The sequence below is a fragment of the Halanaerobium polyolivorans genome (assembly GCF_020711195.1).
In the GTDB taxonomy this organism is placed as follows: domain Bacteria; phylum Bacillota; class Halanaerobiia; order Halanaerobiales; family Halanaerobiaceae; genus Halanaerobium; species Halanaerobium polyolivorans.
The window spans coordinates 1-84,033 of the sequence record NZ_JAJFAT010000013.1 but is presented as its reverse complement, the minus strand read 5'-3'; the positions used below and the strand labels follow the sequence as shown (position 1 = coordinate 84,033).

Genomic DNA, 84,033 nt, shown 5'->3' with positions numbered 1-84,033 from the left:
ATATTACAGTTTGGTCCACTATGGGCATTTTATTTATTATTTTTTTAATTAGTTCAAGTTCATTATACAATCAAGCATTAAAAAAATTATGAACCCAGGGTGATTAAAATGTTGGACTTACCCAACAAAAGAAGTAGAAAATTATTATCCATTTTATTAGAAACTAAAGATCCTTTAACAACTGAAAATTTAGCAAAAGAACTAGAAGTTTCTTCTCGGACAATTAGAAGTGATTTAAAAAAACTTGTTAATTGGTTTGAAGAAAGAGAAATCGAACTTATTATCAAAAGAGGAGTAGGTGTATATTTAGATTTGGATAATAAGAAAAGACTTAGTTTAGAAAAGAAATTATCTGTATTTAAATCTATTGATATTTCTTTAACACCTAACAAGAGACAGCAGTATATATTAAAGACTCTTTTGCAAAAAAATAATAAGATAACTATGGATAATTTAGCATCAGAAATGTTCGTTTCTAAAACAACTGTATTCAAAGATTTAAAAAAAGTAGATAAGTGGTTAAAACAACATAGACTCAAATTAATTAGAAAGAGATATTATGGTATATTTGTGGAAGGCAAAGAAAAAGACATGAGAGAAGCAGTTGTAGATTTGTTAAGGGAGTTTAAAGATGATAATGAATTAAAAATATTTTTTGAGTCTGATTTTAATATTAAGATGGATAAGAGAATTGATAAACAGACATATAATAAACTGAATCAAATTTTCCCGGGGATATCTTTCAAGCATATAGAGGTGATACTGGAGGAAACAGAAGAAGAACTAGGTTTTATTTTTGCAGATGAAACTTTTGCTGGTTTAGTAATTCATATTGCTATTAGTACTGCTAGATTGAAAAACAAGAAAAATATAAAAATGGAGCAAGAGCAGTTGGATAATTTGAGAGATAAAAAAGAATTTTTAATAGCCAACTTAATTGCAGAAAAATTACATGAAAAATTGGATATTAAAATTCCAGAAGCTGAAATTGGTTATATAGCTCTACATATTTTAGGAGCTAAAAAGCAGCTTAATTTAGAGGAAAAAAATATAGAATTAATACTGAAAAATACAGATCCAAAGATAATTAATATTGCTGAAGATATTATAGCTATGGCAGGAAACATTCTTAGTGTAAATTTAAAAAAAGAAAGGCAGTTATTACTAGGATTAGTTCTACACCTTAGGCCAACAATAAATAGATTGAAACACGGTATGAGCTTGAGAAACCCAATGATAAAAGAAATCAAAAAAAATTATGCAAATGTATATAGAGCTGCTTGGGCTACCAATATAATATTTGAAAATAAATTAAATATTAGTTTACCAGAAGCAGAAATAGGTTATATCGCACTTCATTTAGGTGCTGCTCTTGAAAGAAAAAACGGAGAATTAAGTGCAATAATAGTCTGTGGAAGTGGGATAGGGACTGCTCAATTGATATCTGCAAAATTAGAAAACGAAATTTCTAATCTGAATATTATTGGCGTATTTTCTATAAGAGAACTACAGCAAAAAAATTATAAAAAAGAAGTGGATGTAATAATTAGTTCTGTTCCACTTGAAAATTTCAAAGTAGATGAACTCGATTCACCAATTGTTTATATTAGTTCACTTGTAACAAGTAAAGATGTTCAATTAATTAAAAATAAATTGAGTAAAATAAAAATAACTAATACGTCCATTAAAGAAGTTTCTATTAACAAATTAAAAACTCTTAATAAATTGTTTAGTGAGAAGCTTTTCTTTTTAAATATTAGATTAAATTCAAAGGAAAAGGTTATTAAATTTTTGGCTGATAAGTTGTATAAAAGTGGTTGTGTAGAAAAGTCATATATTAAATCTATTATAGATAGAGAGTTGCTAATGTCCACAGCAGTTGGTAAGGGTATAGCAATTCCACATGGTGAAAATAAATATATTAAAAAATCACAAATTGCTCTAGCTACAATTGATAAGCCAATTGTTTGGGGAAATGAAAAGGTAGATTTAATTTTTCTTTTAGCATTAAAGAAAAAAGAAACAGCAGCTGATTTTTTTAGAATATTTCAATATATTGTTCAAAATGATGAGTTTTTAAATAAATTAAGAGATTTGGATGATATTGAATATCTAAAAAATATTATATTAAAGTAATTAATAAAATATTTTAAAATTAAGAATATTAAAAATATTAGTAATATTAGATTATATAAAGAGGTGATGAAAATTGAAAAAAACTTTTATAGATTTAGATTTAATCAATCTGAATCTTGAAGCACAGGATAAGATAGAAGCAATAAAAATACTGAGTGGAAAATTATATGAAAAAGGAAAAGTCAAAACAAGTTTTTTTAATGCAGTTTTAGATAGAGAAAAAAAATTTCCTACAGGTTTAAAGACAAAATTTATAAGTTTTGCTTTGCCACATGCAGATTCAAAACATGTAAATAGTGCAGGTGTTGCTGTCGGATTACTTAAAAAACCGGTCAAATTTAAGAGTATGGAAGACCCAGATAATAATGTTAATGTTAAGCTTATAGTTTTACTAGCTGTAAAGGACAAATCAAAGCAGGTAATTGTGCTTCAGAATTTAATAAAAATGATGCAGAACAAAATAACTACACAAAATATTTTAAGTAGTAATGATGATAAAGAATTATTACTATTATTTCAAAATAACTTATTTGTCAAAAATAATAATTATTAGGAGGTGTATTATGAAAAGCAAAAAGAAAATCATTGTGGCCTGTGGAACGGGAATTGCCACATCTACAGCAGTAAAAAGCAAAATTTATGATTACCTTAAAGAAAAAGGCATGAATGTGGAGATTGATCAGTGTAAAATTTCAGAGTTGAAATCCCAGATTGAAAATACAAAAGCTGATTTGGTAGTAACCACAGGACCAGTTGGAGGAAATTATAATCTACCTGTAGTGAATGGGGTTTCTTTTTTAACTGGTATTAATGAAGAAAAAACATTAAATGAAATTATTTCATATTTAAAAACTTAATAAAATTAGGGAGGAAATATAATGCAGCAAGTTATGGAAATAGTTAATTTTATTCTTGATTTAGGACCGAGTGTAATGATGCCTATTATTCTCTTTATTATGGCAGTAATATTTAGAGTTAAACTAAGTAAAGCAATTAGAGGTGCTCTGACAGTTGGAATGGGTTTTATAGGTATCAATCTTGTTATAGGTCTTTTAGTTGGCACTTTAAGTCCTGTTACACAACTAATGGTTGAAAATTTTGGTTTAAATCTTGATGTAATGGATGTTGGTTGGCCTGCTGCTTCGGCAATTGCATTTGGAACAACTTCAATAGTACCGTGGATTTTTGCTTTAGGAATATTGTTAAACTTTATAATGATAACTTTTAAGTGGACTAAAACTCTCAATATCGATTTGTGGAATTACTGGCACTTCATTTTTGGCTCTGCTTTTGTTTATGCTGCTACTGGAAGTTTGGCTTTATCGATTATAATTGGTCTTTTAACTATAGTAATAGTTTTGAAATTTGCAGATTGGACAGCACCTATTGTGCAGGATTTTTTCGGACTACCAGGAGTTTCTTTGCCTCACACAGATACGGTTTCATGGGCTCCAATTGGTTGGGTTATTAATAGAATAATTGATCATATCCCAGTATTAAACGAAATGGACGCAGATCCAGAAGCAATACAGGAGAAATATGGTATTATGGGTGAGCCAATAATGATTGGGGCATTCATAGGTCTAATTTTAGGATTGCTTGCTTATGGACCGTCACTAGCGGTTGACTTGAGGGCTAATATAGGTAGTATCATTAATACATCAATTACCTTAGGTGCAGTTATGTTGATTTTTCCAAGAATGGTTAGGCTGCTCATGGAAGGTTTGATACCAATTTCTGATGGTGTTAAAGAATTTTTGAACAAAAGATTTCCAGGAAGAGAGCTATATATTGGCTTGGATGCTGCAACAATTATTGGCCATCCCGCTAATGTAGCTGTAGGACTTTTACTTGTTCCAATAACAATTTTGTTAGCAGTTTTATTAAGTTTAATAGGAGCAAATAGAATGTTACCATTTGCAGATTTAGCTGTTTTACCTTTCTTTGCTATCTGGGCTACTGGATGGTCTAAAGGTAATATTGTCAGAGGAGTAATTATTGGTAGTGTTTTTATGATCGGAATTTTAATTATCGGAACATTTTTAGCTCCAATGGTTACAGATTTGGCTATACAGGCTGACTTTGCAATACCAGAGGGTACAAATTTAATATCTAGTTTAGATGTAGGGGCTCATCTTTCATCTTGGGTTTTGATGGTTCCTTTTGTTTGGAATACTCTAAGTGCTCAAGGGACAGCTTTTTTAATTTTTTCAATGTTCTTTTTCATATTCACAATTTTCTCTTATATTGTTTTTGCATATAAAGCAATAAAAGATGATCTTAAGGAAGTTAATGAAATTAATGAATTAGAAGAAATAGAAAGTTCATGGGGTTAAAATGATTTATCAAATGGTTCGTGCTTCACTTGGCCCGCATGGAAGGTGGTTACTTGAATTAATTCAAAATAATCAGTTATTATTTATTTCCTTGGGGTTGTCTGTAATATTTATCGAAAAATTAATAACTAATAATTGATTTAAACTTAATATGGAGGTTATTATCTATGTTGTTAGAGAATGAAAGAAAAAAGGTAGTAGAATATGGGAAAAAACTTATTGAATCTGGATTGACTAAGGGTACAGGAGGAAATATTAGTGTTTATAATGCTGAAAAAAATTTAATGGCGATAAGTCCAAGTGGTATTGACTATTTTAAAACAGAGCCAGAAGATGTTGTAGTTCTTGATCTTGATGGGAAGGTTGTAGATGGAAAAAGGAAACCTTCCAGTGAGTATCCAATGCATAAAATATTTTATGAAAGAAGAGAAGATATAAAAGCAGTAGTTCATGCTCATTCAATTTATTCTACAACTATTTCTGTACTAAGATGGGAAATACCTGCTTTATCATATTTAATTCCTTTTGGTGGTGGTAAAAAAATCCCCTGTGCTGATTATGCAACTTTTGGAACACAAGAATTAGCAGAAAAAAATTATAAAGCTATGGAAGGCTATAATGCTTGCTTAATGGCAAACCATGGTCTTTTGGCAGGTAGTAAAGATATTGAAACTGCATTTATGATAGCCGAACAGGTAGAATTTATTGCGGAATTATTTTACCGCACTAAGGCAGTTGGAGAACCAACCATTTTAGATGATAAAGAAATGGAGCTTATGATTGAAAAATTCAAAAGCTATGGACAATAAATAGTTTAGTTAAAATTAGAGAGGGATGATAAAATGAAGATTGCTTTATTTAATGGACCAAAAGACGTATCAATTAAAGAAACGGAAATTCCAAATGCTAATCCTGGAGAAATTGTTATTAAAAATAATATTGCGTTAACTTGTGGAACAGATGTAAAAACTTTTTTAAGAGGTCATCCATTATGGGATCCTCCTGCTCCATTTGGACATGAATCAGCTGGTGTAGTATATGAAGTTGGAGAAGGTGTTGATGATTTTAAAAAAGGAGATAGAGTAGTAGCTCATAATTCCGCGCCATGTAATGAATGTTATTATTGCAAACAGGGACAGCATTCAATGTGTGAAAATATGACTTGGAATTTAGGGGCTTTTGCAGAATATCAAGCAATACCTGCAAATATAGTAAAGCAAAATGTTTTTCATATACCAGATAATATGGATTTTAAAGAAGCAGCACTAACTGAACCATTTGCATGTGCAGTCTATGGAACTGCTGAATCCAATATTCAACTAGGTGATTTTGTTGTGGTCAACGGAGTTGGGCCAATTGGATTGATGTTCGTTGCTTTAGCAGTAAGAAAAGGTGCCCATGTTATTGCAACTGATCTTTCAGAAAAAAGATTAGAAAAAGCAAAAAAATATGGAGCTGCTGAAGTTATTAATGTTAAAGAGCTTGAAGATCAGGTTAAAGCGGTAAGAAATCTTACACCTGATAATAGAGGTGTAGATGTTGCTATTGAAGCTGTTGGTCTGCCTGATGTTTGGGAAAAAACAATTAATATGACTAGAAAAGGCGGCATAGTCAATTTATTTGGAGGGCCTAAACCTGGAACTTCTATTACAGTTGATACCAAACTATTACATTATTCTCAACTGACATTGAAAGGAGTTTTCCATACTACTCCCAAATATGTTGAAAGAGCTTTTAATTTAATAAAAGACGGAGTGATTAAAGCAGAGGATTTTGTAGAAGCAGAATATAGTTTAGATGAGATTGAAAATGCAATCCTATCTCATAAAAAAGGTGAAGTGATAAAAAATAGTATAGTGTTTTAAAATCTTATAAATTTCAACAAAAAGATATATGCTTTTCTCAAATGTTTGTATATTAGGCAAACATTAAAAGAAGAATTCCTCTTTGTTATTTAAGAATAAAAGCTAATATAAATAGCAAATAGACTTGCTCTTAGAAACTTTAAATTAGAAGATTTAATAGAAGTTGGTCAAATGGAAGCAATGTGTTGTTTATAATGCTGCAGAATATTTCCAGATTGACTGGAAATCCATTTATAGATAAAAAAATATAATTTGATAATCTTTTAGAGCAAATCTAAATAGAAGTCCGGTTTAATTGCCGTTTGGTTGATGGTAGTTGCTCCGGGCTTTTTCAATTTATTCTTCTAATAAGCAGGAAAAAATAATAGGATGAAGAATCAATTAAGTAAGTATGCTTGGAAAAGATTGGTGGAGAAAGTCTATGTGATTTTTTACTGAGCAGCTTTAGATCATATAATCTTAGGAGTGGAAAGATGAAATCAAGTTTTAATTTTAAAGAAGTTAAGTTTTTATCTGCTGATTACAAGAGAATCAAAAAACTATATAAAAAAGCTTTTCCTTCTGAACAGAGATTGCCTTTATGGTTTTTATCTTTAAGGGCATTAAAAGCTAAAGTTGAATTTCTTGCAATTTATTATCAGAATGAATTTATTGGCTTTTTTTATCTGGTTAATCATCAAGAAATAACCTTTGTCCTGTATTTAGCTGTAGCTGCAGAGCACAGGGGAAAAGGCTATGGCAGCAAAGTTCTTTATGAGTTAAGTGAACTGAAAAAAGGCCAGAAAATAATTTTGGATATTGAATCACCTTATGAAGATGCAGCTAATTATGAGCAGCGAATTAAAAGAAAAAAGTTTTATTTAAAAAACAATTATAATTTTATCGGTTTAATTATGGAAGAAGATAAAGAGAAATACGAAGTTTTATCTCTGGAGGGGAAAAAAGTAGAGGAAGCAGAATATATTACTCTGCTTAAAGATTTTTATACACCAATGTTATTTAGGATTTTTAATCCTAAAATATACAGTCTTAACAAAAAGAATCAATAAAATATTGGCAAAAAGAGGAGCTTAAGATGTTTAACAAAAAATTAAAGGTCTCAATCATTAGTGGAGCACTCTTAGGAATCATCTGCATAATCGGAGGAAGTATTAGACAGGGTTTTAGCGGAAATGAATTATATCTTTTTGCACTCTGGTATAATAGGTTAATCATGGGATTTTTAATCGGCCTGACTAAAATAGAAGCAGGTAGTCTGGGACTGATCAAAGGTGGGCTGCTCGGTTTAATGGTTTCTTTGGCCTTTTTCTTATCAACAGGAATGACTGATTTAGTATCATTTTTAGCCGGGATCGTTTATGGGGTCATTATCGCTGCAGTTGTCAGGCGGTATCAATAGCCAATAATTAAGAAGGTGAAAAAATGAGTGCTGAGCTTAAAGAAAAACTTAAAGCCGGGATTATTGCTCATCTTACAGCTGATGCTCTTGGTGTACCTGTTGAGTTTAAAAGTCGAGAAGAATTGAAAAAAGATCCTGTTCAAAACATGAGGGGTTATGGCACCTATTATCAGCCGCCTGGTACCTGGTCTGATGATAGTTCTTTAACTCTCTGTCTTTTGGGATCCCTAATAAATGGATATGATCTTCAAGATCAAGCTGATAAATTTATCAGCTGGCTTTATGATGCCTATTGGACTGCTAGAGGTAGAACCTTTGATGTGGGTAATACTACTCGGGAGTCCATCTCTAAGCTTAAAGCCGGTCAGCCTCCACTTGCTGCAGGTGCAGGTGGAGAAAGAGATAATGGTAATGGGGCTTTGATGAGAATTTTACCTTTGGCTTTTTATCTTCTAGATGCTGATAAAGAAGAACGATTTAATAAAACAAAAGAAGTCACATCTATAACCCACAGTCATCCTCGTTCAATTTTAGGCTGTTATATTTATATTGATTTTGCAATTCGAATTATTGAGGGGGCTGAACTTCAAAATGCCTATCAAGCAACAGTAAAACATATTAAAGACTTTATTCAAGCTGAACCTTATAAAGTAGAGCTAAAATATTATAAAAGAATTTTGGCTGGAAATATAAAAAGGTATAGAGAAGCTGAGATCAGATCAAGCGGCTATGTTGTTGATACACTTGAAGCAGCTTTCTGGGTACTTTTAAATAGCGACTCTTACAGCTCTGCTGTATTAAAAGCTGTAAATCTCGGTGAAGATACAGATACTGTTGCAGCAGTAACAGGTGGTTTAGCGGGAATATATTATGGATATTCTGATATTCCTACTGACTGGCTCTTAAAACTGGCCAGATTAGATGATGTCTTAGAGCTTATCGATAAATATTGTGAAAAAAGATTAAGAACTTAAATATATAAAGGAGTGTCTAAATGGAATCATTATATGAAAAATCAATCGAAGTTTTAAATAATAGAGGAGTAAAGGTAAAAGATATTGCAGAACTTGTTAAATCATTACAGGAACCTTTTAATCCAGAAATAACTTTAGAAACCTGTAGTGAAAATGTAGAGGCAGTTTTAAAAAAGCGGGAAGTAGCCCATGCAATTTTAACCGGAGTAGCTCTTGATGAGCTAGCTGAGAAAAAACAGCTGCCAGAACCTATTCAGACTATTATTGATACAGATGAAGGTCTTTATGGTATTGATGAGATCCTTCCTCTTTCAATTGTAAATTTATATGGAACAATTGGTCTAACCAGTTATGGATTTTTAGATAAAAAGAAATTCGGAATTATAGAAGAACTTGACACTAAAAAGAATGGTAAGGTTAATACTTTTTTAGATGATTTGGTTGCAGGGATAGCTTCTGCAGCAGCAAGCCGTTATGCTCATGGTGAAGGAAACGAATAAAGATAATAGATTAATCTAAAATCCTCTTCTAAGCAGCTAGATTTATTATCTGCTGCTTTTAGAGGATTTTTTGTTTGCAATACTTGACAAAGCAATCTCTTGGGCTGTATACTTTATTAATAAAAATTCCTATTAAAAGGCTATGATTTTTTTAGCCTTTTTTGCTAAATCTTTCAGAGGTGTAGAGAAATGATTAAATTAGAAAATCTGAGCAAAACTTATCAGGGTGAAGCAAAAGCAGCAGTCTATAACCTTAATTTAGAGGTTGAAGAAGGTGAAATCTGTGTATTTGTAGGTCCTTCTGGTTGTGGTAAAACTACTACTTTAAAAATGATCAATAGATTAATCGAGCCCAGTTCGGGAAATATTTACATAAATGGAGTTAATACTGCAGCTCAAAAAAAGAGTGAACTGAGGCGAAAAATTGGTTATGTTATCCAGGAAATAGGGCTTTTCCCCCACATGACAGTTAAAGAAAATATTGCAACCGTTCCCCTTTTATTGAAGTGGGAGCAAAAAAAGATCGATGAGCGGGTGATGGAACTACTTGAACTAATCGGTTTAGATGCAGCTGCAAATATAGATAAATATCCCCATGAATTATCTGGTGGTCAGCAGCAGAGGGTTGGAGTTGCCAGAGCCATGGCAGCAGATCCCCCAATTATGCTTATGGATGAGCCCTTTGGAGCAGTAGATCCAATTACAAGAGCTGATCTGCAGAATGAATTTTTAAGACTGCAGAAAAAAATTAATAAAACTATCTGCTTTGTGACCCATGATATAGATGAAGCAATCAAAATGGGAGATAAAATTTTGATCATGAATAAAGGAAAATTGATTCAGTATGATAGCCCCAAAAATATATTGTCTAAGCCCCAAAATGAATTTGTAGAAGATTTTATCGGTTCAGATCGGGCTTTAAAGGTTTTAAATTTAATTCATGTAAGTGAGATCATGGAAAGCGATTTTGACTTTGCAGTGCTTTCTGATGACTACCATAGTTTGATCAAAAAAATAAAGCAGAAAAAAAAGAAATACCTATTAATAACTTCTGCAGATAAAAAATTGGCTGGCTATGTAACTTTAAGGTCTTTAGAAAAAAATGGACATAAAAATTGGCAGAAGTATATTAAAGCAATTCCTGCTGTAAAAAAAGATGCCTCATTAAAAGATGTTTTCAATCTGATGTTAGAAAAAGAATTTACCATATTTCCGGTTGTAGATTTAGAAAATAAATTACTGGGCAGGATAAACTTAGATAATATTAAAAATCATATCAGTTTTGAATATCAAGAATAATTTCGGGAGGGTTAAAAGATGTCTGTTATTAATTATTTTATCAGCAATATAGATAATATTATCGACTATACTTTTGCCCACCTATATCTGCTTTTGATCTCAATAATTTTATCCCTGTTTCTCTGGTTGAGTCTGGGAATAATTATCAGAAACAAGAGTAAAACAGCCAAAACATTGATCGCTTTTGGTAGTTTTATTATGGCGGTGCCTAGCATCTCATTATATGGGATTTTAATGACCATTCCCGCCTTTGGCTTAAATATTAGAAGCGCTGTATTTGCTCTAGTCTTATATTCGATGATCCCTATTTTGAGAAATGTTTATACAGCTTTAAATGGGGTAAATCCAGCTATTATCGAGTCTGCCAGGGGAATGGGTATGACAGAGCGTCAAATACTCTGGAAGGTACAGCTGCCCCTTGCTTTACCCGTTATAATTGCTGGAGTAAGGGTAGCCCTTGTAATGATGGTCGGGATCGCAACTCTGGCTGTTTTTATAGGGGAGAGAAATTTAGGTCAGCTGATCTATCAGGGGATTGTTAGAACCAGAACCGAAATGATTATAACAGGGGCCATCTTGGTTTCATCTATTTCGGTAAGTGTTGATATCTTAATGGGTTTTCTAGAAAAGAAATTCCTTTCACCAGGGGTTTTAAAAAGTCTTAACCTGGGGAGGGATCAATAAATGTTAGCTGAATACTGGCAAATTTTTGTTGATGATGGGATAAGATTGATGATCCAGCATTTAAGACTGGTATTTGTTTCGGTTTCAACTGCTATAATTATTGCCCTACCGATAGGTATAATTTTAAGCAGAAACTTTATAAAAAAACATAGTGAAAAATTAATTTTTATCTTCAATATAGCTCAGGGACTACCAAGTTTGGCTGTTATAGCATTGGTACTGCCCTTTTTGGGAGTAGGTTTTGTACCTGCGGTGACCGCTTTAATTATCTATGCTCTATTACCTATTATTAGAAATACCATTGCCGGCTTAAATAATATTGAGCCTGAAATTATAGAAGCCGCTCGGGGAATGGGAATGACCCCTTTTGAAATTTTATATAAGGTTGAATTACCCTTAGCCCTACCAATTATAATTGCCGGTATTCAGACAGCTGCTGTGGTTACAGTTGGCACAGCTGTGGTATCTAATTTAATCGGAGCAGGTGGTTTAGGCCAGATGATTTTTACAGGTTTAGCTATGTTTGATAGACCTAAGATCCTGCTGGGATCTTTATTAGCTGCCTTTATTGCAATAATCTTAGATCGTTCATTTGAGCTTTTAGGAAAAAAATTAAAATAAGATAGGAGTTGGATTTATGTTTAAAAAGAAAAAATTAATATTGTTAATCGCTGTTTTGCTTCTTTTCTCAGCTTTCTTTCTGGGAGGCTGTACTCAAGAAGAAGTCGCTGGAGAAAAAGAGACGATTAGGATGGCGACAAGTGTTGACTTCTTGGAAAGGGAAGATGGGATACCAGGATTAGAAGAAGAGTATGGTTTTAGATTTGATCGAGATGCTTTAAGTACAATCCAGATTGGTTTGAGCTATGAGGCTTTAGATTCTGATCAAGTTGATGTAGCGATGGGTTATGCTACAGATGGCAGAATTTCATCGATGAATTTAAGAATGCTTAGAGATGACAGAGGATTTTTCCCCGCTTATAATGTAGCGCCTCTTGTCAGAGGAGAAATACTGGCTGAATATCCAGAATTAGAAGCTCTAATCAATGAATTAAGCGAATTATTTACCGATGAAAAATTGATAGAGCTTAATGAAAGAGCAGATGTAGATGGTGAAGAGCCAGATCAAATAGCAGCCGATTTTCTTGCAGAAAGCTCCCTATTAGTTGAAGCTGCAGCAGAAAAAGAAGGAGCAACAATTGTTGTTTCTTCAAAAAACTGGACAGAACAGCTGATTTTAGGTAGTATTACCGTACAATTATTAGAAAACCATGGCTATGATGTAAGAGATAGAACCAGTTTAGGCTCAACAGCTGTTTTAAGAAATGCAATTGAGTCAGATCAAATCGATATTTACTGGGAATATACAGGAACAACTTTGATGACAAGTATGGGAGAAGAAGGTATAGTAGGTGCAGAAGAAGCCTATACAAAGGTAAAAGACTGGGATAAAGAAACCCATAATATCCACTGGCTTAATTTTGCAGAAGCTAATAACACCTATACATTACTGATGAGAGAAGAAAGAGCAGCAGAATTGAATCTACAAACTATCAGTGGTTTAGCAGAATATATCAATGATTAAAGCCAAAAACAAATAGCTATAGACAAAAAAAGGGCTGGTGAATTTTCACCAGCTCTTTAACTATCTTTCTAAGCGTGACATAATTGGATAACGGATCAGATAAGCAACAATAAAATAAATAGCAGTTGTAAATAGCCCGCTAAGATAGTGGAAATCAAAATGGGCCTGAAGATAATAATTTGCAGTTAAAGCAAGTGGAATCAGCAGCAAAGCCGGGACAAGCAAAGAAATATTTTCTATCAGATTCGGCTTATAATTGCTGCTTACTTTAGCTTTAAAATCAAAGTCATTATCTTTAAGATCTTTAAAAATAATAACCCACATTATCTTAACTGAATAAGCAACTGTTAAGATACTGCCGAGGTGTAAAAGAAACTCAAACATTGCTATTGATTCAAGTGAATACTTGATAAGGTGTTTACTATTATAACCTAAAAATAGTGGAACTGCCATCAAAGACAAAAAGGCCAGGATGGTGCTTGCTGCATTGATTTTCTGTTTCAGTTCACACCGTTCAAAATCGAAAATAGAGGTAGAATTAAATTCTTTAAACCAATTTCCGGCCCCATTAAATAAGGTCGATTTTGCAAAGGCATGGGCTATAATATGTAAGATAGCACCTGTATAACCATAAATATTACCACTGCCAATCGCCAGAGCGATAAAACCAAACTGGCTGATCGAGCTGTAGGCTAAGATCAGCTTATAATTTTTTTCTTCCAAGGCTTTGATCCCACCATAAAAGATCATGATAACTCCCATATAAAGCAGAACTCTATTGCCCTCGGTAATTATTTTCAATAAAGCTATATAACCTAATTTAGCAACCCAGGCAGATGAAATCGCACAGAAAGTGGTAGAGGCCTGTCTATATACATAAGGAACCCAGAAATGGAGCCCAATCAAAGCACTTTTTACACCAACACCGATAATAAACATCAGCTGCAGCCAGAACTCGTTAATTGCTCCAATTTGAGTATAGCCATTTGTATAAGCAATAACCACAGTTAGTAGTAAAAAGGCCCCGGCAATAAATTGAATAACAAAATATTCCCAGGCAATATTTTTATTATCCCAGACCAGCATCAAAGAAGTAGCTAAGGTAGCCATTTCCCAGCCAACCATAAATAAAAACCAGTTATTTGTAGTTATAACCAGACTGAAACTTAATATGTAAAAAATAATTAGTAGATAGAATGTGAGCTTGTTTTTCTCGATTTTTCGCCAGGCTGATAATGAAGTAAATAAGGTAACTAAAATACCAGATGTTAATAATAATAAATTGATATTATCAAAAACAAAGTTGCTGTCTAAATACTGAGGCATGTAATTTCCTCCTGAAATTATTTTATTTCTCTTAAAAGTTAATCTCTATAATTGTCCTATCAATTTAAAAGTAAAACTTTCTTTAAGAATTATATCATAGATTAAGGGAGCAGAAAAGATAATTAGCTAAATTAAAAATAAATTATTATTTTCAAACAGCAAAAATTGAACTTAAGCAAGGGTAAAAAATCGATTCGCAATATTTGACAAATTATAAAATGAATGATATATTATAAACACTGAGTAACCTAAAACAGTTACATTACTCAGGTTAAAATTTAGGAGGAAGATATTAATATGGTTTACACAGGTACAGTAAAATGGTTTGACGAGAAAAAAGGTTATGGATTTATTGAAAGAGAAGATGGAGACGATGTATTTGTACATTTTTCTGCCATTGAACAGGAAGGTTTTAAAACCTTAAGTGAAGATCAAGAGGTAGAATTTGAAATCGTTGAAGGAGACCGTGGTCCTCAGGCAGAAAATGTTGTTGTTATATAGTAACAATTAAGCAATTTAAATTAAATTAGAATTTAAATGCCTCGGCTATTAATTTAGTCGGGGTTTTTATTATTTCTCCAGAATAGTTGATTTTTACCTTAACAATAGATAAAATATATATAGATTGTTAACTTATATAGAATTTTGGAGGTAAAAATAATGAATTCAAAAATTGTAGTAGATAGCTGCTGTGATTTGAATGAAGATATTAGAGAAAGATTTGATATCTCCACAGCACCCCTTAGCATTGATATAGGAGACAAAAAATTTATTGATGATCAAAGTTTAGATAGGGAAGAACTTTTAAAGACCATGCAGAAAAGTAAAGAGGCTCCAAAAACCGCCAGTCCTTCTCCAGAATCATTTTTAGAATTATTTAGAGGTCATGATACTGTATTTGTAGTTACTTTATCTAAAGAACTGAGTGCTAGCTATCAAAGTGCTCTGCTGGCAAAGCAGATGATAAATGATGAAAATGAGGATATATTTGTCCATGTTTTTAACTCCTATAGTGCTACAGTAGGAGAAACAATGATAGCCTATAAAATTGGAGAATTGATCGAAGCAGGTTATGAAAGAGAAGAAATAGTTAAAAAAACCGAAAAATATATAGCCGAAATGGAAACCCTATTTGTTTTAGATTCACTCGATAATTTAATCAAAGCAGGAAGAATGAATAAAGTAAAAGGAAAAATAGCTTCCTTTTTTAATATTAAACCAATTTTAGCAGGGGCTGAAGATGGGACAATTATGCTATTAGATAAAGCTAGAGGTAGTAAAAAAGCAATCAAGAAATTGGTTGATAAAATAGGTGAGAGAGGAAAAGATCTAGAGCAGAAAGTTCTCGGCATTTCTCACTGTAATGCCCTTAAAAAGGCAGAGTATATAAAAAAAGAGGCCCAAAAAAGATATAATTTTAGAGAAGTTATTATAGTTGATACAGCCGGGATAAGCACTGTTTATGCTAATGAAGGTGGAGTTGTACTGGCTTTTTAAGTTTTTTTATAAACTAAAAACACCTGAAAGTTTAATCCTCTCAGGTGTTTTTCTACTTGATTTACAAATTTATAGTTTAGGATTTCCAGGCTCTAACGAACATGGTTAATCCCTGGAGGAAGAAACCTCCTGCTACCCAGTAATATACCAGTTCTGGATTTGCAATAATCATTATACCAACTGCAACATATATTAAACCTGAAAATATCTGACTTATTTTTTCCGTTTTACCAGCTTCTTCTGCCATTTTGTCTACCCCCCGAATAATAGAGTCTCTTTTATAATGTGAAACAACCATTTTTTTGGGATCAACTGCTCTTAAATGTTCTTTAACCTCATTCCAGAAATCCGGAAAAAAGATTATATTCAAGAAAATACCACCTAAAAGTAGACTTAATAAATAGGTAGTACTTGACCAATAATCTCCCCAGGATAATAAAAGTCCTATTTCATCCATAAACAGGCCCATACCGATTCCGTACATCAAAGCTGTATCTCTCTTGTCAAAATAATCAGAACCAATTATAGCAAACCAACCGGCCAGGGCAATTAAAAATATCCCTATGAACAAATGATGAATATGGTAACCAAATAAAATTATATTTGTCCCAATATAAAAGCGGATCTCACCAGCTTTAACCGCTTGAGATGCAGCACTACCTGCAGCACCAGCGATAATAACAGCCAGGCGGATAAATAAAAATGAAAGCAAATACGAGATTGTTATAATAAAAGGGATTGATTTATCTTTATTCTCTTCTGTCAAAGATAGATCACCTCCAGAAAAAGATGAATTTTCTTTGTTAGTTATTATAGGGTAGTTGAATTATTATTGCAAGTTACTCGGTTATTTTTAAAGTTTTTTGCTTATTTTAATCAAAACTATTGACAAGACCCGGCTTTAAATTATAAGATTTATATTACAGCTTAATTTTTAGGAGTGATTTATGTGAATAACCTTTTAATTATGACACCTGGGCCAACAGAGGTTAGTGAAGAAGTCAGGCGGGCAATGAGCAAAAAGATTACCAATCCTGATCTAGACCCAGAATTTTTTGATTTTTATTTAAATGTTTCTAAAAAGTTAAAAAAAGTAGTAAAAACTAAAAATGATATGATTATCATGAGTGGAGAAGGAATCTTAGGTTTGGAATCTGCCTGTGCTTCACTGATTGAAAATGGTGATAAGGTTTTAGTTTTGGCTAACGGCATTTTCGGCAGCGGCTTTGCAGATTTTGCCGACCTTTATGGTGCTGAAGTAACTAAATGGGAGTTTCCCGATGATAAAGCAATTGACAGCAAAGAATTAGAAAAAAAGCTCAGCCAGAATAATGATTTCAAATTTGCCACTTTTGTTCACTGTGAAACTCCAACTGGAGTCATTAATCCGGCAGAAGAAATTTGTGCTTTACTAAATAAGCATAATATCCTCTCTGTTGTGGATGCAGTTTCCTCTATCGGTGGAGTTGAAATAGATGTTGACAGCTGGGGGATCGATATTATTTTAGGTGGTTCACAGAAGTGTTTATCTGTACCTCCCGGTTTGACCTTTATGAGTGTCAGCACTAAAGCCTGGGATCTAATAAATAGTAGGGAAACAGCTGTGAAAGGTTATTATACCAATTTACAGCACTGGCAGAACTGGTATCAAAAAAAGAATTTCCCATATACACAGGCTATTAGTGATATTTATGCTCTTGATGCTGCTCTTGACAAATGGCTGGCAGATAAAAAAGTATATTATAGACACAGTAGAATAGCCGAAGCATTAAGAAAGGCACTTTCTAGATCCGGTTTAGAAATATATGCAGACAATGGTTACTCTGATACTGTAACTGCCCTCAAAGTTCCGGAAATGATCGACTTTCAGGAATTAAATCAGCATATGACAGAAAAATACAATGTCATGATTGCAGGCTCAGTTGGCAAATTTAAGAATAATATATTTCGGATCGGTCATATGGGTGAAAATTGTTATGAAGAAAAAATTTATCGAACTTTAAAAGCTTTAGACCAAAGTCTTCGTGATTTAGGTTATCAGCTGAAAGATAAGATTTATAAAGTATTTGTTGATCAAATAGAATAAGAAAGTTTTAGTCTTTAATCCTCTTCTGCTAGGCAGGTTAATATATAGCCCTGTTCTAGTTAGAAGAGGATTTTTTAATTAGTTCAATAAAAGTTCAATGTGATATAGCTCATTGACTTTTATTTAATAATTATCTAAGCTTTACATAGATAGTTTAATTATTGACTAATTTGGGGGATAATAAAATAGTAGCTTTAATTATTAACTTAACAGCTTTAATATTATTGGCAGTTTCATTTAAATACAGCACCAAGAAGTCTAAAAAGGCCCTAAAAATTGCTTTAAATAAAGGTTTAGAGCTTGCTCCTGCTTTGATATCAATTGTGGCGGTAATTGGAATCATCTTTGCCTTTTTACCCCCAGAGGTGATCAGAAACTATTTGGGAGCAGATTTTAATTTAATTCAGGTTGCAGCAGCAGCCCTATTTGGGGCTGTGATGATGATCCCCAGTTTGATCGCTTTACCTTTGGCAGGTTCATTGATAGATGCAGGAGCCTCCTATACACCTGTTGCAGCTTTTATAACGACCTTGACGATGGTTGGTTTTGTCACAATCCCGGTTGAAATAAAAGAGCTAGGTAAAAAAATAACATTTTACAGAAACTTTTTTGCTTTAATATTTGCGGTCATAATTTCATTTTTGATTGGGGTGTTTATGTGAAAACTAAATCTAAATTAACTAAAATACTAAAAATAATTATTTTTTGGCTTGTGATTGCCTTCTTATTTCAAAGGTTTTTTCCGGAGCGTTTTCCCCTGGCTCAGGAGATGTCATCTAGATATATTAAAGAAATGCTTATGATATTTCCGGCTGTTTTAGTTATTATGGGTTTGGCTGATGTCTGGGTACCAACCTCTTTGGTTAAAAAATATCTGGGTGAAAAATCAGGTTTGAAAGGAAAAATATTTTCTTTTTTTCTGGGTACTTTACCAACCGGTCCGATGTATATCGCCTTTCCAATTGCAGGAGAGTTGTTGAGAAAAAAAGCCAGCCTAAGTAATGTCATTATATTTTTAGGAGTTTGGGCATCTTTAAAAATACCTCAATTGGGAGTAGAAATCCAATTTATCGGGCTTAAATTCTCTGTTTTGAGATTTATTTTTACAAGCATTTCTATCCTGCTAATATCAAGTCTTATGGAAAAAATCATTAAAGGGGAAAACTTAGAATTAAATAATTAAATACTCAGCAATTAATGGACCGAGCCTGCTTTTTAGCAGGCTTTTTTGCTTGCTGTTTTTTAATTAGCATGATAAAATTTAAGATAGAGGATTTAATTTAACACCAAAAGGTGGTGCTTTAATTGTTCATAAATATTTTAAAAGAATACTGTCATGAATGTTATGCCTGTGTTCGGAATTGTCCTGTCAGTGCAGTTAAGGTTAATGATGGTAAGGTTGAAGTTATAGAAGAAAGATGTATTCATTGTGGTAAATGTGTAAATTTATGTTCACAAAACGCCAGAGAAATAGTAGATCAGAAAAATGAAGTAATAGAACTGCTGCAAAAAGAAGATAATTTAGCAGTTGCTCTGGCACCAAGTTACCCTGTATACAAGCTTTCCTGGCAGAAAGAAGACTGGTTTAACTTTTTATCTAAGCTGGGATTTAAAAATATTTATGAAGTAGCCTGGGGAGCAGATTTAATTAGCGAAAAATATACAGAAATTTTGCAAAATAATGATAAAACTTTAATTTCTTCTGCCTGTCCGGTGATTGTCAATTTAATCAATAAATATTATCCACAATTAAGTGCTAATATTATAGAGGTAGTTTCACCGATGAAGGCCCTGAGCCGCTATATTAAAAAAGAAGGCCCATCAGCAAAACTTGTTCTGGTAGGACCCTGCCAGGCAAAAAAAGTAGAGCTTGAAAGTGAAGAAAATATTGCAGCTGTTCTGACTTTTAGCGAATTATTTTCAATTGCTGAAGAGCTGGATATAAGGGTTGAAAATAATATTGAGCCTGAATTAGAAAGTTCGGCTGATAAAAATGATATTTCTAATTCGGCCCGTTCTCTGGCGGTTGGAGGAGAATTACTAAAAAAAGTAAGTGCCCAGCTTGATAATTCACTTCATATTGAAGGAGAAAAAGAAGTTATAGAATTGATGGAAGCCTTAAAGGCCGAAAAAATAGAATTAGAATTTGCCGACCTACTATTTTGCAAAGGCTGTATTGATGGAGTTGATTTAAGTTCAGAAAATTATTTTCTTAAACAAAAACACTTATATCAATATCTAAAGACAAACAGTTATTTTAATCAGTATAACAAAGATATTGCTGCTCACTTAGATCTTTCCGCTAAATATCAGGCCGAAAATATGGTGCTTAAAACACCATCTGAAAAAGAAATTTGGCAGATCTTAAATAAAACAGATAAATATGAAGAAGCTGATCTGCTTGATTGTGGTGCCTGTGGATTTGAAAGCTGCCGGGATAAAGCAGCTGCAGTTATTCACGGTTTTGCTGATGTTAAAATCTGTCTTCCTTATCTGCTAAAAGAAAAAAGAGGAGAATTAAAAGAAATACAAAAAGTAAATAAAAATCTTAACCTCATAATCAGTTCTTCTTATGATGGGATTATGCTTATAGATAAAGATGGTAGAGTCGAAAAAATAAACAGTTCTTATCTGCAAATGTTAGGCCTTGAATTAGAGGAAGCTAAGGGTAAAAAGATTTCTCAGCTAGAAAAAAGATTAGGTCTTTATCCTGGGCTTGATTTGCAGAGCTTAAAAGAAAAAGAGCAAATAACCTTTGTTCAAAATCACGGTAAAAATAAACGCATCCTTTTAACCGCAAAAGCAATTAAAGATCAGGCAGCTAAACTTGAACAGATCATAATAAATGCTCGTGATCTGGCCGAAATTAGTTTTTCTAATTCGCAAAACGAATTAAATGATCAGGATATTCCCGATTATCTTGTTTCTAAATCAAAAGAGATGAAAAAGATCATCAACCTTGCGGCAAAAGTTGCTGAGACCGATTCTACGATACTGATCACAGGTGAATCGGGAACCGGAAAAGAAGTAATAGCAAAATTTATTTATGAACAAAGCAATAATGAAGGTGATTTTGTTAAGATCAATTGTGCTGCAATCCCCACCAACTTATTGGAATCAGAATTATTTGGTTATGAAAAAGGAGCCTTCAGTGGAGCCCGCAAAAGTGGTAAACCCGGTTTGATCGAAGAGGCAGATAATGGCACCCTGTTTTTAGATGAAATCGGAGAACTATCACCTAATATGCAGGCAAAATTACTGCAGGTACTTCAGGAACACAGTGTTTATCGCATAGGTAGTGTAAAACCTAAAAAGGTAAACTTTAGACTCATCACAGCTACCAATAGAGATCTAGAACAGATGGTCAAAGATAAAGAATTTCGTGAGGATCTATATTATCGTTTAAATGTATTTCCGATCAGAATTCCTCCACTCAGAAAAAGAAAAAATGCTATACCGGCTTTAATTGACCATTATCTATCGATATTAAAAGAAAAATATGATAAAAATATTAGTATCAGTGAGAGAGCAGTAAAATTATTTATGAAATATGACTGGCCTGGAAATGTAAGAGAACTTAACAATGTTATTGAAAGGCTTGTCATAACATCGGAAAAACTGCTTATTGATTATCAGGATGTACTTGCACTTTATGGTGAAGAATTTAAAACTGAAGGGATCTCGGTTTCTTCTCTTATGCCGCTGCCAAAAGCGGTAGCAGAGGTGGAAAAAAAGATCTTAGAAATGGCCCAGGAGAACTGTAAAAGCACCTATGAAATGGCAGATATGCTTGGGGTCAATCAATCTACAGTGGTAAGAAAGTTAAAGAAATACTTCCATTAATGCAAAACCGCATTATTGCAATGCAAGAATGCATTAATATTAATTGACCTAAGCTGTACTATATTTCACAATAAAGCGCTTAATATTCTGAAGATTCCGCCAAATATTAATGCAAAAATGCATTAATAATCTTATAAAATAAGTCAAGTTTTAAAAAAACAGCTAATAATAAGGTAAATATTTTGACTATTAGAAAAATTATCTTTTGAAAAGAGGTCATGAACTTTGAGATGACGGCTATTTGAAGATTTTTCGAATTATATTAAATAATTTATGGTTTTTTGCTCTTTTGGCACACAATATGCATATTATGTAGTTGAGTCATGTGAAATATTTCTTTAAAAATTAAGTTTTTGCTAACAAAGAAAGGTAGTAAAATTTTTACAAATTAAAGAGAAAAATTTCACAAAACAAATTAAATTAAGGGGAGGTTTATCATGTCAGTAATTGAAGCAAAAAAATCAGAAGAATATCGTGAAGAGATTGAAGCAATTTTGGCGAAGTATGAGGGTGATGGTTTTGCCTTGATTGAGATCCTGCATGAAGCACAGGAATTAATCGGCTATCTTCCTAAGGATGTACAAAAAATAGTTGCAGATAATTTGAATATGGCACCTACAACTGTCAGCAGTGTTATTTCATTTTACAATTATTTTTCTGATACACCAAAGGGTGAATATCAGGTTGCATTATGTAAGGGAACAGCCTGTTATGTAAAGGGAGCAAAAGAAATCATCGAAAAAATTGAAGACAGATATGGAATAGCATCTGGTGAGACCACTGAAGATGGAAAGTTATCTTTAGAGGTTGTGCGCTGTCTTGGTGCATGTGGTCTTTCACCTGTAATGACTGTAAATGGAAAAGCACATGGGCTCTTAAATCCCGAAAAAGCTGTAACAATAATCGATAAATATTTAAATAGAGAAATGGAGGAGGTATAAGATGCTTAAAACTAAAGATCTATCTTTGATCCAGCAGGAATTAGCAAAAAAATATTCCGGTAGAGCTAAAACAAGAATTATCATCGGAATGGGCACCTGTGGAATTGCCGCCGGTGCAGAAGAAATCTTAAGTACTGCCAAAAATGAAATAAAAAAACAAAATCTTTCTAATATCGAATTAGATCAAACTGGATGTATTGGTCTCTGTGCTGAAGAGCCTTTAATGGAAATCAGAATGGATGAAAAAAGATACATTTATGGTAATGTTGATCAAGAAAAAGCAGCAGAGATAATCAAACAGCATATTGTAAATGGAAATGTAATAAACCGCTGGCTGGTAGACCAGGAAAGTGACTTTTTCCGCAAACAGCAGCGGATAGTATTAAAAAACTGTGGTAATATCAATCCCGAAAACATCGAAGAAGCTATTGCCAATCATGGTTATCAGGGACTTGCCAGAGCTGTTAATGAATTAACTCCAGAAGAAGTTATAGAGATCGTAAAAGATGCTAAATTAAGGGGTAGAGGTGGAGCTGGATTTTCCACTGGTATGAAGTGGGGGTTTGCTGCTTCAAAAAATGGTCGAGATAAATATTTAATCTGTAATGCAGATGAAGGTGACCCTGGTGCTTTTATGGATAGAAGCATCTTAGAAGGTGATCCCCACAGACTTATAGAAGGGATGACCATTGCTGGTTATGCAATGGGTGCCAATAAAGGCTATATTTACTGTAGGGCAGAATATCCCCTTGCAATTAAAAGGCTAAAAAAGGCTATCAAAGATGCTAAAGAGATGGGAGTTTTAGGAGAAAATATTCTTGACAGTGGTTTTGATTTTGAGATAGATATTAGACTTGGTGCAGGAGCATTTGTCTGTGGAGAAGAAACTTCATTAATTGCTTCAATAGAGGGAAAAAGAGGAGAACCAAGACCAAAACCTCCTTATCCTACCGATTCAGGCTTATATGGTAAAGCAACGGTAATCAATAATGTTGAAACCTTTGCCAATGTACCTGAAATCATCAGAAATGGCAGCAGCTGGTTTAAAAATTATGGTACAGCTGATAGTCCGGGAACAAAGGTTTTTGCTTTAGCAGGTAAAATTAAAAACAATGGATTGGTCGAGGTTCCTATGGGTACCAGCCTGGGAGAAATCGTCTTCGATATCGGTGGAGGTCTAGAAAATGATGCGGACTTTAAAGCAGCTCAAACCGGTGGTCCCTCTGGTGGCTGTATCCCGATTGAGCACCTAAATGTACCTGTTGATTATGATTCTTTAAGTGAACTTGGTACTATAATGGGTTCTGGTGGTTTGATTATCATGGATGACCAAACCTGTATGGTTGACCTGGCAAAATATTTTGTTGACTTTTGTGTAGATGAGTCATGTGGACAGTGTACTCCCTGTCGGATTGGTACAACAAGGATGTTGGAGATCTTAGAAAAGATCAGCCTTGGTGAAGCTAATAGAAAAGATTTTGAACTGCTGATGGATATGGGCGAAAAGATCAAAGATTCTTCTTTCTGTGGTTTGGGTCAAACTGCTCCCAATCCTGTCTTAAGTACAATTAGATATTTTGAAGATGAATACTTTAATCATATTGATAATAAACACTGTGATTCTTCAGTCTGTGCTGCTCTTTTTACCTCACCATGTCAAAATGCATGTCCGGCAAATGTTGATGTACCAATGTATATCAATTATATTAGAGAGGGTAATTATAGAGAAGCATATAAAGTTATCCAGGAAGAAAACCCACTTGCTGTAGTTTGTGGACGTGTCTGCTATAATTTATGTGAAGACTCCTGTAATAGAGGGGCTATGGATGAAGCACTGGCAATTAGAGAATTAAAACGTTTTGCTGGTGATTATTTACTAAAAGAAGAAGATGGTTTTCCAGTCCCAGAAATTGAGGCTGAAAAAGATAAAAGAGTAGCTATAGTAGGTTCAGGACCTTCAGGTCTTACAGCTGCATTTTATCTCCGCAAAAAAGGCTATCAGGTAACTATATTTGAAGCCGAAACTGAAGTTGGAGGTATGTTGGCCTTAGGAATACCTGAATATCGTTTACCAAAAGATATTTTAAATGAAGAGATCGGAGTTTTAACAGCAATGGGTGTCGATATTGTTGTAGATACCAAAGTTGGAAAAGATATAACCTTAGAAGAGCTTAAAGAAGAAGGGTTCTGGGCGGTCTATTTAGCTGTAGGAGCAGAAGAAGATAGAAGCCTTTATCTTGAAGGTCAGGATGTAGATGGTATCTATTCTGCCCTAGAAATACTGCATGATATCAATAAAGGAAAAAAATTAAAAGTTAAAGGTAAAAAAGTAGCTGTGGTCGGTGGAGGTAATGCCGCAATAGATGTTGCCCGGAATATGGTTCGGCTTGGAGCAGAAGAAATCAATATAGTTTACAGAAGAACCAAAAATGATATGCCTGCTCATAAAGAAGAAATCGATGAAGCAGAATATGAACAAATCAATATTTATCCTCAGATTAACCCGGTTAAGATTCATGAAAAAGACGGTAAAATTGATAAATTAGAATGTGTTAAAATTGAGGGAGGTAAATTTGATACAAGTGGAAGAAGAAGACCAAAAGAAGTTGAAGGATCAAACTTCCTGCTTGATACTGATATAGTGATTTCCGCAATAGGACAGCAGGTAGATCAAACCTTCAAAAAAGGTAAATTTGATATAGAAATGGCTGGTTCAACAATTAAAACCAATTCAAATTATTCCACAAATATTGATTGGATATTTGCAGGTGGTGACTGTGTAAGTGGACCTTCTACTGTAATTGAGTCAATTCAACAGGGAAAAGAAGCTGCAGCAGAGATTGATAAATATCTCGGTGGAGATGGAAAAGTTGTTAAAAGTGAAGAAAGAGAGCGGAAAATTAATCTACCCATCATCGAAGAAGAAAAAAGAAGGGTTAAGATGCCTACGATTTTACTTGCCGAAAGGAAAAAAGGATTTAAAGAAGTGGAAAAAGGTTATTCACTTGAACAGGCAAGAGAAGAGGCCAGCCGCTGTCTCCGCTGTGATGTAAAAGATAAAGCTGAGGAGGTAATATAATGGCTAAAGATAAAGTAAATATTTATATAGATGATCAAGAACTAGAAGTAGATGCTGATAGTACAGTTTTAGAAGCAGCTCAGGCAATAGGTAAAAATATACCGAACCTCTGTTATCTCAAAGAAAAAAATGTTATCGGAGCCTGTAGGGTCTGTCTCGTCGAAATAGAGAATACCGGTAAGTTAGCTGCCGCCTGTATAACCCCTGTTTCAGAAGGCCTAAAAATTCAAACAAATAATAAAAGGGTAAGAGATACCAGGAAAATGAATCTAGAATTCCTGCTTTCAAATCATGATGTAGAATGTCCAAGCTGTTTAAGCAATGATGACTGTGATCTGAGGAAGATAGCAGAAGATTTAGGTATTAGGGAAATAAGATTCGAGGGTAAAAAGAGCAGTTTTAAAAAAGATTACTCAACCCCCTCAATTATCAGAGATCCCGAAAAATGTATTCTCTGTAGAAGATGTGAAAACATCTGTAAAGAAGTGCAGTCGGTTGAAGCAATCAGCACAGATGGAAGAGGTTTTGATACTGTAGTTAATACCACCTTTTTTGCTAATCTAATGGAAAGCACCTGTGTTATGTGTGGACAGTGTACCCTCGTTTGTCCTACAGGAGCACTTACAGAAAGAGAATATATTGATGATGTTTGGGATCTTTTAAGTGATCCAGATAAACATGTTGTAGTTCAAACAGCACCAGCTGTTAGGGTAGCTTTATCTGAAGCTTTTGGCAAGCAAGCAGGAGCAATTTGTACAGGTGAAATGGTTGCAGCTTTGAGAAAACTTGGTTTTGATAAGGTTTATGATACCAACTTTACTGCTGACTTAACTATTTTAGAAGAGGGAACAGAATTGATTAATAGAATTAACAATAACGAAAAATTACCCCTCTTTACTTCCTGTAGTCCTGGTTGGATTAAATTTATCGAGCAGTATTATCCTGACTATCTAGAGCATGTATCAAGCTGTAAATCTCCTCAGCAGATGTTTGGTGCTCTGGCAAACTCATATTATATAGAAAAAGAGGGAATAGAAAAAGAAGATCTGGCAGTGGTTTCTATCATGCCCTGTACAGCTAAAAAATATGAGGCCCAGCGTGAGGAAATGAAGGGTGATGTGGATTATGTTTTAACAACTAGAGAGTTAGCTAGAATGATCAAACAGGCCGGTCTGGATTTAAATGATTTAGGCAGTGAAGACTTTGATCTGCTGATGGGAAGTTCAACCGGTGCCGGAGCAATCTTTGGCAGTACAGGTGGAGTAATGGAAGCTGCTTTAAGAACTGCTTATGATTTAATCACAGGTGAAGAACTAAAAGAAATAGATTTTGAAAGCATAAGGGGTTTTGAAGGTATCAAAAAAGCAGCGGTAAATATCGATGGACTTGAGGTCAAAGTTGCTGTTGCTCATGGACTTGCTAATGCACGAAAAATATTTGAGTTGATTAAAAATGGTGAACAGTTCCACTTTGTTGAGTTTATGACCTGCCCTGGTGGCTGTCTGGGGGGAGGAGGCCAACCTCTGGCTGCCTCAGAAGAAGTGCTGCAAAAAAGAATGGATGCAATCTATGAGATTGATAAAAAGAAAGAATACAGAAAATCTCATGAAAACCCCTATATTCAAAAATTATATGAAGAGTATTTAGATGAACCGGGAAGTGAGAAGGCTCATCAACTACTTCATACTAAATATATTAAAAGAGGAATTTAAGTTAAATTAAGGGAATAAAGCAAAAATATATGGCTGTATACACGGATAATAGCATTTTTGCAATATAAATGCACTTTGCAGCTATTGACAGCTTAGAATTTTGATGTTAAACTAAAGCACAATAATAAAAAATATATTTGTCCTTTTAAATCAGTCCAGAGAGGCTGGCAAAGGAAGATTGCTTTAAAATTAGAGAGCACTAAAATTCTAAGCACTTTTATATCTTTTAGCAAATTTTTCTAATTGATATTAAACCTTCTTGCCACCATCTGGGAGAAGGTTTTATTTTTTTAAAGAGTCTTTTCTAAGCAATTTAAAATAGGAAGTGGAGGTTTATATATGCAAAAAGCCAGACTTGTTTTAGAAGAAGGGAGTATTTTCGAAGGTGAGATTTTTGGAAAAGTAGCAGAAACAAGTGGAGAAATCGTGTTTAATACCAGTATGACCGGCTATCAAGAAATCTTAACCGACCCCTCTTATAAGGGGGAGATAGTTTGTATGACCTATCCCTTAATAGGTAATTATGGCATCAATTTTGATGATTTCGAATCTATCAAAGCTCATGTTAATGGTTTTATAGTTAAGGAGTTTTCAAATAATCCTGAAAACTGGAGACTGGAAAAAGAACTTGAATTATATTTAAAGGAAAATAATATTACAGGGATCACAGGTATAGATACCAGAGCTCTAACCAAAATTTTACGCCGCCAGGGAACAATGCGGGGGATTATAACAACAGAAGCTTTAAGTGAAGAAAAATTAATAGCAAAAGCTAGAGCAGTTCCCGGCTTATCAGGTAGAGATCTTGTTGCTCAGGTAACTACCAATGAAGTGAAAAAATATGGTGAAGGAAAAGAGCAGCGGGTTGTATTAGTTGACTCAGGAGCAAAAGATAATATCAAAAATTCACTCTTAAAAAGGGGAGCTGAGGTAATAGTTGTACCTGCTTCATTTACGGCTGAGGAGATTTTAGCTTTTAACCCTGATGGGGTGATGTTTTCAAATGGCCCTGGAGATCCAGAAGATGCAGCCTATATTGCAGAGACCATCAAAGCTTTATTGGGTAAAACAGTAATTTTTGGTATTTGTCTCGGCCATCAGCTGCTTGCTATGGCCTGTGGAGCCGAAACATATAAGCTTAAATTTGGCCACAGAGGTGCAAATCACCCTGTAAAAGATTTAGAAAACGGCAGGGTTTATATAAGTTCTCAAAACCATGGTTTTGCAGTAAAAAAAGATTCATTAGAGGGTTTAGATATAGAGATCACCCATCTTAATGTCAATGACAATACTATAGAAGGAATCAAACACAAAAAATATCCAGCTTTTTCTGTGCAGTATCATCCTGAAGGATCACCTGGACCAGAGGATTCTCATTATTTATTTGATCAATTTATTGCAATGCTCAAAAAATAGCAGTTAAAACTTAAGGAGGTATTATGCCTAAAAGAGAAGATATTAAAAAAGTTATGGTAATTGGATCAGGCCCAATAATTATCGGTCAGGCTGCAGAATTTGATTATTCCGGGAGCCAGGCCTGTAGAGCTCTAAAAGAAGAGGGAATAGAGGTAGTTTTAGTTAATAGTAATCCTGCCACAATAATGACAGATGAAAATATGGCAGATAGAGTCTATATCGAACCTTTAACGGTAGAAAGTATTATCGAGATTTTAAGAAAAGAAAATCCAGATGGTTTAATTCCAACTCTGGGGGGTCAAATAGCCCTTAATTTAGCTATAGACCTTGCCGAAAGCAAAATTTTAGATGAACTAGATGTGGAATTATTAGGTACTCCTATCAAAACAATCGAAAAGGCAGAAGATAGAAATACATTTAAAGAATTGATGGATCAAATAGGTGAGCCGGTACTTGATAGTAAAATTGCTGAAAACATAGAAGAAGCTAAAGAGATTGCAAAAAAGATTGGTTTTCCTGTAATTGTTAGACCAGCCTATACCATGGGAGGCACTGGTGGTGGAGTAGCAGATAATTTAGAAGAATTAAAAGAGATTACCACCAGAGGTTTTAAACACAGCCTGATCGGTCAGGTTTTGATAGAAAAAAGTATCAAGGGCTGGAAAGAGATAGAATATGAGGTTATGAGAGATGCAAATGATAACTGTATAGTAGTTTGTAATATGGAAAACTTTGATCCGGTAGGTGTGCATACAGGTGATAGTATTGTTGTAGCCCCGAGTCAAACCTTAAGTGATAAAGAATATCAGATGTTTAGAACTTCTGCTTTGAAGATAATCAGGGCTTTAGGGATCGAAGGAGGCTGTAATGTCCAATATGCCTTAGACCCAGATAGTTTTCAGTATTATATAATTGAGGTTAACCCCCGGGTAAGTCGTTCAAGTGCTCTAGCCTCTAAAGCAACAGGTTATCCGATCGCAAAAGTTTCTGCTCGGATAGCTTTAGGCTATAATTTAGATGAAATAGATAATGCCATAACAGGTAAAACTACTGCCTGTTTTGAACCAGCCTTAGATTATGTGGTTTTTAAAATACCACGCTGGCCCTTTGATAAATTTCATTATGCAGATCGTGATTTAGGAACACAAATGAAAGCCACCGGTGAAGTAATGGCTATTGAAAGAAATCTGGAATCATCGATGCTTAAAGCTGTCAGGTCCTTGGAAATAGGGAGATATGGCTTTTATTTAGAAGAATTTAGAGATTTATCTGATCAGCAGATCAAGGATTTTCTTTATGCAGCAGATGATAACAGATTATTTGTGATAGCAGAAGCACTGAGAAGAGGCTGGAGTGTAGACAAAATTCATCAGATCACGAAAATAAGTACTTTTTTTCTGCACAAAATAAAGAATATAACAGATTTAGAAAAAAGACTGCAGAGTTTAAAAGGAAAGGATCTAATAAAAGCTGAAGCAGTTATTTTTAAGGCCAAAGAAATGGGCTTTTCTGACCAAGAAATCGCTCTGCTTACCGCTTTAGAAGAAAATGAAATTAAGGAAATCAGAGAAGAGCTGAATATTAAACCGGTTTATAAGATGGTAGATACCTGTGCAGCAGAATTTGAAGCAGCAACCCCATATTATTATTCAAGTTATGAAAAGGTCAATGAAGCTGAAGCTACAGCCAAGAAAAAAATTATGGTTCTAGGCTCCGGCCCGATCAGAATCGGTCAGGGAATAGAATTTGATTACTGTAGTGTCCATTCTGCCTGGTCATTACACGAAGAGGGTTATGAATCTATCATAGTTAATAATAATCCCGAAACGGTCAGTACAGATTTTGATACATCTGACAGATTATATTTTGAGCCTTTAACAAAAGAAGATGTGATGCATATTATTGAGAATGAAAAACCGGAAGGTGTAATCGTTCAGTTTGGAGGACAGACAGCGATAAATTTGGCTGCTAAATTAGCTGATGAGGGTGTTAATATCCTGGGTACTTCTGTAGATTCGATCGACTTAGCAGAAGACAGAGATAGATTTATTAAGCTTTTAAAAGAACTGGCTATCCCCACCCCGGCTGGGAAAACAGCTGCCTCTCTTGCAGAAGCAGCAGAAATTGCAGCTGAAATTGAATATCCGGTTCTGGTCAGACCATCTTATGTATTAGGTGGTAGGGCAATGGAAGTGGTATATAACGAAAAAGAATTAGAAGAATATATGAAAAATGCTGTTAAAGTTTCTCCGGACAGACCTGTTTTGATAGACAAATATTTGACCGGGACCGAGGTTGAAGTTGATGCAATCTCAGATGGTGAGACTGTTATTCTGCCGGGAATAATGGAACATGTGGAAAGGGCAGGTGTTCATTCTGGTGACAGTATTGCTGTTTATCCTCCCCATAATCTTTCCCAGGCAATAAAAGAGAAAATTGAAGAATACAGCATCAAAATAAGTAAAAAGCTTAATGTAGAGGGAGTCATCAACATTCAATATGTTGTCAATGATGATAAAGTCTATGTTATAGAAGTTAATCCTAGATCAAGCAGGACCATTCCCTACTTAAGTAAAGTTACCGGGGTAGCAATGGTTGATCTGGCAACTAAAGCATTGTTGGGAATCAAACTAAAGGATTTAGGCTGGGAAAGTGGATTGCTAGCTGAAAAATCACATTATGCTGTAAAAGTTCCTGTATTTTCTTTTTCTAAGCTGACCCAGGTTGATACAAATCTTGGACCTGAAATGAAATCCACCGGAGAGGTTTTAGGTCTGGCGGAAAACTATGAAAAAGCTCTTTATAAAGGTCTAATTGCAGCTGGTTTGGAAATACCAAGAGAGGGAAGAATTTTAGCCACCATTGCAGATAAAGATAAAGCAGAGGCGGTAGAGTATATAAAAGATTTTGCCGAGCTAGGCTTTGAAATTTCTGCTACCAGTGGAACTGCAGCAGAATTAAAGAAAAAAGGCCTTAAAGTAAAAGAAATTAAAAAAATAGATGAAGGTTCTCCAAATGCGCTTGAATTGATTTCTGAAGATAAAGTTGATCTTGTTATCAATACTTTAACAAAAGGCAAAATTCCGGAGCGGGATGGTTTTAAAATAAGAAGAAGTGCAGTTGAGATGGGGATTCCCTGTCTGACTTCACTTGATACTACAGAAGCGATGCTAAAAGTATTAAAAGAGATTAAAGCAGGAGATAGGGTTGAATACAGAGCCCTACAGGATTATGTTAAGTAAATTCAAAGGCAAAAATCAGTTGTGATTTCATAGCTGCTTTTTGCTTTTCTTTTTTATAAATAAAAAAGTTAAAATAAGGCAAAATTGATTTAATGCGAATATTTTGACAATTGCTAAAAAAGGTGATAAAATATACATAAAATAAAGGGAAGGCATGGTAATTCTCTATTCTGGCATATTTAATTGTGACTTTTGTTTGTTCTGATTAAATAACTCTGTCGATAGAGAATTTTTCTCTGCCGAGACTAAATGAAAAAAAGGAGGGGATTGTTAAGGCGTAAAATGTGAAAAGATTCCTATTTATCTGTACTGTGCTTTGTTTATGAACTCTTTAAATTAAAGGAGGCATAATAAAATGTTTGGTATAGGTATGAACGCTGTACTTGCTGCTTTTGGTGGTGGACTCTTTGGTGCTGCTTTAGGTGCATTACCTGCCTTTATTTTCTGTGGTTTTGCAGTTCTGGCTGGTGAAGCACTTGCTCTTGCTACTGGTGGAGCTTCTATCACAGGAGCAATTGGATTTGGAACTCTCTTTGGACCTCATATTGCTTTTGGTGGTGGAGCTGCTGCAACCGCATATGCTGGTCAAAAAGGTAGGCTGGAAAGTGGTGCTGATATTTTAGCTCCATTATATGGAATCGAAGAAAACTGGGATATATTATTAATCGGTGGTATTTTTGGTATCCTTGGTTTAGTTGTTGAAGCATTTTTCGCTAATATTGGAACACCTACTGATACTATCGCTCTAACAGTTGCTATCTCTGCTTTTGTGCATAGACTTGCCTTTAGTGATACTGGTATTTTTGGTACTTATGATCCGGAAAAAAGTGATTCTAGATGGAGCCCACCTTCTGAGATTGCCTGGTTACCCTGGCAGATGAATGCATCTCAATTATTACCACTTGGTTTAGGTGTTGGCTTAGTTGCAGGTCATATCACCCTTGTTACAGGTAGTGTATTCATTATGTTCGGTATAACTGCTGCTTCTTTAATTATTCTACAGACTATGGGTAAAGGTCCTGTTACCCACCATATTGCATTCCCGGCGGCAGCTGCAGCAATGGCTACTGGAAGTGTTATCTGGGGTGGAATATTTGGTATTTTAGGAGCCTTTATCGGTGAGTTCTTTGCCCGTCTATTCTATGACTGGGGAGATACTCACATTGATCCACCTGCATGTACTATAGCTGTTTTAATAACTGCAGCAATGTTATTCCTAGGTTTCACATTTTAATTAATCGTTATTATATTAAATATGTTAATTATATCTATAATCTTAATTGAATTATCTTTAATAAAACTCCCGGTCCTGCCGGGGGTTTTATTATTGCAAATTTAAGCAGAAAATCGATTAAATTTCTTGACTTAATATAGCTGGTCTGATATCATTAATTCAAATAAAAATATTCTTTTAAATTAGTCCAGAGAGGCTAGTAAGGGAAAATATAGAATTTAACCACCTTCTTACTTGCCCTAAGAGGGTTTTTTTATGTAAATTTATATTCTTCCCCAAAGGAGGTAATATAGTTATGGAATCAGAAATGAAAAAGAAAAAAGAAATTATCGATTCTGATGCAATGGGCAGAGCTATTACAAGAATAGCTCATGAGATTCTTGAGAAAAACAAAGGAACAGAGGATCTTGTTCTGATCGGAATAAGAACAAGAGGGGTTCCTTTAGCAGAAAGATTAGCTGCTAAAATTGAAGAAATAGAAAATGTAGAGATAGAAACAGGTATTTTAGATATTACCCTTTACAGAGATGATTTATCAACTATTGCCTATCAGCCAATAGTTCACCGGACCGAAATACCCTTTGATATCACGGGAAAAAAGGTTGTTTTAGTTGATGATGTACTTTATACGGGAAGAACTGTAAGAGCGGCCTTAGATGCTTTGATCGATCTTGGTAGACCAAAGCAGATTCAGCTGGCTATAATGATCGATCGCGGCCATCGCGAACTACCGATTAGAGCTGATTTTGTTGGTAAGAACCTTCCAACTGCAAAAAATGAGGTTGTAGATGTAAATTTCAAAGAAATAGATGGTAAAGATTTAGTTTTATTATTAGAGAAAAATAAAAGTTAAATATATCCTTTAAATCAGTCCAGTGAGGCAGATAAGGAGAACATAGAGAGCTATTTTAAGCTCTGGCTTTGTTAACTTCTTATCAGTCTAACTGTTAAGAAGTTTTTTTAATGTTTAAATACAAATTTTAGGAGGAAAAAAATGAGCTTGATCAAACAGACTAAAAGAAATTTAAATGATCTTAAAGAAGATGGGATTAATAATCAGAGACTTTTCATTTTATCATTACAGCATATGTTTGCAATGTTCGGAGCTACGGTTCTTGTCCCTTCTCTAACAGGTTTAAATCCTGCAGTTGCTTTATTCACCTCGGGTTTAGGAACCTTAATCTTTCATTTTATAACTGGAGCAAAAGTACCAGCCTATCTTGGTTCTTCTTTTGCCTTTATTGCTCCAATTATAGCAGCCCAGAATCAATTTGGTGTTGATGGAGCGATGTTGGGAATCATGACGGTTGGACTTGTCTATGCACTTATGTCAGTAATAATTAAGCTGGTAGGAACTGATTTTTTCCGCAAATTATTACCACCGGTTGTGGTTGGACCAGTTATAATAACTATTGGTCTTGGTTTGGCACCAACTGCCAGAGACATGGCATCTGAACACCTTTTAACAGCCTTTGTAACCCTCTCCATAGCAGTTGCAATAAGTGTTTTTGCCAAAGGAATAATAAAGGTCATTCCAATCTTATTGGGGATAATAGGGGGATATATTTTCGCCGCTTTTATGGGTATAGTAGATTTCACCCCTGTAATGGAAGCTTCCTGGATCGCCTTCCCTCAGTTTTCCTTTCCTGTAATCAATGGTAATTTAAGAGCTATCACTCTTGTTGCACCAATAGCCCTTGTCACAATTGTTGAGCACTTAGGAGATGTATTGGCAATCAGTACAACCACAGAAAAAGATTTTATCAACGAGCCGGGTCTGCATAGAACATTATTAGGTGATGGAATAGCAACCTTGGTAGCCGGGCTTTTTGGTGGACCACCAAATACAACCTATGGTGAGAATGTTGGAGTTTTAGCAATTACTAAAGTCTATAATCCAATTATTATTCAGCTGACAGCGGTAATAGTAATATTAAGTAGTTTTGTCCAAAAAATTGGGGTTTTAATTAGAACAATACCTGCAGCAGTAATGGGAGGAATAGTCTTCCTGCTGTTTGGAATGATAGCTTCTATAGGTTTAAGAACTTTAGTAGAAAATCAGGTTGATCTTTCAAATAATAGGAATTTAGTCATTGTATCTGTAACCTTACTGGTTGGAATAAGCAATCTAACAATCACATTCCTGGGCCTCGAGTTTGCCGGAATGGGACTGGCAGCCCTTGTTGCAATAATAATGAACTTAATCTTACCAGAAGCTAATAAGGAAAAAACTCTAATGGAAAAAAATGAAGAAGAAGCATTAGCTATGGACAGAGAATTAGGTTATGAAAGCAGTTAAGATTATCTATTTAATTCAGGGGAGGTAAAGTGATGAGCTTAAAAAGAAAAGATTTTTTAGGACTATATGATGCTTCAGCAGAAGAAATCAAAGAAATTCTAGAGACTGCTGTAGCTATGAAAGATATATTAACAAGAACTGTCAAAAAAGTACCTACACTGCGCGGTAAAACTGTTATTAATCTTTTTTATGAACCCAGTACAAGAACTAAGTTTTCTTTTAACCTGGCTGCCAAAAGATTAAGTGCAGATGTGATGAGTATTTCCAAGTCAGGCAGCAGTATTGCCAAAGGAGAAAGCCTTCTTGATACAGCAAAAACAATGGAGGTTATGGGGGCTGATGTAGTTGTGATTAGGCATAGTGCACCGGGAGCTGCTCAATTTTTAGCAGAAAACATCTCGGCCAGTGTTTTAAATGCTGGAGATGGTGCTCATGCTCATCCAACCCAGGCTCTATTGGATATTTACAGTATTAAAGAAAATTTTGGCCAGATCGAAGGTTTAAATGTATTAATTGTGGGAGATATAGCTCACAGTAGAGTGGCCAGATCTAATATCTGGGGTTTAAATAAAATGGGAGCTCAGGTTAGTGTAGCTGGCCCCCAAACATTATTACCCAGAGAAATAGAAAAAATGGGTGTAAAAGTTTATAATAATCTGGATCAGGCTTTAGAAAATGTTGATGTGGTAAATATATTAAGAATTCAGATGGAAAGACAGGAAAGTGGTCTTTTCCCTTCGATTAGGGAATATAGAGAAATCTATGGGATGAATAAAGAAAGACTGCAGAGAATCGGTAAAAAAGCACTGATTATGCATCCTGGCCCTATGAATAGGGGTATAGAAATAGAGAGCTCTGTAGCAGACAGCAGTCAATCGGTAATTACAGAACAGGTAAAAAATGGAGTAGCAATTAGAATGGCACTCTTATACTTGCTGGCAGGGAGGGAAGTAGATAATGAAAACCTTAATTAAAAATGCAGAAGTTTTTGATCCCCGCAATGATTTAGAAGGCAAATATGATATTCTGATTGAAGGTAAAAATGTTATTCAGATCAGTGAAAATATCAAAAATCAAGGTTATGAATTAATTGATGCCACAGATAAAGTTGTAATTCCTGCTTTAATAGATATGCACACTCATTTAAGAGAACCAGGTTATGAAGATAAAGAAACAGTTAAAACAGGCTGTGAAGCTGCAGCAGCAGGTGGTTTTTCTGCAGTAGCAGCAATGCCTAATACAAATCCCGTTGCTGATAATCCAGCAGTTGTTGAACATTTAAACTTGAAATCAAAAGAAGCTCTGGTTAAAGTATATCCTGTTGGTAGTATAACCCAGGGCAGCAAGGGAGAAAAATTATCAGAGATCGGAACTCTGGCTAAAACAGGGGTTAAGGCCCTTACCGATGATGGTAATCCGGTAATGAACTCAGAGATAATGAGGAGGGCAATGGAATATGCCTCAGCTTTTGATCTGCCGATCATAGATCACTGTGAAGATAAAAATTTAAGCAAAGACGGAGTAATGCATGAAGGATATTATTCAACCATCTATGGACTAAACGGGATTCCTGCCGCCTCAGAAGAAATAATGGTCTCCCGTGACATAGTACTTGCTGAAATGACAGGGATTCACCTCCACATAGCTCATCTGAGTACAGAGGGTAGTTTAAAACAGGTTATCGCTGCTAAAAAAAGAGGAATCAATGTTACTTTTGAAGTTACTCCGCATCATTTGATTTTAACAGATAAGTCTGTTGGTGACTATAATCCTGACACCAAGGTTCATCCCCCACTTCGGTCAAAAAGAGATGTAGAAGTATTAAGAAAAGCACTTAAGGCAGGAGAAATAGATGTTCTGGCAACTGATCATGCTCCTCACACTTTTGAAGATAAACTGGGTGAATATGATTATGCGGCAAATGGTATTTCAGGCCTGGAGACAGCTTTGGCTCTGCTCTATGAATATTTTATTAAAAACAATGATATTAGCTGGAATGAACTCATAAATATGTATTATTATAAACCGGCTGAAATATTAAATGTAGAGGCTGAAGGAATTAAAAAAGGCTCTACAGCAGATTTGATCATCTTTAATCCTGCCCGCAGTTGGACAGTTGAAAAAGAAAAATTCAAGTCTAAAGGTAAAAATACTCCTTTTGCCGGCTATGAACTTTCTGGTAAAAATGAAGTGACATTTGTTGAAGGTAAAATGGTTTATGATGATAGAGGAGGCAAAAATGAAGTACTTTATTGATAATTTGATCGAAAAGATAGAAGTAAAAAATTCTAGAATCTGTGTTGGCCTAGATCCTCATTTAAATTTAATGCCAACTTCTATTCTTGATCCAGAGTTATTAAAAAATATCGAGGCTAACCATAGAGAAATTGCTGCAGCCATATTAGAATTCAATCAAGAAATAATAACAGCAGTGGCAGATCATACAGCTGTGGTAAAACCACAAATGGCTTTTTATGAAAAATTGGGTACTGCAGGTATGGAGGCCCTCTGGGAAACAATTTATTATGCCAGAGAAAAAGGCTTATTAATTTTATTAGATGGGAAAAGAAATGATATAGGCTCAACAGCAAAAGCCTATGCAGAAGCATATTTAAATATAGATTCTGGAGCTGATTCTTTAACTATCAATCCTTATCTTGGTAGAGATGGAATTACTCCTTTTCTGGAAGATAAAACTAAAGGAGCTTTTGCCCTCTTAAAAACATCTAATCCCTCTTCTGGAGATATTCAGGATTTAAAATTAGCTAATGGAAAAAAAGTTTACGAAGAAGTAGCCCTCTTTTTGGGCAGGACTGCTGAAAAATACAAGGGTCAAAGTGGATATTCAAATCTTGCTGCAGTTGTTGGAGCAACTTACCCGCGAGAACTTGCTCAGTTAAGAACCTTAACTCCTTCGCTTTTCTTTTTGATTCCTGGCTATGGAGCTCAAGGTGGAGGAGCAGAAGATGTTAAAGCCGCTTTTGATAAAGAGGGTAGAGGAGCAGTTATAAATTCTTCGCGGGGAATTAACTTTGCTTACAGAAAAGACGAATACAAAGAATTTGGAGCTAAAAACTTTGCTGATGCAGCTGCTTTAGCTGCTAAAAAAATGAAAGAAGATATTAATTCGGTTTTAGACCTATAATAGAGGGTATTTTTCTCGGCCCTAAGGAGGCAGAATAGATGTACGAAATATTTTCCAATAAAGAAGTTGGTCCAGATATTTATCACCTTGTTTTAAAGTGTGAAGGTCTAGAAAAGGAAGTTAAAGCAGGTCAGTTTTTTAATATAAAGCTGAGTGGAATTAATAGTTATGATCCTCTTCTGAGAAGACCATTAAGTGTTTTTGATTTTTCAAATGAAAGCAAAAGAGTAGAATTTGTTTATAAAGTAGTTGGGAAAGGGACGGAAATACTGGCCAATTATAATCCAGGTGAAAAACTTGATCTTTTAGGACCACTTGGCAGTCCTTTTAGCATAAGTGATAGACAAAGTGCTAATATTCATCTGATTGGTGGTGGAATGGGGATAGCACCTCTGTATCTTTTAGCAAAAAAATTAAAGGATTTACCCATAAAAGTGTTTTTAGGTGCTGCAAATAAAGCGGAATTAGATTTTTTTGCAGATAAATTTAAAAACCTAGGTGTAGAAATACATTTAGCAGCGATGGAAGAAAAATTAGAGATAAAGGGAACCGCCCTCAGACTATGGGATAATTATTTAAAATCTGAACTTCCCTCTTTTGTTTACTGCTGTGGACCTGAACCTTTGTTATCTGCAGTTGAGATTAAAGCTTTAAAAGAGAAAATTCCAGGTGAAATTTCTATAGAAAAGAGAATGGGCTGTGGTTTTGGAGTTTGTTTATCCTGCAGCTGTGAAAGCAGAAATGAGAATGAAAAAAATAAAAGAGCCTGTGTTGAAGGCCCGGTTTTTGCTTTTGGGGAGGTAAAATATTGTGAGTGATAAAAAACTTGATTTAAGAACAATTTTAAAGGCAAATAAAGGTGATGATCTAAAATTATCTAACCCTCTAATAACCGCATCTGGGACCTGTGGTAATGGTGAAGAATTAAATGATTATTTTGATATCAATAAATTAGGGGCATTCTGCACTAAAGGAATCACTGTTGATGCCCAAAAAGGTAACAAAACACCTAGAATAGCCGAAACCGCTGCCGGTATTATCAATTCCATAGGTTTAGAAAATCCAGGAGTAGATACGTTTATAAGTGAAATACTTCCTCAGTGCAGAGAATACAGTCTGCCTATTTTCGCCAATATCTCCGGTTACAGCCCAGAAGACTTTTTAACTTTAGCAGATAAATTAAACGATCGGCCTGAAATAGCAGGTTTGGAGGTTAATCTTTCCTGCCCAAACATTAAAGGGGGAGGGATGATTTTTGGTACAGACCCGGAAAAAGTATATCAGATCAGCAAAAAGATTAGAGAAATTTATTCTGGTTACATAATAGTAAAATTAACTCCAAATATTACAGATATTACATCAACTGCCCTGGCTGCTCAGAAAGCAGGAGCAGATGCAGTTGCAATGATCAATACCTTATCTGCTCTGAAAATAGATATTGATAAACAGGAGCCACTTTTGGCCAATACCTTTGGTGGTCTTTCAGGGCCAGCAATTAAACCAGTAGCCCTAAAAATGGTTTATCAAAGTTATAAAAAATTAGAAATACCTATCATCGGCCTTGGAGGGGTAAGTTCTGGAGAAGATGTTTTAGAATTCATTTTAGCCGGAGCTTCTGCTGTGGGAATTGGAACCATAAATATGCTTGAACCAACAGCTGCTCTAAGAATAATCGAAGAAATCAAGAGTTATTTAAGAAAGCATAAAATCCAAAAGTTATCATCTTTAATTGGAGCTGCACATTAATTTAAATTATATGGAGAGGTGAAAAAAATGACAGAAAAAGAAATCAGAGAACTCTTAGTAGAAACAGGTGTAATTCAAGAAGGACATTTTGTTTTAAGTTCAGGTAGACATGCAGATATTTATATGCAGTGTGCAAAAGTTCTGCAGCACCCTGAACATGCATCAACCCTGGCAGCAGAAATAGCAAAAAAATGGGAAGATGTAGAGGTTGATATAGTTATCGGACCTGCTTTAGGTGGGGTTGTATTATCATATGCTGTAGCTGCAGAAATTGGGGTTCCTTCAATTTTCAGTGAAAGAAAAAATGGTCAGATGCAGATTAGAAGAGGATTTGAAATAAAACCGGGAGCTAAAATTTTGGTTGTTGAAGATGTTGTTACAACCGGAGGCTCTGTTAAAGAAGTATTGGCTTTATTAGAGGGACTGGATGTAGAAATACTTGGGATCAGTTCAATTATTGATAGAAGTAATGGTCAGGTTGATTTTAAATATAAATTCAAACCACTGCTGCAGATGGATATCAAATCATATAAGGCTGGCCAGTGCAAATTATGTGAAGACAATGTAGAAATCACCAGACCCGGCAGTAAGGTATAAGAACAATATTTTATTAATTTTAAAAGAAAAATTAGCTAAAAACACTTCAGTTTATGATTATTTTATGAACTGAAGTTTTTTTATTTTCGTAAATAGGCAGGTATTGACTAAGATAATCTTGAATATATTAATTAGATTTAGATAGAGAAAAGAGCTTAATCAAGAGAGAAAGGAAGATTTTTTTGCCAGATAAAATTAGATATATCCCTTTATTTTTTAAATCTATTCCGATCGGAATTGCAAATACCTTGCCAGGGGTCAGTGGGGGAACTATAGCTGTTGTTTTAAGTATTTATGAAACATTGATCAAGGCAATTAAAAATATTTCATTAAAAAAATTAAGTGTAATTGGCTTAGGAGCTTTATTAGGAGTTTATCTTGGAGCAGCAGTAATAAGTGATTTTTATTCTACCAGTCCCTTACTGCTAAATTATTTTCTCTTTGGTCTGGTGTTAACCTCGGCTCATTCTACTTATCAGAAAATCGGTCGAATCAACTTTATGAAAATATTATTTTTAATAATTTCCTTTGGTTTAGCCTTATTAATCAGCCTGGGGATCGGGGTCAATATAAGTGCTGGCAGTGGTCTGATGAGATATTTTTGGGGAGGTTTTATTGGCAGTATTGCCATGATTATCCCGGGAATAAGTGGAAGCACTTTACTTGTTTTAATGGGTTTATATCATCCCATTCTGGCAGCAGTTAATAATTTTCAAATACTATATTTAAGTATATTTGCCTTAGGAATTGTCTTTGGTTTATTAATCTTTGCCTGGTTATTTTCTTTTTTATTAAAAAAATATCAGCAGCAAATAATGACTGTGCTGACTGGATTAATACTCGGTTCTAGTGCAGCTGTTTTTCCGGCCAGGCTCCAATTAGAAGGTCTCTATTTCTTTCTGGCTGGAGCAGTAATAATACTTATCTTAGAATTTATCGGTAAAAAGTTTTAGTATCAAGCTGCTAAAATTTTTAAGATTTTAATTTAATTATAGCAGTAAAATTTGTTAATTGCTTAATAGCTTTTTTGAGCTAAATTTATTAAGCTTTAATTTAGAGTCAAGAAAGGGTGATATTTAATGAAAAAGATTGTTTTTGTTAGACATGGTCAAAGTGAATGGAATCTGGCCAACAAATTTACCGGCTGGACCGATGTGGATTTAAGTGAACAGGGAGTAAAAGAAGCAGAAGCTGCAGGGGAAATATTAAAAAAAGAGGGCTTTACTTTTGATTTGGCATTTACCTCCTATTTAAAAAGGGCAACAAAAACTTTAAATATTGTTTTGGATATTATGAACCTCCACTGGATACCTGTTATAAAATCATGGAAGTTAAATGAAAGACATTATGGTGATTTACAGGGTTTGAACAAGGCAGAAATGGCAGAAAAGGTTGGGGAAGAACAGGTTCATATCTGGAGAAGGAGTTTTGATACTCCACCACCTGCTTTAGATGAAGATGATTCTCGTCATCCCAGACATGAAAAAAAATATGAAGAACTCTCAGAAAGCGAATTACCGGCGGCAGAAAGTTTAGCAATGACAATAGAAAGGGTGATGCCTTTCTGGGAAAAAGAAATTGTACCTAAAATTAAAGCAGGTCAAAAAATTATCGTATCAGCCCATGGGAATAGTTTAAGAGCACTTGTCAAACATTTAGATAATATTTCTGATGATGAAATTAGTTCTTTAAATATTCCAACCGGCAGACCACTGGTTTATGAATTTGATGAGAAGATGAATGTCAAAGATAGTTATTATCTAGGTGATCAGGCGGAAATTGAAGCAGAAATGGAAAAAGTTAAAGATCAGGCAAAAAATTGATTTTAATCTGAGCTTAATATCTTTCTAATTGATTTTTAATATAAATTTGTTATATTATTAGTTAAAGAGATTAGCGAAATTTATTTAATTAAGGTGGGTGTTTGAGATGGATATATTAAAACAAAGATCTGCTAAAAAGTTAGTAGCTAAGTTATTTTTATCTTTTCTGATTTTAGCACTTGTTTTTTCTTTTACTATGGGTGCAGCAGCTCAACAAAGTGAGAATATTTATCAGAGTAATCATTTTGCCGATATAGCAGAACAGGTTGATAATAGTGTGGTTAAAGTAACCACAACAGCTGAGGTGAGTACCCAGCGGGAATTACCTGATATTTTCGATGATCCATATTTCCGTTTTTTCTTTGGTGATCGTTTTCAGATACCTGATCAAGGTCCCAGAGAACAGCAGGGATTTGGCTCAGGCTTTATAGTTTCTGAAGAAGGTTATATACTAACAAATCAACATGTAATCCAGAATTCAGATAAGGTTGAAGTTGAAATAAATAATATCGATGATCCCTTAAAAGCAGAAGTTATCTGGTCAGATTTTAGTTTGGATCTGGCGGTTTTAAAAGTTGAAACCGATCAAGATCTGTCTGCTGTTAGTTTAGGTGACTCAGATAAAATTAGGCCTGGTGATTGGGCAATAGCAATCGGAAATCCTTTTGGTTTTGAACACACGGTAACTGTTGGAGTGATTAGTGCTTTAGGAAGACCAATTCAAATCCCAACAGAAAGTAGACAGGTTAGAACCTATCAAAACCTAATTCAGCTTGATGCTGCGATTAATCCCGGCAATAGTGGTGGACCTCTGCTTAACAATAAAGGTGAAGTAATAGGTATTAATACAGCTGTTTCTGCTGCAGGCCAGGGAATCGGTTTTGCAATACCCATTAATGAAGCTAAAGGTATAATAACTCAACTTAAAGAAACAGGTGAAATAACTCAACCCTGGATTGGAATAGCTTTTAGTAATATCAGTTCAGAAATGCAGAGCTATTTCAAGCTCGAAAATCGTGAGGGAGTTATAGTAATTGAAGTTTATGAAGATAGTCCTGCTGAAGAAGCAGGCCTGGAAAATTATGATGTTATAAAAGAAATTGACCGCCAAAAAATTGAATCCACTTCTGATGTAGCAGAAATAATTCGCAATAAAGAAGTTGGAGAAGAAATAATGTTTAAAATCACAAGAGATGGAAGTACTGAGATCCTCTTCGGAATAGTTGGTGACAAGCCAAGTGATATTTAAATAATAAAATATTTAATTATCTCTCTGCAATTTAATCCGGACTTCAGACTGAAGTCCGGTTTTTTAAGCTGAGAAAGTAGTGATAGAGTTTAAATTTACTGTATTTGTTGATATAATAAAGTAGTTGAAGAAAAAAATGTATTTTAACTCTTTAGTGGGAGGTGAAATAGTGAGCAAGAAAATACTAATTATTGAAGATGATGCCCAGATAGCCCGTTTTGTTGAATTGGAGTTAGAACATGAAGGTTATCAAGTAAAAAAATTTGATAATGGTTATGATGGTATTAATGCCCTTAAAGAAGATGATTATGATCTTTTATTACTTGATTTAATGCTTCCGGGTTTGGATGGGATAGAAGTTTGTAATAAAGTAAGAGAATTTTCTAATCTACCAATTATTATGCTCACTGCCAAATCTGAATTAGAAGATAAGGTAAAAGGCCTTGATACTGGGGCAGATGATTATTTGACCAAGCCCTTTGAAATAGAGGAGCTTTTGGCCAGAATCAGAGCCTTATTAAGAAGAGATAAGGGTGATGTAGAAGCAGCCAATACCCTAAAAATAGCTGACATTGAGGTTAATCTGGATGCCCATCAGGTAAAAAGGGCTGGCCAGAAGATTGAACTGACCAAAAAAGAATATGATCTCCTGGTTTATTTAATCAAAAATGAGGGAATTGTAGTTAGCAGAGATAAACTGTTAAACAATGTCTGGGGATATAACTATACAGGTGAAACTAATATTGTTGATGTATATATTCGATATCTGCGCAGTAAGATTGATGAGCCATTTGAAGAAAAATTAATTCAAACAGTACGCGGGGTTGGTTATGTAATGAGGTCTGAAAAAGATGATTAAATTTTTTAATAAAAAAAGCAAGATTTCTTGGAAGATAACTATTTTATATGCACTAATGTTTATCATGCTCTTATTTTTAATAAATTTTGCCATTTATTTTTTCTTATCCAATTTTATCGATGATAATATCAAAAAAAATATCAATAATACCAGTGAATTTGTAATTTCCCAGATTAATAATCAGGAAGAGAACAATGGAGAATACTTTAATGCAGAAATTTTACAGGAAATAAGTCGAAGTGAAGAAAATGTATTTTTTAGAATTTTAAGTCCTGAAGGAGAAATTAGGGCTCAATCAAGATATCTGCAGGAAATGCAGGTGCCTATTACAGCCCAAATCACAGAATTTAGATCTGGTAACCGCAGAATAGCGGTAAGAACTATTAATTTAGCCGATTATTCACCTGCTACAGGTTATCTTCAGGTGGTGAAAGATATTACATTTGAAAAGAATTTCTTGGATTTTCTAATCCTTGTTTTAATTATTGCAGCTGCTTTTGGAGCTTTAATTTCTGTTTTTCTTGGTTATTTTACTACCAAGAAAATGCTGTCTCCGATCAATAAAGTTACTGAAACCGCTCGAGAAATAAGTTTTAATGATATAGACAGAAGGCTTTCTGTTAAAGGTCCTGATGATGAATTAAAAAAATTAGCCTTAACATTTAACTCGATGCTCGATCGCCTGGAAAAAGCTTTTAAAAAGCAAAAGCAATTTGTATCTGATGCATCACATGAATTGAGAACTCCAATTTCTGTTATCAAAGGTTATGTTGATCTTCTTAACAGATGGGGCAAAGAAAAACCTGAAGTGCGTGATGAAGCTATTGAAGCGATAAAAAAAGAAACAGAAAATATGAAACAATTAATGGAAAATTTGCTCCTGTTGGCCCGGGGAGATGACAGTGAACTGATCAAAAATGAAGAATTATTTAAGTTTAACAGTTTAATCAAAGAAATAATTAAAGAATTTAAACTATTAAAAGATGATGTTAAGATCGAATTTGAAGAAAAAGCCGAGATTGATTTTTGGGGAGATAAAAATCTTTTCAAACAATTGATTAGAATATTTATCGACAATTCTATTAAATTCACCTCAAAAAATGAAGCAATTAAATTGATGATCGACAAAAGAAAAAGCGAAAAATGCTTAGTAATTATCGAAGATAAAGGGCAGGGAATTCCTGAAGCAGATCTTCCCCATGTTTTTGACCGTTTTTATCAGGCAGATAAATCAAGGACTCGCAAAAAAGAAGGCTCCGGTCTTGGTCTAGCAATAGCAAAAGAAATAGTTGAGAGCTATAATGGGGAAGTTGATGTGGAGAGCAGTGAAGGAGAAGGCACTAAATTTACCATTGTACTGCCAATTAACAATTAAGATAGAGAATAATAATGGGAGATGATTTGTTTTGACAAATGATCAAAAAAAAGATAAAAAAACTCTTTTTCTTTTAGATGGACATAGTATTACCCACCGAGCATTTTATGCATTACCTCTTTTAACAAATGATGAGGGGCAATATACTAATGCGGTTTTTGGTTTTATCAGAATGCTTTTTAGTCTTACCGATGAATGGAATCCAGATCGAATGGTTGTAACTTTTGATAAAAAAGCTCCAACTTTTAGACATGAAGAATATGAGGAATATAAGGCGAATCGCAAAAAGATGCCGGAAGAGCTTGTTCCTCAAATACCGATGCTGCAGCAGACCTTAGCAAAACTAGAAATCCCAATTATTGCTCAAGAAGGTTATGAAGCAGATGATTTGTTGGGGACATTATCAAAACAGGCATCAGCTCAGGATTATGATGTCTATATAATTACCGGTGATAGAGATGCTCTGCAGTTGGTTTCAGAAAATGTAAAAGTGATGTATACCAGAAAAGGACTTTCTGATCTCGTAATTTATGATCTGGAGAAAATACTTGATAAATATGAACTCCCTCCTGAAAAATTAATCGACATGAAGGGTCTGATGGGGGATAGTTCTGATAACATACCCGGTGTGCCTGGAATAGGAGAAAAAACCGCAATTAAACTATTAAAACAATTTGATTCTATTGATGAGATATTAAATAATATTGATCAGGTTTCTGGTAAAAAAAGAAAAGAAAACCTAAGAAAATTTAGCGATCAGGCTAAAATGAGTTATCGTTTGGCTAAAATCAAAAGAGATGTGGCAGTTGACTTAGATTTTGATAAATGCAGAATCGATCTCTATGATGATGGAGAAGTTGTGGAGCATTTCAAAAAGCTTGGTTTTAGCAGCCTGCTTGATAGATTTGAATATAAAAAAGAACTTCAACCTGAGAATATCAATTTTATAGCTGTGGGAGAAAAGGAGTTATCTGAATTAAAGCAGAAAGCGTTAGAAAAGGGAGAAATAGCCCTTTCTTTAAAGATTGCTGAAGATAGCTGTGCTAGAAATGGTAAGATAAGAGAAATTATCTATGCTTTTGAGGACAATAATGTATATTCATATAAAGTTGAAGCTGATAATATTGCCTCTGTTCTAAAAGAGGTCTTAGAGTCGGAAAAAATAGCAAAGCTATTTATCAATGCTAAAGAATCTTCACTTGCTCTGCTGTGTGAAGGAATAGAAGTTAAAGCAATAGCTTTTGAACCACTACTAGCTTATTATTTGTTACAGCCTTCTGAGACTTTACCAGAATTAGAGGAGGTTTACAGCAGAGAATTAGAACTTGGGATGCAGGAATTTGATCAGGAGCAAATACTTGCATTAGAAACGAGCAAATTATTTAAACTGAAAGATAAATTAATTAAAAAACTTAAAAATGATAATTTATATGATCTATTTAAAAATATGGAACTGCCTTTAATTAAAGTACTGGCCAGAATGGAATATAATGGGGTGAAAATTGATAAAGATTGGCTGGAAAAATTATCTGATAAATTGGAGAAAAGATTAGATATAATAACCAAAAAAGCTCATGAAATGGTAGATGAGGAGTTTAATTTAAACTCACCAAAACAATTAGGAGAAATCTTATTTGAAAAACTGGGGCTTCCAGTTATAAAGAGAACTAAAACCGGTTATTCTACTAATGCCAGTGTATTAGAAAAATTAGAGGGTAAACATCCTCTCATACCTTTGATTTCAGAATACCGAGAACTGGCAAAATTAAAATCAACCTATATAGACTCACTACCTCCTTTGATCAATTCAGAAACTGGTAAAATCCATACTTCTTTTAATCAGATGGTTACCGCAACAGGAAGATTAAGCAGTACAAACCCCAATCTGCAGAATATTCCCATTAGAACTGAAGAAGGTAGAGAGATCAGAAAAGCCTTTATTCCTTCCGATGAAAATATGCTTTTGCTTGCAGTAGACTATTCCCAAATAGAATTAAGGGTTTTTGCCCATTTAAGTGGGGACAAACGCTTAAAGGAAGCTTTTAATTCGGGAAGAGATATTCATACAGAAACAGCGAGTGAGATCTTTGAAGTTGAGGCAGAACAGGTTTCACCAAATCTGAGAAGACATGCTAAAGTAATCAACTTTGGTTTAGCTTATGGAATGAGTGCTTATGGTTTAAGCCAGGATCTTGACATTCCAGTTGAAGAAGCACAGGATTATATAGATAAATATTTTGAGCGTTTTTCCGGGGTAAAAAAATATATGGATCAAACCATCGAAAAAGTTAAGAAAAAAGGTTATGCAGAAACCCTATATGGAAGAAAACGCTATATACCCGAGATCAACAGCAGCAATTACCATCGACGTTCTTTTGCAGAACGCTCAGCGATTAATACCCCGGTTCAGGGTACAGCTGCTGATATAATGAAAAAATCCATGTTAGATGTTTATGCTGCTCTAGAAAATGAAGATTTAGCTATCAATATTTTATTACAGGTACATGATGAGCTGGTATTTGAAGTTAGAAAAGAAGATTTAGCAGAAGCAGCTCTTTTAATTAAAAACAAAATGGAAGCTGCTGCTGACTTGGATGTTCCCCTACTTGTAGATCTACAGATTGCTGAAAATTGGCGAGATAAAGAAGATTATGAGGTGGAATCTAATGCCTGAATTGCCAGAAGTGCAGACCGTAATTAAAGGGCTGAGGCCTTTAATAGTAGATAAAAAGATAACAGAGCTTGAAGTAAGAGAAGAAAATTTAATCGGCTACCCTGATATTTCTATTGATGAACTTAAAAAGAGATTAATTGGGGCAAAAATAGAGTCGATCAGCAGAAGAGGCAAATATATCTTAATCAATTTAGATATTGATAAAATACTTGTTATCCATCTCAGGATGACCGGTAAACTTCTAGTTAAAGAAGCAGCAGAATTTAAAGACAAACATACCCATGTCATATTTACCTTAGATGATGGTCAGGAGATTCGTTTTAATAATGTCCGCAAATTTGGTCGCATCTATTTGATCGACCCGGAAAAGCCAGAACAGGCTGGAGGGCTTGCAAACCTGGGTCCAGAGCCCTTAAGTGAACAGCTTAGTCTGGAGGATTTCAAAAAATTATTTGCCAATCGCAGAGGAGTAATCAAATCTCTGCTTTTAAATCAGAAATTTATCGCAGGTATTGGAAATATTTATGCTGACGAGATACTTTATTTATCGGGAATAGAGCCTGAGCGTAAAGCTGACAGCTTAAGTGAAGAAGAAAAAGAAAAGATTTATTTTAATATGCGGGATATATTAGAAAAAGGAATCATCTATGGTGGGACTTCATTTAGTGATTATGTGAATGCATTTGGAGAAAAAGGTTCTTTTCAAGCAGAATTAAAGGTGCATCAGCGTCAAGGAGAAGCATGTCATATCTGCGGCAGTAAAATTAAAAAGAAAAAAATCGGGGGAAGGGCCAGTTATTATTGTCCAAAATGTCAGGATTAGCTAAAGGTACTGTCTAAAAATCTATGAAAAAGTGATATTGAAGCTAGAAATTAAATTTTGAGTAAATTTTAATGGTTGGATGACCGCATTGCCCTTGACAAACACCAGCTAAATACTAGCTGAAGGTTGCCGAGGGTGAAGGGGAAGGATATAAAGGCAGGAGAAACTAGCCAACCCTCGAACCATTGATTTTAGCATTTATCTGGTTCGGTTTGTAAAGGGTTCGCTTCGTCAATGCTTTTAAATAGCTTTTAGCTGCCTCAGGCTCTGCTAAAAGAATATAAAGGTTAAGCAGACTGCTGCAGGATAATAATATGTTCCTGGGCAAGCTCAATCAATTTACCCCAGCGAGCTGGCATATGAGGCTGAGCATCAAGCTCTGGAATAAGTACAGGTACCTTTTTTTCTAAAGCTGAATGTGGTCTTAAAAAGTTAAAATAAGCGACAAATAGATTGATAAAAGCAATAGATCCAGCTGAAGATTTAAAACCAGTAGTTGTCTTGTAACTGCGCTTGAAAGTTCTGTTTAGTCTTTCGACAATCTCTTTTAAAGGCCTGTATTCTGTGGATATCGGGTCCTCATTAGTAAGACCAATAACCTGATGGATATCGAAATGGATTCCATGCTGAGCAAAATAATGTTGAGCCAACAAATAGATAGGATTACCATCAACAATAAAGGCCAGGTTATCAGGTAAATTCTTAATCTTTAAGAGGACATCATTCAGTGCTTTAATGGCAGAGAGAGTATCCCTGTGAGGAGAGAGCCTGTAAGAGAGGATGATCTTTTTAACAGAATCAAAGAAAAAGAAAAGATACTGCCATTTGCCCTTAACTTTAAGATATGTTTCATCACCACAGTAGGAATTAGAAAGCTCATAAGGATAATCATCAACAAAAGGCTTGATAAGAGAACTGACAGCATCGGCATAATTTAGTACTGTCTGGTGAGAAATCTTAAGTTGATGGATATCCATCATAATAGCTGCGGTTTTCCTGGAAGAAAGCCCATAATTAATATGGTAGGTCAAAATCAAACCAAGAGTATGCGAAGAACAGTGAATTTTAGATATATCAACAGCAGGTAAATTGCTTTCTAAGTTATCATTACTCAGTGGTTTAAAGTCGTATTTAAACTCTCTGTAGATGTAACGGACTTTAAATAAAAATGGAGCTTTTTCAAAGCTCTTTTTATCATCCTTAGTCAATAAAGAAAGATTAACTTTGTAATAGGCGCAGTCATCGTTTTTGCATTTGTAGATATCAAACTCTTTACGTTCTTTAATTTTAGCTAAAGTATGATCACAGAAAGGGCATTTACGCTTGATGGCTTTAGAATAGATAATTTTGTAGTTAAAGGTTTCAGAACAGACTTTACAGAGAAACTGACCTTTACCACCATTGTTATCGTAGAGATAAATGTGGGGTGCCCCACAATAGGGACAGGTGATAGTGTTGGGAACTTTGTTTTTAGAATTTTTACGCCTTTTAACAGGTTTGAGTTTCTGACCATTTTTATACAGATGTTCAGCCAGAAGTTTTTTGTAATCAAGTAATTCAATAGTTTCAAGTTTAGGGAAAGAATCAATCTGCATTTGAGCATAAATTTGATTAACAGGTGGAGTTTTTATCTTGTCTTTTAGATTAATATTTTTACCAACGACTAAGACCATCAGATAATTAATTAACTGCCACTGGATTTGAATATAAAGCAAGAGAGAAATAATAATTGTTTTCAAAGTTTGCCGCCTCCTTTTTTTCTAGATAGTTTAGTTAAAACGTAGTTGATTTTACTCTAAATATACCTTGAAAAAGGGAGGTTGGCAAGTTTTAAAGATAGATTGTTGATATAACAAGGTTTAGACGGAAAAATGTTCAAAAAGATTTGACAGTACTTAGCTAAAGCAGGAGGGATTTTAAATGATTATAGGTTTGACAGGAGGTATTGCAACTGGAAAATCAACTGCAGCTGAATACCTTGCAGCTAAAGGTGCTGTGGTTATTGATGCAGATAAAATATCACACCAATTAACAAAAAAAGGTGAAAAAGGCTGGCAGTTGGTTGTCAATGAATTTGGTGAAGAATTTTTGCAGGAAGATGGAGAGCTGAACAGAAAAAAACTGGCTGATTTAATTTTCTCTGAGCCCAATCAGAGAAAGAAATTAGAATCACTGCTTCACCCTTTAATCATTTATGAAATGAAAGAAAAAGCCTTTTATTATTTAGAAGATAATAAAATTGTTATTTTTATGGCTCCCTTATTATTTGAAGTTGGTTTAAATCATTTTTGTGATCAAAATTGGGTTATATCTGCATCCAAAAAGGAACAGATAAAAAGGTTAAAAAATAGAGATAAGCTTAATAAAGAGGAAGCCAAAAAAAGAATAGAATCTCAAATACCCTTAGCAGAAAAAGAAGAGAAGGCTGATCTGGTGATAAAAAATAATGGGACAAGAGAAGAATTAAAAGAAAAATTAGATTCTCACTGGCAAGAAATTTTAAAAATAGTTGATGGAGAGTTCATGAGGATTGCCTTAATTGCTCATGATGCCAAAAAAGAAGCCATGATTAATTTTGCCAGGCGGCATAAAAAGATACTCAGTAAAATGCGTTTGATTGCAACCGGGACAACCGGAAAAAGAATCAGAGAAGCAACTGGATTAGAGGTGGAAAGAATGGCTTCTGGACCACTTGGTGGAGACCAGATGATCGGAGCTGAAATTGCTAAAGGAAGATTAAATGGTGTAATTTTTTTGAGAGACCCTTTAACAGCTCAACCTCATGAACCAGATGTAACTGCTCTTTTAAGGCTCTGTGATGTTCATGAAACACCCTTAGCTACAAACCTGGCCACTGCAGAAATGGTAATCCATGTTTTAGGAAAAAAGAGCAATTAAGATTGAGCCTTAAGTTAGGGAGGAAAAGAATTGTTGGCAAAGAAAAATATTTTAAAAGCAGCTGCTTTAATTATTTTAATAATCACCTTATTTCTAATCTATTCTGCAGATTTAGATTTTTGGCAGTTAAGAAGATCATTTGAGGTTATTCAATATGAGAATTATATTCTAAAATATGCAGAAAAAAATGCTATTGAAGCAGAATTGCTTGCAGCAATAATATATGTTGAAAGTAGATTTGATCAAAGCTCAGAATCTTTTCGAGGTGCTTTAGGATTAATGCAGATTATGCCTGCAACTGGAGCCTGGATAGCCGAGGAAATAGGAGTAGATGATTTTGAGCTTGAGGATTTATTTGATCCAGAAACAAATATTAAATTAGGCAGCTGGTATTTTGCCTACCTTTATGAGAAGCATGACGGTCATTTGGTTAAAAGCCTTGCTGCTTATAATGCAGGCCAAAATACTGTTAGAAGATGGATGCGAAGTGGCTGGCAGGGAGAAATAGAGGATTATGAGATTCCTTTTGCAGAAACAGATAAATATGTGAGAAGAGTACTTTCAACCAGAGATTATTATCAAAATAGCAATATTTTTATTAATTATTAGTCAAGGCTCTAATTTGATTTTTTACTAAATTAAAGATATAATTTAGTTTAGTGATAATTTATATAATTAGTTTAATTCGATAATTCAAAAAATAATCCGGATATTTATTAGCGGACTTATTTTTTATAAATATAATATTATATAGGGTAGGTGGAATTTTTGAGTAAGGAAAAGCTTGTAGAAGTCAAAAATTTAAAAACTTATTTTTATACAGAAGAGGGTGTTGTCAAGGCTGTAGATGGAGTTGATTTTGAAATATATCCCGGTGAGACTCTTGGTGTTGTAGGTGAGTCTGGCTGTGGTAAAAGTGTTACCTCTCTTTCTATTATGAGACTTGTAGAATCACCACCAGGTAAAATTGAGGCTGGTGAAATTAATTTTAAAAATAAAGATCTAACTAAATTAAGCAATAAAGAAATGCGCAAAATAAGAGGTAATGATATTTCAATGATTTTTCAGGAGCCTATGACTTCATTAAACCCTGTTTATACCATTGGAGATCAGATTGCAGAAGCGATTATGCTGCATAAAAAAGTAAAGCGTAAAGAGGCAATGCGTCAGGCTGTAGAAATGCTGAAAAAAGTAGGGATTCCTTTACCTGAACAGAGGGTTAAAGAATATCCCCACCAGCTTTCTGGAGGTATGAGGCAGAGAGTGATGATCGCTATGGCATTATCCTGTGATCCTCAATTATTAATTGCTGATGAACCAACAACAGCCCTTGATGTTACAATTCAGGCTCAAATTTTAGAATTAATGAATAGTTTGAAAGAAAAATATGGGATGGCCATAATGATGATAACCCATGATTTAGGTGTTATTGCTGAAGTTTCGGATCGGGTTGCTGTTATGTATGCCGGTAAAGTTATAGAATATACAGATGTAGATACTTTATTTGAAGATCCTAAACATCCTTATACCTGGGGCTTGATGAATTCAATTCCCAAGCTAGATAGGGATGTAGATCGACTTGAAGCCATACCGGGAAGTGTACCCTCTCCATTGAATTTTCCAGATGGGTGTAAATTTAATACCCGCTGTCCTCTGGCAGAAGGAAAATGTTATGAAGTCGAACCTGATTTAGAAGAGGTTGTTAAAGGACATAAGGTCCGCTGCTGGAGATATAAAGAACTGGAAAAAATCAAACAGCGTGGAGAAAGGATTTATTCTAATGGAGGTGTGCTTGGTTAATGGCTGAGAAATTACTTGAAGTAAATAATTTAAAAAAATATTTTCCGGTTAAAGCTGGAATAATCAAAAGAACCGTTGCTCATGTCAAAGCTGTAGATGATATCTCCTTTTATGTTAATGAAGGTGAAACCTTAGGTCTGGTTGGAGAATCTGGTTGTGGAAAATCAACTACCGGTAGAACCATACTTAGACTGCTTGAAGCTACTGCAGGAGAAGTATTATTTGAGGGTAGAGATGTGATGGCCCTTAATAAAAGCCAGTTAAGAGAAATCAGAAGAGATATGCAGATCATTTTTCAAGATCCCTATGCTTCTTTAAATCCGAGAATGACAGTTGCTGATATAGTGGGAGAGCCGCTTGATATTCATAAATTAGCCAAAAACAAAAAAGATCGCAATAATAAGGTTAAAGAAATCCTGGAAAATGTGGGTTTAGGGGCAGAATATATGAACCGTTATCCCCATGAATTCAGTGGAGGCCAGAGGCAGAGAATTGGGGTTGCAAGGGCTCTGGCGGTAGATCCTAAATTAATTATTGCTGATGAGCCTGTATCTGCTTTAGATGTTTCGGTTCAGGCCCAGGTAGTAAATTTAATGCAGGATTTACAGAAAGAATTTGGTTTAACCTATTTATTTATAGCTCATGATTTAAGTGTTGTTAAACATATTAGTGATAGAGTTGCTGTAATGTATTTAGGTAAGATAGTAGAATTAGCTGATAAAAGAGAATTGTTTAAAAATCCTATTCATCCTTATACACAATCACTTTTATCTGCGATTCCAGAAGCAGATCCTAAGAAGAAAAAAGATAGGATTATCTTAAAAGGGGATGTACCCAGTCCTGTTGATCCACCTTCAGGCTGTCGTTTTCATACCCGCTGTCCTAAAGCATTTGACAAATGTCCTATTATAGAGCCTGAATTTAAGGACTATGGTAATGGTCATTATGCAGCCTGTCATTTATTAGAAGAATAAATTGTTGATTTAATAAAAAATTAGTCTATTATTAGATTATAATTCCTGTTTTGGTAGCTACCAAAACAGGTTTTTTGTATTTTATATTGAATAATATAATTAAGGAAAGTAATTATAGCAAAAAGAGGAGTTATTATATGAAGAAAAAAATATTAATTTTAAATTTAATCATCTTGCTGTTTTTTTCAATCAGCATTAATGCAGCAGAACAGCAATCTATGCTTAAGATAAGAGCCTTAAATCGGCCAATAACTCTGAATCCAACCCAGGCAGCAGCTGATATTTCAGTAGAAATAACTAATCAAATCTTCGAAAACTTACTCAGTGTTGATCAAAATGGAAATTTAAAAGCTGAATTAGCTGACTCCTGGCAGATTAGTGATGGAGGCCGTAAATTGACTTTTGATTTAAAAGAAAATATCTATTTTCAAAAAGAATTCAAAGGAAATATTACTAGCAAAAATAGAGGAAGAGAGGTAAGGGCTGAAGACTGGAAATGGTCTTTAAATTATTTGGCATCTCCTGAAAATAGATCTCCTTACAGAGAATTATTAAAAGATATAAAGGGCTATCAGGAATTTAGTTCAGGTGAAAGTGAGCAATTGAGTGGGATTAGAACCGAGGGTAAATATCGCTTGATAATAGAATTAAAAAGATCCAATACACCCTTTTTATATAATTTAGCCCACCATGCTGCTGTTGTTATGCCAAAAGAAGATGTTTTAAATCCAGATCGTCAGTGGAGCTTAAATCCTGTCGGTAGTGGTGCTTTTGCATTTGAAAATATTGATTCAGAATCACTAACTTTAAAAAGAAATAATAATTACTGGCAGAAAGATGATCAGGACAGAGCCTTACCATATTTAGAGGGAATCAAATATTATTTAGAAGCTGGTGAAGAAAAACCTATCGATTATTTTTCTTTATATAAACTGAACTCTGATCAGTACGGTCAATTTCTGGCAGGTTCTTTAGAAGTGGAGAACTATAATTTTAAAAAAATTGCTGCTGATCAGCTTAAATATTATGGTATAGTTTTTAATAAGAATAATAGTGATCTATTAGCACAGGCCAAATTCAGAGAATTTTTAAATTATGCAGTAGACCGGCAAGAAATTATTGAAAATTTGGCTTTAAATGATTTTCTACCGGCTAAGGACTTTCTTACTGCCTCGAATAAAAAATTATATTCATATAATCCTGAAAAAGCAGAAAAAATTATTGAGGATTATAATTTAAACTCAAACTTTACTATTCAGCTGGCAGTAAATAAAAATTCAGTTAACCAAAAAATAGCAGAAGAAGTAAAAAAACAGCTGCTTGAGTATGGAATTGAAATAGAGCTGGAGAAGAGAAATTGGGTAAATCACTTGAATTTTAAAACAGAATCAAATCATCAAAGCGAATACTTGCTAGCTAAGAGCTCAAACATTGCTGATCCTTATAATTTTCTTTATCAAAACTTTCATTCTGATAATTTAAGCTCAGACAGTGAATACAAGCCATTTACTAATTCGCGTTTAGATAATTTTTTAGATTATATTAAAATTGAAGTTGAGCAAGAGAATCGTGAAAGAGCTCTGGCTTTAATAAAAGATATTGTTATAGCTGAAACACCCCTGCTTTATTTATTCCAGAGTGCAGAAAGCTATCTGATCGATGAAAGAATAAGAAATATAGATAAACTGGACAATTATTTCAATCCTCCTGAATATAAAAGGCTTTACTTCGAAAAGTAGGCCTTTTTTTAGTTTGAAATGAAAAGGATTTCATTAATTTCAAGAGGTTTTCATTCTTTAAATTAACAGAAAATTTAAATAATTTCTAATAATTTAAATAATAATTAATAAATGGTAATTATAACATATATATTACTGTCAATCACAAATAATTTGCATTTTAAGCAGTTTTTTAGTGAATTATCAAAAAAGTTCAAATATTTTGCAGGAATAATTAATTTAATATTGAATATAGTAAATAGTGAAATGGATTTCATAAATTATGAGGAGCGAGTATTATGGATGTTACTATGAAAGATGTAGCAAAATTAGCAGGAGTTTCATTAAGTACTGTTTCGCGAGTTTTAAATGATAGCTCACTGGTAAGAGAAGAGACTGCTCTTAAAGTTAAAAAAGCAGTAGAAAAACTTGACTATCAAATTAATGACTCTGCTCGAATACTAAGAACAAATACAAGCAATTTAATCGGTGTAATTGGTGCTGGTATGGAACATCCATTTTTAGCAAACCTGCTCAAAGGTATAGAGGCTGAAGCCAGGGAAAAAGGTTTTGCCTTAATTTATGGTGATTCAGATGGAGAATTTGAGAAAGAACAAAATTATTTAAATATTATGAAACAAAAAAAGATTGATGGTATTATTTTAATTACTACTAATTATTATAATGATTTACTTAACATAGTTAAGAATTATCAAATACCGGTAGTTTTTGCCTCTGGTTATATAAGTGATCCAGAAATACCATGTGTCACAGTTGATAATGTGGCAGCTGCCTATGATATTGTGGAATATTTATGTAGAGTTGGCCACAAAGAGATTGCTTTTATTAAAGGTCCTGATCTTGATTTATTAGCAAGTCAGGAGCGCCTAAGGGGAGTTAAGCTAGCTTTGAGAATGAGTGATATAAAATATGATTCTCAAAAATTCATCGAAGGTGATTTTACTTTTGAAAGTGGTTATTCAGCTGCCGAGAAGATTATGGATCGCTTTCCAAATACTTCTGCTATATTTGCCTTTAATGACGAAATGGCAATTGGGGCGATCAGATATTTATTAGAACAAGGAATTAAAGTTCCAGAAGAAATTTCTATTGTTGGCTTTGATGGAATTGAACTTGGTAAATATGTTAAACCTGCTTTAACAACTATTGAACAATCAGGTTATGAACTTGGTTTAAAGAGTATAGAGTTATTAAATCAAATAATTGAGGGTCAGGAGGTAGAAGACAATAAGGTTTTTATACCACATAAACTTGTGGTTAGAGAAAGTACAAATAAATTAAAAAACTTAACAGAAGAAATGGAGGTGGGAAGTAAAAGTTCTTAGTTAATTTTATTTTCTATCAAATTGAAGTGATTATCCAAATCTAGAGGAGGAGAATTATTAATGAGAAAAAAATTGATCTTAGTTTTAACCCTAATTTTTGTTATGATATTTACTGGTTTAGTTTTAGCAGAGGAACAAATTACTCTTACTATCGCTGGTGGTGCTGTTGGTCAGGAATTAGAAACAACTGAACTTGCTGCTGAATGGTATATGGAAGAAAATCCTCATGTTAATGTAGAAGTTCTTGATACACCTGACTTAGCAACTGATAGACTAGGCTTATATCTACAGTTTTTAGAAGCGGAAAGTTCAAATGTAGATGTTTATCAGATCGATGTTATTTGGCCTGGTGACCTAGAAGAACACTTCCTTGATTTTTATGATTATGGGGCAGAGGAAATAGTTGATGATCATTTTGATGCTATTATTGAAAACAATACAACTCCAGATGGTCGTTTAGTTGCACTGCCATGGTTTACAGATGCAGGATTATTATATTACAGAACAGATCTATTAGAAAAGTATGATCGTGATGTTCCTGAAACCTGGAGTGAGTTAGAAGCTACTGCAGAATATATTGTTGAACAGGAAAGAGCTGCTGGCAATGAAGATTTTGAAGGATTTGTCTGGCAGGGGGATGCTTATGAAGGTTTAACCTGTAATGCCCTTGAGTGGATTTATTCAAATAATGGTGGCGATATTGTTAGTCCTGAAGGTAAAATAACTATCAATAATGAAAATGCAGTTGAAATGATAGAGATGGCAGCTGGCTGGGTTGGAACAATCTCACCTACTGGTGTAACTGGTATGGCAGAAGAAGATGCTCGTAGTACCTGGGAAGCTGGTAATGCACTCTTTATGCGTAACTGGCCTTATGCTTATGCTTTAGGTCATGAAGAAGGTAAAGCAACCGCCGGTAACTTTGATGTTGCTCCTTTACCTGCTGGAGAAGATGGACAACCTGCTGCTACTTTAGGTGGCTGGAACTTAGGTGCAAGTAAATACAGTAATCACCCTGAAGAAGCTGCAAAACTAGCTATGTTTTTAGCAAGTGAAAGAGTTCAAAAAATGCGTGCAGTTCAAGCAACTCTGAACCCAACTATTGAATCTCTATATGAAGATGAAGATGTATTAGAAGCTGCTCCTTTCTTTGACAGCTTATATGAAGTATTTACAAATGCAGTAGCACGTCCTTCTACTGTAACTGCTCCTAATTATAATCAGGCTTCTGAATTATTCTTCCAGGCTGTACATTCAGTATTAACTGGACAGGAAGATGCTTTAACAGCTCTAGAATACTTAGAACTTGATTTGATGGACTTAACCGGTTTTGAAACTGGAAACCCAGAATACTAAAAGTCACTTGAATTTCACAAAATAATGGAGAGGGCTAAAACCCTCTCCTAATTTATAAAGAGGGGGGAATATGTCATGGCCAAAAGCGATTCTTCAAATCTGGCTAGAGAGGAGCAAAAATTAGCCTTTAAATTATTGATTCCAGCATTTTTAATTTTAGTAATTATTGCACTATATCCACTCGGCCAGGTATTTTATACCAGTTTTACTGATCGCACCTTTGCTACTGCAAGGGAAACACAATTTGTTGGCCTGGATAATTATAGAAGTTTATTATCGGTTACAATGAGAGAATTACCAGCTGTGATAGATGAAGATACAGGAGAACAGGTGGTAGATGAAAACACAGGAGAAAGGGTTTATGAGAGGCCAATTCAGGTTTTGCCAAGAGAGCCTCGATATCGCTCTGTTTATCAGTTTAATCTTTTTGGTAATAGATATGTGCTGGGTGCTCGAACACCTGACTTTATCAGGGCTGTGGTCAATACACTGCTCTTTACCATTTTTTCCGTATTTTTTGAGACAATTCTCGGATTGGGGATTGCCTTAGTTGTAAACAGTGAGTTTAAAGGAAGAGGAGTAATGAGGGCAGTAATGCTTGTTCCCTGGGCTGTTATCACTGTTGTATCTGCTCGAATGTGGCAGTGGATGTTCCAGCCAACCAGGGCCGGCTTGTTTAATATGATTGGCACAAGATTAGGTTTGATTGATAGCAGTTATTCATTTTTAACCAATACCAGTTTGCAGCTTCCTTCTATTATTGCTGTTGATGTTTGGAAAACAACACCATTTATGGCCTTATTGATTTTAGCTGGATTACAGCTGATTCCAAATGAGTTATATGAAGCTGCAGAAGTTGATGGTGCAAGCAAATTCAAGCAGTTTATGACAATAACATTACCATTGTTGAAGCCTTCACTTGCTGTTGCCTTGATTTTTAGAACACTTGATGCTCTGAGAGTTTTCGATGTTTTTCAGGTTATGTTATCTCAGAGAAGATATTCAATGGCCAGTTATAATTATTTTCAATTAATTTCAGCAAGGCGAATGGGATTAGCTTCGGCTATTGGTGTTATTATATTTATAATAATTTTTGCTTTCGCTATACTTTACATGAGAGCCTTAGGAGTTGATACAGAATGAGCAAAAACAAGTATAAGCTACTCAAAAAAGTATTGTTCTATTTTGTGCTGGCAATAATCATTATCTATTTATTATTTCCTTTTTATTGGGCTTTAAATTCTTCTTTAAAAACGGAAGCACAGCTTTCAATGACTCCTGCAACTTTTATTCCAAGAGATCCTAATACTGGGGAAATATCGATTTATACAAATAATTATTTGGCCATTTTTCAAGATGGACAATTTGTCAGGGGTTTATATAACAGTGCAATAGTGGCAACATCAACAACCATTTTAGCATTGATCACGGGTTCATTTGCTGCTTTTGCTTTAGGTAAATTGAGGTTTAAGGGTAAAACCCCCGCCTTATATACAATACTTGCTATGACGATGTTCCCGCAAGTTACAGTCTTAGCAGGATTATATGCTGTTATTACAGCTCTTAATCTGGGGGCTCGAATAAGTATGATTGTAACATATCTACTCTTTACCTTACCCTTTACTACCTGGGTTTTAACTGCCTTCTTTAGAGATCTTCCTAAAGAAATAATGCAGTCAGCTCAGGTGGATGGAGCAACAGCTTTTCAGACTTTCCATATGATACTTTTACCATTAACTGCTCCTGCACTTGTAACTACAGGTCTGCTTTCTTTTATTCAGGCCTGGAATGAGTACCTATTTGCTTTAACATTTACTTCGATTGATGTTGAGGCTAGAACGGTACCGGTTGCTATTCAGTATTTTTCTGGAGCTCTGGCAAGACAGGAACCATTTGGAGAGATCATGGCAGCAGCTGTTGTAGTAACCATACCAATAGTTGTTTTGGTATTAATTTTCCAAAAACGGATAGTTGCCGGTTTAACTGCTGGTGCTGTAAAGGGATAATCTAAAAAAAGGAATCTAAAACTAGGCCATTGAATTACATTTAAAATTAAAGTTTTATGTAATTTTGATGGCCTTAACTTTGCAAAATTTTATATTATTGAGGGGGAAATAAATTGGCAGAACAAAGTTTATTCAAACTAAAAGATGGCTGGAATTTAGAAATTCCAGAAATAGATGAAAATCAAATTGTTAATTATGGCAGCAACTTACTTTGTGGTAATGGTTATTTAGCTTACAGAGGGACCTTAGAAGAGTGGGGTAAAGATCAGTATAAGGCCTGTATTGTAAGTGATACTTATGATATGGCTGATGGTAAATGGAGAGAGTTATCAAATGCTCCAGATGGTCTTTATAGCAGGATTAGTATTGATGGTCAAGACTTTGCTCATGATCCGGGCAGTCTTGATTTAAAAACCGAGCTCAATTTTAATTACAGATATGGGATTTTTGAACGCCAAACCCAAAGCAATAGAGAAGAAAGAAATTATCAAATTCTTTCTGCAAGGTTTGCTTCTTATGATAATCTTCATTTAATAGCTAATCAATATACTGTAAGTGGAACAGAAAAAGCCGAAGTTTTAAAATTTAAAATTGGTATCGATGGAGATGTTTGGGATTTAAATGGGACTCATCTTAAAAACTTTAGCAGTGATTATGATTCAGAGAAAAATATTCTATATATTAAAGCAGAGACTGTAGAAGAGGAAATTGAAGTTGTCACTGCTTTATCTTTTAAAATTAATTCTCAGCTACAAAATATAGCTGTTGAGGAAAAGGAAAAAGCAATATTTTTAATTATTGAAGTAAATAATCCTGATCAAAAAGAGATAAGAATAGAGAGAAACCTAATTATCTACAGCAGTAATGATAGAAAAGATCCCCTCAAACAGGCTTTAGAAGATGCTGAAAATTGTCTTGAGTTTAGTTATGAAGAATTATTGAAAAAACATAAAGCTAAATGGGATCAAAGATGGGAAAGAGCAGATATTAAATTAAAAGGTAATTTAATGGATCAATTGGCTGTGAGATTTAATCTTTATCATAATATTATTGCTACTCCTACCCATAGTGAATATCTACCTATTGGAGCTAGGGGCTTATCCTGTCAGGCATATCAAGGGGCAGCTTTTTGGGATCAGGAGATCTTTAATCTACCAATGTTTATGTATACAGATTTAGAAAGTGCCAAAAATATCTTAAAATATCGTTATCATACCTTAGATGGAGCCCGAGAGAAAGCTGCAGATCTTGGCTATGATGGAGCTTTTTATGCCTGGATTAGTGGTAAAAGTGGTAAGGAATTATGTCCATCTTTTTTCTTTAAAGATGTAATAAGTGGGAGGAAGATAAGAAATCACTTTAATGACTGGCAGATTCATGTTTCGCCTGATATAAGTTATAGTATCTGGAAATATTATTTAGCTGCAGATGATATTGACTTTATCTCTAAATATGGTGCAGAAATATTATTCGAAATTGCCCGTTTTATCCACTCTAGAGTTCATTTTAATAGTTATAAAGATCAATATGAGCTTATTCGTTTATTAGGGCCTGATGAATATCACGAAAATGTGGATAATAATGCTTTTAGCAATTATCAGTCCCAGTTTGCTTTAAAGATCGCCCTTTATTTTTATTTTAAGCTCCAAAATGAAAAACCACAAGAACTAAAAAAGATAGTAGATAAAATAGATTTAAAGGAAAACGAGATAACTGCCTGGCAGGAAATAAAGGAAAAAATATATCTGCCAAAACCCGATTCAGAAAGTAAATTGATCGAACAGTTTGATGGTTATTTTGATTTAGAAGATACAACTGCTGAAGTATTAGAAGATAGATTAATCGATAAAAGTGAATATTGGGGTTGGCCAAATGGAGTTGCAGTTTTCACCCAGGTTATAAAACAGGCCGATGTTATTCAGCTCTTTACCCTCCATGACCTATTCTCGGAAGATGTAATTGCGGCAAATTACGATTATTATGAAAAGAGAACTCAGCATGGTTCATCATTAAGTCCATCTCAATATGCAATTGTTGCAGCCAGGTTAGGGCGAAGTGAAGAAGCATATAGATATTTCAAAAAATCAGCTTATATTGATTTAAAAAGTAGTAATAAAGCTGTTAGTGGTGGAACATTTATCGGTGGAGTTCATACTGCAGCAGCAGGAGGAATTTGGCAGGTTTTAATTAATGGTTTTGCTGGAATGAAATTAAAGAAAGAAGGGCTGTTCTTTAAACCTAATCTAACTGAGGAATGGGAAGAGCTTGAATGGAAGCTTATCTATAAACAGGCAAAACTGAAGTTGAAATTGACCCAAAGTGAATTTGAAGTAAATTCAGACAAAGCAAATGCCAAAGAGATAGAATTTAAAGTATTTAATAAAAAATATAATATTGAGCCTGGAGAAAAAATTAAAATTTCTCTTTAAATTATTCTCTTTTAAAAATTAATATGAAATTAAAAAAGCACCAAGCAAGTAATTGTTTGGTGCTAAAATTTTGCATATTATATTATTTAAGCAAATCAATTTAGACAGATAAAAGCATTCTATCATTGGTGAACTTACCACCATGTTTAACTTCAAACATTTTCATCAGTTTTTCTATTGTCAGCTTTCCTTTTTCCTCTGCTTTGATATCATAAATTATTTCTCCACCATCCATCATAATTAAACGGTTACCTAATTTAATGGCATCTTCCATATTATGAGTTATCATTAGAGTTGTAATATTATTATCATTAACCAGTTCTGCGGTTAGATTCTTAATCTTGATAGCTGTGGCCGGGTCAAGAGCTGCTGTATGTTCATCTAAAAGTAATAAATCTGGATTAGCTACAGTTGCCATTAAAAGTGTTAAAGCCTGTCTTTGTCCACCAGATAATAATTTCACCTTGGTAGTAAGTCTTTTTTCTAAACCTAAATCGATTTTTTCTAAATGTTCTCTCATTATTTTACGTTTACTTTTACTTAAGCCCCACCTTAAAGAAAGATTTTTAGTTTTAGATATTGCAAGTGAAAGATTTTCTTCAATAGTCATCTCAGGTGAAGTACCTGCCAGTGGATTTTGAAAAACTCTCCCAATATTTTTGGCACATTTATATTCGCATTTTTTTGTAATGTCCTTATTATCAAGAATAATTCTGCCTTTATCAACAGGGAAAACACCAGCGATGGAATTTAAAAGAGTAGATTTTCCTGCTCCATTACTACCTACAATAGTGATGAAATCACCGTTTTTAACATCTAAACTAATATTTTTAACTGCAGTATTCTCATTTGGAGTACCTTTATAAAATATTTTTGTTAAATTACTTATCTCTAGCATTTTTATCACCTCAATGCTTTTCTAATTCTGGGGGTTGATAGAAAGAAAATAACTAAAATAGCTGTTAAGAGTTTTAGGTCAGAAGCTGCAAGACCAAGGTTGAGTGCTATAGAAATACTAAAACGATAAACAATAGAACCAATAATAACTCCAAAAGTGGCAATAATCATTGACTTTGTTCCTATAATTACTTCACCAATTATTACAGAAGCAAGTCCTGCAATAATTGCACCGACACCCATATTAACATCTGCAAAGCCCTGGTATTGACCTACTAATGCACCTGATAAAGAAACTAAAGCATTAGAAATAATCAGTCCCAGCATTTTCATAGTATTAGTACTAATTCCCATACTTCTAATCATCTGGGGGTTATCTCCAGTTGCCCTCATTGCAAATCCTATTTGGGTATTGAGAAATGCATCAAGCAATAATTTAACAACCATTATGATTACCAAGAGTAAAAGTAGACTGTACCAGGGATATGAAATACCCAAATCTCTTACTTTAGTAAAGATATTTTCTCTTCCAAGCAAAGGAATATTTGGCCTTCCCATAACTCTTAAATTGATTGAATAAAGAGAAGTCATAGTTAAAATCCCGGCCAGAAGAGGAGCAATTTTTAACCTGGTATTTAAAAAACCAGTTATAAAACCAGCCCCTGCACCAGCTAAAAGAGCTGCCGCAAGAGAATAAAATGGATCATATCCTGCCATAATCATTCTGGCCGAGACAGCAGCTCCTAGCGGGAGACTGCCATCTACGGTCAAATCTGCAAAATCTAAAATTCTGAAAGATATAAAAACTCCAAGGGCCATAATTGAAAAAGCTAAGCCCTGTTCCAAGGATGTAATTGCAAAACCTAGACTCATAAGCCACCTCACACCATTTATACAAGATTATTTTAAATATTAATTATGATTTTTGCTTCAATTATTCGTAAATGACATCTGCTCTATCTAAAACACTTTCTGGAATATCGAGCTCTAAATTTGCAGCTGCTGTTTGATTAATATATAACTTAAGTTCTTCAGATGACTCTACTGACATTTGAGAAGTATCTTCTCCATTTAATACCCTAGCAGCCATCCTACCTGTTTGCATACCTAATAATTTATAATCTATACCAAGAGTTGCAATTGCTCCCTGTTCAACCTGTCCATTTTCTGAAGCAAAAACAGGAACATTATTATTATTTGTTATATTTAGGACTGAGGGTAAGGCTGAAACAATAATATTGTCTGTTGGGACATATATTGCATCAACTTTATCTACTAAAGAAGATGCTGCAAGTGTAACTTCACTACTGTTTGTAACTGTAGCTTCATGTAAGGTTATACCAAGCTCTTCTGCTGCTTCCTTAGCAATATCAACCTGAACTACGGAGTTTACTTCCCCTGGATTATAGAGAATACCTACATCCTGTGCATCTGGCATAAATTCTAAGATTAAAGCTAGTTGATCTGCTACTGGGTTCATATCTGTAGTACCGGTAATATTTGCCCCAGGAACTTCCATTGTGTCAACTATACCAGCTTCTACTGGATCGGTAACTGCAGTAAATAAAACTGGTGTATCAGTAATGACATTAGCAGTAGCCTGAGAATTTGGAGTCGCAATAGCTAAGATCATATCTAAATTTTGGGTCCTAAATCTCTGGGCAATAGATTGAGCAGTAGAAAAATCAGCTTGAGCATTCTGAACTATAAATTCTACCTTATCTTCTCCAAAACCTTCTTCAGCTAGTCCTTCAATAAAACCTTCTCTAGCAGAATCTAAGGCTGGATGTTCAACAAATTGAGAAATACCAATCCTTAAATTATCTTGGGCTGAAACATTAACAGCAAAAATCATAGTAAAAATAAGAACTAAAATTGATAAAGCAAATAAATTTTTTTTCATGATTGACTAATCCCCTTTCTAACTGGTAGTGGGGAATAAAAATTAGCTATAAAAACAAAAAAACACTCCTGGTGGAGTGTTAATAATAGTTAACAGCATGATTAGCTATAATCTGTCCTAATAAGTTAGATTATAGTAAAAATGCAGATAGCTATCCCTACAAATTCTCCTACCGTATTACCATGCTACCAGTTATATAATTTTCTTTATTATACTATTAATTACTCTCTATTGTCAATAGACTATGCTAATTAAAAACAATTATTAATATTAGACAATAATTTTAAAGTGAACGGTGGCTTAAGCCCATTGTCACTTCATTTAAATTAAACATTCCTACACCAAAAAATATTGCAACTACTATATGTTCACCACTACGGGCAAGACCAATCTTTCCACCGACATTTAAGCCCATTGTTCTCGGCATTATTTGAGAAATAGCATCATGAGCTGCCCCAGCTACTGCACCCTGAGCGACATGGGTATTATCAATTATATTTTCCCTTTTAGCTGCAATTACTGCTCTTTCGATGATATCAGGTACAGATTTATTAAATTCACCACCAAAATCAACTGCAGCGGTTTTAATATTTTCTTTGGCAAAATCTTTTTTCAATTGCTTTTCTTCTTCCCGAGTAGAAATTGCCATCTTGATAGCAGTTTTTGCAGTTTCTAAACTATTATGTTCCATTTTTATCTCTCCTATCTTAAAATTTTATTTTAAACTTTATATTATAATTATATCATAAAAATCAAATCTTGCAGCCTGAGCTTAAATAAACTATAATATAATTAAGTAATAAATATATAATTTCTGGAGGGATAAAGCTGAATATTATAGTTGTTGCAATCTCGATGGGTCTAGATGCTGCAGGAGTTGCATTAGGTATTGGATGTGGTAGTAAAACAACCCCTAAAGAAAGGGCTGCCGTAATTTTTTCTTTTGGCTTTTTTCAATTTTTATTTGCTTTGATAGGTGCTTTAGTTGGACATTTTATAGACACAATTTTTTTTGAAATTTCAAATTACTTTAGTGGGGGTATTCTTTTTTTACTTGGTATTTATTTAATTTATGAAGGCTGCCAAAATGAAGATGAATGTATTTTTATAAATTTAAATTTGATTACTATTATAGTACTCGGGATGAGTGTCAGCATAGATGCAATGGGGGCTGGTTTTTCACTTTTATTTAGATTAAGTTATTTAATGATGCTGAGAGATTCAATCATTATCGGTATTATAGCTTCAATTTTGACTGCTTTTGCTTTTAAAATTGTTTCTTATATTAAACATATAGAATTAGTAGAAAGATTTGCTAACTATTTAGGTGGAGCGATCTTGATTACTTTAGGAACAATTATAATCTTTGCCTAGAATAAAAGATTAAAGAGTTTAAACTCTTTAATCTTTTTTGAGTAATGAAATAACTTCCAGGTGTCTAGTGTGAGGGAACATGTCAACCGCTTTAAATTTTTCCAGCTTATAATTGTGGAGCTTTAATTCCTTGATATCTCTGGCTAAGCTTTTAGGATTACAGGATATATAGAGAATTTCTTTTGCCTTAATGCTGGCTATCTTATTTAAAGCCTTTGGATTAATTCCCGGTCTGGGAGGATCGATTATTATTAAATCAGCTTTATCTGTCAGCACCTCAATTTTTTCTAAAACATCTCCTGCAATATACTCTGTATTTGCCACATTATTTAATTCTGCATTTTCTTGGGCCCGCTTGATAGCTGCTTGATCAATGTCGATACCATATATTTTTGCGGCATTATCTGCAATTGATTGTGAAATGCTTCCAGCTCCACAATAAAGATCATAAATAGTTTTTTCAAGTGGATTATCTAGATACTTTTTAGCTTCTGCATAAAGAACTTCAGCTCCCAGGGTATTAGTTTGAAAAAATGATAGAGAATCAATTTTAAATTTCTTATCAAGCAGTTGATCATAAAAATATTTTCTGCCCTGATAAACGATCATTTCATCACAAACAACCTGATCGGAAAAATTATCATTGATTGTCTGAATAAATCCTACCAATTCACCTTTTAAATCCAGCTTATTAATTCTCTTCAGTAGAGGAGAGAAGTCATGATCTCTTTGAGAAGTTGTGATCAGGTTTGCTATTACTTCTCCTGTATTAATCCCTTTACGGATTACTAGATTGCGCAAAAATCCCTCTCTTAGTTTGATATGATATTTTTTAAAATCATGTTCCCTACAGTAATCTATAATCGTGCTTAAAATCTTTCTGAAATCTTGATCAACTAAAAGGCAGTTATCAACTGTGACAACATCATATCTTTTACCTCTAGGATGCATTCCCAGCTGTAATTTACCACCTTTTTTTAGATCGCCAAAGCTAAACTCCATATTATTTCTATATTCAAATATTTGTGGACTCTCAATTAATTTTTCAAATTTATCTATATCTAATTCTGCTGCTTTAAAAGTCTCTAATAAACTTTGTTTTTTTTCTTTGAGCTGTTCATTATAGTCAAGGTGCTGAATTGAACAGCCCCCACAATTATCATAATGAACACATAAATCTTTTTGATTAGCCAATATACTTTGCCCCTTTCAGCAAAAAAATTCCCCCAATAACCTTTAAAGGCTATTGGAGGTTTTTGTTTTTGTTAAATTATAATAGTCTTTAACCTGTAACAGTTTGGAAAATAGTTAGAGCCATGATTACAAAGATTGCTATAGGTGCAACATATTTAATCAATAGCGAATAAACATTACCTACCTTAACTTTCATTGAATTTCTGTTTGCTTCTTCAACAGCTTTATCAGTACCCCAATAATGACCGATAAAGATTGCTGTTAACATACCACCTGTTGGTAGTAAGATGAAGTTAGCTATCCAATCATAGGTATCTAGTACATCCATGCCTAAAAAGCTGAAGTCTGAAAGTGCACTATAACCTAAAACTGGTGGAAGACCAACTAAGAAGATAATAAATCCAATAATATAGGAAGTTTTCTTCCGTGGATATTCAAACTCATCAACAAGATAAGCAACTACAACCTCTAATAAAGATATAGCAGAAGTTAAAGCCGCAATTGAGAGAAGAGCAAAGAATAAGAATCCAAAGAATGCACCTAAAGGCATCTGACTAAAGACTGCAGGTAAGGTAATAAAGGTTAGACCAGGGCCAGCTGCTGGATCAAGACCAAAAGCAAAAACAGCAGGGAAGATTGCAAATCCAGAAAGGATAGCAATACCTGTATCAAAACCTAAAACATAACCAGCACTATCAGTTATACTCTCATCCTGACTAAGATAACTACCATAGGTAATCATAGCACCCATACCTAAACTAAGGGTAAAGAAGGCCTGTGAGATAGCATCATTAAAAGTCTGTAATGAGATTTGGCTAAAATCAGGACTTAAATAAAACTCTAATCCTGCTCCAGCACCCTCTAAAGTTAAAGATCTAAAGATCAAGACCACTAATAGAACAAATAAAATAGGCATCAATATTTTCACTACTCGCTGAATACCATTCACTACTCCAGCTCCAATAACCGATACGGTTAGAAGCATAAAAACAAAATGCCAGAAAATAGGTGAAAAAGTGCCACTTATATGGCCAACAAATAGTTCGGCGAAATCGGTTCCCGGTGCTAAACCAGTTACAGATTCTAACATATAAAATAGCCCCCAACCGGCTACAACTGAATAATAACTCAAGATAACAAATCCTGCTAATACACCTAAACCACCTACAAGCCACCAAGGTGTATCTGGAGCTAATTTTTTGAAAGCTCCAACCGGATTTCTTTCAGTTTTACGACCGATTGTCATTTCTGAAACTAAAACTGGATAACCTATAAAAATAATTGCAGCTAGATAAATAAGTAAAAATATAGCTCCTCCATTTGTCCCAGCAACAAACGGAAATCTCCAAATGTTTCCCAATCCAATTGCAGAACCTGATGCCGCTAAAATAAAACCAAGTTTCGATGTCCAATTTTCTCTTTGCATTTGTACTACCTCCTCGTTAAATTCAAACTACTCTAAATTACTAATTATTTTATCATAGATAAGTAAAATCATCAATTTTTTTCATAAATTATGTTATTATAAACTATATTTTAAATTATCAAGCAAAAATTGGGTTTTATAATGGGCTTTTTTACAGTTAAATTAACTGTGCAAAATTGTTTTAAAATATCTTCTTTCTATTTATATAATATATTTAGGTTAAAAGCTTAAATACAATAATCTAAGCTGGGAGGAATGTGTTATGGAATAAATTTTTAAAAGAAGAAGTATTAGAAAATATCATGCTAAAAATGTTGAAAAGGAAAAAAGTCCTTTAGATCGGTACAGCAAAAGTATAGTCCATTCCGAAAGCTGGTAAAGTGAGTATTATTTCATCTAGGCCGCAGTTAAAAGCTGCGGTTATTTTTTTTGCTTGCAGATATTTTAAAAAAATGTTATAGTTAAGATAGAAATGAACAAATGACCATAACTAATTTGAGAAGTAGCTGGTAGAATTGGTGCAATGGCCAAAAAAATGAATTCAGAGGTGCTGGGAGTAGTCGAGAACATGGCTTATTATCAATGTTTAGAGTGTGGGCATAAAGACTATATATTTGGAGAAAATGGTGGGGAGAGCCTGGCAACTTCTATGCAAAGTGAGCTGTTAGGAAAACTGCCATTAGTTTCGGAACTTCGCCACCGTAGTGATAGAGTGAAAGCCTGCTCGCAAACCTCGTGGGCTTGCCCCGAGGAGGGTCAATCAGGAAAACCGATGATTTTCGATGAGCCGGAGGCAGATATTTCACAGGAGTTTTTTAATATTGCTAAAAGGCTGGCTGAAAAAGCAGCTGGATTTGATGAAAATATTGAACCACTTAAATTAAAGATGGAGGTTGAATAAAATGAAAATATTGATTCCTGCAGTTAAGGTTGGTAGTTTTGAGACTGAAATTCATGAGAATTTTGGGAGAGCAGAATTTTTTGCAATTGTAGATAGTGAAAATAATCGGCTTAGCTTTATTAGTAATACAGCTAAAAATCAGAGTAGTGGAGCAGGTGTTGCTGCTGCCCAACTTTGTGTTGATAAAGAGGCTGATGTAGTTATGGGCTATCATTTTGGGCCAAAAGCTTATCAGGCTTTAAAAGCTGCTGGGATTAAAGTTTTGGATTTAGATCAGCAAAAACTGCTTAAAGAAGCATATAATGATTATAAAAGTGGGGAATTAGTTGAAGCTCAAGCTGGCCCAGGAGCTCATCATTAAGATGGCCCAGCAGCTATCAATATCAATTTTAAGTGGGAAAGGTGGTACAGGAAAAACTACTTTAGCTGTTAACCTTGCTCTTTCTCTTACTAATGTTCAGCTTCTTGATGCAGATGTAGAAGAGCCCAATGATTATCTTTTTATCTCTCCAGATATAAAAAACAAAGAAGAAGAATCAGTGAGGCGATTAATTCCAGAAATTGATGCTGAAAAATGTACAGCTTGTCGTCGCTGTGTTGATTTTTGTCAATATAATGCTTTGGCATTAATTTTGGATAATGTTTTAGTTTTTGAAGAAGTCTGTCACAGCTGTGGTGGTTGTAAAATAGTATGTCCAGAAAATGCAATCAAAGAAAAAGCAAGAGAATTAGGAAAACTCCGGCATGACAAAAGAAAGAATTTAGATTTCTGGGAAGGTGAATTAAATACCGGAGAAGAAAAAGCAGTCCCAGTAATTGAAAAATTAAAAACAAAAGCTGATCATAATAAGAATATTATTATTGATGCACCACCAGGTACTAGCTGTCCAAGTATTGCAGCAATCACAGATACCGATTTTACTGTTATCGTAACAGAAGCTACTATTTTTGGACTTCATGATCTTAAAATGGTAATTGAAATGTTAAATGAGATTAAACAACCTTTTGCCGTAGTAATTAACAAGGCAGAGTCAGATTCTGATTTTTTAATCGAAGATTATTGTAATTCTGAAGGAATAGAAATTTTAATGAAGATTCCCTTTTCAAGAAAAATTGCAGAATTGTATTCTAATGCCCTACCCTTTGTTAAAGAAATAGCTGGCTGGGAAAATAAGTTTAAGGCTTTAGCTGCAAAGATTATCGAGGAGGCCGGTAAAAATGAAAGAAATTACAGTAATTAGTGGTAAAGGAGGAACTGGAAAAACAACCTTTACAGCTAATTTGGCCTCATTATTAGATAATTTAGTTCTAGCTGATTGTGATGTTGATGCACCTAATTTGCATCTTTTATTAAAAATAGAAAATAATCAAGCAGAAAGTTATAAAGGTGCTAAATTAGCGGTGAAAAACCAGGATTTATGTATAAATTGTGCTAAATGCTATGATTACTGCCGTTTCAAGGCAATCACTGCTGAGACTTTTGAGATTAAAGATCTAAAATGTGAAGGTTGTGGTGTATGTGTGGAAGTTTGTCCAACTGAAGCCTTAAGACTTGAAGAAATAGAAACTGGAACAGTTTATCAAGCAATAAGTGATTTAGGAGATATAATTCATGCTCGCTTGATTCCCGGGGCTGATACTTCAGGTAAGCTAGTAAGTGAAGTTAAGAAAAAGGCTTCTGAATTAGCAGAAAAAAAGAAAAAAGACTGGATCTTGATTGATGGTTCTCCAGGTATCGGCTGTCCGGTAATCGCTTCTTTAAATGGCTCAGATATGGCAGTATTAGTTACTGAAGCTACTCTTTCTGGCTTTTCAGATTTAAAAAGAGTTATAGAAGTAGTTAACCATTTTAAAATTCCTGCTGGACTTGTCATTAATAAATATGATTTAAATACAGAAATTAGTCAAAAAATTGAAAACTATTGTCAGGATTTAGGAATAGAAACTTTAACTAAGATTCCTTATAGTCGAGTTATAGTAGAATCATTAAAAAAAGGAGAGCTTTTTGTTAATAATGATCAGGACTTGAGAAATAAAATGCTTAAAGTGAAATTAAAAATAAAAGAAACCTTGGAGGTTAGATAAAATGAAAAAAATAGCTATACCTGTAAATGGAGAGAATATTTCTGCTCATTTCGGTCATGCACCAGCTTTTAATCTTTATACTGTAGATAATGAAGAAATAAAAAATGAAGAAGAGATTGAAAACCCAGGTCATCAACCTGGATTACTACCTAAGCTTTTAAATGAAGCTGGAGCTGATCTGGTTATTTCATCTGGGATGGGTCAAAAAGCAATTGCCATTTTTGCAAAAAACAATATCGATGTTATATGTGGTGCAAAAGGCAATGCCAGAAAGGCAGTTGAAGAATTTCTTCACGGCAAGCTGGCAAAATCTGATAATAACTGCAGCCATGGGGAAGAAGGGCACCATCATAACGGCTCAGCTCATCATCACTAAAATAATTCTTGACATATGCTCAAAATAAAGTTATAATATAAATAGAAGAAATGAGCATATGTTCAAAAACTAAGTGAGGTGATTAATTATGCCTAGAGGAGACAGAACAGGTCCAGAAGGTAGAGGTCAAATGACTGGCAGAGGACTTGGCTTTTGTGCTGACTATGATGAAGCAGGATTTACTGCTGATGCCGTTCCCTGTGGTAGAGGTAGGGCTTTCAGAAATAGAGCTGCCTCTGAGAGACCAAGAAGACGTTTTGCTAGATCTCGTTTAAGAGGAAGTGATATTCCCGAAAATGAATATAAGGGAAAAGCTGAAGTTGAAAGAAGAAATGAGACAGTTAACCGTTTAGAAAATCTTATTAGAAAGCTCAGCAGTGAATTAGATAGTTTGAAAAATGAGATAAAAGAATTAAAAAACAATTAAATATTATTAACCCAAATCTCCCGTTTTATCGGGAGATTTTCTTTTTTGAAAAACTTACAATTTCTCTCAGTACCGGTTTAGAAAAGCCTATACTGCTTGTTTTTATAATTATATTATTATATAATATTTATGAATTAGAAGAAAGTTTAATTTTTCATAATTATTTAAGTCAAAGGATGTTGAAATTGGAAGATAATATTAATATCAAGATTGAAGAGAAGATTAGAAACATTTCTAAATATTTAAATGAATATACCAAAGACCAGCTTAAATGTCATAATTTAACTCTGGGACGTTTTCATGTGATGCGGGTGATTATAAAATCAGAACCGGTTAGTATGGGAGATATCCATCATGAGTTACACATGGCTAATAGTACTGTTACTGTTATCGTTGACTATTTAAATGAAGCTGAACTTGTAAAAAGGTATAGAGACCCTGAAGATAGAAGGGTTGTCTTGCTTGAGCTAACAGATAAAGGAAGAAAAATTATGGAAAGCCTGCTGGAAAAAAGACAGGATTTCATGAAAAGAGCGCTGCTGGATATGGAGGATTGTGCTGAAGAACTTTATCTCAATTTAGAAAGACTGCTCAAAAAAATAGAAAAGATGTATCAATAATGGAGTGATTTATTTGAGGAAAAAAACACTAATTATTATAATAGCTATTTCTATATTATTTTTACTTGGCTTTAACAGTTCTGCTGATCTAAATTTAAGTTTATCAATTCGTAATCATTTAGTTGTTCTAGAGGATAGAGATGGACAATTTCCTGAAGATCAAAAAGCAAATCATTACCAAGAACTAGCTGATTTTTATGAGAGTAATGATTATAAAGCGGTCTGGCTTGATCAAGATGGCTTTTCTGATGAGGTAGAAAAATTAATAAAAGAAATAGAAGCCAGTTATTATGAGGGTCTGGATCCAGAGGATTATCATTTGGAATTTATAAAAGATTATATAGCTGAAAACGATATTTTTGCTGAAGAAAACACAAATAAAAGAGCAGTGATAGATATTTATTTAAGTGATGCCTATTTTAGTCTAGCTTCAGATTATTTAGGTGGTAAACTTGATCCAGAAGTTGTTTTAGAAGAAGGTGATTTTAGTAGAAGTAGAATTGATAATTCAGAAATATTTGCTGATCTTAGCAGTGAAAATATAACTGCTAATTTACAGACTAAATTACCGAACTCAAATTATTATCAGAGATTAAAACACAAACTATATATTTATAGAGATTCCGGAGAGATCTTAGAGTGGCCTGAGGTTGAATCAGAAGATTTATTAGCCCAAGGTTCAGTAGGTAAAAAAGTATCACAACTAAGTAATAATTTAATTAATAGAGGTTATCTCAATCAAGAAAGTATTAGTGATAAAAGCTATTTCGGGCCTGAATTAAGAGCTGCAGTTAGAGAATTTCAAGTTAATCATGGTTTAAATGATGATGGCATAGTTGGGCCTAAAACTATTGAAGCTTTAAATATACCTTATGATAAAAGGGTTCAACAAATTATTATCAATATGGAAAGATGGCGCTGGCTGCCCAGAGATTTAGGTGATAAATATATATATGTAAATATTTCTGATTATAGTTTAAATGTTTATGAAAATAATAATATCATTATGGATATGAAAACCATAGTTGGGAATGAGCAGCGCAAAACACCGGTTTTTAGTGATAGAATAAGATATTTAGTTTTTAATCCTTACTGGTATGTACCCAAATCAATAGCTGTAGAAGATATATTACCTTCAATTCAAGAAGATATAGCTTATTTAGAAGAAAATAATTATAGTGTTTTTGCCTATAATAGCAATAATACTTTAAGCAGAGTTGAGGCTGAAGAAATTAACTGGCAGGAGATAGATGAAGATAATTTTGATTTTTTAATCAGACAGGATCCTGGTGATAATAATTCTCTTGGCCGGGTCAAATTTATGTTTCCAAATAGATTCAGTGTTTATTTACATGATACTCCAAGCAGATATTTATTTGATGAAACAGAAAGAGGTTTTAGCTCTGGTTGTATTAGAATAGAAAAACCTATAGAATTAGCCCTATATTTACTCAAAGACCAGGAGGAATGGGATAGAGAAAGTATAGAAGAAATTATGCAGAAAGATAATGAAGAAACAATTTATTTAAATGAACCCTTTCCCATTTATCTTCAATATAATACAGCCTGGGTCGATAATATAGGTAATTTAAATTTTCGCAAAGATATATATGATAGGGATAAAATATTAATTGAACATTATTTTGAAAATCAATAAAAGGCGGAGGGATTAAAATGACTGAAGACTTCAGAGAACTTCGCGAAAAAATGGTTAAGACTCAACTAATAAGAAGGGGAATAGAAGCTGAGCAGGTAATAAAAGCATTTAAGAAGGTCCCCAGAGAAAAATTTGTAGATTCCAGGTATCAAAACAGTGCTTATAATGATTCACCTTTACCTATAGACAAAGATCAAACTATCAGCCAGCCCTATATTGTAGCCTATATGATCGAGAAACTTGCTTTAGATGAAAATAGTAGGGTTTTAGAAATCGGTACAGGTTCTGGCTATGCTGCAGCCGTATTAGCGGAAATCGCTGCAGAAGTTTATACTATAGAAAGGTTTGAAGTCCTGGCTGAAAAAGCTTCGAAAAGATTTAATAGTTTGGGTTATGATAATGTAAAAGTTAAGGTGGGGGATGGAACATTAGGCTGGGAGGAACATGCCCCTTATGATGGGATTGTGGTTTCTGCGGCTGCTCCTCATGTTCCCCAGAAATTAAAAGAACAGTTAGCTGAAAATGGAAAGATGATTATTCCTGTAGGTGAAAAGAGGGGTGTTCAGCAGCTGAAAATAATCAGCAAAAAAAATGGTAAACTTAGCGAAGAAAGCTTAGATTATGTAAGGTTTGTACCTTTAACAGGTGAGAATGGCTGGAGTTAGGTTTTAGTTTTAGACTTTAAATAAAATATAAAGAGAAGATAGGAGTGTAGTATTCAATGTCAGCAACTTTAACGTCTTTTTCGATTTATCTAGTATTTTTAATGAGTGTTGGTGTCTTTTTCTACAAAAAAACTGCCAGTTTAGAAGATTATTTAATTGGTGGTAGAGCAATGGGGAGTTGGGTTACCGCCCTTTCTGCTCAGGCTAGTGATATGAGCGGCTGGTTATTAATGGGACTGCCTGGAGCAGTATATCTGGGAGGAGTTGGGCAGGCCTGGATAGCGATTGGACTTTTTATTGGTACTGTTTTAAACTGGCAGTATGTTGCAGCAAGGCTGAGAGTTTATACAGAAAAAACTGATTCGATGACCCTACCATCTTTTTTTGAAGATCGTTTTGGTGATGATACAGGGATGCTGAGAATTTTTTCAGCTGTTGTAATATTATTATTTTTTACAATTTATTCAGCTTCAGGCCTGGTAGCTTCAGGAATATTATTTGAGTCATTATTTAATATTGATTATAATCTGGCAGTTATGTTAGGTGGCCTGGCAATAGTACTTTATACTTTTCTGGGAGGTTTTATGGCTGTTTCCTGGACAGACTTCTTTCAGGGGATCTTAATGTTTTTTGCCATTACTATAGTACCGGCTGTTGCCTTTGGTCATATCGGTGGGATGAGTGCTATAACAGAGGCAGCTGTAGAAAATGGCCTTTCTCTTTCTCTCTTACCGGAAGGAATTACGATCACTGCCATAATTTCTGCTGCAGCCTGGGGATTAGGATATTTTGGTCAACCACATATACTGGCCCGCTTTATGGGAATAGATAGCATTAAAAAGGTTGCACCTGCTAAAAAAATTGCAGTAATCTGGGTTGCTATTTCTTTGACAGCTGCTGTTTTTGTGGGAATTATTGGGGTGCCGATGTTTCCCAATCTTGCTGATAGTGAAACAGTTTTTATTCAGATGATTGCAGAACTTTTTAATCCCTGGTTAGGTGGAGTTTTGTTGGCTGCTATTTTATCAGCGATAATGTCTACAATTGATTCCCAGCTTTTAGTATCTTCTTCTACCTTAACAGAAGACTTTTATACAAAAATTATCAGTAGAGAAGCTTCTGAAAAAGAAAAAATGTGGGTTGGTAGGGGATTTGTAATTTTAATTGCAATTATTGCCTTTGTTTTGGCTTTAAATCCGGATAATACCGTTTTAGATTTAGTAGCTTATGCCTGGGCCGGTCTGGGGGCTGTATTTGGTCCACCGGTACTTTTCTCCCTCTTTTATAAGAAGACATCCTGGCAGGGAGTATTAGCTGGTATGATTGCTGCTACAATTACCGTTATTGTCTGGCAGGAAACAGGCTTGGGTGCTCATTTATATGAAATAGTTCCTGGATTTTTGATAAATGTAATTGTTATTTATCTTTTTAGCAAGCTATTTAAACAGGATGATCAAGCAGTTTTAAATGAATTCGAAACTGTAGAAGAAATATATCAAAGAGATATTATTTAAAATTATGGAGGTATTTGATGCGTATTTATTCTTGGAATGTCAATGGAATCAGAGCTGTAAACAGAAAAGGCTTTTTAGACTGGCTCGAAGAAGAACAGCCTGATCTTCTAGCTTTACAGGAAATAAGGATCCAGCCTGAACAGCTTAAAGATAAGCTCAAAAATATAGATGGTTATCATAGTTATTTTAATTATGGAGAAAAAGCCGGATATAGTGGAGTGGCTATCTATAGTAAAGAAGAACCGCTGAATGTCTGGAGAGGATTTGGAATAGAAAGATTTGATTATGAAGGTAGAGTAATTGCTGCAGAATATCCAGAATTTTATCTGCTTAATATATATTTTCCCAATGGTAAAAGCAGTAAAGAAAGGTTAAATTATAAGCTTGATTTTTATGATGCAACTTTAGAATATGCCGAAGAATTGAGAGAAGAGGGAAAAGGGGTAGTAATATCTGGAGATTATAATACTGCTCATCATCCTCTAGACCTAAAAAATCCAGCTGCCAATAAAAATACATCTGGTTTTCTGGAGATAGAAAGAGAATGGCTCGATAAGCTTGAAAATCACGGCTTTATAGATACATACCGCTATTTTTATCCAGAAAAGGAGACCTATTCCTGGTGGAGCTATAGAACCAGGGCCAGAGAAAGAGATGCTGGCTGGAGAATAGATTACCACTTTATATCTGAAGAGTTAGAAGATAATTTAAATCACTCTGATATATTAACAGATGTCATGGGTTCTGATCACTGTCCGGTTACTGTTGACTTAGAATTTTAAATCTAAACAATTATTAAGAGCCTTCTAAAAGTCTCTATTGACTTAGAAGGCTCTTTTTGCGTTAATTTGCTATTTGAGTTCACGGGCCTGTTTTTGATCTAAATATTTAATTGAGATAAATATCCCTAATAGTGCTAAGATTATTGTAGGATAAAAGACAAAACTATAACTGCCAAAAATATCTCTGATACTTCCGGAAACCAGATTACCTATAATTGCTCCTACACCATAAGCAGTAAATAAATAGCCATAGTTTTTACTGTAATGTCTGCTGCCAAAGAAAATTGCAGTTGAAGCTGGAGCAATAGCCAGCCAGCCTCCTAAATTAAGCCAAAATAAAGCAAAAGATATTAGATAGATAACAGGATTTCCATTTGCATTCAAAAGCATTAAAACAGAGGCAATAATTATTAAGCTAAAAGAAAGAATAGCTGTTTTTTGTGGTTTTATTTTATCTGTTAAAGCACCAAAAATTGGCCTGCCAATTCCATTGAAAATCGCAAAAATAGAGACGAAGATTGAGGCTGTAGTGGGGTTTAGGTTGATAAGCTCTTCGGCAACAGGACTTGAAATACCAATAGCCATTAAACCAACCACAGTTCCAATTGTAAAACAGCCCCAGAGAGCATAAAAACTTTTCTTTTTCATCATTTCTTTAGGCTCAAGTTGTTTTATTAAAGTAGAGGTGTTTTGATCGGTTTCTGATTGTTCTTCAAATCTAGCCGGAAATTTCAATGGTAAAGCAAGTACTGTTATAATCAAGGCAAAGGCTATTCCTAAAACTTTAAAAGTTGTAAAAGGCCCAAAGTTGCTTATCAGCCAGTTTGCTACAGGAGCAGTTAAAAACGGAGAGAACCCAAAGCCCCCCAAAGTTAAACCAACAGCCAGGCCCTTTTTATCTGGAAACCATTTTGCAGCAACCGCCATTGGGGCACCATAAGCTATCCCAACCCCAATTCCACCAAGCACCCCATAGGTAAGGGTTAACAAAATAATATTTGCCGTAAAACCAGATAGAAACCAGGCTACACCGATAAATATTCCACCTAAAATGGTCATTATTTTGGGACCATATTTATCAATATAATTACCGGCAAAAGGCATTGTAATTGCATAAAAAACTAAAAAGAACATATATGGTAAAGAACTCTGGGTAGCTGAAATATTAAAAGCTGTTTCGATTGGTTTTCTGAAAATACTCCAGGAATAGATAGTCCCCATACACATAAAAATAACCAAACCAAGTGGTATATAAATCCAGCGACTTTTTTCTTCTTTAATTAAAGACGAGTTGTTTTTTTCCATTTTTCCTCCCCTAAAGATTAAATTTACTTTAATTGCTTAAAAAACTATAATTTTCTCTAAGATTAAGTTATGATATAATATAAATATAAATTTTCACATATTAAAATATTAACATAAGTTTTAAACTTCATCAAGTTAAACCACTGAAATATAAGTAGACTTCTAAATAGCTTTTAGAATAGAAAAGTGAGTGGAGGTAATTAATTTGCAAAAAATATTAGCTATAGTTAATCCAGTTTCAGCCGGCTGCAAAACTAAAAAAAATTGGCCAAAATATAAAAAGATATTTTTAAATAATAATATTAATTTAGATGAGCAATTTACTACTCATCCAGAGCATGCGATTAAGATTGCAGAAGCAGCTGTAAAAAATTCTTATGATTATATTTTGGCAGTTGGAGGAGATGGTACTGTTAATGAAATTATTAATGGAATAATAATGGCTGGTGGATTGGATAATATCAAGCCTAAATTAATAATCTTTGCTCAGGGTACAGGCTCAGATTTAATCAGAAGTCTAAATATTAGCTCAGATATAAACGAAGTAATTGAAATAATAAAAAGAAAAAAAGTTAAATATCTAGATCTGGTCAAGGTTGAATATTTAGCTCACAGTGGTGAGGAAAAAACAAGGTATTTTATAAATGTAGGAGATTGTGGGCTGGGAGCAGAGGTAGTATACAGGGTTAATAAAAGCAAAAAAATTATCGGGGGTAGTTTTTCTTATTTATTAGCTGTATTTACCACTTTGCTTAAATATAAAAATAAGTCTGCCGAGCTTGTAGTAGATGGTAAAAATGTCTTTTCCGGCAATTTAAGTAATGTAATTATCGCCAATGGAAAATATTTTGGTGGGGGAATAAAGGTTGCTCCCCAGGCTGAATTAGATAATGGTAAATTAAATATAATTTTATTAAAAGATTTTAATAAATTATCAATAGCCTATAATTTATTCAAAGCCTATGATGGGGAGCATTTGGGTCATCCTTTGGTTGAATCTCTAACAGGAGAAAATATAAAGATTTCTGCTGAAGAAAAAATAGCTATTGAAGTTGATGGAGAAACTGTTGGAACTTCTCCGGTCAGCTTTTCCGTTTATAAGCAGAAAATGCCAATTTTAGTTTAATTTTAACCCTTTATAACTGCTGCCGGCTCGAACTTGGCAACAGCTTTAGCAAGTTCGGTTTTTTCTAGAGCATCTATTACAATGTTAATATCTTTGTAGGCCAGTGGTGATTCATCTAAAATACTATCACTTGAACTATGATAAAGTTTTACAGTTCCCATGCTGTTAAAATGATCTTTTTGGCTAATATCTTTTTTGGCCTGACTGCGGCTCATTTTCCTGCCTGCACCATGAGCAGTAGAATAATAGGAAAGTTCATTTGCTTTGGAATTTTGGGCTTTGATTAAATAGCTAAAAGTACCCATTGAGCCTGGTATTAAAGCTATACCGTCCTTTGCTAACTTGCAGGCGCCTTTGCGGTGGACTAGTACTTCTTCTCCTTGATATAATTCTTTTTTGGCAATATTGTGGGTAATATCATAAAAGAGATCAAAGCTTTCTTGAGGATAAAATTCTTTGATAATATGGCGGAGATTATGAGCAATCAAATGCCGGTTTGCAAAGGCAAAATTGGCTGCTGCTGCCATAGCTTTTTTATAATTTATTCCTCCTTCAGAGTTGATTTTAAATGAAGCAAGATTTTTTGTAGGAGTTTTTACTCCTGATTTTTTGGCAATATTGCTGTAGTGTTTGGCAATTTGGTGACCAAAAGCTCTTGAACCTGTGTGAATCATAAAAACTAACTGATCCTCAAATAATCCACAATCTTTGGCATAAACTTCTTTAACCCTCTGCAATTCTAAAAAGTGATTGCCACTACCAAGGGTTGCAAGTTGATTAAAAGCTCTTTCAATTGCTTTTTCGGGAACAGCTTCTGCATCTGCTCCTTCTATAAAACCATTATCTTCACAAGCATTAATATCATTTTTATTTCCGATCCCTTTTTCATTTACCAGATAGGGAACACCATGGTTTAGTATTTCTTTGAACTCGTTTTTATTAAAAATATTTTCTTTTTCTTCCCCAACTCCAGCCGGTATTTTTATTTGTGCTTTTCTCATTATTTTTTCTAAGTTATTTTGGAGCTGAGAAAACTCTAATTGAGTTGTCATCAATCTAACTCCACAATTAATGTCAAAACCAACTGCACCTGGAGAAATTATGCCATCATTGATGCGCGAAACCATTATTCCACCGATTGGAAGTCCATAACCCTGGTGAAGATCCGGCATTCCAACAACAGCGATGATTCCCGGTATTTTACTAGCATCAAAAAGCTGTTTTAAAGCAGTAGCTTCGATTTCATCATAGATCAATTCAGAAGCAAAGAGGCGAACATCACACTGCATTTCTCCTTCGGCTGGAAAATTATAAAATTTCATTTTGGCCTCCTTAATTATGCTTGTTTACTTAGTTTGAGAAAGTGAAAAATAAATCTCTTTCTAAGTTCATAATATGAAATTATTACTCTTATTGCAAGCTTTCTTTGCCCCGTTAGTGTAAAATTACTTTTGGAGATTCAAAACTGAATCATAAAAAAAATAGAAAGAAGACTCCCTTTTTGATAAAA

The 84,033-nt window shown here is 34.2% G+C and carries 75 protein-coding genes; 64 read left to right on the top strand and 11 right to left on the bottom strand.

From position 1 onward, the window contains the following. The first annotated feature begins 108 nt into the window (after positions 1-108). The 14 genes from LJ207_RS09705 (at position 109) to LJ207_RS09640 (ending at position 12,778) form a co-directional block, all read left to right on the top strand. Positions 109-2,136, top strand: coding sequence for a BglG family transcription antiterminator (locus LJ207_RS09705; protein ID WP_229346301.1), 2,028 nt, complete (start codon positions 109-111; stop codon positions 2,134-2,136). 73 nt (positions 2,137-2,209) lie between these two features. Further along, positions 2,210-2,689, top strand: coding sequence for a PTS sugar transporter subunit IIA (locus tag LJ207_RS09700; RefSeq protein ID WP_229346300.1), 480 nt, complete (start codon positions 2,210-2,212; stop codon positions 2,687-2,689). A gap of 10 nt (positions 2,690-2,699) precedes the next feature. Then, positions 2,700-2,993 carry a PTS sugar transporter subunit IIB gene (locus LJ207_RS09695; protein ID WP_229346299.1) on the top strand — a complete coding sequence of 98 codons (294 nt, stop codon included), beginning with the start codon at positions 2,700-2,702 and terminating at the stop codon, positions 2,991-2,993. Between the two features lie 21 nt (positions 2,994-3,014). Continuing rightward, positions 3,015-4,472, top strand: coding sequence for a PTS galactitol transporter subunit IIC (locus LJ207_RS09690; RefSeq protein ID WP_229346298.1), 1,458 nt, complete (start codon positions 3,015-3,017; stop codon positions 4,470-4,472). A 167-nt stretch (positions 4,473-4,639) separates the two neighbouring features. Beyond that, positions 4,640-5,281, top strand: a complete 642-nt coding sequence (locus LJ207_RS09685) for an L-fuculose-phosphate aldolase (protein ID WP_229346297.1) — start codon at positions 4,640-4,642, stop codon at positions 5,279-5,281. A gap of 33 nt (positions 5,282-5,314) precedes the next feature. Further along, a complete protein-coding gene (locus LJ207_RS09680) occupies positions 5,315-6,337 on the top strand; it encodes a zinc-binding dehydrogenase (protein ID WP_229346296.1) in 1,023 nt (340 codons plus the stop codon). A gap of 473 nt (positions 6,338-6,810) precedes the next feature. Then, a complete protein-coding gene (locus LJ207_RS09675; RefSeq protein WP_229346295.1) occupies positions 6,811-7,386 on the top strand; it encodes a GNAT family N-acetyltransferase in 576 nt (191 codons plus the stop codon). A gap of 26 nt (positions 7,387-7,412) precedes the next feature. Further along, a complete protein-coding gene (locus LJ207_RS09670) occupies positions 7,413-7,736 on the top strand; it encodes a hypothetical protein (RefSeq protein WP_229346294.1) in 324 nt (107 codons plus the stop codon). A gap of 23 nt (positions 7,737-7,759) precedes the next feature. Beyond that, the gene (locus LJ207_RS09665) at positions 7,760-8,710 is read left to right on the top strand and encodes an ADP-ribosylglycohydrolase family protein (RefSeq protein WP_229346293.1); all 951 of its coding nucleotides are present in this window, start codon (positions 7,760-7,762) and stop codon (positions 8,708-8,710) included. Between the two features lie 20 nt (positions 8,711-8,730). Continuing rightward, positions 8,731-9,210 (top strand): phosphatidylglycerophosphatase A family protein, encoded by a 480-nt coding sequence (locus LJ207_RS09660; protein ID WP_229346292.1) that lies wholly within the window; start codon positions 8,731-8,733, stop codon positions 9,208-9,210. A gap of 189 nt (positions 9,211-9,399) precedes the next feature. Continuing rightward, complete coding sequence (locus LJ207_RS09655; RefSeq protein ID WP_229346291.1) at positions 9,400-10,509, top strand: ABC transporter ATP-binding protein; 1,110 nt, start codon at positions 9,400-9,402, stop codon at positions 10,507-10,509. A gap of 18 nt (positions 10,510-10,527) precedes the next feature. Continuing rightward, complete coding sequence (locus LJ207_RS09650; RefSeq protein WP_229346290.1) at positions 10,528-11,193, top strand: ABC transporter permease; 666 nt, start codon at positions 10,528-10,530, stop codon at positions 11,191-11,193. Continuing rightward, the gene (locus LJ207_RS09645) at positions 11,194-11,814 is read left to right on the top strand and encodes an ABC transporter permease (RefSeq protein ID WP_229346289.1); all 621 of its coding nucleotides are present in this window, start codon (positions 11,194-11,196) and stop codon (positions 11,812-11,814) included. A 16-nt stretch (positions 11,815-11,830) separates the two neighbouring features. Next, positions 11,831-12,778, top strand: coding sequence for an ABC transporter substrate-binding protein (locus LJ207_RS09640; RefSeq protein ID WP_229346288.1), 948 nt, complete (start codon positions 11,831-11,833; stop codon positions 12,776-12,778). A gap of 60 nt (positions 12,779-12,838) precedes the next feature. Here LJ207_RS09640 and LJ207_RS09635 read toward each other — a convergent pair whose 3' ends face one another. Continuing rightward, on the bottom strand, positions 12,839-14,104 hold the full coding sequence (locus LJ207_RS09635) for a complex I subunit 5 family protein (protein ID WP_229346287.1): 1,266 nt from the start codon (positions 14,102-14,104) through the stop codon (positions 12,839-12,841). Positions 14,105-14,401: 297 nt separating this feature from the next. Here LJ207_RS09635 and LJ207_RS09630 point away from each other — a divergent pair, with 297 nt between their 5' ends. Together LJ207_RS09630 and LJ207_RS09625 are read left to right on the top strand one after the other, a co-directional pair. Beyond that, positions 14,402-14,605: a cold-shock protein gene (locus tag LJ207_RS09630; protein WP_229346286.1), complete on the top strand. Its 204-nt coding sequence runs from the start codon at positions 14,402-14,404 to the stop codon at positions 14,603-14,605. Positions 14,606-14,764: 159 nt separating this feature from the next. Next, entirely contained in the window at positions 14,765-15,601 is an 837-nt protein-coding gene (locus LJ207_RS09625) for a DegV family protein (RefSeq protein WP_229346285.1), read from the top strand. Positions 15,602-15,677: 76 nt separating this feature from the next. On the opposite strand, the gene LJ207_RS09620 is transcribed toward LJ207_RS09625, so the two are convergent. Further along, entirely contained in the window at positions 15,678-16,367 is a 690-nt protein-coding gene (locus tag LJ207_RS09620; protein WP_229346284.1) for a hypothetical protein, read from the bottom strand. Positions 16,368-16,550: 183 nt separating this feature from the next. Here LJ207_RS09620 and LJ207_RS09615 point away from each other — a divergent pair, with 183 nt between their 5' ends. The 25 genes from LJ207_RS09615 (at position 16,551) to mutM (ending at position 49,744) form a co-directional block, all read left to right on the top strand. Further along, positions 16,551-17,687, top strand: coding sequence for a pyridoxal-phosphate-dependent aminotransferase family protein (locus LJ207_RS09615; RefSeq protein ID WP_229346283.1), 1,137 nt, complete (start codon positions 16,551-16,553; stop codon positions 17,685-17,687). A 161-nt stretch (positions 17,688-17,848) separates the two neighbouring features. Beyond that, positions 17,849-18,349 carry a permease gene (locus LJ207_RS09610; RefSeq protein WP_229346282.1) on the top strand — a complete coding sequence of 167 codons (501 nt, stop codon included), beginning with the start codon at positions 17,849-17,851 and terminating at the stop codon, positions 18,347-18,349. Continuing rightward, positions 18,346-18,870 (top strand): permease, encoded by a 525-nt coding sequence (locus LJ207_RS09605; RefSeq protein ID WP_229346281.1) that lies wholly within the window; start codon positions 18,346-18,348, stop codon positions 18,868-18,870. Before LJ207_RS09610 ends, LJ207_RS09605 begins: the two co-directional genes overlap by 4 nt. A 122-nt stretch (positions 18,871-18,992) precedes the next feature. Next, positions 18,993-21,530 (top strand): sigma 54-interacting transcriptional regulator, encoded by a 2,538-nt coding sequence (locus tag LJ207_RS09600; protein WP_229346280.1) that lies wholly within the window; start codon positions 18,993-18,995, stop codon positions 21,528-21,530. 437 nt (positions 21,531-21,967) lie between these two features. Then, positions 21,968-22,471, top strand: coding sequence for an NADH-quinone oxidoreductase subunit NuoE family protein (locus LJ207_RS09595; RefSeq protein ID WP_229346279.1), 504 nt, complete (start codon positions 21,968-21,970; stop codon positions 22,469-22,471). Between the two features lies 1 nt (position 22,472). Beyond that, positions 22,473-25,550: an NADH-quinone oxidoreductase subunit NuoF gene (nuoF, locus tag LJ207_RS09590; protein WP_229346278.1), complete on the top strand. Its 3,078-nt coding sequence runs from the start codon at positions 22,473-22,475 to the stop codon at positions 25,548-25,550. Further along, entirely contained in the window at positions 25,550-27,262 is a 1,713-nt protein-coding gene (locus LJ207_RS09585) for an NADH-dependent [FeFe] hydrogenase, group A6 (protein ID WP_229346277.1), read from the top strand. Before nuoF ends, LJ207_RS09585 begins: the two co-directional genes overlap by 1 nt. A gap of 339 nt (positions 27,263-27,601) precedes the next feature. Beyond that, the gene (gene carA, locus LJ207_RS09580) at positions 27,602-28,678 is read left to right on the top strand and encodes a glutamine-hydrolyzing carbamoyl-phosphate synthase small subunit (RefSeq protein ID WP_229346276.1); all 1,077 of its coding nucleotides are present in this window, start codon (positions 27,602-27,604) and stop codon (positions 28,676-28,678) included. A gap of 23 nt (positions 28,679-28,701) precedes the next feature. Beyond that, positions 28,702-31,920, top strand: a complete 3,219-nt coding sequence (carB, locus tag LJ207_RS09575; RefSeq protein ID WP_229346275.1) for a carbamoyl-phosphate synthase large subunit — start codon at positions 28,702-28,704, stop codon at positions 31,918-31,920. Positions 31,921-32,275: 355 nt separating this feature from the next. Further along, positions 32,276-33,154 carry a DUF7973 family transport facilitator gene (locus LJ207_RS09570; RefSeq protein WP_229346274.1) on the top strand — a complete coding sequence of 293 codons (879 nt, stop codon included), beginning with the start codon at positions 32,276-32,278 and terminating at the stop codon, positions 33,152-33,154. A 295-nt stretch (positions 33,155-33,449) separates the two neighbouring features. Next, positions 33,450-34,007, top strand: a complete 558-nt coding sequence (gene pyrR, locus LJ207_RS09565; protein ID WP_305038487.1) for a bifunctional pyr operon transcriptional regulator/uracil phosphoribosyltransferase PyrR — start codon at positions 33,450-33,452, stop codon at positions 34,005-34,007. A gap of 141 nt (positions 34,008-34,148) precedes the next feature. Then, a complete protein-coding gene (locus tag LJ207_RS09560; RefSeq protein ID WP_229346273.1) occupies positions 34,149-35,453 on the top strand; it encodes a uracil-xanthine permease family protein in 1,305 nt (434 codons plus the stop codon). A 32-nt stretch (positions 35,454-35,485) separates the two neighbouring features. Next, positions 35,486-36,427, top strand: a complete 942-nt coding sequence (locus LJ207_RS09555; RefSeq protein ID WP_229346272.1) for an aspartate carbamoyltransferase catalytic subunit — start codon at positions 35,486-35,488, stop codon at positions 36,425-36,427. After that, the gene (locus LJ207_RS09550; RefSeq protein WP_229346271.1) at positions 36,411-37,709 is read left to right on the top strand and encodes a dihydroorotase; all 1,299 of its coding nucleotides are present in this window, start codon (positions 36,411-36,413) and stop codon (positions 37,707-37,709) included. Before LJ207_RS09555 ends, LJ207_RS09550 begins: the two co-directional genes overlap by 17 nt. Further along, entirely contained in the window at positions 37,693-38,598 is a 906-nt protein-coding gene (gene pyrF / locus LJ207_RS09545; protein ID WP_229346270.1) for an orotidine-5'-phosphate decarboxylase, read from the top strand. The genes LJ207_RS09550 and pyrF overlap by 17 nt, the downstream gene beginning before the upstream one ends. A 38-nt stretch (positions 38,599-38,636) precedes the next feature. Next, complete coding sequence (locus LJ207_RS09540) at positions 38,637-39,416, top strand: dihydroorotate dehydrogenase electron transfer subunit (RefSeq protein WP_229346269.1); 780 nt, start codon at positions 38,637-38,639, stop codon at positions 39,414-39,416. After that, positions 39,409-40,344, top strand: a complete 936-nt coding sequence (locus LJ207_RS09535) for a dihydroorotate dehydrogenase (RefSeq protein WP_229346268.1) — start codon at positions 39,409-39,411, stop codon at positions 40,342-40,344. The genes LJ207_RS09540 and LJ207_RS09535 overlap by 8 nt, the downstream gene beginning before the upstream one ends. 27 nt (positions 40,345-40,371) lie before the next feature. Further along, complete coding sequence (gene pyrE / locus LJ207_RS09530; protein WP_229346267.1) at positions 40,372-40,941, top strand: orotate phosphoribosyltransferase; 570 nt, start codon at positions 40,372-40,374, stop codon at positions 40,939-40,941. A gap of 182 nt (positions 40,942-41,123) precedes the next feature. Next, on the top strand, positions 41,124-41,894 hold the full coding sequence (locus tag LJ207_RS09525; protein ID WP_229346266.1) for a DUF368 domain-containing protein: 771 nt from the start codon (positions 41,124-41,126) through the stop codon (positions 41,892-41,894). 126 nt (positions 41,895-42,020) lie between these two features. After that, complete coding sequence (gene gpmA / locus LJ207_RS09520; protein ID WP_229346265.1) at positions 42,021-42,764, top strand: 2,3-diphosphoglycerate-dependent phosphoglycerate mutase; 744 nt, start codon at positions 42,021-42,023, stop codon at positions 42,762-42,764. A 106-nt stretch (positions 42,765-42,870) separates the two neighbouring features. Continuing rightward, positions 42,871-44,013 carry a S1C family serine protease gene (locus LJ207_RS09515; protein ID WP_229346264.1) on the top strand — a complete coding sequence of 381 codons (1,143 nt, stop codon included), beginning with the start codon at positions 42,871-42,873 and terminating at the stop codon, positions 44,011-44,013. Positions 44,014-44,182: 169 nt separating this feature from the next. Further along, positions 44,183-44,872 (top strand): response regulator, encoded by a 690-nt coding sequence (locus tag LJ207_RS09510; RefSeq protein ID WP_369414177.1) that lies wholly within the window; start codon positions 44,183-44,185, stop codon positions 44,870-44,872. After that, the gene (locus LJ207_RS09505) at positions 44,865-46,247 is read left to right on the top strand and encodes a sensor histidine kinase (protein ID WP_229346262.1); all 1,383 of its coding nucleotides are present in this window, start codon (positions 44,865-44,867) and stop codon (positions 46,245-46,247) included. The genes LJ207_RS09510 and LJ207_RS09505 overlap by 8 nt, the downstream gene beginning before the upstream one ends. 31 nt (positions 46,248-46,278) lie before the next feature. Continuing rightward, positions 46,279-48,921, top strand: coding sequence for a DNA polymerase I (gene polA / locus LJ207_RS09500; protein ID WP_229346261.1), 2,643 nt, complete (start codon positions 46,279-46,281; stop codon positions 48,919-48,921). Beyond that, positions 48,914-49,744 (top strand): DNA-formamidopyrimidine glycosylase, encoded by an 831-nt coding sequence (mutM, locus tag LJ207_RS09495; protein WP_229346260.1) that lies wholly within the window; start codon positions 48,914-48,916, stop codon positions 49,742-49,744. The genes polA and mutM overlap by 8 nt, the downstream gene beginning before the upstream one ends. A 287-nt stretch (positions 49,745-50,031) precedes the next feature. On the opposite strand, the gene LJ207_RS09490 is transcribed toward mutM, so the two are convergent. Then, positions 50,032-51,483, bottom strand: coding sequence for a DDE-type integrase/transposase/recombinase (locus LJ207_RS09490; protein WP_229346259.1), 1,452 nt, complete (start codon positions 51,481-51,483; stop codon positions 50,032-50,034). Between the two features lie 181 nt (positions 51,484-51,664). Between LJ207_RS09490 and coaE the strand changes: the two genes are divergently transcribed. From coaE to LJ207_RS09440, 10 genes are all read left to right on the top strand, one after another. Next, a complete protein-coding gene (coaE, locus tag LJ207_RS09485; protein ID WP_229346258.1) occupies positions 51,665-52,642 on the top strand; it encodes a dephospho-CoA kinase in 978 nt (325 codons plus the stop codon). A gap of 33 nt (positions 52,643-52,675) precedes the next feature. Next, positions 52,676-53,251: a lytic transglycosylase domain-containing protein gene (locus tag LJ207_RS09480; RefSeq protein ID WP_229346257.1), complete on the top strand. Its 576-nt coding sequence runs from the start codon at positions 52,676-52,678 to the stop codon at positions 53,249-53,251. Between the two features lie 159 nt (positions 53,252-53,410). Next, positions 53,411-54,442: an ABC transporter ATP-binding protein gene (locus tag LJ207_RS09475; protein WP_229346256.1), complete on the top strand. Its 1,032-nt coding sequence runs from the start codon at positions 53,411-53,413 to the stop codon at positions 54,440-54,442. Continuing rightward, the gene (locus tag LJ207_RS09470; protein WP_229346255.1) at positions 54,442-55,416 is read left to right on the top strand and encodes an ABC transporter ATP-binding protein; all 975 of its coding nucleotides are present in this window, start codon (positions 54,442-54,444) and stop codon (positions 55,414-55,416) included. Before LJ207_RS09475 ends, LJ207_RS09470 begins: the two co-directional genes overlap by 1 nt. Before the next feature lie 137 nt (positions 55,417-55,553). Next, entirely contained in the window at positions 55,554-57,155 is a 1,602-nt protein-coding gene (locus LJ207_RS09465) for an ABC transporter substrate-binding protein (protein ID WP_229346254.1), read from the top strand. Positions 57,156-57,433: 278 nt separating this feature from the next. Continuing rightward, positions 57,434-58,480 (top strand): LacI family DNA-binding transcriptional regulator, encoded by a 1,047-nt coding sequence (locus LJ207_RS09460; protein WP_229346253.1) that lies wholly within the window; start codon positions 57,434-57,436, stop codon positions 58,478-58,480. A gap of 60 nt (positions 58,481-58,540) precedes the next feature. Further along, positions 58,541-59,836 (top strand): ABC transporter substrate-binding protein, encoded by a 1,296-nt coding sequence (locus LJ207_RS09455; protein ID WP_229346252.1) that lies wholly within the window; start codon positions 58,541-58,543, stop codon positions 59,834-59,836. A 75-nt stretch (positions 59,837-59,911) separates the two neighbouring features. Continuing rightward, the gene (locus LJ207_RS09450; RefSeq protein WP_229346251.1) at positions 59,912-60,979 is read left to right on the top strand and encodes a carbohydrate ABC transporter permease; all 1,068 of its coding nucleotides are present in this window, start codon (positions 59,912-59,914) and stop codon (positions 60,977-60,979) included. Next, positions 60,976-61,842, top strand: a complete 867-nt coding sequence (locus tag LJ207_RS09445) for a carbohydrate ABC transporter permease (RefSeq protein WP_229346250.1) — start codon at positions 60,976-60,978, stop codon at positions 61,840-61,842. The genes LJ207_RS09450 and LJ207_RS09445 overlap by 4 nt, the downstream gene beginning before the upstream one ends. Before the next feature lie 113 nt (positions 61,843-61,955). Further along, positions 61,956-64,271: a glycosyl hydrolase family 65 domain-containing protein gene (locus LJ207_RS09440; protein ID WP_229346249.1), complete on the top strand. Its 2,316-nt coding sequence runs from the start codon at positions 61,956-61,958 to the stop codon at positions 64,269-64,271. Between the two features lie 100 nt (positions 64,272-64,371). On the opposite strand, the gene LJ207_RS09435 is transcribed toward LJ207_RS09440, so the two are convergent. The 4 genes from LJ207_RS09435 to LJ207_RS09420 all read right to left on the bottom strand — a co-directional run bounded on the left by LJ207_RS09435 (position 64,372) and on the right by LJ207_RS09420 (position 67,762). Next, positions 64,372-65,169: an ABC transporter ATP-binding protein gene (locus LJ207_RS09435; protein WP_229346248.1), complete on the bottom strand. Its 798-nt coding sequence runs from the start codon at positions 65,167-65,169 to the stop codon at positions 64,372-64,374. A 5-nt stretch (positions 65,170-65,174) separates the two neighbouring features. Beyond that, positions 65,175-66,041, bottom strand: a complete 867-nt coding sequence (locus LJ207_RS09430) for an ABC transporter permease (RefSeq protein ID WP_229346247.1) — start codon at positions 66,039-66,041, stop codon at positions 65,175-65,177. Positions 66,042-66,102: 61 nt separating this feature from the next. After that, entirely contained in the window at positions 66,103-67,071 is a 969-nt protein-coding gene (locus tag LJ207_RS09425; RefSeq protein ID WP_229346246.1) for an ABC transporter substrate-binding protein, read from the bottom strand. Positions 67,072-67,354: 283 nt separating this feature from the next. Continuing rightward, positions 67,355-67,762, bottom strand: coding sequence for a HutP family protein (locus LJ207_RS09420; RefSeq protein WP_229346245.1), 408 nt, complete (start codon positions 67,760-67,762; stop codon positions 67,355-67,357). A 164-nt stretch (positions 67,763-67,926) separates the two neighbouring features. Between LJ207_RS09420 and LJ207_RS09415 the strand changes: the two genes are divergently transcribed. After that, entirely contained in the window at positions 67,927-68,445 is a 519-nt protein-coding gene (locus LJ207_RS09415) for a manganese efflux pump MntP (protein ID WP_229346244.1), read from the top strand. Positions 68,446-68,472: 27 nt separating this feature from the next. Here the strand turns inward: LJ207_RS09415 and rlmD are convergent, their stop codons facing one another. Continuing rightward, positions 68,473-69,639: a 23S rRNA (uracil(1939)-C(5))-methyltransferase RlmD gene (gene rlmD, locus LJ207_RS09410; RefSeq protein WP_229346243.1), complete on the bottom strand. Its 1,167-nt coding sequence runs from the start codon at positions 69,637-69,639 to the stop codon at positions 68,473-68,475. A gap of 88 nt (positions 69,640-69,727) precedes the next feature. Next, positions 69,728-71,065, bottom strand: a complete 1,338-nt coding sequence (locus tag LJ207_RS09405) for a sodium-dependent transporter (RefSeq protein WP_229346242.1) — start codon at positions 71,063-71,065, stop codon at positions 69,728-69,730. 514 nt (positions 71,066-71,579) lie between these two features. Here LJ207_RS09405 and LJ207_RS09400 point away from each other — a divergent pair. From LJ207_RS09400 to LJ207_RS09350, 11 genes are all read left to right on the top strand, one after another. After that, on the top strand, positions 71,580-71,966 hold the full coding sequence (locus LJ207_RS09400; protein WP_369414178.1) for a P-loop NTPase: 387 nt from the start codon (positions 71,580-71,582) through the stop codon (positions 71,964-71,966). 1 nt (position 71,967) lies between these two features. Next, positions 71,968-72,327 (top strand): NifB/NifX family molybdenum-iron cluster-binding protein, encoded by a 360-nt coding sequence (locus LJ207_RS09395; protein WP_229346240.1) that lies wholly within the window; start codon positions 71,968-71,970, stop codon positions 72,325-72,327. Position 72,328: 1 nt separating this feature from the next. Next, on the top strand, positions 72,329-73,207 hold the full coding sequence (locus LJ207_RS09390; protein WP_229346239.1) for an ATP-binding protein: 879 nt from the start codon (positions 72,329-72,331) through the stop codon (positions 73,205-73,207). Then, the gene (locus LJ207_RS09385; RefSeq protein ID WP_229346238.1) at positions 73,185-74,051 is read left to right on the top strand and encodes an ATP-binding protein; all 867 of its coding nucleotides are present in this window, start codon (positions 73,185-73,187) and stop codon (positions 74,049-74,051) included. The genes LJ207_RS09390 and LJ207_RS09385 overlap by 23 nt, the downstream gene beginning before the upstream one ends. A gap of 1 nt (position 74,052) precedes the next feature. Beyond that, positions 74,053-74,427, top strand: coding sequence for a NifB/NifX family molybdenum-iron cluster-binding protein (locus tag LJ207_RS09380; RefSeq protein WP_229346237.1), 375 nt, complete (start codon positions 74,053-74,055; stop codon positions 74,425-74,427). An 88-nt stretch (positions 74,428-74,515) separates the two neighbouring features. Then, complete coding sequence (locus tag LJ207_RS09375) at positions 74,516-74,854, top strand: DUF5320 domain-containing protein (RefSeq protein WP_229346236.1); 339 nt, start codon at positions 74,516-74,518, stop codon at positions 74,852-74,854. Between the two features lie 185 nt (positions 74,855-75,039). Continuing rightward, on the top strand, positions 75,040-75,474 hold the full coding sequence (locus LJ207_RS09370; RefSeq protein WP_229346235.1) for a MarR family winged helix-turn-helix transcriptional regulator: 435 nt from the start codon (positions 75,040-75,042) through the stop codon (positions 75,472-75,474). A gap of 4 nt (positions 75,475-75,478) precedes the next feature. Beyond that, positions 75,479-77,131: a L,D-transpeptidase family protein gene (locus tag LJ207_RS09365; protein ID WP_229346234.1), complete on the top strand. Its 1,653-nt coding sequence runs from the start codon at positions 75,479-75,481 to the stop codon at positions 77,129-77,131. Between the two features lie 17 nt (positions 77,132-77,148). Continuing rightward, positions 77,149-77,796 carry a protein-L-isoaspartate(D-aspartate) O-methyltransferase gene (locus tag LJ207_RS09360; protein ID WP_229346233.1) on the top strand — a complete coding sequence of 216 codons (648 nt, stop codon included), beginning with the start codon at positions 77,149-77,151 and terminating at the stop codon, positions 77,794-77,796. Between the two features lie 56 nt (positions 77,797-77,852). After that, on the top strand, positions 77,853-79,310 hold the full coding sequence (gene putP / locus LJ207_RS09355) for a sodium/proline symporter PutP (RefSeq protein ID WP_229346232.1): 1,458 nt from the start codon (positions 77,853-77,855) through the stop codon (positions 79,308-79,310). Between the two features lie 17 nt (positions 79,311-79,327). After that, the gene (locus LJ207_RS09350; protein WP_229346231.1) at positions 79,328-80,092 is read left to right on the top strand and encodes an exodeoxyribonuclease III; all 765 of its coding nucleotides are present in this window, start codon (positions 79,328-79,330) and stop codon (positions 80,090-80,092) included. A 69-nt stretch (positions 80,093-80,161) separates the two neighbouring features. Here the strand turns inward: LJ207_RS09350 and LJ207_RS09345 are convergent, their stop codons facing one another. Beyond that, the gene (locus tag LJ207_RS09345; RefSeq protein ID WP_229346230.1) at positions 80,162-81,397 is read right to left on the bottom strand and encodes an L-lactate MFS transporter; all 1,236 of its coding nucleotides are present in this window, start codon (positions 81,395-81,397) and stop codon (positions 80,162-80,164) included. A gap of 205 nt (positions 81,398-81,602) precedes the next feature. Here LJ207_RS09345 and LJ207_RS09340 point away from each other — a divergent pair, with 205 nt between their 5' ends. After that, positions 81,603-82,523 (top strand): diacylglycerol/lipid kinase family protein, encoded by a 921-nt coding sequence (locus tag LJ207_RS09340; RefSeq protein WP_229346229.1) that lies wholly within the window; start codon positions 81,603-81,605, stop codon positions 82,521-82,523. A gap of 2 nt (positions 82,524-82,525) precedes the next feature. On the opposite strand, the gene LJ207_RS09335 is transcribed toward LJ207_RS09340, so the two are convergent. Next, the gene (locus LJ207_RS09335) at positions 82,526-83,845 is read right to left on the bottom strand and encodes an RtcB family protein (RefSeq protein WP_229346228.1); all 1,320 of its coding nucleotides are present in this window, start codon (positions 83,843-83,845) and stop codon (positions 82,526-82,528) included. Positions 83,846-84,033 lie beyond the last annotated feature (188 nt).

Excerpts from the sequence above, each read along its gene's own strand:
- pyrR (WP_305038487.1), top strand. The coding sequence starts at position 33,450 with ATGGAATCAGAAATGAAAAAGAAAAAAGAAATTATCGATTCTGATGCA.
- LJ207_RS09430 (WP_229346247.1), bottom strand. The coding sequence starts at position 66,041 with ATGAGTCTAGGTTTTGCAATTACATCCTTGGAACAGGGCTTAGCTTTT.
- LJ207_RS09435 (WP_229346248.1), bottom strand. The coding sequence starts at position 65,169 with ATGCTAGAGATAAGTAATTTAACAAAAATATTTTATAAAGGTACTCCA.
- LJ207_RS09360 (WP_229346233.1), top strand. The coding sequence starts at position 77,149 with ATGACTGAAGACTTCAGAGAACTTCGCGAAAAAATGGTTAAGACTCAA.
- LJ207_RS09560 (WP_229346273.1), top strand. The coding sequence starts at position 34,149 with ATGAGCTTGATCAAACAGACTAAAAGAAATTTAAATGATCTTAAAGAA.
- LJ207_RS09685 (WP_229346297.1), top strand. The coding sequence starts at position 4,640 with ATGTTGTTAGAGAATGAAAGAAAAAAGGTAGTAGAATATGGGAAAAAA.
- LJ207_RS09680 (WP_229346296.1), top strand. The coding sequence starts at position 5,315 with ATGAAGATTGCTTTATTTAATGGACCAAAAGACGTATCAATTAAAGAA.
- LJ207_RS09670 (WP_229346294.1), top strand. The coding sequence starts at position 7,413 with ATGTTTAACAAAAAATTAAAGGTCTCAATCATTAGTGGAGCACTCTTA.
- LJ207_RS09665 (WP_229346293.1), top strand. The coding sequence starts at position 7,760 with ATGAGTGCTGAGCTTAAAGAAAAACTTAAAGCCGGGATTATTGCTCAT.
- mutM (WP_229346260.1), top strand. The coding sequence starts at position 48,914 with ATGCCTGAATTGCCAGAAGTGCAGACCGTAATTAAAGGGCTGAGGCCT.
- LJ207_RS09425 (WP_229346246.1), bottom strand. The coding sequence starts at position 67,071 with ATGAAAAAAAATTTATTTGCTTTATCAATTTTAGTTCTTATTTTTACT.
- LJ207_RS09655 (WP_229346291.1), top strand. The coding sequence starts at position 9,400 with ATGATTAAATTAGAAAATCTGAGCAAAACTTATCAGGGTGAAGCAAAA.
- LJ207_RS09645 (WP_229346289.1), top strand. The coding sequence starts at position 11,194 with ATGTTAGCTGAATACTGGCAAATTTTTGTTGATGATGGGATAAGATTG.
- LJ207_RS09390 (WP_229346239.1), top strand. The coding sequence starts at position 72,329 with ATGGCCCAGCAGCTATCAATATCAATTTTAAGTGGGAAAGGTGGTACA.
- LJ207_RS09625 (WP_229346285.1), top strand. The coding sequence starts at position 14,765 with ATGAATTCAAAAATTGTAGTAGATAGCTGCTGTGATTTGAATGAAGAT.
- LJ207_RS09405 (WP_229346242.1), bottom strand. The coding sequence starts at position 71,065 with ATGCAAAGAGAAAATTGGACATCGAAACTTGGTTTTATTTTAGCGGCA.
- LJ207_RS09455 (WP_229346252.1), top strand. The coding sequence starts at position 58,541 with ATGAGAAAAAAATTGATCTTAGTTTTAACCCTAATTTTTGTTATGATA.
- carB (WP_229346275.1), top strand. The coding sequence starts at position 28,702 with ATGCCTAAAAGAGAAGATATTAAAAAAGTTATGGTAATTGGATCAGGC.
- LJ207_RS09675 (WP_229346295.1), top strand. The coding sequence starts at position 6,811 with ATGAAATCAAGTTTTAATTTTAAAGAAGTTAAGTTTTTATCTGCTGAT.
- LJ207_RS09470 (WP_229346255.1), top strand. The coding sequence starts at position 54,442 with ATGGCTGAGAAATTACTTGAAGTAAATAATTTAAAAAAATATTTTCCG.
- coaE (WP_229346258.1), top strand. The coding sequence starts at position 51,665 with ATGATTATAGGTTTGACAGGAGGTATTGCAACTGGAAAATCAACTGCA.
- putP (WP_229346232.1), top strand. The coding sequence starts at position 77,853 with ATGTCAGCAACTTTAACGTCTTTTTCGATTTATCTAGTATTTTTAATG.
- LJ207_RS09420 (WP_229346245.1), bottom strand. The coding sequence starts at position 67,762 with ATGGAACATAATAGTTTAGAAACTGCAAAAACTGCTATCAAGATGGCA.
- LJ207_RS09375 (WP_229346236.1), top strand. The coding sequence starts at position 74,516 with ATGCCTAGAGGAGACAGAACAGGTCCAGAAGGTAGAGGTCAAATGACT.
- LJ207_RS09415 (WP_229346244.1), top strand. The coding sequence starts at position 67,927 with ATGGGTCTAGATGCTGCAGGAGTTGCATTAGGTATTGGATGTGGTAGT.
- LJ207_RS09635 (WP_229346287.1), bottom strand. The coding sequence starts at position 14,104 with ATGCCTCAGTATTTAGACAGCAACTTTGTTTTTGATAATATCAATTTA.
- LJ207_RS09695 (WP_229346299.1), top strand. The coding sequence starts at position 2,700 with ATGAAAAGCAAAAAGAAAATCATTGTGGCCTGTGGAACGGGAATTGCC.
- LJ207_RS09690 (WP_229346298.1), top strand. The coding sequence starts at position 3,015 with ATGCAGCAAGTTATGGAAATAGTTAATTTTATTCTTGATTTAGGACCG.
- LJ207_RS09385 (WP_229346238.1), top strand. The coding sequence starts at position 73,185 with ATGAAAGAAATTACAGTAATTAGTGGTAAAGGAGGAACTGGAAAAACA.
- LJ207_RS09585 (WP_229346277.1), top strand. The coding sequence starts at position 25,550 with ATGGCTAAAGATAAAGTAAATATTTATATAGATGATCAAGAACTAGAA.
- LJ207_RS09555 (WP_229346272.1), top strand. The coding sequence starts at position 35,486 with ATGAGCTTAAAAAGAAAAGATTTTTTAGGACTATATGATGCTTCAGCA.
- gpmA (WP_229346265.1), top strand. The coding sequence starts at position 42,021 with ATGAAAAAGATTGTTTTTGTTAGACATGGTCAAAGTGAATGGAATCTG.
- LJ207_RS09550 (WP_229346271.1), top strand. The coding sequence starts at position 36,411 with ATGAAAACCTTAATTAAAAATGCAGAAGTTTTTGATCCCCGCAATGAT.
- pyrF (WP_229346270.1), top strand. The coding sequence starts at position 37,693 with ATGAAGTACTTTATTGATAATTTGATCGAAAAGATAGAAGTAAAAAAT.
- LJ207_RS09515 (WP_229346264.1), top strand. The coding sequence starts at position 42,871 with ATGGATATATTAAAACAAAGATCTGCTAAAAAGTTAGTAGCTAAGTTA.
- carA (WP_229346276.1), top strand. The coding sequence starts at position 27,602 with ATGCAAAAAGCCAGACTTGTTTTAGAAGAAGGGAGTATTTTCGAAGGT.
- LJ207_RS09505 (WP_229346262.1), top strand. The coding sequence starts at position 44,865 with ATGATTAAATTTTTTAATAAAAAAAGCAAGATTTCTTGGAAGATAACT.
- pyrE (WP_229346267.1), top strand. The coding sequence starts at position 40,372 with ATGACAGAAAAAGAAATCAGAGAACTCTTAGTAGAAACAGGTGTAATT.
- LJ207_RS09650 (WP_229346290.1), top strand. The coding sequence starts at position 10,528 with ATGTCTGTTATTAATTATTTTATCAGCAATATAGATAATATTATCGAC.
- LJ207_RS09595 (WP_229346279.1), top strand. The coding sequence starts at position 21,968 with ATGTCAGTAATTGAAGCAAAAAAATCAGAAGAATATCGTGAAGAGATT.
- LJ207_RS09540 (WP_229346269.1), top strand. The coding sequence starts at position 38,637 with ATGTACGAAATATTTTCCAATAAAGAAGTTGGTCCAGATATTTATCAC.
- LJ207_RS09445 (WP_229346250.1), top strand. The coding sequence starts at position 60,976 with ATGAGCAAAAACAAGTATAAGCTACTCAAAAAAGTATTGTTCTATTTT.
- LJ207_RS09395 (WP_229346240.1), top strand. The coding sequence starts at position 71,968 with ATGAAAATATTGATTCCTGCAGTTAAGGTTGGTAGTTTTGAGACTGAA.
- nuoF (WP_229346278.1), top strand. The coding sequence starts at position 22,473 with ATGCTTAAAACTAAAGATCTATCTTTGATCCAGCAGGAATTAGCAAAA.
- LJ207_RS09450 (WP_229346251.1), top strand. The coding sequence starts at position 59,912 with ATGGCCAAAAGCGATTCTTCAAATCTGGCTAGAGAGGAGCAAAAATTA.
- LJ207_RS09460 (WP_229346253.1), top strand. The coding sequence starts at position 57,434 with ATGGATGTTACTATGAAAGATGTAGCAAAATTAGCAGGAGTTTCATTA.
- LJ207_RS09570 (WP_229346274.1), top strand. The coding sequence starts at position 32,276 with ATGTTTGGTATAGGTATGAACGCTGTACTTGCTGCTTTTGGTGGTGGA.
- LJ207_RS09335 (WP_229346228.1), bottom strand. The coding sequence starts at position 83,845 with ATGAAATTTTATAATTTTCCAGCCGAAGGAGAAATGCAGTGTGATGTT.
- LJ207_RS09705 (WP_229346301.1), top strand. The coding sequence starts at position 109 with ATGTTGGACTTACCCAACAAAAGAAGTAGAAAATTATTATCCATTTTA.
- LJ207_RS09465 (WP_229346254.1), top strand. The coding sequence starts at position 55,554 with ATGAAGAAAAAAATATTAATTTTAAATTTAATCATCTTGCTGTTTTTT.
- LJ207_RS09380 (WP_229346237.1), top strand. The coding sequence starts at position 74,053 with ATGAAAAAAATAGCTATACCTGTAAATGGAGAGAATATTTCTGCTCAT.
- LJ207_RS09630 (WP_229346286.1), top strand. The coding sequence starts at position 14,402 with ATGGTTTACACAGGTACAGTAAAATGGTTTGACGAGAAAAAAGGTTAT.
- LJ207_RS09640 (WP_229346288.1), top strand. The coding sequence starts at position 11,831 with ATGTTTAAAAAGAAAAAATTAATATTGTTAATCGCTGTTTTGCTTCTT.
- LJ207_RS09350 (WP_229346231.1), top strand. The coding sequence starts at position 79,328 with ATGCGTATTTATTCTTGGAATGTCAATGGAATCAGAGCTGTAAACAGA.
- LJ207_RS09660 (WP_229346292.1), top strand. The coding sequence starts at position 8,731 with ATGGAATCATTATATGAAAAATCAATCGAAGTTTTAAATAATAGAGGA.
- LJ207_RS09345 (WP_229346230.1), bottom strand. The coding sequence starts at position 81,397 with ATGGAAAAAAACAACTCGTCTTTAATTAAAGAAGAAAAAAGTCGCTGG.